This is a genomic window from Dietzia timorensis, assembly GCF_001659785.1.
GTDB classification, from domain to species: Bacteria; Actinomycetota; Actinomycetes; order Mycobacteriales; family Mycobacteriaceae; genus Dietzia; species Dietzia timorensis.
In genome coordinates this window covers 2,638,897-2,752,275 of the sequence record NZ_CP015961.1, presented here as the reverse complement: position 1 = coordinate 2,752,275, position 113,379 = coordinate 2,638,897, and the positions used below count along the sequence as shown (strand labels likewise).

Below are 113,379 nucleotides of genomic sequence, written 5' to 3'. Positions count from 1 at the left end.
CGCCCTATGCGCACATGCTTCATTTTTGACGGCGGAGGTGCGGTTCCCCAGGTGGAGCCGCGCCTCCGCCGTCATTTATCCATCGGTTGCTAAGCGGGCGTAGACAAGGGTGTCGGTCCATTCGCCCTTGTTCCACCAGTCCTGGAGGTGGTGGGCCTCCCGGCGCATTCCGATCCGCCGTGCGAGCGCGGCCGAGGCGGTGTTTCGCGCGTCCATCTGCGCCACGACGCGGTGCGCCCGGTAGTGCTCGAATGCGAGCGCGAGCATCGCACGGGCGGCTTCGGCTGCGAAGCCATGTCCGGCGGCGCTCGGCGCAATCGCCCAGCCGATTTCCACCACCCGACGTGCCGGGTCGGTGTAGGTGAGCGAGACGTCGCCAACGGGCGTGCCTTCGTGCTCGATGACGAGGGCGATGGCGCGGGCGGAACCATCGAGATCCGGCTGATCCATCCGGATGCGAAGCTCGCGTTGAGTGTCTTCCAGCGACCACGGCTCGTGGAGTAGATACCGCGCGAAGGCGTCGTCGCCATACACGTCCGATAGCCAGCAGGCGTCGCTGCTGCGATGTTTCCGAAGGGTGAGACGTCCAGTCTTCAGCGGTAGCGACGGAGGCGGCACCAACGTTCGCTCGAGAGAGACCAGATCGAGAACCTCCGAGGACGGCGCCGTGCTGCGAGCGGTTCCGTTTTCGGCGAAGCCTCGCCCGGTCAGCGCGCGGAGCGAGGCCTCGTTCTCCGGAACGGTACGGGCGCGAAGGACGTCGATTCCGCAGGCGCGCGCGAACTGGGTGCCGAGTTCGATTCCATCACCGGCGAGTCCGCGGCCTCGATGGCGCGCGGAGATCCAGAATCCCAATTCTGCAGAAGCCCGTGTGGAGGCGGTGTCGTTCTGTGGCGAAACATCGAAGATGACGAGGCTGCCGGCAAACTCATCGGTCACGCGATCCGCAAGGGCGAGGACGGCAAGGGTCCCAATGCTAAGGCCCTCGGTGACGTCGCCAGAGATCATTGCGAGCACGGATTCGGGTGTGTAGTGCGGCTGCGGGAGGTGTGCGAACTTCTTCACCTCTTCATCCTCTGTTCCCGCTGCGAATGCGGCTGCATCACGGGGCTCGAGGGTCCGCAGTCGTGCGTTGCCCAGTTCGAGTGGAAGTGCGGATAGCTTGAACACCTTTTTAAACTAACAGTGTTCGGATAATATACGCTAGTGACGTGAGCTACTGGGATCATCCGAAAGCCGTCCGTCGAAGTCGAGCAGTGGACGTGGATGCACTATCCGAACACGCGGTGGCGCTGTGCGACCGCGGTGGGCTCGGCGCCCTCACCGTCCGCGCGGCCGCTTCATCACTCGGCGTGGCACCGGCAAGCTTGTATTCCCGCGTTGATTCGGTTGACGACTTGTTCGACCTGGCGCTGGACCGGGTTCTCGGCAGCGATTCATCAATGGCCGCGGCGATTGAGGTCAAAGATCTGCGCGGGCTGCTCCTTGCGTACTTTCGCCACCTCGAGCGTCACGGTTGGGCGTGTCAGATCATCGGGATGCGTGCGCCTCGAGGGCCGAATTACCTGCGTCTTTCGGAGAGCTTGGTGTCAATGCTCAATGACGGCGGTGTCTCCGATCCGCTTGGTGCGTCCTATGCACTGTCGAACCTCGTCATCGGCAGTGCGATGACAGCTCCCATCGCCGGAGACGAACAGGCCACTGACATCGATGCGGGCACGGCTCCGTTGTATTCGCTATTCCACGAAAGGCGAACCGCCGAAGCGGGAAACATCGTTGCCGATGCGATCGACGCGTTGCTCAACGCGTGGTCGTATCGGCCTGCGTGATTACGTCCTCAGTTCCGGTCCCGAGTCCGCATCGGCGTCCCACGCCTCGCGTCCGAGCCCGCCGCGCAGTTCGCGCCGCAGGGAGCGTGCCATCGTTGCGAGCGACACTCCCGAAAGCGCTCCCACCACCGCGAACACCGAACCCGGACCGAGCGCGCCGGCGAGCGCGCCCGCGGCGACGGGCACCGAGACCTGCCCGAGCCGGTTCGCGGTGAGCCGCATGCTCAGCGCGGTCGACCGGTCGCGCGCCGGCGCGATGCGGGTTACCCACGTCATCGTCAGCGGCTGCGCGAGCCCCCACCAGAATCCGATGAGCGCGAGCAGCGGCGCCATCACCCACGGCGAATGCACGAAGGCAAGGATGAACAGCGCCGGCGTCGTCAGCAATGGGTTGGCGACGAGCATCCACGCCGGGTTGAACCGCTCGACGAGCTGAGGCAGCCACAGGCGCGAGATGATCGAGGCGAGAGGGCGTACGGCGACGAGGAGCGACACCGCGAGCGGGCTGAGCCCGGTGTCCTCGCCGATGACCGGCAGGTAGGAGATGATCAGCTCGATACCTGCCAGCACGACAAGTGAAGACAGCGCGGCCGGCGCCATCCCGCGGCGTCGCAGCAGCGTCCAGGCCGAGAGCCGCTTCGACTTTTCCGCCGCCGCGTGTTCGGGCGAACTATCCTTATCGACCCGGCGCGGCAGGGTGAGCGCGATCGGTAGCGCGACCGCGAGAACGACGAAACACACCCACAACGCGGGAATCGTGTGCGCGGCGATCGATGACGCTGCCCCGTCCGATGCCCCGGCCGGCTCGGGGCCCCCGGCGCCGAGACCGCCGCTCCCGATCCCACCGAGCACGAGACCGATGAGCGGGGAGCCGACGGCCTGACCCACCGATACGAGTAGCGTGAGCGAGGCGAACCCGGAGGTGAAGCGCGATTCGGGGACCAGTTCGGTGACCATCGACTGCGAGGCGATCGTCAACCACAGCTGGCCGAGCCCGATCACGACGTGCGCAAGGCCGAGCAGGCCGAGGTTCGGCGAGAACACGGCCCCGGCGGTGGCGACCACCGTGAGCGACAAGCCCAACACGAGCATCCCGCGCGCGCCGCGCCGGTCGATCACACGACCCGAGGACACGGCCACGAACATCGGCAGGAACGAAAACGCGGCGGCGAGGATGCCGATCTGAGCCGCGGACGCGCCGAGCTCGAGCGCACGATAGGTGAGCACGACGCGCAGCGCGGCGAAGGTCGCGGCGAACAGCACGGTCACGATGAGCAGCCGCTGAAGCGCGCTCGGGCGGGCCATTCGGGCGCGCCGCGACGGGGGAGGAGTTGCAGAGGACATCACTTCCATCCACTATGCGCCCGCGCGGGGCTCTTCACGCAATCGCGCCAGCTCCATTAACCTCGAACTCATGAACTTGCAGGAATTCCTTCAGAGCACGGGCCGCACGATGGAGCGCGCCAAAGTCGAACACCTTGCAGGCGAGCCGATCTCCATCGAGGCCGTCGACCCGTGGCAGCCGGTCGGGCCGCCGCTGGACTCGGAGTTCCAGCGCATCCTCGCGTACCCGCCCGGCGCGCGCGAGATCACGCTGCAGGGCAAGGTTCAGCCCGTCACCCCGAACCTCATGGTTCTTATTTCCGCGGTGTCCCCGGAAGCCGATCCTGGTGAGTTCGTCGACCTCGTCGTCGACACCTCCGCGCAGCTCGAGGGGTGGACCACAGACGAGGATCTCGCCGGCGAGTCCGACTACGGGCAAGACGGCAAAGAGGTACCCGTCGTCTACCGCTATCTCGCGGGCAAGTACAAGGCCGAGGTCGGCGAGACGAAGACGTCCTCGATGCTCGCCGGCTGGAATGCGGGCGGAAAGACATACGTGTTCCAGGCCGTCGCCACGACGTTCGAGGGCTCGGACGAGTTCCACGACACCGCGCTCGAGTCCGTGCGCGTGGGTCCGTGGACGCTGCCGCAGCTCATCGACGCCATGCGGGGCTAGCGCGGCAATGGCTCAGCTCGAATCCCGAAGCCTGCACATCCCCGGCGCGTGGGAGCTCTTTCCCGCCATTTATGACGACGCACGTGGGATTTTTCTCGAGACGTTCTCGGCACCCCGGCTCGCGGAGGCCATCGGCGTGGACTTCCGCGTCGCCCAGTCGAACCTGTCGGTCTCGCGCGAAGGGGCGCTGCGCGGCCTGCACTTTGCCGATGTTCCTCCGGGACAAGCCAAGCTCGTGACGGCCGTGCGGGGAACGGCGTTCGACGTCATCGTCGATATTCGTACCGGCTCGCCGACGTACGGCGACGTCGTCTCGGTGACGCTCGATTCCGAGCGGCGCAATTCGGTGTACCTCGCCGAGGGGCTCGCGCACGGCTTCCTCGCGCTCGAGCCGGATACCGCGGTGTCCTATCTCGTCTCCGCGGCATATAACCCGGGCGCCGAGCACGGGATCGATCCGTTCGACCCGGCGCTGGGGATCGAGTGGCCGGCGATGTCGCTGGACGGTTCGGTGCTTGACTACGAGCTCAGCGAGAAGGACCGCGGCGCGCCGAGCCTCGAGGATATGGCCGCCGAGGGGCGGCTTCCCACCTGGGCCGAGGCAAAGAAGTATCTGCCCTAGGCGAGACCGTCCTCGGGGCGTTCCCCGCGGTCGCGGTCGCGCTCGTCGCGCAGCAGCTTGTCCTGCACCTCGCGGAGGAATTCCTGGTCATCATCAGGGGCCGCCGGTCGGCGCAGCGCTTTTTCCGCGCGCGCGGCATCGCGCATCCGGATGATGACGTAGGTCGCCGCGATCGCGACGACAACAAGGAAGACGATGACCCAGAGCATCTCGTCCTTCCACCTCCTTGAGGGCCGCTGTGTGTACACGCTGGGTGCACCCCTGCGGCCCGATCTACCTTCCACGATACGTATTCTGGAGACCATGAGCGAGTCCACGGCTGCAGGAAAGAATCCCGGCGAGAAGAACTCGGGCAATGGCGCGTCCGGAGCCGGAGCGTCGGCGAGCCCGGCAGCCGCCGAGGGTTCGCCCAAGAAGCGCCTCGCCGGGAATCTCCTTCTCTTCACGCTCGCGCGCATCGCGATAGTGCTCGTGCTCGTCGCGATTATCGAGGGAATCGGTTACCTGGTGCTCGGCCAGCCGGTTCCGCTGCTCGTCGCTGGCCTCATCGCGATCATCCTCGCGCTGCCGATCTCCACTTTTGCGCTGCGCGGCTGGAGCCGCCGCATCAATGAGGACATCGCCGCAGTCGACTCCGGTCGCCGCACCAGAAAGGAAGACCTGCGCCGCAGGATGTCGGAATAGGATTCGTCGCCTTCGCCGGCGGCAGAGTCCAGATGTCCGCTAGGACGAGAGCTCGCCGAGCATCTCGCCGACGTTCGGCACCTGGAGCGGCGGGAACTGGGGGAACTGCGGGAACTCGGAGCCGCCGAATCCGCCCACGCTGTTGTTCGAAGGCGCGGAGGTGTCCTCGATCGTGCCCTGCGGCTGTTGCTGCGGCTGCGTTTGAGTCGGCGTTTGCTGCTCGGTCGAACCGGTACCCTGCGGCGACTGGGTCTGCGAGGGCGTCTGGTTCTGAGTCTGTCCGCCTTGCTGGCCAGTTTGCGTCGGCTGGGTCGTCTGGCCCTGCTGCCCGCCGGTGGTCTCCGGCGTGCTCGGCTGCTGCGTCGGCGACTCCGGTGTGCTGGGCAGTGACGGCAGCGTCACGCCGGGAAGCCCGGGCACCGTGGTGTCGTCCTCGTCGTTGTTGTTGCCGCCCTGGCCCGGCGTGGTCGGCTGGGTAGGAGTGGTCGGCTGGGTGCCGCCCTCGGCGTTGTCGCCGCCGTTGTTGCCGCCACCCTGGTTGTTGCCACCCTGGTCATTGCCGCCCTGGTTGTTGCCGCCGGTGTTATTACCGCCGTTATTGCCGGCCTGGTTCCCGCCGTTGTTGCCCTCGCCGGCGTTCGGTGAGCCGGCGTTGGCTGCGCCGAAATTATCGGGGCGGCTCTGCTCACCGCCCACTCCGGAACGTCCCTGGTCGGTCTGAGTCTGCTGACCCCCGGTGCCCTCGGTGATGTTCTGGTTCCGGTTGCTCTGCCCCTCGGCAAGCACCTGTCCGTCGGTGGGCACCTGCTGCGGCCGCGATTGTCCGCCCCCGGATTGCTGACCCGAACCGCCCTCGGCCGGCTGCTCGGATTCGCGGCTGGGATTATCCCGGTTCTCGCGAGGCACGTACACCGCACCCGGCGCGGGTTGGACGCCGCTATAGAAACGCTGCAGGCAGTAATCGGAGAAATCGGACGAACCGTCGGTGAAGAAGGTCTGTCCGGCGAAGCCATCGCCATCGGCCTCGGTGGAGCAGCGGGCGATGAATCGGCCGTCGTCTTCGGCGTGGCTGCGTTCGCCGCCCTGCTGACCTGGGTCATTACCCGTCACGGCCGAATCGGTCGTGGGAATGGTGAGGACGACATCGTCGGAATTCGAGCATGCCGCAGTAAGCGCCGCGGCCGAGCCGAGCGCTGCACCAGTGAGCAATATCCGACGAAAGTTCATAACAATAGTGTTGCAAGTTCGAAACCATAGGTCTACCCGGGGCGCGTAAATTTGCCGAACCCTCAGCAGGTGCCCCAAACGATTTTCAGGGAATCCCGGGAGGGGCCGGGTGCGCGGGCGTTTCCAACCTCGCCTTGATCGTACTTCGCGAATTGCCAGGTGGCACGGCGGAAATAGTGGGCAGCCCCGAAAGCGTTCACGAGCCGGGAGGGGCGCGCTGATCGACGTGCGGGCGCGGTACGTCCGACGTCATAAATTCGGTGGGGTGTCTCACGTGGCGAGCGCCACATCGCGCAGCCGGAAGCGAAAATCGTTATTTATGACGTCGGAGTTGCTGTTTCTAGTGTTGCGTTAGTGACAAATGTGAAAGCTGTGATTAGAGTTACCGAACGTTGGGGTATTCATAACGACGAACCCCAGGGGAGCGCCGGAACCGGTAAGGGTTTCGACCGGCCGCTCCTTTCGGACACGCCACGTCCGATGCCCCAAAAGACACCGATATCCCCAGCTGTCCGATATCTCGCAACGTAAAGGAACACCTCATGCGCGGTCGTACCACGCCTCGTCTCCGCACTGCCCTCGTCGGCGCCGCCGCCTCGGTCGCGCTCGTGGCCGGCGTCGGATTCGTCGCGACCACTCCCGATGTCTCCACCGACGACGTCCACCTCGTCCAGGCAGAGGGCGCCGCCCTCGTGCAGGGGCAAGAGGTGAACATCGACTTGAAGAAGCTCGTCGAGGCCCAGATCGGGCAAGAGGTTCCCGAGGGAACGACCCTCAAGCTCAATGGGCTTCCCGAGGGGCTCAAGCAAGATGGCTGGAACATCACGGGTACGCCGACCGAGTCCGGCCTCTACAACGTGCGTGTCGAGGTGAACTCGGGCGGACAGACCTCCACGCAGGAGGTGCAGCTCATGGTGGCCGCGCCGAACGGCGAGGAGCCCAACGCGCCGAAGACCGACACCGAGAAGGGTGCCGAGGGCGGTACGGACGGCGCCGAGGGCGAGAAGTCCGGTGAGTCGGAGAAGCCGGGCGAGTCGGAGCCGACGACGGGGGCCGGGGATAAGACCGAGTCGAAGGACGCGGAGTCGGGCAACGACTCGGAGTCGGCTACGACGACCACGACTCCGTCGTCCGAGGCCGACAAGACAAATGACAAGACCGACGCCGAGTCGGGCGCTTCGGACGATCAGTCCTCGACTCCGTCGTCGACGCCTGCGACCACAACGGACTCCGAGTCGGACTCCGAAACCGCGACCGACGACTCACAGGAGACCTCCAGCCCGGAGTTCCCGACCGAGGATGAGGCCTTTGGCGAGGATGGCACTGATACCGAGGTCGACGAGGGCACCGAGATCGATCTCGACGAGGCGGCCGGTTCGTTGACCGACGGCATGCTCGGCGGCTCCGGATCGCTTGAGGGGTCCACCGGCGGCGAGGACGGCGTTGAAGAGTGCGAGACCGGCGACCTGACCGCGGGGCTGGAGAAGTTCCTGCCGGTTGTCGTGGGCGAGCAGGACGATTCCGGGATGATCACGTCCATCATCACCTCGGTTCTCGGCTCGCTGCTGCCGACCGTGCTCAACACCGCGTCCTCCGGGAACGGCTCCGTGTGCGATGCGGGCGGGGCGACTGGCTCGCTGTTGGAGAGCGCGGCAGGCTTTGCAGACGCCCAGCAGGGCGAGGGCGCTGACGCGCAGACCGCGGGCGCTCAGGCTGCCGGTGCGCAGGCTGCCGGCGGAACCACCACCCTCGACTCGCTTCTCGGTGGCGACGGTACCCAGTTGATCGAGCTCATGCAGCTTGCCAGCGGAATCATGGAGCAGGTGGGGAGCCCGGCCGACGGCACTCGCTAGGTGGTGTAAGCCCGGCTATACCCGCGCCACGTGCCCGGCACGTTCGAGAACACGACTCGAGCGCGCCGGGCACGTGGCGATTTCGGCGTTGGGCGGATTCTCGTTCCTCCGCTACGGGCGAGATAAGAAGGGGCTTTGGGTATGTGGGGTCCGACGTCATGAAGTAAGCGGTGTTAAGGTTTGTGTCGAACTCGCGGTGACGGGTTGGTAACCGGGGAGTGAAACCTGCCGGGACGTAACGGCGAGAAGTTCCAGAAATGGGGCCTTGATCAGTGGTAATGAGGATAGCCTTCGACGGGATCGGTCGGGCTTGTTCGTTTGTGGTTATGTATTTGTGGTCACGAACTACTGTGATTTGGCTTAGACAGGTTAAGATAAGTGCGAGCCGCGCCACAGTTGATTGACGTGTGTACGCACTTCGTGCGCCGCCCACGGGCAGATCTTGTGGCGGTCGCATACTCCGAAATACCTGATCCTTGGAAGGACCACCCATGAGCGAAAATCGCTTGAACGTTCGTCGCGCAGGCCTCGCTATTGCTGCTGCTGCCGCGCTCACCGCCGGCATCGCGCCGTTCGCCGCCGCGCAGGAGGCCGAGGCGCCGGCAAACGGTTCGCTGAACACCGAGTCCGTGACCGGCGAAGAGGGTTCGCTCGGCGGTGGCTCGCTCGACGGCATCAGCGCCGACCCGGCCGAGAAGTCCTGCGAGCTCCCCTCGCTCGGCGGCTCCGTCGACGCGCTCCTTCCGTACGCCGGTCTTTCGATCCCCGGCTTCGTGAAGAACATCCTGATCAAGGGTCTCGACACGATCGACAACCCGCTCGAGACTGCCGGGATCAACATCTCCGAGCTGGGCGTCGGTTCGCTCGAGGGGCCGATCTGCTCCGTGCTCCTCGGTGGCGAGATGACCGAGGTTCCGGAGACCACGGAGGAGTCCACCACCGAGACCACCACCCCGGCCGAGGATGACGACGCCGAGGGCGATGATGAGGGTGCCGAGGGTGACGACACCGAGGGTGACGACGCCGAGGCCACCACCTCCGAGGTTCCCACTGCCGGCGGTTCCCTCTCGCTGGGCTCCTAGTTGGTTTTCCGCCCGCCTTCGGGCGGGCGTCGGCGGCGTCTGAAGTCGCCTTGTAAATAGAGCGGCCGCCTTCCCCTTTTTGTCCAGGGGGAGGCGGCCGTTTTTGTGCCTGGACTGCATTGCTGGCACGCCGTCACGGCGGTGTGTCGTCGACGCTGCCTTAACGGGGCTGGGCGAAATTCCCCCGCGGGGGCAATTTTGTTCAGCTCCGGTTTATATGAAAGGCCCAGCTCAGGCATCAAATGTTACGGATGTGACAAAAATAGATCAATGTTAATTGTTGTGCTTGTGTTACTGATGTGACTAGAGTGGTGAATGTTGCTGCGGCGGGGTGTCTTGCCGCAGGGGGTTGATCATCCGATCTGCTTCGCACACACCTGCTGCCTCACAGACCTCATCACCGGAAGGAACACGCACATCATGCGAGCTCGCTTCGTCCGCTCTCGGGGTCGTGCCACGACCCGAGGCCGGTACTTCGTCCCTCTGTCCGCCACCGCCGTTGTCGCGCTTGCCGCTGGCACGCTCGTCGCTGTCAATCCGATCAGCGACGGTGACAATGTCGCCCTCACACAGTCCACCGCGTCCTCATTCGAGGCTGGTGCCGGCGCTGACGGTGCCGCAGACACCAATGGCACTGTGGGCCAGGCCGTTTCGATCCCGCTCCAGAGCCTGTTCGATGTGTCCGGCCAGTACAGCTGGATTCTCGAGGCCAGCGAGATTTCCGTTACCGGTCTTCCCGAAGGACTGAACTTCAACGAAGAAACGAAGACGATCGAGGGAATTCCGACCAAGAGCGGCAGCTTCACCATCGTCGTGACCGCAGGCGATCAGACTGCTGAAGCGGATATCTCGATCGGTACCGAGGGGGACGGGACTGTCGCCACCGGTTCGCTCGGCAGCGACAACCCGCTGTCCGGAGCCGTCACCGCCGTGCTCGGCTCGCTCGGCCTCTCGGGTGAAGCTGCCGCCAACTCGACCGGCAACGCCGGCGGCGAGGTCCCCGGCGACGAGAACCCGGACACCACCGGTTCGCTCATCGACGTCGAGGGCAACGGCAACACCGAGGGCACGACCGGCTCCCTGCCGATCGACGTGCAGGCTCTGATCGAGGGTGCCACCGGTTCGACCGGTGACGTCGAGACCCCGGAGACCCCCACCGAAGGTGAGATCGACGGCGAAGGCACCGGCGAGGTCGCGATCCAGTCGAGTGGCTCCACCGTTCCCGGCGGATCTATCTCCGACTTTGTTCCCTTCCTGACGATCTCCGGCGCGCTGCTCCTCGGCCTTGCCGCTGCAGGCGCGCTCGGTGCAGGCTCCTCGGCGCCGGGCATGGCAGTCAACCTCGGCTCCAACGGCAGCACCACCAACGGTGGCAACGACACGGGCAGCACCGGCAGCACGACCGGTAACGCCAAGAAGCCGGCCCCGAAGACGGAGGCGCCGAAGGCGCCGGGACCTGAGGTCAACAACGGCCGCGGCTAAACGACGCGCACCGGCATAGACCTCCGGGTCTCGTGCCGAGAAAAGGGCGGGCGAATTCCTCACCGAATTCGCCCGCCCTTTGGCGATTTCGATGTCTGGAATGCGTGTTTCGCTCATCTAAGTTCCAATTTCTTTGTTCCTGTCTATGCAGGCAGCGGACGTTGTGCTGCGTATACGGGCTGATAGGTGTGATTTCAACCAAGGCAAAATGGGGCAAAGGCGGTATCGTGAGAAGGCGTTTGGGCCTCAATTAAGTCGGGAATTAGTTCTCGCTTAAGTGCCGTCGCTTGCCGAGCACAGGGGACCGGGCAGTTTGTACCCGCAGAGCAGAAAGCACAGTGATGTCCAAGACCTCCGCCCGTATGTCCGCTCGACGGATCCGCCGCGTCACCGGCGCAGCGTTCGCACTCTCAGGGCTCGCTGCCCTCGGTTTCGGCGCCGCATCGCTGCCCGCGCCCGAGAGCGACAACGCTCAGCCCGTGGTCGTAGCCGATATCGCGAACACCGCGCTCCCGAAACTGAGCTTCGAGGCCGGCAAGCCTATGTCGCACCGAGTCAGCGACCACGTCGATCTGCCCCCGGGCACCGTGCTCCGTTTCCAGGGCCTTCCCCCGGGGCTGTCCTACGACTCCGCGACCACGGCCATCCACGGCACCCCGACCACCCCCGGCACCTACCACCCGTCGGCAACGGCGTACATCGGTGGCATCCCAGTCCGCACCGAGTCGACCACCGTGACGATCACCGGTAAGGCCGTTCCCGGAAACGGCGGCGGTGGAAACAATGGCGGCGGCAACACCGGTGGCGGAGGAAATACCGGTGGTAATGGTGGCGGCGCACCGGCACCGGGCATTGACCCCGCCGTCGTCGACACGATGCCGCTGCCGCCCGAGGTGAAGACCTTTATCCGCGACTCCATCAACAACATCAACCAGGGGCTCAAGGACATGTGGGCCCAGGTTCCCGCCGGCTCGCTCGGCAAGTAGGTTCACGTCTGGTCCCTTCGTCCCGTACGGACAGACCAACACACCTGGGGCCTGGTCACAGACCGGGCCCCAGGTCTTAATTTGTCGAAGCTACTATTCGTACCTTTGCCGCACTTTCGTTGCCCGGGAGGGAGCCGGAGGCAGTTAGAGCGCGAGGACGCGGCGCAACGTTGCCGCTAGCTCGAGTGGGCGGCGAAGATCGTCCCAAGTCCAGTGGATAACCCGATAGCCGAGGCTGTTGAGGTAGAGATCCCGTTCCTTGTCTCGCTTCCACCTGCGTCTTCGTTCCGAATCGGTCGGCAGATTTCCTGTTTTGGCGTAGCCATCTGCCTCACCCACAACCTTTTGCAATTCCCACACGAAGTCGCCGCGTGCCCGCGTGCCGTTCTCGTCGCCGAACTCCACTTGTTGCCGAGGTTGAGGAATACGGTGGACCTCGAAGAACACGCGGCTCCGAGACTCGAACACCGACTCCGATAACGACGAAGCGAAGTCGAGCGCCGCGCGAGCACGAACGGACCCGTGGGCACGGGCAAAAGCATTGAGCTCGTCGCGAATCTCGTCGCGCAGCCGGTGCGATGTGTCGAAATCTCGGCCGCGTTTGCTATTCAAGGCAGATTCGATGATGACGACTGCGTCTTCGAAGCTCAATCGTCTTGCGCAGTCGGCGACCGTCCTCGCCAATGTCGTGACGGGGATCCCGTCGCAAGTCGTTTTCGCCGAATCCGGAAGTGGTGCCTCCAGAATGCGCACCGAGCCAACCCGCTTTGATCTGGTGTTCCTCCCGGAATCGGTAGTGAGCGAAAGTTCGGTGACGGGAGTCGGAGTCACGTAGTCGGGAAGCCCCCAGATTCGCGCAGCAGACCATACGGAAGCGACATGCCGTGAACCGCGACGGATGATCTCGGCCCGTGCCCATTCGCGGTGAAAGGTTGCCTGGTCGATGCTATTGAGCGCTTCGGTGCAAATGAGGCCGCGGGACGGCTCCATCCACCGGCCCGAGCGGATCATGTTCAGTCTCCGGTAGCGACTGACACCCAGCATCTCGGTTTCGGCTAGCGAGACGATGTTGAACGGGAGGGCGGGACTGTTTTTCGGAGCATGGTGCACGAGTGAATTATCGATAGCGCGGGGAGCGCGTAGGGGGCGCTTCCGGCCGTGGAGTGGCGACGTGGGCGAGGGTGGTGCCAACTGGACGCCCTTTTGTATCGATAAACGCCGAAAATGAGTTCCCTGACGGGCGTTTATCGATACAAAAAGGCGTCCAGAGTGGTGGCGGAGGAACGAATGGCGAAATCGTGGCGCGAAGGGTGCCGGAGCGGCGGCAGGCCGCGGGAGGACCTCAGCCCAGGAGGGCGGCGATGGCGAGGCCGGCCGCCGTGGCCACGGCCCACGCCAGCATGGCCATGCCGGACTTGCCGATCGCGGGCACGAGGTCGGCGCCCATCGCGCGCGTGCGGACCGGCGCGTTCGCCGACCACGCGACCGGCAGGGCAAGGATGCCGAGCAACGCCCACGGCGTGGCGAAGGCGAGGACCGCTGTCATGAGTGGGGGGATGAAGATGCCGAGCAGCGCGCACAGGCCACGAGTGCGCGGGTCGCCGAGCCGCACGGCAAGGGTGATCTTGCCGGTCTCTGCGTCCGAGGGAATGTCGCGCAGATTGTTGACGAGGTTGACGGTGCACGAAAGCGAGCCGACCGCGATCGCCACCGGCAGCGCGAACCACGAGATCGACCCGGTCTGGACGAACTCGGTGCCCAGCACGGCGACGAGGCCGAAGAACACGAACACCGCGACCTCGCCGAGCCCGCGGTAGCCGTAGGGGTTGTCGCCGCCGGTATAGAACCACGCCGCCGCGATGCACAGCGCACCGATGACGATGAGCCACCACGCGCTGGTCAGCGACAGCGCGATACCCGCGACCGCGCCCGTGCCGAGCGCCATGAACGCCGCGCGCTTGACCGACGCCGGGCGGGCGATACCCGAACCGGTGAGGCGCAGCGGTCCGACGCGGTCGTCGTCGGTGCCGCGGATGCCGTCGGAGTAGTCGTTGGCGTAGTTGACGCCGATGATGAATGACCACGCGACCAGCGCCGCGAGCAGCGCCTTCCAACACACGAACTCGCCGGCGAACGCGGCGACGGCCGAACCGGCGATGACCGGCGCGAAGGCGTTCGGCCACGTGCGGGGTCGCGCGCCGGAGATCCACTGCGCGACGGTGGCGCCGCCGGGGACCGGTTCGTTGCCGGTGGCCGAGGAAGCTGCGCCGGAGGAGGAGTCGTCGCCTGCTGCGGCGCCGGGGTGATGGTCGCGTCCGTTGGGTTCACTCACGTGAACCATTATCTCACCCTGCGCTCGATTTCCTTGCGATCTGCCTTGCCGTTCGCCAGAACCGGCAGTTCGGCCATGACGTCGTACGTCGCCGGTTCGGAATGGCGGCCGAGGCGCTCGCGCACCCAGGACGAGAGTTCGGCGGGAGGAGGGACGCTCACCGAGGGCGCGGGGACGATGGCCGCGGCGAGGCGGTGGCCGAGGCGGGCATCGGGCACGCCGACCACCACGGCCTCGGAGATCGCGGGGTGCGCCATGAGCGCGGCCTCGACGACCTGCGGGACGATCGTGAGCCCGCCGACGGACACCGCGGTGTCGAGACGCCCGAGGATGCGAAGTCCGCCGTCATCGGCGAAGCTCCCCGCATCTTCGGTGCGGAACCAGCCCGGGCGCGAGAACGCCTCGTGCCCGGGGGCGTTGCGGTAGCCCGCGGCGACGGTCGGGCCGCCGAGCCAGACGCGGGAGTCGTCGTCGATCTCGACCTCGGTGCCCGCGAGCGGGACGCCGTCGTAGACACAGCCGCCTGCGGTCTCACTGGATCCGTAGGTGCGGACCACGTGTATGCCCGCGGCGGCGGCGCGGTCGAGGAGCTCCGGCTCGGTTGCCGCACCACCGAGGAGAACGGTGTGGAAGCGGGCGAGCGCGGCAGCGGGGGAGGCGCTCGAATGGTTGAGGACTTTGCGGAGCTGGCCGGGAATCAGCGACGTGTAGAGCGGGCGGTCGCCGGCGGCGGCCTCGAGGGAGCGGACCGCGCCGGGCAGGGAGAGCGGGTCGAAACCGGCGGAGACGTCGAGGACGTGCGGTTCGGCTCCGGCGAGCAGGGAGCGCAGAACCACCTGGAGTCCGGCGATGTGGTGGGCCGGCAACGCGAGCAACCAGCGACCGGGCCCAGCGAGACGCTCCTCGGTGGCCACGGCCGAGGCGTTGAGCGCGGAGGCGGACAGCATCGCGCCCTTCGGGGTGCCCGTGGATCCGGAGGTGGCGACGACGAGAGCAGTGTCGTCGCCGAGAGGTGCCAGGTCCGCGGGGCGCGCGAGGTCCTCGGGCGCCTGGTCCTGCGCCGCGGGTGCGTCGTCCGGGCGAAGAGCGTCGACGAGGATCCGCCGCCGCGCCGCATCGGAGGCGGGCACGGGCAGGAGAGCAGGGCCGGCGCCGTCGATAAGCATGCGGAGGTCGTCAAACGCCGCTCGGGCCGCGGGCCCGTCCCCGATGGGGAGCGTGCGCAGGAATGGGCTAGCGATCGCGGCCGTCCTTGCCCGCGGGATCCGGGTCCGGGCCCGGCTTCGGCGGCGTGCCCGGCGCCTCGTCCTCGTCTCCCCACAGCGGCGGGAAACCGGCCGCCTCGAGATGCTGGCGGACGAGCTCCATATCGCGCTCACCGGGCAGCTCGTTGATGAGCTTGGTGATCGCCACCGCGACATCGGCGCGCGTCGGCTGCACCTGGCCGGAGGTGATGAGGTTGTCGGCGATCTCGGCGATCTCGGTGTCGTGGAGAACGCGCTTCAAACCACCGGCCGACGGTTGGGGCAGATCCTCGGGGTGGGGACCGGTGGCGCCGGCTGGAGCCGAGGGCCGCGCGGCGGCGGACGCGGCTGGGCGCGCGGTCTCGGAGGACTGTGCATCCTCGGAGCCGCGGTTGCCGTGCGCGCCGAGCCAATTCCGGACCCGCGCGAGATACGCCCGTAGTGCCACGAGAATTACAGTAGCCAGAAAGCGTGCCCTTGTGCCGCGATTGGCAGAACAAATCGCGAAACCTCGTGTGACGGGAGTGAACGCGCTGGTCAAGGCCGGTAGGTGATGCGTCCCTGGAGCCTTTCCGCCGTGCTGGGAATGGTTAGTAGTAATAAGGGAATTCGTCCCAGTTCGGAGCCCGCTTCTCAAGGAAGGAATCGCGGCCCTCGACCGCCTCATCGGTCATGTACGCCAGGCGCGTCGCCTCCCCGGCGAACACCTGCTGGCCCATGAGCCCGTCGTCGGTGAGATTGAACGCGAACTTGAGCATCCGCTGCGCCGTCGGGGACTTGGAGTTGATGGCGCGCGCCCACTCGAGCGCGACGTTCTCCAGCTCGGCGTGGTCGGCGACCTCGTTGACCGCGCCCATCTGGTGCATCTTCTCCGCGTTGTAGGTGCGGCCGAGGAAGAAGATCTCGCGGGCGAACTTCTGGCCGACCTGCTTGGCCAGGTACGCCGAGCCGTAGCCGGCGTCGAACGAGCCCACATCGGCGTCGGTCTGCTTGAACCGGGCGTGCTCGCGGGAGGCGAGGGTCATGTCGCACACCACGTGCAGCGAATGACCGCCGCCCGCGGCCCAACCGTTGACGAGGCAGATGACGACCTTCGGCATCGTGCGGATGAGTCGCTGCACCTCGAGGATGTGCAGCCGCCCGCCCTCGGCCTTGACGCGTGCTTCATCGACCTTGTCGGCAGTCGCCGCGGCAACATCGCCGTCGTGCTCGGTCGCGTACTGGTAGCCCGAGCGACCGCGGATTCTCTGGTCGCCGCCGGAGCAGAACGCCCAGCCGCCGTCCTTTTCCGACGGCCCGTTCCCGGTGAACAGCACGGTGCCGACGTCCGGCGAGCGGCGAGCGTGGTCGAACACGCGGTAGAGCTCGTCGACCGTGTGCGGGCGGAACGCGTTACGCACCTCCGGGCGGTCGAACGCGATGCGCACCGTCCCGTCCTTGCGTTCCGTGCCGACGTGGCGGTGGTAGGTGAGGTCGGTGAGGTCCTCGAAGCCCGGCACCGTGCGCCACTGGCTCGGGTCGAAGGGGTTGCCGCTGGTCTGTGATGCGCTGGTCATGGCTGCCACGTTAGCGAACTAGCGTGGAGTCCATGGACGGAGCTATCGATAACCATGCGAACCCGGGCTGCGGGCTTGGGGACGGCAGCGGGAACGGCGTGGGCTGCGCGGGCATGCTGCCTGCGCTCGACGAGATCGTCGACCGCGCGCGGGTCGTGTCGCTGCCCATGCGGGTGCGCTTCCGCGACGTCACCCAGCGTGAGGCTTTGCTGGTCGAGGGCCCCGCGGGCTGGGGCGAGTTCGCGCCGTTCGCCGAATACGGCGACGCCGAGGCCGCCGCGTGGCTCGCCTCGGCGCTCGAAATGGCGTGGCAGGGGCCGCCGCAGCCGCTGCGCGAGCGGGTGCCGGTCAACGCGACGGTGCCGTCGTTTCCGCCCGCCGAGGTCGCGGGCATCCTCGACCTGTTCCCCGGGTGCCGGACCGTCAAGGTCAAGGTGGGGCCCTCACCGAGCACCCCGTCCACGCTGGATGACGACGCCGCGCGTGTGTCCGCGGCGCTGGCCGCGATCCCCGGCGCCTTGGTCCGGGTGGACGCCAACCGTGCGTGGACCGTTGCGGAGGCGTACGAGGCGGCGCGGGTGCTCGGACGCGTCGTCGCCGACGCCGGCGGGCAGTTCGAGTACATGGAGCAGCCGTGCGCGACGGTGCCGGAGCTCGCCCAGCTGCGGGGCGAGATCGCGGCGGGCGCCGAGCGCGGGGACATCGTCGGCGGGACGGTCGCCGGCGGCGCGATCGCAGTCGCCGCGGACGAGTCCATCCGTCGCGCCGAGGACCCGCTGCTCGTCGCGCACGCCGGGGGAGCGGACCGCGCCGTGGTGAAGGCGCCGCCGCTCGGCGGGCCGCGCCGGCTGCTCTCGGTTGCAGCCTCGCTGCGGGAACTCGGCCTCGACGTGACGGTCTCCAGCGCCCTCGACACCGCCGTCGGCATGGGTGCCGGTCTTGCCGCGGCGGCCGCGCTTCCCGCGGGCGCCGACGGGACCATCCCCGCATGCGGGCTCGGCACAGGCGGGCTCTTCGAAGAGGACGTCGCCGAGCCAAGGGAGCTGGTGGATGGAACGCTCTCTGCCGTCATGACCGAACCCGATCCCGCACGTCTGGGTGCGCTGGCCGCCTCCGGAGAGCGGAGGGACTGGTGGATCGCGCGGCTGCAGCGCTGCTACGAGGTGCTCGCGGCGGAAGCCACTGGGGCGTAGCGAACGCCGCGGTGCGCGCCGTTATTCGGAGTTCTTGCCCGGCCCGAATTCTGCGTAGAGGCCGGGGAGGATGCCCGCGAGGTGAGTGATTTCGATCTGATCGTGGAGAAGCTGCTCGTAGGCGAGCCGCCCACCGGCGAGGCGGGCCTTGAGACCGAGCGTGCCGGCGAGCCGGTCGAGGTCGAGCGCGCGGTTGCCGCGTCCGAGGGAGATTCGGTCCCCGAGCCGGTAGCGCGAGCGAAGCTCGAAACCTTCGTCGGTGTCGCGGACGAGGTGGACCATCGTCGCCGAGTATAGCCAGGGTCGGCGCAGGTAGACGTGGCCGCAGGCGCTCGCGTGGATGCCGGCGGCGGGCATTGCCGCGGCGTCGATGCCGAGCTCGCCCGGGTCGACGAAGCTGATCGCGATCTTCTGCAGGTCGGCGCCGATGTATTCGTCTATGTTGTGGGTGTTGCCGATGTAGCGCTGTTCGTCGGTGAGGCCCGGTGCGGTGAGCACGTCGCGGTTCTGCGCGAGCGCGCTCACGTGATTCCACGGGAACCACAGCGTGTAGCGGGCGGCCTCCACCGAATGCCACCAGAACCACCAGCGGAGCATCTCCGCCGTGGCGCCGGGAAAAATGGTGAGGCTCGTGGTGTATCCGGTGCCGTCCGGCAGCGCGCAGTATCCGGTCTCGACCTCGTGGTAGCCGGGCTCGAGCAGACGGTTGAGGTCGGAGCTCGTGGTGCGCAGGGCGAGCGCCGGGTCCATCGGCGCCTTGAGGGCGGGGAGCGCCTCTTCGCGCAGCCACATGTCCTCGCGGAAGAAATGGGCGTAGGGCTTATCGGCCACCAACTCGCGGTTCTTCTGCAACTGGCGCTGCGTGGATGTCGGGTAGTAGGTCACCGGGATCATGGGCGCACGTCTTCCTCACGAACGATCCTTGCGGGGCGGGCAGCGGGCGCCCGTTACATGGCCAACGTACTCATTTTGGCGCGTATGGTCGGCCGCTGAAGTGGCGAGATCAGATGTCCCTGGTGGTCCCGTTGCCTGTGGCGCCGTCGTCCTCGGGGCGTGAGGGGAGGATGGCGTCCGGCGAGGCGTTGTTTCCCGGCACCGAGCGCGGACTCGGCTGCTGGCCAGGATCCTGGCCAATCTGATAGTCCTGCGAGCCCTGCATGCCGGGCTTGCCCTGGCCGTCTTGTGCGCCCGGGAACCCCTCGCCGCCCGGGAACCCCTCGCCGCCCGGGAACCCCGGTCCGCCGTGTCCGAAGCCGTGCTGCCCGCCGAAGCTCAGGGAGCCCTGGGGGATCGCCTGCGCCGCGGCGACCCCGCTGCCCGCCGCGATACCGATCGCGAGCGCCGCGCCGACGGCCGTCTTGCGGCCCGACCACCGCACGGGGGTTCGCGCAGGTGAGGTCGCCGGGCCCGAGGCGGAAGCTGCGTCCGACGTCATAGGTGAATGGTTGTTCTGTGAATGTGAAGAAGATTTTTCCATGCGGCAAGCATGGGTGGCGAACCTTGGGCGGCGCTGTGAGCGCCCTGGGGTGCAGCGATTAATCGCTGATCGGTGTGAGCGAAGGAACTCCCAAGAAGCGCCGTGGATGTGCACAGGAGCGTCACAGCATGGCGGGAGAGGGTCGTTGCCATGACCACAACTGCCACAGAGCGCGACGCCGCCTCGCCGGGCCCCGAATCGGGCGCCGCGGCGGGACCTGCGTCGCCACCACGAGACACAGACCACTTCCCGACCGCAGACGGCCGCGGGCGCGACCCGCTGTGGAGCCGCGGCGCCGTCGCCGCGCTACTCATCGGCACCGCGGTGCTGTACTTCTGGAACATCACCGCGAACGGCTGGGCGAACTCCTTCTACTCGGCGGCCGTGCAGGCCGGCTCCGAGGACTGGACAGCGTTCTTCTACGGCTCCTCCGACGCGGCGAACTCGATCACCGTCGACAAGCCGCCGGCGGCGCTGTGGCTCATGGCGCTGAGCGTGCGCGCGTTCGGGCTCAACACGTTCGCGATCCTGCTGCCCGAGGTGCTCCTCGGCGTCGCGACCGTCTATGTCCTCTACCGCACCGTGCGCCGCTACTTCGGGCCCGGCGCCGGGCTACTCGCCGGCGCGACGCTCGCGATCACGCCCGTGGCCGTGCTCATGTTCCGCTTCAATAACCCGGACGCGCTGCTGGTATTCCTGCTCACGCTCGCCGCCTGGGCGACGCTGCGCGCGATCACCTCGGAGCGCCGCGCCGTCGGGTGGATGACCCTCGTCGGCGTGATCATCGGGTTCGCGTTCCTCACCAAGACGCTACAGGCGTTCCTCGTCGTGCCGTTCTTCGGTCTCGCGTTCCTCATCTGCGCGCAGGCGCCGATCCGCCGCAGGATCGTCGCGTCCCTCGCCGCGATCGCCGCGGTAGTCGTCGCCGGCGGCTGGTGGGTCGCGATCGTCGAGCTCGTGCCCGAATCCGCGCGCCCCTACATCGGCGGCAGCCAAACCAACTCGTTCCTCGAGCTCACCTTCGGCTACAACGGCCTCGGTCGCATCAACGGCGAGCAGGTCGGCGCAGTCGGCGGCCCCGGCGGCGGGGACATGGCCGGTGCCCCCGGCGGCGGCATGTGGGGCGAGACCGGGATCTGGCGCATGTTCGATTCCGAATCCGGCGGCCAGATCTCCTGGCTCATCCCCGCTGCGCTCGTCCTGCTCGTCGCCGGCCTGTGGCTGCTCGGCCGCGCCGCGCGCACCGATGCTCGCCGCGCCGCGCTCATCGTGTTCGGCGGATGGTTCGCCGTCACCTTCGTGACCTTCAGCTTCATGGCCGGGATCTTCCACTCCTATTACACCGTGGCGCTCGCCCCGGCGATCGCCGCGATGGTCGGCATGGGCGGCGCGCTTTCGTGGCAACACCGCGACCGCGTCGCCGGCCGAATCCCGCTCGCCCTCGCGGCCCTCGCCGCCGGCGTGTGGGGCTTCGTCCTCCTCACCCGCGCCGACTATTACGGCGACTGGCTGCGCATCGTGGTCCTCGCGGCCGGCATCTTCGCGGCGCTCGCCTTCCTCGTCGCGCACCGCATAGGGAAACGCTGGATGACGGCGGTCGTGCTCGCCGCGCTCGTGAGCGGGTCCGCGGGCCAACTTGCCTACGCCGCGACCACGGTGAACTCCGAGGTCACCGGCTCGATTGTCACCGCTGGCCCCGGCGGCATGGGCGGACCCGGCGGCATGGGCGGACCGGGCGGCATGGGCGGACCGGGCGGAATGCCCGGTGGCGCTGCTGGCGCAGCCCCGGGCTCAATACCCGGCGGAGCGACCGACGGCGGCGCGGGCGGAGGAATGCCCGGCGGCGGTGGTGGCATGGGCGGCCTGCTCGACGCCTCCGAACCGAGCGCCGAGGTCGTCGACGCGCTGAGCGCGGACGCCGGAGACTACACCTGGGTCGCCGCGGCGATCGGTAGCCAGAGCGCGGCCGGCCTTCAGCTGGCGACAGAGCTTCCGGTCATGTCGCTCGGCGGGTTCAACGGCTCCGACCCGAGCCCCACGCTCGAGCAATTCCAGCAATACGTCGCCGACGGAAAGGTGCATTACGTCCTGGCCTCCGGCGGCATGGGCGGTGCGCAGATGGGCGGATCGAACGAAGCGGCCGAGATCGTCGAGTGGGCCGAGGAGAACTTCACCGCCGTCACCTACGGCGACCAGACGTTCTACGACATGACCGCACCTCTCGACGGCGCAGGGGAGTAGTCCGGTGCACATATCGACAGATCCTGGAATCGAAACCCGCCCGGGAACGCTCGTCCTCGATGTCGTCGTTCCCGTGCTCAACGAGGTCCACACCATCGGCGCGTGCGTCGAACGGCTGCAGCGCCACCTCGCGGATACCTTCCCGTACCCGTACAGAATCACCATCGCCGACAACGGGTCCACCGACGGCACCGGCCGCGTCGCGGCGGAGCTCGTCCGACGTCATACCGGGGTGGTTCGCCTCGTGCAGCTCGCGGAGAAGGGGCGCGGCCGGGCGCTCAAGGCGGTGTGGAGCACCTCCGACGCGATGGTCGTGGCGTACATGGACGCGGACCTGTCCACCGACCTCGGCGCGCTGTGGCCGCTCGTCGCGCCGCTCATGTCCGGGCACTCGGACCTCGCGATCGGCACGAGGCTGCACCGGGCCTCGCGGGTGGTGCGCGGGACGAGCCGCGAGTTCATCTCGCGCTGCTACAACGCGGGCCTGTCGGTGGCACTCGGCGCGGGGTTCACCGACGCGCAGTGCGGGTTCAAGGCGATCCGCGCGGACGTCGCCGCGCAGCTGTTGCCGCTCGTCGGCGATAACGCATGGTTCTTCGACACCGAGCTTCTCGTGCTCGCCGAGCGCAGCGGACTTCGCATCCACGAGGTGCCCGTCGATTGGTACGACGACCCCGATTCGCGGGTCGACGTGGTCGGCACCGCGCTCGACGACATCCGCGGAGTTCTGCGGGTGCGCCGCTCGCTGCGGCGCGGCGCGCTGCCGGTCGACGAGATCCGCGCGCGGATCGGCCGCACGATGCCCTCGGCGCAGACCGGCGGCCAGGTGATCCGCTTCGCCGCCGTCGGAGCGCTGACCACCGTCCTCCACCTGGGCGGGTTCGCCGTTCTGCAGGTCTTGGGAATCATGACGGCGCAGATCGCGAATATCGTGGCGCTCGCTGCCGCGACGGTCATTAACACCGCGCTCAACCGGTCGTGGACGTTCAACGTCGTGTCCCGGCGCGGAACCCTGTGGCACCAGGTGCAGGGGCTGGCGATTCTCGGGCTCACGTGGCTGCTCACCGCTGGCGCGCTGGCCGTGCTCGGCGCGGTGTGGCCGGGCGCGCCGACGGCCGTGCAGACGGTCACCGTCGGGGTGGGGACGATCGCGGCGACGGTGGTGAAGTTCTTTGTCATGCGCCGCTGGCGAAGGGTGGACGGGGTCGAACCGCCCGAACGGGCCGAAGCGTCGGAGCCCGCCGACGCGAACGGCATCCCCGCGAGCTGCGGGGCGCCTACGGGAAGATGATCTTCCGCTGCCCGTCGAGCAGGACCCGGGACTGCGCGAACCATGTCACCGCCTGACGCAGCGCCCGCGATTCGGTGTCCTGCCCGATCGCGCGGAGCTCGTCCACCGAGCGCGTGTGGTCGACGCGCGTGACCTCCTGCTCAATGATCGGCCCCTCGTCGAGATCGGCGGTGACGAAATGAGCGGTCGCGCCGATCTGCTTGACCCCGCGCGCGTGCGCCTGCCGGTACGGGTTCGCGCCCTTGAATCCGGGCAGGAACGAGTGGTGGATGTTGATGCACCGCCCCGCGAGCTTCTTGCACAGCTCAGGCGAGAGGATCTGCATGTACCGGGCGAGCACGACGAGCTCGATGTCGTAGGCGTCGACGAGCTCGAGCACCCGCCGCTCGAACGCGTCCCTGTCCTCTGCGCCGCCGATCGGCCGGTATTCGAAATCGACGCCGTAGAACTGCGACAGCGGCCCCGGGTTCGGATGGTTCGCGAGCACCACCGGCACATCGATGGGCACATTGCCGCTGCTGCGCTGGAACAGCAGGTCGCCGAGGCAATGCTCCTCCTTCGACGCGAGGATCAATGTCTTGCATTGCCGGCCGGCGACGTCAACGGACAAATCCGCCTTATGCCGTGTGACGACGGAGTCGAGCGCCTCCCGAAGCGCGTCCGCGCTCGCGTCGGTCTGCACCTGCAGGCGCATGTAGAAGTGGCCATTATCGGCGTTGACGAACTGCTGGCTCTCGGTGACGTTGCCGTCGACGGAGAGCACAGCGCCCGTGACCGCGTGGACGATGCCCGGCCCGTCCGGGCACACGAGGGTCACGACGAATTCCGACTGGCGGAGGGTGCTCATGGGCATTAATCTTAACGGTCGCCATTACCGGCGTTCGCCCGAGGTCGCTGCGCGTGACGGGGCTAAGGGACAAAAAGTGTGTCTGAGATCGGTGATTTGTGAGGGATGAGCTGCGCGGATTCGATATTTATAATCCGCTGATCATTATTTCGCGACCTTACGTGACATCTGCAGCCGGTTATGAGTGCCGGGGCGTGTGCTGGCGTAATGGCCCAAAATCACCCCGCATGCCCGATATGTGGTCACACGATGAAACGCAACGGCACAACAGGCGCCGGCACGACCAGATGGCGATGCCGATCGTGTGGATCCTCTTCGACCAAACACCGCCCCGATCGGCGGCTCGATGCTCGTTTCCGCTGGTTCATCGATTACCTCACCGGAACCGGCTCTCTCGACCAGGTTGCGGCCGACCACGGAATTTCCAGGCGCACCCTCAATCGCTATTTCCACACGTTCTGGTACGTCCAAGTCCCGGTCCCCGCCGACCGTTTCCGCGTCTATGACCAGCTATTTATCGACGGAACCTATACCGCAGCCGGGTGCCTGCTGGTGGCCGCGACCCGCACACACGTTGTGGCCTGGCACTGGGCCCGCCGTGAAAATATCCAGGCCTACCGCACCTTGCTCGAACATATGGCCCCACCACTGATGGTCGTCATCGACGGCGGCCAAGGCGCTGCCACCGCGATCGCCAAGCAATGGCCTCGCACGATCGTGCAACGCTGCCTGGTCCATGCCCAACGCAACGTCCGCCGCCACACCACCAGCAGGCCACGAACCGACGCCGGTCGAGCGATCTACCAACTTGCCCTGCAACTGACCCGCATCACGACCGTGGAACAGGCCACCGAATGGATCGTCCACCTCAACGACTTCGGACGGATCTACAAACACTGGCTCAACGAAAAGACCCCGCCACCTCCAGGTAAGACCGGCGCGTGGACCTTCACCCACGACCGAACCCGGAAAGCGTATAACAGCCTGCTCTACCTGCACAGACACAAACTGTTATTTCGCTATCTCGACCCGCCACCGGGCGCGATAGCCCCCGAACTCATCACAGCAACCACGAACACTCTCGAGGGCGGCATCAATGCCGGGATCAAAGTCCACGCCTTCGCCCACCGCGGACAAGCCGCCGAACACCAACGCCTGATGTGCGAATGGTGGCTCTATCTCAAAACCGAAGCCCCTGACGACCCGCTACAGATCGCCAGAGGCCAACAGTGGGGCAAGAACGCACTCGCCAAAGCACAAGCCCTCACCCACAACGAGAACCTCGCCGACCACGAAACCGGACGACCAGCCCTCTACGACAACGCTATCGAATGGTCCAACTCCCAAGGCATCCAAAAAGGATGGATCCACTAACGACACGCCCGAGCCAGACACACATTTTGTCCCTTAGCCCGCGTGACGGGCGGAAAATTTAATGGCTCCGAGCGCGACCAAGGTATTTCGCGTGGAGGTGACACGCTGCGCGCTCGGAGCCATTCGCTGCCCGGGGCGTCGACCGACTCTTGCGGCCGGACGAGGGTTTACGCCGCGGGGCAATTCTCGCGGGCGCACCGCGTTGTGCGGTGCGCAGTGTCCATCGAGGGGACAATTACGACATTGCATCGGGCGCGGAAATCGTTACGCCCTATAACCGTCAACATCGAAAAAGATTTCATAATCCCAGATGGCGCGGCCGAAATGAGTGTCGATGTCCGGTGCGCGGCCCACCCGATTAGGCTTGGGAGCAATGACTTCCGCAAACCCCTCCACCGCCCAGTCGCGCATCGTCGTCGACGAACTCCTGCGCCACGGGGTGCGCGATGTCGTGCTGTGCCCGGGCTCGCGCAGCGCGGGCGTCGCGTTCGCGCTCGCCGCGGCGGCGGCGGAGGAGCGGGTGCGGCTGCACGTGCGGATCGACGAGCGCAGCGCGGGCTTTCTTGCTCTCGGTCTCTCCCTTGACTCGGACCTGCCGGTGCCGGTCGTCGTCACCAGCGGCACCGCCGTGGCGAACCTGCACCCGGCGATCATCGAGGCGCACGAGTCGTGTGTGCAGGTCATCGCGGTCACCGCGAACCGCCCGCCCTCGCTGTGGGGCAGCGGCGCGAACCAGACCATCGAGCAGCACCGCGCCTTCGGCCAGCACGCGCCGACGGCGCACATGCCGCTCGCGCGCGACCTCGCCGAGGCGCCACGCTGGCGTTCGCTCGTCGGCCGCGCGATGCACCTGTCGCAGGATCCGGCGCCCGGCCCCGTGCAGCTCGACCTGCCCTTCGTCGAGCCGCTCGTGCCCGGCGAGGGCGACGAGGACGACACCGCCGCATTCTTGGGCGCCGGCGAGGGCGAGGCCGCCAATCCATGGATCACCCGCTTGATGACGTCGGACGCCGCAACCCCCGCGGCCTCCGCGCGCCCCGGCCCGGGGCAGGCGGCCCCGGCCGCCCACTTCGACGGCCTCGACTTCGGGCCCGCGACGCGCACGCTCGTCATTGCCGGCTCCGATGCCGGAGAGCTCGGCCCTCTCGCCGGCCTCCCGACGTTCGCCGAGCCCGGTGCGGCCGTGCCGCGCCACTCCGTGCACCCACTCGCCGTGCCCGCGCTGTCGCCGGACCGCGTGATCGTCGTCGGCCGGCCCACCCTCCACCGGCCGGTGAACACGCTGCTGTCCAGGCAAGGGGTGGAGGTGTTCGCCATCCGCGGGCGTTCGCACCTGTATTACAACCCCTCGGGCGCAGCGCAGACCCAGTTGCCGGCGCTGCCTGCGCCCCGGTCCGGTGCCGCCGAATGGCAGGCCGGCGAGGAGTGGCTCGCCGAGGCGTCGAACGCGAACACGAAAGCCCGACAGGCGGTACACGCCGAATTGCGGAAATCAGCGGACGGGGAGGTGCCGCCGACGGGGATGGACGTGGCCTCCGCCGTCATGCGCGGATTGGCGCAGGGGGACGCGCTATTCGTCGGCGCATCGAACCCCATCCGCGACGTCTCGCTCGTCGACGCCCTGCCCGGCGGGGTGCGGGTCTACTCGAACCGCGGCGCCTCCGGCATCGACGGCAACGTCTCGACCGCGACGGGGATCGCGCTGTCTCGCGACGGCGGGACGGCGAGCGGCCGGACGGTCGCGCTCGTCGGCGATCTCACGTTCCTCCACGACATCGGCGCGCTGCTCGTCGGCCCGGGGGAGCCGCGCCCCGCGGACCTCACCATCGTCGTCGCCAACGATTCGGGCGGAGGCATCTTCTCCCTCCTAGAACAGGGCGATGAACGGTTCGCCACGCACTTCGAGCGGGTCTTCGGCACCCCGCACCACGCCGACCTCGCCGCGCTGTGCGCCGGCTACGGCATCGCGTACGCGGCGCCGGAGATCGGCGAGCTCCCCGGGCTACTCGCCGGTGGCGCGGGCGGTGTGCGCGTGCTCGAGGTGCGCACCTCGCGCCGCGGGCTACGGGAACGCCACCGCCGCATCGGGGGCCGGTGATGGCCGCCTCGGTCCGCCGGCGCCGCAAGCGCAGGCCCGCGCGCATCGTCCAGATCGTCGCCGCGACGCTCGGGATCTTCATCGTCGTCGGCGCCGGATTGCTTGCAGCGTCGGTGGTGATCGACGACGTGCGCATCGACGCCGACCGCGCGACCGCTACCGCTTTGGTCACCGATGTGTCCCCGCGTCGCGCGGCCATTTCGTTCACCACCGAGACCGGGCAGCACGTGCGCCCGCCCGAGGGGGTCTTCTATCCCACCGGGCTCGCCGAGGGGCAGCGCATTCAGGTCGATTACCGCCGCGCCAATCCGTCGCTGGTCCGAGTATCGGGGAGATCATGGACCGTCGCCGCGTGGCCCATCGCCTCCGTCGTCATACTCGGTGGTGGTCCGTGCCTGCTCGCGTACCTGGGGGCCGGGCGGGTACTGCGGCGCTCCGGGGCGGGCGGTCGATCCGGCGAACGGTCCGGCGCTGATTCTCACGACGAGGCGCACGAGGACACCCATGGGACACGAGACGTTAACCCGGGTCGCCAAGATGTCACCTAAAGGTGGCCGACGCGTTGACCTCGACTCACCCGTAGTCCAGCTGGTGGAGCGACGATAAGGGCTGTGCGTATCGCAATCGTTGCCGAGTCGTTCCTTCCCAACGTCAATGGGGTCACCAACTCCGTGCTGCGTGTGCTCGAATACGCGCGGCGGCACGGGCACGAATGCCTTGTCATCGCGCCACGCGCCGAGGTCGGGCTGATCGAGGGCGCCACCACCGCCGTGCGGGCGAATCCGTACGTGCAGGCGCTCAGTCCCTTGTTGACGGCGGAGTCCGTGCATTACGGGGACCGCGACCACTACCTCGGCTATCCGATCCACCGCGTGACGGCTGTGCGAGTGCCGGGGATCTCCTCGCTCCCGGTGGCCGCGCCGAGCCCGAGCGTCTACGCCGCGCTCAAGATGTTCGACGCGGACGTGGTGCACCTCGCCTCGCCGTTCTCCCTCGGCGCCGCCGGCGCGGCGGCCGCGAAGGCCCTCGGCGTGCCGTGCGTCGCCGTGTACCAGACCGATGTCGCCGGATTCTCCGAGTCCTACGGGTACTCCATGCTCTCGGAGGCCGTGTGGGCGTGGATCCGGACAGTGCACGCCTCCTGCGCGCGGACCCTCGCGCCGTCGACGGCCGCGATGGAGGATCTCGCCGCGCATCACATTCCGCGCCTGCACCGTTGGGGCCGCGGGGTCGACGCGGAAGGATTCAACCCGTCCAAGCGCCGCGAGGAACTGCACAACTTCTGGTCCCCGCAGGGGCGCCCGGTCGTCGGTTTCGTCGGACGGCTCGCCCCGGAGAAGCATGTCGAGCGGCTGCAGGCACTGGCCGACCGTTCGGGACCCGGCGGCGACATCCAGCTGGTCATCGTCGGTGACGGGCCGGAGCGCGGCGCGCTCGAACGCGCGATGCCGCATGCCGTATTCACTGGCGCGCTCGGCGGGGCCGAGCTCCACGCCGCGTACGCGACGATGGACGTGTTCTGCCACGCCGGCGAGTTCGAGACGTTCTGTCAGGCCATCCAGGAGGCGCACGCCTCCGGCGTTCCCGTCGTGGGCCCGCGCGCAGGCGGACCGCGCGACCTCGTGCAGGACGGGATCAACGGCTTCCTGCTCGCGCCGAGCGAGTACGCCGCGCGGGTCTCCACGACGGTCGACGAGATCCTTACCGACCTGCCGCGCTACCGGCTCGCCGCGCGCGACACCGTCGCCGAGCGCACCTGGGACTCGCTGTGCGAGCCGCTCATGGAGCACTACGAGGCGGTTGGCGCTCGCTCGCGGCGCGTCGTCCGCCCGTGGGCGTTCGAGCCGCTCGCCCCGCGGACCTGGATTTCACGCCGACGCGCCCCACTCGCAGCGCTCTAACGCGGCACTCTAACGCGTCGCTGCGTCGTGCCTTGGCATCGGCGTCGCGCCGTGATGGCCGAGCGGAGCCCCGCTCGGCAAGGCCGGCTACGCCTTCTCGATAGCTTCGACGAATGCGTCGAGATCGTCCGGGGTTCGCGAGGTGATGAGCGGCCAGCCCCCGGTCTCGCATGTGACGACGGGCTCGTCGTGCCACGTTGCACCGGCGTTGATCATGTCGGCTCGGATGTTGCCGACCGAGGTGAGGTTCTTGTTCTTCGCGAGCCCCGCGTCGACCAACACCCACGGGGCGTGGCAGATGGCGGCAATGGTGCGGCCCGCGTCCGCCTGTTTCTTGACCAGCGTGCGGATGCCCTCATCGACGCGCGCGGCATCGGCATTGAGCGTGCCACCGGGGAGCACGACCACATCGAACTCGCCGCTCAGGTCCGCGACCTTGGTATCGGTGGGCACGGCGACGTCGCGGTCTCTGTCGTGGAGGAAGGTCTGTACGTCTTCGCCGGACGGCGTCGCGACCGTCACGTCGTTGCCGGACTCGCGCAGCTTGCGTAGCGGGACCGTGATCTCGTCGCGCTCGGTGCCGAAATCGGTGGAAAGGATAACGATCTTCTTGGCCATTTTTTCTCCTCACGAAGCGTGGAAGCGTCGTATGACGGCGGGGCGTGCCCGCCGAGTCAGGGCGAAAATCCCTGCTCCACCGACGCTACGCGGCACGTCGCCGGGTATGCAGGAGCCCAGGGCACGCGCGCGCTCCGGGGCCGCGAGGCGGTAAGCTCGTGGGCGTGTCACGCGCAAATCTAGACAAGCAGCCCGGCGATGTCGCCTCGATGTTCGACGGCGTCGCCGCCCGCTACGACCTCACCAATACGGTGATGACGGCCGGGCTCGACAAGGCCTGGCGGGCGCGCACCCGCGCGGAGCTCTCGCCGCGGCCGGGCGAGCGGATCCTCGATATCGCCGCCGGCACGTCGGTATCCACCGAGGGGTTGGCCAAGTCCGGCGCGTTCTGCGTCGCGGCGGATTTCTCGCTCGGCATGCTCAAAAACGGTGCGAAGCGCGATGTGCCGAAGGTCGCCGCGGATGCGATGGCGCTTCCGTTCGCCGATCTGTCCTTCGACGCGGTCACCATATCCTTCGGCCTGCGCAACGTCGCCGACACCAAGGCGGGCCTCGCCGACATGGCGAGGGTGACTCGCCCGGGCGGCCGCCTCGTGGTCTGCGAGTTCTCGCAGCCGGTGTTCGGCCCCTTCCGCAAGGTCTACATCGAATACATCATGCGCGCGCTCCCGGCGATCGCCACGCGCGTGTCCTCGAACCCCGACGCCTACAGTTACCTCGCCGAGTCCATCCGCGAATGGCCTGCCCAGGCGGAGCTCGCCGACATCATCGAGGACTCCGGGTGGACCGCGTGCCGCGTCGTCAATCTCACCGGCGGGATGGTCGCGCTGCACATCGCCGAGAAGCCCTCGGCCCCGAAGAAGCGCTAGCGGCGTTAGCGGCGCAAGCCGCTGGGGTCCTAATCCGCAGCTGCATCCGCATCAGGCGAACAGCGGCCGCCCCTGCACGCGGTCGATGAGCCGGTGGCCCCTGCCGAAACCGCGCCACAGCGCCGAGACCAGGTCCGCGTCGTCCTCGGTCACCACGTTGCCCATGCACCGCACCGCCGCCGTCATCAACGTTTCCGAACCCATTCCTGTCGGCCCGACCGCAGGCAGGAATCGCGGGTAGGTGAGCAGCGCCGCGAGCCGCCGCGCCAGCGCGAAGGAAGGGCCGAACTCCTTCCGAAGCACCTGCGGCCACACCTTGGTCAGCGCGCCCGCGCCCAGCGGATCTGTGGAGGAAAGATGCTCTGCGACAACCCCGGCGAGCAGGCGGCCCGCCTCGAGCCCGTAGTCGATACCCTCGCCGTTGAGCGGGTTGATGAGCCCCGCAGCGTCGCCGGTGAGCGCCCAGTTGGGCCCCGCCACGCCGGACACCGCCCCGCCCATCGGCAGGAACGCGCTGGCCACTTCGCGCGGCTCACCGTGCAGGCCCCACTCCTCGCGCACCTTCGGCACGTACGCCGCGAGCAGTTCGCGGACGTTGACGTTCGCCGGCCGATCCGACGTCGCGAGCGCGCCGACACCGAGGTTGACCGAACCATCGCCGAGCGGGAACACCCAGCCATAGCCGGGCTGGATGGCACCGGCCGCATCGCGCAGCTCCAGGTCGGAGCCGATCCACGGGCGATCGTGCGCGTCCGCCGTCATATACGACCGGGCGGCGACCGCGAAGGGGAGGTCCCTGTGCCAGCGGCGGCCGAGCGCGCGGCCGACCGAAGAGCGAGCCCCGTCCGCGCCGACGACGACGCGCGCCGAAATCTGCTGCTCGGCGCCGTCCGGCCCGGAGAGCGTCACCTCGGAGGGGGTAACTCCGCCCATGACGTCGGACGTGCCGGTAATCCGGGCGGTCCAGCCCGCGTGGAGCCGCGCACCTTCTTCGGCAGCCTTCTCGGCGAGGGCGCGGTCGAGCTCGCGCCGCGGCACGGCGGAGCCACGCGTGCCGAAGCGCCCGGCGGGCCACGGAATCTCGTGCTCCGTGCCGAAGCCGCGTAGCCGCAGCCCCTGGATCGAGATCCGCTCGCCGGCCCACTCGGAGAGCCCGAGGCGCCGCATCTCGGCCATCGCGCGGGGGGTGAGCCCGTCACCGCACGTCTTGTCCCGGCCGAGCGGCGCGCGGTCGGCGAGGACAACGTCGATGCCGCGCCGCGCGAGCCACGTGGCCGCCGCCGAACCCGCGGGCCCGGCGCCGACGATGAGCACGTCGCACTCGGCGGGTGGCGCGTGGTTCTCGGGGGTCGGGCGGGGCGCGTTCTCGGCTGTCTCACTCACGCCCTCCATCTTGGCATCGACATGAGTGGGCTCGCGGATTCGGAGTGCCTAGAATGAGGTGTCCGCCACACCTGCGCCCGCGCGCGCGGGCGCGGTGCGCCGCGAAGGCGGCGGAGAACGTAGGCTAGCGCATAGCGCCCGTTACCTTCTGCGGGTGCAATAGTGCCGCAGGGCACCGTTTTTGGGCCCTGGACAACGTGTGAGGTGAGGGATGTCGAGTAGTGCGCCCGCTAATTCCGGGTCAGGCGCGGCAAGCGTCGTCGCCGGCGTGGATATCGGCGACCCGGAGCTCGCTGCCGCGCTGCGCGAAGACCTCGCTTCCGTCGAAGATCTGCTCGTCTCACGCATCGAATCGGGCGAGAAGTTCCTCTCCGACATCGCGCTGCACCTGGTCAAGGCCGGTGGCAAGCGCTTCCGCCCGCTGCTCACGGTGATGGCCGGCCACCTCGGCCCCCACCGCGATCCGGAATCCATTGTCGCCGCAGGCGTGGCGTGCGAGATGGTGCACCTTGCCACCCTGTATCACGACGACGTGATGGACGAGGCCGACGTGCGCCGCGGCGTCGAGTCGGCGAACTCTGCGTGGACGAACTCGATGGCCATCCTCGCGGGCGACTTCCTTTTCGCCCACGGCTCGATGCTCGTGGCGCAGCTCGGCCCGCGCGCGGTCGAGCTCATCGCGGGGACGTTCTCGGAGCTGGTCACGGGACAGATGCGCGAGACCGTCGGACGTCTCGGCGTCGCCCGAATCGACGCGCAGGCCGCGCAGGGCACGGACTCGCCGGACGAGAACGAGGTCGCCGCGCGCGCCGCCGATCCCGTCGACCACTATGTGCGGGTCATCTGGGAGAAGACGGGTTCGCTCATCGCGACCGCCGCCCGTTTCGGCGGCATCTACTCTGGCCTGGACGACGCGCAAATCGAGGCGCTCGGCCGCTATGGCGACGCCGTGGGCGTGGCGTTCCAGATCGCCGACGACATCATCGACATCTCCTCGGCGAGCAGCGACTCCGGCAAGGTCCCTGGTACCGACCTGCGCGAAGGCGTCCCGACGCTGCCGATCATCTACGTCCTCGAGGGCACCGATCCGGGCGAGGCGCGCCTGCGCGAGCTGGTTTCCGCGCCCATCGACGATGACGCCGACGTTGCCGAAGCAATCAGCCTGCTCGCCGATTCGGCGGGCATGCAACAGGCGAAAGACAAGCTCGCCGAGTACGTCCGTGCCGCCGAATCCGAGCTCGACACGCTTCCGGCGGGCCCGGCCAACGATGCGCTCCGGGCGCTGGTGAACTTCACGGTCTCCCGCGTCGGCTAAGGGGCCTGCGGTTCCGCCGGCCGCCGCGCGCGGCGCCTCCCGCCGCCCGCCAGTCGCCGTGCGATCGAGTACCCGGCGTCCCTGGTCAGCGGCCGGGACGGCGAGTCCCTATGCGCCGGCGAATTATTTGCGGCAGGCGCGCGGAGATCTCCGAAACGCCGGTTGTTCTCGTGGGCCGCGGCTGGAGGTCCCCGGCGCAGTTGGGGCACTCGTCGAGCCTCGCGTTGCAGCTCTCGCAGTACGTGCACTCGTAGCTGCAGATATACGCGCGACCGTCGGCGACGATCGACGTGCCGCACAGTTCGCAGGACTTCTTCATAGCCAGCATGGGTGTTCCTCACTCCATCGATTCGCGAAGTCGCTTCGGAGCGCGGAGCTCCCAAGACTCGGTGATGAGTTCTCGAAGTTCGATCTCGTCCACCTCGGAAAGCCGGAGCAGCACACTCGCGTGCCGGGCGTAGTGGTCGGTGGTGAAGAACTTCGCCGGCTCGGCCGCGATCAATTCCTCTCGATCGAGGATGCTCGGCCGCCACAGCAGCAGCACCCCGGGTTGCTCGTGGATTCGGGCAAAGGGTTTTCCTTGCACGTAAAACGCCGGACATCCGTGGGAGGATTTCTCTTCGCTGCCGGGAAGATCGAGCGCGATCGGCCGCACTCGTGCGATGTCGTCGGTCATTCCTGGCCCCTCCTTCGTCGAGCCGGCGGCAGAGGAGACTTGCGCGGGAGCCGGACGCGACTGTGAGGCCAGACTAGCGGAGCCAGAAACCGTCGAAATGTTTAGAAACCGTTCTGTGCACGCCCAATTTCGACACTCTCGACGGTTTCTGGAAATTTCGGCGCTGTCGCGTGTGGCGGAAGGAGACCCAGGGGCTGCGGAGTTGCCATGCCAGTTGTCCGGCGGGTTAGGCACCAACGCGAAGGGGCACACACCAACCCGAGGGTCGAAAAACCCGGTGATTTCGGCGAATTTATAACCCGGAGGTTGGTGTGTAGAGCCTCGGGTTGGTGTGTATCGCCGAACCCGGCGAGAGTCGCGACCTGCAACGCAGAATCCAGCCGCCGGCAGGCGAAATCTAGTCGGCACCCGAAATCGAATCACGCCACGGCACACCGGGCGCCGAGATCTTCCACCGCCACGCCACGAGGCGGATGGTGATCGCCGTGAGCACAGCCACCGTAGCCGGGACGAGCTCGTCGAGGCCGAACTCCTCGCACACGACGACGATCAACGCTCCGACCAGCGCGGACGTTGCGTAGAGATCCTGGTACAGGATCGAGGGGATGCGGCTGAGCATGATGTCCCGCACGGTCCCTCCGCCCACCGCGGTGAGCATCCCGAGCAGCACGGCCCCCACGGGCGAAGCCCCGAACGCGAGCGCCGTCCCCGCACCGGAGACTGCGAAGAAGCCGAGGCCGAGGGCGTCGAAGACCACGATCGCCGGTTCGAGGCGGGCGAGCCACCGCGCGGCAAAGAACGTGATCAGCGCGCCGAAGAGGGCGGCGGCGGGGTAGCGCCAATCGGACACCGCGTTGACCGGCGTCGCTCCGAGGATCGCGTCGCGCATGGCGCCACCGCCCATCGCCGTCACCGAGCCCAGGACGAGCACGCCGACGAGATCCAGCCGCGTGTAGCGGATCGCGGACAGTGCGCCATACACGGCGAACGCGACGGTCCCCGCCAGGTCGAGCAGCAGGACGAGGAGCTCGGAGGACACCATGGTCGCGGGTGGTTAGCGGTAGTTCTGGAACTGTAACGCGACGTCGAGGTCGGCGCCCTTGAGGAGAGAGATCACGGCCTGCAGGTCGTCGCGCGACTTCGAGGACACGCGAACCTCCTCGCCCTGGATCGTCGGCTTCACGCCCTTGGGTCCCTCGTCGCGGATGAGCTTCGTGATCTTCTTCGCCTGCTCCTTGTCGATGCCCTTCTTCAGCGAGCCGACGAGGCGGTAGCCTTTGCCCGAGGACATCGGATCGCCGAAGTCGACGGTCTTCATCGAGATGCCGCGGCGCACGAGCTTCTCGATGAACACGTCCTTCGCCGCCTGCGTGCGCTCCTCGGCGTTGGCGTAGATCTCGACGACCTCCTCGCCCTTCCATTCGATGGTGGTGTCGGTGCCGCGGAAGTCGTAGCGGTTGCCGAGTTCCTTCGCCGCCTGGTTGACCGCGTTGTCGACCTCTTGCCGGTCGTATTCGCTGACCACGTCGAACGAGGATTCCGAAGCCATTGCTGTACTCCTAACGTTTCGCCTCAGCGCCCGAAAGCGCCCGGATGCATTACCGCCAGGGTAGCCGCGGGCATCGGCCTTCTGCGGCACAAGCTCGCTTGTTGACGTCGGACGCACCGCGATTTTCCATCTTCACGGCGCGCTTGGTACTGTATCCATCGCGCCTAACGGCGGAACCGCAGGTTTCGCGACACGGCGCACGCCAGATTGCCCGAGCGGCCAAAGGGAGCGGATTGTAAATCCGTCGGCATTGCCTTCCAAGGTTCGAATCCTTGATCTGGCACAACAAGAAGACCCAGCCACACATTCGTGTCGGCTGGGTTTTCGCGTTTCGACTGGTCATGGAAGTATTCCCGCCGAAATGCCGCCCCGAAATGGCACGGCCGATACGGCACCGTCGACACGGGGCTGCCGAGAGCGGCGCGCAGGAAAAGACGGCCGCCTGCAACAATGGCAGGCGTGACAACACCACACGAGGCCAATCTCGCGCGATTCACCGCAGCAGCGCGGCGCTGCTCCTGGCAGCTACTCGCCGCGTACTCGTCCTCATTCACCCTCGCCAGCAGGCTCTTCGCGCCTAGAACCCGCGAGCACATCGCGGCGATCTACGCTCTCGTTCGCGTCGCCGACGAAATCGTCGACGGCACCTTCGCCCCGCCGCCTACTGGAACGGCAACGCCCGGCGACAACCAGGACCGCGACGCCGAGCAGCTCGCCGCCCGCCTCTCTGGCTACCGCGACGAGGTCTACGCGGCGCTGGTACGCGGGTTCTCCACCGACCCGATCGTCCACTCCTTCGCAGCTACCGCGACCGAGTACGGCATCGGCGCCGAGCTCATCGACCCGTTCTTTCGCTCGATGGGCATGGACATCACGCGCACCGAATACACCCGCGAACAGCTGGCCGAATACATCCACGGCTCGGCCGAGGTGATCGGCGAGATGTGCATGCGCGTCTTCGCCGGCGGCGCGCTCGCCGGGGACGCCGAGGCCGCGGCGTCCGCCCGCTCGCTCGGCGCCGGATTCCAGAAGGTCAACTTCCTGCGCGACGTTCGCGAGGATACGACCGAGCTCGGCCGCAACTACTTTCCCGGCCGCGATCCGTACGCCCTCACCGAGGGCGATATCGCCGAGCTGTGCGACGAGATGGACGCCGATTTCGCCCATGCCCGCGAGGGCATCGCGCGCATCCCCGGACGCGATCGGGCCGCCGTCCTCGCCGCACACGATCTCTTCGCCGAGCTGTCGCGCCGCCTGCGCTCCGCCGGTCCGGAATGCATCGCCGCCGGCCGCGTGAGTATCCCGAACAGGGAGAAGGCGATCATCGTCGCCAGGGCGGTGCGCGACTCCGCCGTCAGCAAGAGACGATAGCGAGGCCCCGATGAGTCCGAAGGACGAAAGCATTACCCGCGCGGGCCTCGGCCGGCTGGCGGCAGGGGAGCGCAAGACTGTCGTCGTGATCGGTGGCGGGGTGTCGGGGCTCGCGACGGCGGCGCTGCTCGCGCGGCGCGGCCACGCCGTCACCCTCGTCGAGAAGAATCCGACGCTCGGCGGGCGTGCGGGCTCCCGCGAATCCGGCGGCTTCCGCTGGGACACCGGCCCGTCGTGGTACCTCATGCCCGAGGTGTTCGCGCAGTTCTATTCGCTTCTGGGGATGACGCCGGAAGACGAACTCGACCTGGCCCGCCTCGATCCCGCCTACGCGGTCTGGGATGGCGAGCGCGGCGGCACCGAGCCGATCGAGGTGCGCTCCGGGCGCGCAAACGTGCGCGCACTCTTCGAATCCCTCGAGCCCGGGGCCGGCGCCACGTTCGACGACTACCTCGACTCCGCCGGCCACACGTATGCGCTCGCGCTGCGCCGTTTCCTCTACACTCGTTTCGGCGCGCGTGGACTCGCCGCCGCGTTCGCCCGCCGCGACGTGCTCGCCGTTGCCCCGCGGCTCGTGCCGCTCCTGCTGCGCAATCTGCACTCGTTCGTGTCCGGGCGGTTCCGCAACCCTACGATCCGCAAGATCCTCGACTACCCGGCCGTGTTCCTCGGCTCCTCCCCGTATCGCACGCCCGCGCTCTACCACCTGATGAGCCACCTCGACCTCGACGACGGCGTTTACTACCCGCGCGCCGGATTCACCACATTCGTAGAGTCGCTTCGGCGCGCAGCCGAGCGCGAAGGCGCGGAGATCCTCACCGATACCGAGGCGCTGGAGATCAAAGCGCGTACGAGCAGCTCGGTATCCAGGTACACCTCGCGAAAGCCCTCGGGGATCGCCGACTGGCTGAGGTGGAACGTGCCGTACCTGCAGAGGAAGGGACCGGTACTTGCCGGCGCATTCACTCGCGCCACGGGATACGGTCCGCGCGAATACGTCGCCACCGGTGTGCGGATCCGCACCGCGGGGGAGCCGAACCCACGGGTGCTGCCCGCGGACGCCGTCATCGGCGCGCACGATATCCAACACCTCGAGGAGCACCTCCTCAAGGAGGATCGGCGCACGTACCCGCAGCGATACTGGGACAAGAAGACGCCGGGGCCGGGCGCGCTCGTGCTCATGCTCGGGGTGCGCGGGGAGCTTCCGGAGCTGCGCCATCACAATCTGCTGTTCGCGAGCGACTGGAAGGGCGGGTTCGAGGCGATCTTCGGCGGGGACCCACACGTGCCGGATCCCGCGTCGCTCTACATTTGTAAGCCGTCCGCGACCGATTCCACGGTGGCACCGGACGGGCACGAGAACCTGTTCGTGCTCGTGCCGGTTCCCGCCGATGTCGATGACGCCGGCGGGCACGTGCAGGACCCGGGCGCGCTCGGCTTCGGAGACGGAGACCCCGAGGATCCCGACGATCCCGCGCAGGCCGTGGCCCACCGCGTGATCGCGCAGATCGCGCAGTGGACCGGCGTGCCCGATCTCGCCGAGCGGATCGTTGAGCGGCACGTGATCACCCCGGCCGATTTCGCCGAGGACGTGTACGCCTGGCGCGGCACCGCGCTCGGGCCGGCGCACACGCTTGCCCAGAGCGCGATGTTCCGGACGAAGAATGCCTCGCGCCGAGTCGAGGGACTGTATTACGCGGGCTCATCAACACTGCCGGGGATCGGTCTGCCCATGTGCCTCATCTCAGCGGAACTCGCCGTGCACGCGGTGGAGGGGACGCGGGCCGAGGTGCCGATGCAGCCGCAGGATCGCCACGGTAGGCGCTGAACGAACGCGCCGGGATGAGTGCTTCCCCCGCCGTCATGGGTGGGGGACCGCGATGCGGCGAAAACTGTGAACGCTGGGGATTTGGAAGATATCCGCGCGGCAATGTAATCTACTTTAGGCCTTAACGCGGGGTAGCAATGTCGCGCGTTGGACCGGCCCCCTTAGCTCAGTCGGCAGAGCGTTTCCATGGTAAGGAAAAGGTCGACGGTTCGATTCCGTCAGGGGGCTCGCACTCTTCTTCGTCGCTTTCGCGGCAGCGATTCGCGCCAAGGCGCGGCGGGGTAAGGGCACGGCGGTGTAGCTCAGTGGTAGAGCAAACGACTCATAATCGTTGTGTCGCCGGTTCGAACCCGGCCATCGCTACAAGTACATAACGCAAGAACCCCTCGCGGCGGAAAACGTGGCGAGGGGTTCTTGCGTGTGCGGCCGAGCTCGGGGTTTGAGGTCGCTCAGGGGAGTTGACCGGCGCCCGAGCCGTTGCCGGCGCGGGAGTCCTTGTCGGCGCCGCGGGTAAGCCGCTTGGGAAGGCGACCGACGAGTTCACCCACGGGTACGACGGCGGAGTTGAGTGTTTCCGCGGCGAGGTTGAGCTCGGCGACGGTCTTCTGGAGCTCGACGATGGTCGGCGCGATCTCGCCGATCGAGGCCGACAATTCGGAGATCTGGTCGATCGCGCCGCCGGGGGAGATGGCGCGCTCGATGGTGCCCTCGGGGCCGAATGCAGTGTCGAGGATGCCGCCGTCGGCGACGGCACGGTCGAGTAGGCCATCGTCCTCGGAGAGCTTGGTGAGAAGGCCGTCGACCGCGGTGAGCTGGTCGAGGATGCCGCCGGTGTCGAGGACGCGCTCGAGCACGCCGCCCGGCTCGGTGAGCTTGTCGATGACGCCGCCCTCGCCGGTGAGGCGCTCGAGGATGCCCTCGTTCTCGGTGAACTGATCGATGACGCCGCCCGGCCGGGTAAGCCGGTCCAGTGGTCCACCCGCGGCAGTGATGCGCATGAGGATCCCGTCCTCGTCCGTGGCTCGGTCGAGGAGGCCGCCGGGCTTGGCGAGCTTCTCGGCGAAGCCGTCGGGCGCGGTGAGCCGGTCGACGACCCCGCCAGGGGCGAGCAGGCGTTCCAGCGGCCCGCCCGGGGCGAGAACGCGGCCGAGTGAGCGGTCCTCGTTGAGCAGCTCGTTGATCTTGTACAGCAGGTCGAGCGGGGTGCCCGACCGCTTCGGCGTTTCGATGTCGAGGGCCGCGCCCAGCTCGGCCTGGACGTTCTCCACGGCAAGCCGCGACAACGAAATGGACGCCTCCGCCACGGCGAGCGCGCTGGCCGCCGTGGCGAAGGTGATCTTCGTGGGGAGCTCGATGACGTTTCGGATCCGCATCTGCCAGATTCTAGGTGGTTAACAGGTGTCGAATAGGCCGATCGCGCGCAATCGAGCCCCGGGCCTACTTCGCGTATAGCGCGTCTATCTGCTCGGCGTACTTACGCGTGATCGGCACCCGGCGCAGCTTGAGCGTTGGCGTGAGCTCGTCGCTGCCGGGAGCCCAGAACGTCGGCAGGATTTCCCACGTGCGCACGTGCTCGACCCGCGACAGCCGCGCGTTGGCCGCCTCGACCGCCGTGGCGATGGCGTCGCGCACCCCCGGGTGGATCGCGAGATCCGCCGGGTCCGTGCCCTCGACGCCCGCCTTCGCCGCGAACTCGGTGGCGACGTCCGGGTCGAGGGTGATGAGCGCGGAGATGTGCGGGCGGCGATCGCCGATGGCGACGGCCGAGCCGATGAGTGTGCTCGCGGCCTTGAGCGCGCCCTCGATGTTGGCCGGCGAGATGTTCTTGCCGCCGTCGTTGATGATCAGTTCCTTCTTGCGGTCGATGATCGTGAGGTAGCCCTCGTCGTCGAGCTGCCCGATATCGCCGGTGTGGACCCAGTTGTCCTCGTCGATCGTGTCCTCGGTCTTCTCCGGATCGCGGTGGTAGCCGCGCATCACGCCGCCGCCGCGCACGAGGACCTCGCCGTCCTCGTCGAGGGAGACCTCAGTGCCCGGGATGGCCTTGCCGACCGTGCCGAACTTGGGCTTGGCCACGGGGTTCACCGTCGTCACCGCCGAGGTTTCCGACATGCCCCAGGCCTCGAGGACGTCGATGCCGAGCGAGGACAGGAACACGAGGGTGCTCGCGTCGATCGGGGCCGCGCCCGACACCGCCGCGGTGAGCTGATCCATGCCCAGCTTCTCGCGCAGCTTCGACAGCACGAGTTTGTCGGCGACCGCATAGGCGAGCGCATCGCGACGCGACGGGGACGTGCCCGCGACGCGCGCGTCGGCGCGGCGCTCGCCGACACCGGTGGCCCAGCGCAGCAGCTTGCCTTTGACGCCCTCTTCGGCGTCGATCGTCGCCTTCACCTTTCCGACGATCTTGTACCAGAGCATCGGCACGGCGACGAAGAACGTCGGATGCACCTGGCCGAGCACATCGACGAGGATCTTCGGATCGTCGACGTCGGTGACCTCGATGTTGAAGTACATCGGCGCGTACTGGCAGATCCAGCGGTTGATTAGGTGCGCGTCCGGAAGATAGGAGATGACCCGGCCGTTGCTGAGATCGCCCACGACCGCGGAGATGACTCCCAATTGGTAGAGTAGGTTCGAATGGGTGAGCTCGACGCCCTTCGGGTTGCCCGTGGTGCCCGAGGTATAGATCAGCGTGAGCACCTCGCCGGGGTCGACTGCCTGCCAGGCGCCGTCGAAATCGAAGTCGTCCGAGCCCTGCGCGAGGAAAGGCTCGAGGCCCTCGCCCTCTTCGGCGGAGTCGATGACGACGACCCGCTGGGTGGAGGCGTCACCCTCGGCCTTGCGCATGGCGAGCGCCTCGCGCACCTTGCCCTCAAACTGCTTCTCGGTGAACACGATCTTCGGGCGCGAATTGCTGAACAGGTAGTCGATCTGCTCGGGCGCACTGGTGTTATATACCGAGTAAGCGATCGCGCCGAGGTGCATGACGCCCGCGTCGATGACGTGGAAATCCGGACGGTTGCTCAGCATGATCGCCACCACCTCGCCGGAACGCAGCCCCTCGGCGGCCAGCGCCGCCGAAGCTCGTCGAACCTGCGCACCGTATTCGGACCAGGTGAGGCGAACGCTGCCGTCCGCATTTTTGATGGCAATCTCGTCGCCGTTCTCGGCGACTCGTTGCTGGAAGTAGTGGCAAAGTGTCGTGGCCATGGTCATGCTCCGGGGATCGGTGTGTCCAATGTCGAGCGGGAAATTCTCAATGCCGCTCCTTTAGCGTCCCGGTGCGGTGTACTGTACACAGAAGGACAGAGCTGACATCAAGTGATGTCAGCATAGCGATAAGCCGCCGCCTACGGGGAGGATTTCCTTATGAAAACGCTTTTTCCTGACTATCGACCGGCCTGGCTCACCGACGAGCGCCGCGAGCTCATGGAGCACGCCTTCGAGTTCTCACAGAAGGAATTAGTCCCTCACCAGGAACGATGGGCCGATGAGCAGAAGGTAGACCGCGAGCTGTGGAACAAGGCCGGGGACGCCGGCCTGCTGTGCGCAGACATCCCCGCCGAATATGGGGGGATCGGGGGCACGTTCAGCCACGAGGCTGCCGTGCAGCACGCGATCACCCTCAGCGGCGACACCGCGTTCGGTTACTCCGTCGGCTCGACGATCGTGCCGCACTACTTCCTCAACTTCGGGACCGAGGAGCAGAAGAAGCGCTACCTCCCGCGGCTCGCCTCGGGCGAATTCGTCGGCGCCATCGCCATGACGGAGCCGTCCGCTGGCTCCGACCTCCAGTCGATCCGCACGACCGCAAAGCGCGAGGGCGACGAGTACGTCATCAACGGGTCAAAGACCTTCATTACCAACGGCACCCACAGCGACGTCATCATCGTCGTGTGCAAGACCGACCCCGAGGCCAAGGCGAAGGGCATTTCGCTCATCATCGTCGAGACGAAAGACCTCGCCGGCTTCGAGCGCGGCCGCGTGCTGCACAAGATCGGCATGCACGGGCAGGACACGCGCGAGCTGTTCTTCGACGATGTCCGCGTGCCCGTGGACAACCTCCTCGGCGCGCAGGAGGGGCAGGGCTTCTTCCAGCTCATGGGCCAGCTCGGCCGCGAGCGCCTCATCATCGCCTCCACCGCCGTCGCCGCCGCGGAGTTCTCCGTGCTCGAGGCGGTCGACTACACCCGCGAACGCCAGGCCTTCGGCCGTCCGATCGGCGATTTCCAGAACACCCGCTACGAGCTCGCCGACTGCAAATCGCAGGTCTTCGCCGGCCGCGCGATGGTCGACGTCGCCCAAGGCCTCGCCGATGCCGGCACGCTCGACCCGACGACCGCGTCGATGGCCAAGCTGTGGACCACCGACATGCAGTGCAGCGTCGTCGATCGCTGCCTTCAGCTCTTCGGCGGCTACGGCTACATGATGGAATACCCCATCGCCCGCGCCTACGCGGCCGCCCGCGTTCAGAAGATCTACGGCGGCACCAACGAAATCATGAAAGAACTCGTCAGCCGCTCCCTGTAGCCGCCGAATCCCCGAGGAATCATGCCCAGCCACCAGAGCTTCACTATCACCCGCAGCTACGACGGCGATCTCACCGATCTCCTCGCCCGCGAGGCGGACACCGCGCGCTGGCCCGAATGGGCGGGCACGCCCTTCGACCGCTTCCAGTGGGAGAGCCCGCCGCCCGCCGACCTCGGCGAGGGCGCCGTGCGCCGCCTCTCCGTCGGCCCGATCCCGCTCGTCGAGCGCACGGTGTCCTATGTCCCGGGCGACCACCACACCTATTCGATGGACCCGAGCGCCGGGATCCGCGATTATTCGGCCACCTTGTCGGTATCCAAGGATGACGTCGGACGTGGCGTTCTCACGTGGAAAGTCGACTTCGACACCACCGTCCCCGGCTCCGGCCCGGTGCTGAAGTTGGTCATGGAGCGCACCATCTCGCTGCTCGCCAATCGACTCGTCGCCGCGGGCCGATAGCCAAGCGGAAATCGAGAAGCGTCAAAATGGACTCATGGTAGAAACGTCCCAACGCTCCTCCGACGGGCGCCGCTGGCGCGGCGTCTACCCCGGCGATCGCAAGGCCGAGCGACGATTCAAGCTCATCGAATCCGGGCTCGACCTGCTCGCCGCGGAGGGGCCTGGGGCGGTGACGATGCGCGGGGTGTGCCGCCGCGCAGGCCTCACCGAACGCTATTTCTACGAGAGCTTCGATAACCGCGACAAGTTCCTCGTGCAGATCTTCGACCTCGTCGTCGAGGACGCCGAGGCAACACTGCAGGAGGCCGTGGCGTCCATGCCGCCGCAGCCCCCCGACGCGATCTCGCACATCGCGTCCGCGTTTACCGACTTCCTCGTCGAGGACCCGCGCCGGGGCGAGATCCTGTTCGTCCAGTCGGTCACCAGCGAGCTCTACCCCCGCGGCCGCGAACTCATAGGCCGCTTCACCGCCATCGTCGGTGGCCTCAAGGACGCCTTCGCCGCCGCCGGAGGAAACCTGTCCCGCAATGACGAACTCACCGCGCGCTGGGATCCGCTGGCCCTCTTCGGCGGCCTCGCCTTCGTGTATCAGGACTGGCTGCTCGACCCCAAGGGTGTCTCGGCGGAGGACGTCTCCGCGTACATCGCCTACCTCATCTCCATCGTCGCGCGCGTCGACTTCCCCGGCCCGGCCGACTAGGGCCGGGCTACCGGGCGTCGAGCTCGGCGAGCGCCCGCGCCAGGTCCTTGCTCTTCAACGTGAGCCCCTCGAGGTAGGGCAGCGCGCCGCGCGCGAGGTCGAGCGGGAGCCACGGGGTGGGGATAACCTTGCGCGCCGCGCGTTTCTCGATCTGCCCGCAGATCGCCTCGGCTGCGTCGTGCGGGGACATGCGCGAACTCAGCACCGACGGCAGCTGCGCGCCAAGCGTCTGGCCGTACGGGTCGTCGTCCAACGTCTTCGCCGCGAGCGAGGTGTCGATCATCCCGAGCATCGCGATCCCCACGGAAATCCCCGAACCGGCTACCTCAAGCCGCAGCGAACGCGCGAGCGACTCGAGCGCCGCCTTCGACATCATGTAGGCGGCGCCGCCCGGACCCGGCATAAAAGCCGAACAGGATCCGGTGATCTGGACGTGCCCACCGCTCGCGGCGAGCGCATCGGTCGCCGTCTGCACCGTGTGCAGCACGCCGAAGACGTTGATATCGATCACCCGCCGCACCACGGCCGGATCCGTCGACCGCAGCATCCCGGGATCCGGGGTCACTCCGGCGTTGGCGATCACCACGTCGAGCCCGCCGAAGCTTTCCAGCGCCAGCTCGGTCGCGGCCCGCATGTCCTCGGGCGCGGTCACATCCGCGCGCGCAGAAACCGCGCGCGGCCCCAGCTCGGTAGCGAGCCGCGCGACCGCGTCGGCGTCGATATCGACGGCCACGACCTTCGCCCCGCGCGCGTGGCAGCTGCGGGCGAGCTCCGCGCCGATGCCGTTCCCGGCGCCGGTGATCAGGACTCTACGGCCGTCGAGGTCATACGACGCGCCCCGACGAAAAATCCCCATCAGGGCTTCCCGTTCCCGTCGAGCAGGGCGCGCACCTTCCCGGCCCTGCCGTGGACCTGCTCGATCACCGTGCTGATCAGCTGGTCGACCTTCGGCCCGCGCCTAAACGAGGTCAGCGGGAGCGGAAGCTGCACGAGCGTTTCCGTGCACGAACGCGAATAGGCGAACTCCCGCAGCCCGTCCGGCCCATGCACGCGCCCGAACCCGGACTGCTTGGTGCCGCCAAGCGGAAGCGTCGGCACCGCCGCGTGCAGCACGAACCCGTTGATCGCCACGTTCCCGCTCGTAATCCGGTCGGCGATCGCCCGGCCGTTGCGGCGCGAGAACACGGTAAGCCCGAGCCCGTACTCGCTGGCCTCTACCAGGCGGACAGCCTCGTCCATATCGGCGACGCGGCGGATCGTCATCGTCGGGCCGAACGTCTCCTCGACCACGGCCGGCGAATCCTCCGGAACATCGGTCAACACGATGGGGGAGACGACCTGCCCGTCGATCGAATCCAGGCCGCCGACCAGCGCTCGCCCGCCGCTGGCGAGCGCGTCCTCCACGTGCGAGCGCACGATGTCCACCTGCCGCGGCATCGTCATCGCGCCGATCTGCGTCGACCCGTCCGCCGCCGCCCGCAGCCGGCCCGCCTCCGCGGTGACGAGCCTTTCGAACTCGTCGGCGACGTCGGCGTGCACGTACACGCGCTCGACGGCGAGGCACGTCTGTCCGGCGTTCGACATCGCGCCCCACACCGCGGCGTCCGCGGCGGCCGCGACATCGGCGTCGGCGTCGACGACCAGCGCATCCTTGCCGCCGCATTCGCACAACACCGGCGTGAGGTTCTCCGCGCACGTCGCGAGAATCTTCCTGCCCGTCGCCGTCGAACCGGTGAACCCGATCTTGTCGACGCCCGAGCGGCACAGCGCCTCGCCGACGTCACCGCCGCCGGTCACGCAGTGCGCGACGTCGAACTCGCCGCTGGCACGCTGGAACGAGGCGATAATCGCCTGACCGGTGCGCGGCGTCCACTCGCTCGGTTTAAACACGACCGTGTTTCCCGCGGCGAGCGCGAACGCGATCGACCCCATCGGCGTGAACACCGGGTAGTTCCACGGCCCGATCACCCCGACCACCCCGTACGGCAGGTACTCGACCGTCGCCCGCAGGTTCTTCGTCAGCGCGCTCGTCGCGACCTTGCGTCGCCCGAGCACCTTCTCGGCGTTCGCGGCCGCCCACGCGAGGTGCTCCAGCGACATGACGATCTCGAACATCGCGTCCGAATGCGGCTTGCCCATCTCGTCGCTCATCGTCCGCGCGATCGAGTCCGCATTCCGTGCGAGGTCGGACCGCCACGCGTCGAGCACCTTGCGCCGCTTCGCGAAACCCATGTCCTGCCAGCGCTTCTGCGCCCACCGTGCGGATTGAACATCACGTATGACGTCGGAGGGCGAGTCGAAAGCGACGTCCGGGCGCGCGTGTACTTGAGTCATGGCAGTAAACGTCCTTCGTTATTGAGGTCGACGGTCAGAGTGGAGCCGGCCGCCCGAGATACACAGGTGAGCATGTATTCGGAGCGTTCGGAATCGGTGAGCCGGTGGTCCCGGTGGTCGACCTCGCCGGAGATCACGCGGGTCATGCACGAGCTGCAGAATCCCTGCCGGCAGGAGTAGCTCACCCCGGGCTCGACGCGGCGGATCGCGTCGAGCGTGGTCTCGTTCGCCGCCACCTGCACCTTCTCGCTCGAACCGGCGATGAGCAGCGTGAACGGCTTGCCGCCGACGACCTCCGGCGGCGAGAACCTTTCGGTGTGCAGCGTCGCCGCGGGGTCGACGTCCGGCAGCACCATGCGCGCGGTGTCCATGAGCGACGGCGGCCCACACATGTACACCGCCGAGGCCGCGTCGGCGCCGGCGAGGACCTCGGGGATGTACGGGGGACCGAGCTCGTCGTCGGTGCGCACCTCGACGCGCCCGCGCCCCGCATCGATCTCGGCGAGCTCGTCCAGGAAGGGCAACGAGTCGCGGGAGCGCCCGAGGAAGGCGAGCTTCCAGTTCGCGCCCTCGCGCTCGGAGTGCCGAACCATCGGCAGGATCGGGGTGATCCCGATGCCGCCGGCGATAAAGAAGTAGTTCTCCGTCTGCCGGAACGGGAACGCGTTGCGGGGCCCGCGCACCGTGAGCCGGTCGCCCTCGGCCAGCGCATGCATCTGTACCGAGCCGCCCTCGCCGCCGGCCTCGGCGGAGATCCGCCGCACCGCGATGCGGAAGTGGCTGCGGTCCTCGGGGTCGCCGCACAGCGAGTAGCTGCGCTGCAGCCCGGAGGGAAGGAACACGTCGAGGTGCGCCCCGGGCCGCCACAGGGGAACGGGGTTCCCGCTGTCCGGCGTCAGCTCAAACGAGACGACGTCGGGGGCCTGCCGCCGGACGCGCGTCACGGTTACCGGGATGTCGTACCCGGTGCGCCGCACCGGGCTGGGCCGCGAGAGCATCGGCGCCAGTGGGCTGCGGGCGAAAACCTGGCGGTATCCGTCCGCGGCGATGTCGAACATGCGCATCGCGGCTGTGACGCGCGTGCCGGCGGACTTGGTCACTGCTCTTGCTCCTCGTGCCGGTGCACGGCGGTGGATTGCGACAGGTACTCCACGGCCATGTCGATGCTGCCGAAGGACGCCGGGTGGAACTTCGGGCGCAGGTACACCGGGATCTCGGTGATGAAGAACTTCGCGTCCGGGATCGCGTTCGCCTTGATGGACTTACGGAACGACAGCAGCCAGTGCTCCTTCTTCTTCGGCAGCTCCGGATCGGACCTGTACAGGTCCCGCGCCGTCGAGAAGAACAGGGCGCCGAGCATCACGCTCGCGATAATCGAGGTGCGCACGCGCCGCGCGTACGAGCCGTCGACGTACTGGAAGGCATCGAAGACGACGTTGCGGTGCTCGACCTCCTCGGCGCCGTGCCACTTGAGCAAGTCCATCATCTCCGGGTAGGTGTCGTTCGCCTCGAGGCCGCCGCTGACGAGGAACCAGTTCCCGACGACGGCGGTGTAGTGCTCCATCGCGGCGAACAGCCCGAGCCGCTCGCACAGCCACGCCTTGCGGGCGCGGCCGGTGAGCCCCTTGTAGCCGAGCACGTTGTCGACCATCCACTCCATTTTCTCGCCCATCTCGACGTTGAGCCCGAGGTCGGCGAGGTACTCGCGGGCGCCGCGGTGCGAGTCGGCGTGCTGGGTCTCCTGCCCGATGAACCCGCGCACCTCCTCCTCCAGCCGCGGATCCTCGATGTAGGGCAGCGCCTCGGCGAGCGCGGAGGACATCGCGCGCTCACCCTCGGGGAGGATGAGGTGCATCGCGTTGTACATGTGCACCGCCATCGGCTGGCCGGGAACGTAGTGCAGCGGCATCCCGTCCCATTCGAAATGCACGTCGCGCGCCTCGATGGAGTAGGACTCGTCCGTATGGGTATTCGACTGCGTTTCGGTACTCATGGCCTACTGGGCTCCTTGGTCTCGGTGGGATCGATGGACGTATCTTCGGCGACGTCGCTGCCGGCCCCGAGGACGAAGTCGGGGAGGAATATGCGCCGGGTGCGCGCGCGGAACTGGCGGAAGAACCCGGGGAACCAGGCGATGTTCCGGCCGGTGGCGTCGATGTAATAGGACGCGCATCCGCCGACGTTCCACACCGAGCGCGACAGCTTGGTGTCGATCTCGTCGACGAACCGCTCCACCGCGTCGCCGCGCACCTCGAGGCTCGTCAACCCGTTCGCCTTCATCTCCCGCAGCGCGCTGATGATGTAGTCGACCTGCGCCTCGATGACGACGACCATCGAGGTGTACGTCGCCGCGTTCGGGCCGAGGATCTGGAACAGGTTGGGGAATCCGGCCGCCGCGGTGCCCAGGTAGCACAGGGGCGTGGGATCCCAGCTCTCGGCGAGGGAGCGGCCTCCGGCGTCATGAACGCGGGAAAAGAACGGATGCCCGGAGACCGTGAACCCCGTCGCGAGCACGAGGACATCGAGTTCGTGGACCGTGCCGTCCGCGGTCTCGACGCCGGTGGGCACGATCCGCCGGATCGGTTCGGTGATGACGTCGGTCTTCGCATCCGCCATGGCGGGGAAGTAGGCATTCGAGAACGTCGGCCGTTTGCAGCCGAACATGTAGTCCGGGGTGAGCTTTTCGCGCAGTTCCGGATCGGGAACCTGGCGCCGCAGGTGCGCCTTCGCGATGGCCTCCATCCCCTTGAGCATGGCCGGGCGGAACACGAGGCCGTAGACCATGGACTCGAGGACGACGTCGACGGTGCGGCGCAGCGCCCGCTGGGTGGCGGGGACGCGCGCGAAGAGGTTCTGCAGCGCGGAGGGGATTGGCTGATCGGGGTGCGGGAAGATCCACGTCGGGGTGCGCTGGAAAACGGTGAGCGAGCTGCCCACGCGCACCGCCTGCGGAATGATCTGCACGCCCGAGGCACCCGTGCCGATGACCCCGATACGCTTGCCGCTCCAGTCTTTGGTGTGGTCCCAGCGCGCGGAGTGCAGGACGGTGCCCTCGAAGTCGTCGAGGCCCTCGAACCTCGGCGTCGACGGTTCGCTGAACGGGCCGAACGCGCCGACGACCACGCGCGCCCGCCACGTGCCCTCGGAGGTCGCGAGCGTCCAGTGCTGACCGGTTTCGTCCCAACGCATGTCGAGGATCTCGTGGCCGAGCCGCAGATGGGGCTCGATGCCGAACGTCTCGCACACCTCGCGCAGGTAGGAAAGCAGCTCCGGCTGCAGGGGATAGAGACGCGACCAGTCGGGCTTCTGGGCGAAGGAGAACGAGTACAGCGCCGCCGGGATATCGCACTGCGCGCCCGGGTAGGTGTTCGCCTGCCAGGTGCCGCCGACCTCCGTGGCGCGGTCGAAGACGAGAAAGTTCGTGGTGCCCTCGTCGAGCAGCCGCTTGGCGGTGCAGATGCCGCCGAACCCCGCGCCGATTACCGCGACGTCGAGAATTTCGTCCGACATCCTGTCGTTCTCGGTGTCCATGAACAGCTCCTTGCCGTAGCCGGTGTGGACGGCGCGCCCGGGGCGAGTCGTGCGTCGGGTGACACGTGTTTCAGTCTTATGTAGACATCGCCTGATGTCAACTACTGATTTGCACGAATCAAGACGCCACGGCGCTGCCTGCGCGGCCCCGGGGGCGAACGATCATTCCCCACGGGGAGGTGGCGACCGTGTTAGGTTCGACGTAGACCACTTCCGTGCGGTGAAAGGCAGTTCCACATGGGTACCGGGCTCGTGATTCTGATCGTCGTCATCATCTTGTTGGTGGTATTGGTGGCGGTCGCCATCGGTATGTACAACGGCCTCGTCCGCATGCGGAACAACGCGCGGGAGGCCTGGGCGCAGATCGACACCCAGCTCCAGCGCCGCGCCGACCTCATCCCCAACCTCGTCGAGACCGTGAAGGGCTACGCAAAGCACGAGAGCGAGACACTGCAGCGGGTCACGGACGCGCGTGTCGCCGCGCAGCGGGCCCACGAGACCGGCGAGGTTCGCGATGCGAAGGCTGCGGAAACCGCTTATAAGGACGCCATGGTTCGCGTCAACGCCGTGGCCGAACAGTACCCGGACCTCAAGGCGAGCCAGAACTTCCTGTCGCTGCAGGAAGAGCTCGCCACCACCGAGAACAAGGTGTCGTTCGCGCGCCAGCACTACAACGAGGCCGTCAACTCCTACAACACCAAGCGCGAGGTCTTCCCGTCGAACATCTTCGCCGGGATGTTCAACTTCAAGGCCGCCGAGCTCTTCGAGGTCGAGGACGAAGCCGCTCGTCGCGCGCCCGGCGTCCAGTTCTAGAGCGCGAAGGTCGCGTTAACCTCTGATGGCGTCCTTCTCCTCCGAACTCAAACGGCTCCGCCGGGGCGTATTCGTCGCGTGGCTGGTCAATTTCCTCCTCCTCGCGCTGACCATCCTCGCGGCGATGCTCTTCGTCGCCCTGCCGAGCAATGTCACCAACGAAGAACTGCTGCGGTACCTTCTTCTCTACGGCGGGGTCGCAGTGGTCGTCGCCGCAGTCATCCTGGCTTTTGTCATGCTGCTCTCGTCGTCCGTCGTCATGGGCTCTGTGGGTGGCGACCACGAGCGGGTAACCAGCGGGCAGCTCTACAACATCGCCGAGGAGATGTCGATCGCCTCGGGGATGAAGGTGCCCGATGTCTACATTCAGCACGGCACCGGGGTCGCCAACGCCTACGCGCTCAGTAACCGTAAGGGCCACGCCCGCGTCGTATTCACGGCGGAGATCCTGCAGACGCTCGACCGTTCCGAGGTCCAGGCGGTCATGGCGCACGAGCTCAGCCACGTCTACACCGGCGACTCGGTGGCGATGACCAGGCTCATCGCGCTGACGTCGACGGTGGGGATCATCGCGGGTTTGTCCTCGCGCATGTTCTACGGACGGCGCGGCGGCGGAGGCAATAACGGCAAGGCCAATCCGCTGGCGATCGTCATCATCGTGTTGTCGCTGATCTTCCTGCTCGTCGCGCCGATCCTTTCCCGCGTCGGCAACGCCTTCATGTCGCGCAAGCGCGAATCGCAGGCCGATGCGAACGCGGTGCGATTCACCCGCAATCCCACCGCGATGGCGAGCGCGCTGGCCAAGATCGATGGCTACAGCTACCAGTCCGGCGCGGACAACCAGAAGGGCGCCGAGAAGTTCTACAAGACCGTCGGCGCGCTCGCGTTCTTCAACCCGGCGAAATTCGCCGGCGCATTCGCGACGCACCCGCCCATCGGGGAGCGGGTCGACGCGCTGGTCAAGATGGGCGCGGCGCCCCCGCGCGCGCCCGGGACCTAGCCCCGCCCGCCGAGGTGGGTAACTTGGCAACCATGGACGAGCAGAACATTGAGGCGGGCGGGCCCGGGCCCGTCGGGATCAGCGTCGACTCCGGGCCGCTGGAGCTCACGCCGGTCATGGTGCGCGAGTTCGCCGCGGTCACCCATTCCGATGACGGCGGAGAGCAGGTGCCCCACACGATCGCCGCGCCTCTCACGGCGGGGGTCCAGGATGCACTCATCGGCGACGAACGCCTGGGGATCGACCTCGCCCGGACGATGCACACCGAGCAGCGCATCGAGTCCTCCCATCCGCTCGAGGTGGGCACGACGTACACCGCGAGCGCGACGGTCGAATCGATCCGCAAAGCGGCAGGCGGCAGGCTCATCACCTTCGTCACCGAGGTCCGCGACCCGGGCGGAACCACGGTGCAGACGCTGCGCACGACGCTGCTGTCCGCGCTGCCCGAATCGGACGAGAACAGGGGAGGTTCGGCATGAGCAGCACACAGTGTTCGGAATTCGCCGAACGCACGATCGAGCTGAGTCGGCAGGACCTGCTCGACTACGCGCGTGCCGCGGGGGACCACAATCCCATCCACCTCGACGACGAGGCCGCGCGCGCCCTCGGTCTCGACGGGGTCATCGCGCACGGGATGCTCACCTGGGCGCGGGTGCTCGCGGAGGTGGCCGACTGGGCAGGAGGGTCGCACAAGATCGTGCGCAGCGAGGTGCGCTTTGCGAACCCGGTCCCGGTGCCGATGGACGGGGTGGCGACCATCGTGTTGTCCGCGCGGGTGAAGGACCCCGATCCCGAGACCGGGTACACCACGGTGATGCTCACGGCGAAGAACGACGGGGCGAAAATATATGGCAAGGCCGCGGTCACCGTGAAGCCGTGAGACGCGGCGCGCTGCGTTCGGTTGGGACCGGTTCCGTCCATTGTGTAGAGTGGATCCTCGCGTGCTCCGTGGCGAGCGGTCGCTACTGCACCACACTGTGGTCGCAGACGCCGTAGAGTCGAAGTGGACGCAAAGGGGCGTGGCTCAATTGGCAGAGCAGCGGTCTCCAAAACCGCAGGTTGCAGGTTCGAGTCCTGTCGCCCCTGCCACATCCCCCGGGTGCGAGCCCGGGCCGATTAGGTAGTAAGAAAGCCGGAGGTTTCCGCGTGAGCGACGATCGCGACGACGTCGAGAGGGACGACAAGAAGGTCGGCGGCGCCGACAATCCCGTCGTGCCCACCGGCAAGGCCGGACGAGGCAACGTGGCCGAGCGCCGCGTTCGCACCGACGGTGACGACGCCGAGGACACCACCGTCAAGCGGGCGAACCCGGTGCAGTACGTGGGTCAGGTCGGCTCGGAGCTGAAGAAGGTCATCTGGCCGACCCGCTCGCAGATGGTCACCTACACGGCCGTCGTGCTGCTGTTCCTCGTGTTTATGACGCTGCTCGTCTCCGGAGTCGACTTCGGGATGGGCAAGGGGATCGAGTGGGCGTTCGCCCGCTGATCCACTCGTATAAAGCGAGCCGCACAGCCGGGCGTATGGCCGCCTTCCGTAGGGGAGGGGTCAGCGCCCGCCGGTGATTTGGCCCCCGCGCTTGCGCAGGGGCGAGGCGCGCGGAGCAAGTAACGTAGCTAGCAAACAAGCAATACTCGTCAATACTTAGTGACAGAACGTCCAGCACGGGGTGCCGACGAGGGTCAACGTGCCGATGGAAGGAACCGTTTCGTGAGCGAGACCGAGAACACTGGCGACAACGCCGAAAACCTCGACCCGGTAGAGGCCGAGGCCGCCGAGGTCGACGCCGCCCAGTTCGGCGCCGCGCAGTTCTCCGGGTCCGATCTGCCGCCCGCCGAGGAGGCGCCGGCATCCGAGACTGCCGTCGACGAGGTTCCGGACATGGTCGCTTCGGACGACGAGTCCGCCGCCGAAGACGGCTCCGAGGCCGAGGCCGCGGCGGAGACCGCCGCCGAGCCCGAGGAGGAGCTCAGCCCGGCGCTTGCGCTCGCGAAGTTCAAACGAGAGCTGAAGAAGCTGCCCGGCGAGTGGTACGTCATCCACACCTATGCGGGCTACGAGAACAAGGTCAAGCAGAACCTCGAGACCCGTGCGGTGACCCTCGACGTCGAGGAGCAGATCCACCAGATCGAGGTCCCCACCGAGGAATACACCGAGATCAAGAACGGCGAGAAGAAGAAGGCCACCCGCAAGGTGCTGCCCGGCTACGTGCTCGTCCGCATCGATCTCGACGACCAGACCTGGAACGTTGTGCGCAACACCCCGGGTGTGACCGGCTTCGTCGGCGCGACCTCGCGTCCGACTGCGCTTTCGTTGTCCGAGGTCGCGAAGTTCCTCATGCCGAAGGTCGAGGCGCCGGCGGGCGCCCCTGCCGGGTCCGAGGCCGCGGGAACCGAGGGCGACGGCGGCGCGGCTGCCGAGGTCGTCGAGTTCGAGGTCGGCGAATCGGTCACCGTCCAGGACGGTCCGTTCGCCACCCTGCCGGCGTCGATCTCCGAGGTGGACACCACCTCACGCAAGCTCAAGGTGCTCGTGTCGATCTTCGGTCGCGAGACTCCGGTCGAACTGGGCTTCAACCAGGTCGACAAGCTCTAAGTCTTCGCCACTCGCCTCGAGCCGCGCGTATTCGCCTTCGATTAGGGGAAACGCGCGGCTCTGGCGTAAAGTGGTGCGAGTTGTTCAGCGGGTAGACGGCTATTGGCATGCCCGAAAAGTGCCGCAGTAGCCACTCCCGAACACGTGTGTACAGCACGTGCCGTCAACGAGAAATCAGGAAGATATGCCTCCCAAGAAGAAGAAGGTCTCAGGCCTCATCAAGCTGCAGATCCAGGCCGGTGCGGCCAACCCCGCACCGCCGGTTGGCCCGGCACTCGGTGCCCACGGCGTCAACATCATGGAGTTCTGCAAGGCGTACAACGCCGCCACCGAGAACCAGCGCGGCAACGTCGTGCCCGTCGAGATCACGGTCTACGAAGACCGTTCGTTCGACTTCAAGCTCAAGACGCCCCCGGCTGCGAAGCTCCTGCTCAAGGCCGCCGGCATCCAGAAGGGCTCCGGCACGCCGCACAGCTCCAAGGTCGGCAAGGTCTCCATGGATCAGGTCAAGGAAATCGCCCAGACCAAGATGGAAGATCTCAACGCCAACGACATCGATTCCGCCGCGAAGATCGTCGCCGGAACCGCACGGTCGATGGGCATCACCGTCGACTAGATATGCCGGCGTCCGCCGTCATATGTGAATGAATAGAAATAGTGGGAGGGCGGCTCAGGCCCGTACCACTGCCCACCACCTCGCATCCGATGTGGATTCGAGCGAAGGAATGGATAGCAAATGAGCAAGAACAGCAAGGCCTTCAAGGCCGCTGCCGAAAAGGTCGACCGCGACAAGCTGTACACGCCTCTGGAGGCCATGGAATTGGCCAAGGACACCTCCTCGACCAAGACGGACGCCACCGTCGAGGTCGCCATGCGTCTTGGCGTCGACTCCCGCAAGGCCGATCAGATGGTCCGCGGTACCGTGAATCTTCCGCACGGCACCGGTAAGACCGCTCGCGTGATCGTGTTCGCCGCCGGCGAGAAGGCCAACGAGGCCCTCGCCGCAGGCGCGGACGAGGTCGGCGCCGAGGATCTGATCGAGAAGATCCAGGGCGGCTGGCTCGACTTCGACGCCGCGATCGCGACCCCGGACCAGATGGCCAAGGTCGGCCGCGTTGCCCGCGTGCTCGGCCCCCGTGGCCTCATGCCGAACCCGAAGACCGGCACGGTCACCATGGACGTGACGAAGGCCGTCAACGACATCAAGGGCGGCAAGGTCAACTTCCGTACCGATAAGGCCAACAACCTGCACCTCATCGTCGGCAAGGCGTCCTTCTCTGCGAAGGCGCTCACCGAGAACTACGCCGCCGTGATGGACGAGGTCATGCGTCTCAAGCCGTCCGCAGCCAAGGGTCGCTACGTCAAGAAGATCTCGGTCTCGACGACCTTCGGTCCGGGTATTCCGGTCGACCACTCGATCACCTCGAAGATCGGCTCCGGCGAGGACGCCGCAGAGTAATTGCCAGGTGCGTGCGCTGTGGGATAGCCCACACCACATACGCCGCATTCAGAACCGCCCTCCGGCGCCTGCTACAGGCAGTGCGCGGAGGGCGGTTTGTGTTGTGTCAACGAAATGCCTGCGCATGGCGCCGTCCGACTCTTTCAGGTACCTAAGTATGCACAGGGCAATCTCAGCTCGGTGTATTGGTCGACCGTCGATTCCCTGGACTTTGGCTAGGGTGGCCTGCGGAACTTAAGTTGCCCTTTCGTAAATATTTGTTAGCCTGGCCTGAGCTGCCGGAGAGGTGCTTGGCGTTATGCGCGTCGAACTCGTTCCGGCACTTGATTACTCGACGCCCATAGGTGTTACGGGTTCAAAATCTATCGGTGAGGAGACACCTGGATGCGAGTTACATCGACGATCACCACGAGCCGTTCGCGGGCCATTTTTGCCGGATTCGCCGCAGCTGCGCTCGTCCTGGCGGGCTGCTCTTCGGACGAAGGATCCGACTCAACGGACGGCGGTAACGTCGATAACGCCGCCTCCGAGGTCGAGATCGAGGACAACGAGGGCGCCAAAACCGTTCCGTCGCCGCCGAGTTCCGTCGTGGCACTCGATAACCGCACCTTCGAGACGCTGGATTCCTGGGACGTCGAGCTCTCGGCAGCCGCGCGGTCCCTCATGCCCGACACGAACTCGATGGTGGACGACGAGTCGATCCCGGACGTGGGGAACCACCGTGAGCCCAACCTCGAGACGATCGTCGCGGCCGAGCCGGACGTGGTCATCAGTGGCCAGCGATTCACGCAGTTCAATGAGGAGATCGCGGGGCTCGTTCCGGACGCCGAGATCATCGATCTGGAACCGCGGGACGGCGAGGACTTCGATGAGGAACTCAAGCGGCAGACGACCACCCTCGGCGAGATCTTCCAGAAGCAGGACGAGGCCCAGGTGCTCGTCGACGAGTTCGACGCGTCCATCGAGCGAGTTGAGAATGCCTACGACTCCGAAACGTCGGTCATGGCGGTGAACACATCGGGTGGCAACATCAACTACCTCGCACCCACGGTCGGGCGCACGCTCGGTCCGGTCTTCGACATTTTCGACTTCAGCCCGGCGCTCGAGGTCGACGACGCCTCGGACGACCATCAGGGCGACGACATCTCCGTTGAGGCCATCGCGGATTCTAATCCCGACCTGATCCTCGTCATGGACCGTGACGCCGCAGTGGGCGCGGACGAAGAGGGCTACACGCCCGCGAACGCTCTCATCGAGGAGTCCCCGGCGCTGCAGAACGTCGGCGCGGTGCAGGACGGGAACATCGTGATCATGCCCGAGGACACCTACACCAACGAGGGCATCCAGACCTACACCGAATTCTTCAACTCGCTCGCCGACGCGCTCGAGTCCGGCGCGGGCGCAGGGGCCGAGGGCGACGATGCCGAAGGTGCGGACGCCCAGGCCACCGCAGAGGCAACGAACGACGACGAAGCGGAGAACTAGAACCTCCGGGAGAGTCCGAATTCCTCCGCGACGGCGATCAAGCACCACCGCACACGGCACGGCCCGGACGGTGTCGCTTGATCGCCGTCATACTTCTTGGCCACCTGTATCGCGCAAAGGGCGGGCGCAGACTTGACGACAACCACACGCGAGAACCATCGGCGAGAACGCTCGAAAGAGAAGCTGTTCGACTGGAAGCTGCTCCTCGGTATCGCCGTCGTGGCAGGGCTGCTCGCCCTGTCGCTGTTCACCGGTCAGTACGACATTTTCGGCTCGGACGACGGGCGGGAGATGTTCGGGATCACCCGCATCCCGCGCACCATCGCGCTGGTGCTGGCCGGCGCCGCGATGGCGATGAGCGGGCTCGTTATGCAGCTGCTCACGCAGAACAGGTTCGTCGAACCCACGACCACCGGCACCACCGAATGGGCCGGGCTCGGTCTCATGCTCACACTTATCCTCGTCCCCGGCGCCGGAGTGGGGGAGCGGATGGTGGGCGCGATCGTCGCGGCCTTCCTCGGCACCGGGATCTTCTTTCTGTTTCTGCGCCGGGTGACGCTGCGCTCCTCGCTTATCGTGCCGATCGTGGGCATCATGCTCGGCGCCGTGGTCAGTTCGGTGTCCACATACATCGCTCTGCAGACGGACATGCTGCAAAACCTCGGCGTGTGGTTCGCCGGGAGTTTCACCTCCGTGCTCCGGGGGCAGTACGAGGCCTTGTGGCTCGTGCTCATCGTCGTCATCGCGATATTCGTGGTGTCCGACCGGTTCACCGTCGCGGGCCTCGGCGAGGACATCGCCACCAACGTCGGGCTCAACTACAACCGTGTCGTCCTGCTCGGGACCGGACTCATCGCGGTGGCGACGGGCGTGGTCACCGTGGTCGTGGGCAATCTGCCGTTCCTCGGGCTCATAGTGCCGAATATCGTCTCGCTCCTTCGCGGGGACGACCTGCGGTCGAACCTGCCGTGGGTTGCGCTGCTGGGGATCGGCATCGTCACGGTGTGCGATCTCGTCGGCCGGACCATCATCGCGCCGTTCGAGGTGCCGGTGTCCCTGATCCTGGGGATCGTCGGCGCCGTCGTATTCATCGCATTACTCCTGAGGCAGCGCCGGAATGGCTGAAGTGAAGAGAACCACCGACCCCGCTACGTCGACCGATGCGGACGCCGCGCCGGAGCCGAACTGCAAACGCAGCGCGAAAACGCTCCCGGACCGCCGCAGTGCCGTGCGTTTCTGGGCGATCATCGCGGTCCTCGTCGTGGCGTCCGCCGGATTTACCTACGGGCTACTGGCCTGGGGCAACCCGATGCCGCCGGGGTCGCGCGGCTTCTGGCTCATCGCCGAGATGCGCATGGAGAACGTGATCGTCATGGCCGTGGTCGCGGTGTGCCAGGCCACCGCCACGGTCTCGTTTCAGACGGTGACGAACAACCGCATCATCACCCCTTCCATCATGGGTTTCGAGTCCCTCTACGTCGCCGTGCAGACCACGGCGGTGTACTTCCTCGGTGTTGCAGGAGTCCTCGCCCTCCAGGGCACAGGCCAGTTCGTGCTGCAACTCGTGCTCATGGTCGGCTTGGCGACGCTCCTGTACGGCTGGCTTCTGTCCGGGCGCCTCGGCAACATCCAGATCATGCTGCTCATCGGCATCATCATCGGCGGCGGACTCGGCTCGATATCGACGTTCATGCAGCGGCTGCTCACCCCGAGCGAGTTCGACGTGCTCGCGGCGCGGCTCTTCGGCAATATCTCCAACGCCGACGCCAGCTACCTGCCGATCGCCATCCCGCTGTGCCTCGCAGCTGCCGGCACGCTGTGGCTCAGTTCGCGGCGGCTCAACGTGATCTCGCTAGGGCGGGATGTGGCCACGAACCTCGGCTACAACCACAAGCGCGAAATCCTCAAGGTGCTCGTGCTCGTATCGGTGCTCATGGCGGTGTCGACCGCGCTCATCGGTCCGATGACGTTCCTCGGGTTCCTCGTCGCCACGCTGGCCTACCAGTTCTCCGATTCTTTCGACCACCGGCTCATCTTCCCGATGGCCGTGCTCACCTGTTATGTGGTGCTCACCGGGGCCTACTTCGTCATGCGGCACGTGTTCTACGCGCAGGGGGTCGTATCCATCATCATCGAGCTCGTCGGCGGGCTCGTGTTCCTCACCGTCATCTTGAGAAAGGGGCGACTGTGATCTCGCTGTCCCGGGTTGCCAAGAACTACACCGACGAGGTCACGATCGGCCCGCTGGATCTGGAGATCCCGAAGGGCGGGGTCACCGCGCTCGTCGGACCCAACGGCGCGGGCAAATCGACGATGCTCACGATGATCGGCCGGCTGTTGGGGATCGACGAGGGAGTCATCGAGGTCGCCGGCTTCGACGTCAGCACCACCAAATCCCGGGACCTGGCGAAGGTGCTGTCGATCCTGCGACAGGAGAACCATTTCATCACCAGACTCACCGTTCGCCAGCTCGTCGGTTTCGGACGGTTCCCTTACACGAAGGGACGAATCAACGCCGAGGACGAGCGGATCATCTCTCAGTCGATCGACTTCCTCGGGCTCGGCGATCTCGAGAACCGCTATCTCGATCAGCTCTCGGGCGGGCAACGCCAGCGGGCGTACGTCGCGATGGTGCTCACCCAGGACACCGAGTACGTTCTGCTCGACGAGCCGCTGAACAACCTCGACATGCGGCACTCGGTGCAGATGATGAAGCAGGTGCACAAGGCGGCCCACGAGCTCGGACGGACCATCGTCGTCGTTCTCCACGACATCAACTTCGCCGGCCATTACGCCGACCGGATCTGCATCATGAAGGATGGGAAGGTCGCAGAGTTCGGAACACCCGGCGAGATCATCAACGCCGAGATCCTCTCGCGCGTGTTCGAGACGGAGGTCGATGTGATCGACGGCCCGCGCGGGCCGCTGGCGGTGTATTTCTGAACCGGCCGATCGCGCGGCCACCAGCGGTGTGCGCGCCTAGAAGGGCACGCGGATCGACAGCGAATGCGGCTGCACCTGCGCGACGAACTCGGTGACATCGCCGATACCGTCGCCGTCGATCTGGAAACTCGCCGGCTTTTCCTGCACCCGGACCGAGATGCTCCGCGCCTGCTGATGGACGAGAGTCTGCGCGTCGGCGCGACGCTCGCGGCGCCGGCGCTTGCGAGCCTCCGCCTTATCGGTGGGCGTGGGCAGGTCGATGCCGGCCCACTCGGCCCAATGCTCGCGCCGGGCGCGCATCCGCGCGTTGAACTGCTCGGACCACTTGCGCGCCGGCGGCACACCCAGCCGCTCGAACAGGGTGTTCCGCACGAGGACCGCGTAGGCAAGGCGTAGCCAGCCGAGAATTCCCTTGGGGCGCAGTGCGACCAGATCGAGTTTGCCGTCGCTGACGAGCGCGCCCGGCATGAGCACCATCCCGCCCTGCAACACGCCACAGTTGCCGACGAGGATCGTGCGGGCGTGCGCGTGGGTGAGATCGCCGTCATCCAGCGAATAGTCCGCCCGGATCCGGTGCCCGGTGAAGACCGACCGCACGAACGTGGACACGTACGCCACCCAACCGACCTGGCTCTTGAGGTCGTCGTCCGTGCCGGCGATCATGTCCGCATCCATCCCGACGCCCGCCATGACGAGGAACACCTCGCTGCGCTTTCGGCCGTCGGTGGAGGTGTAGTCCACCGTGCCGAGGTCGATCGGCCGGATCGAGCCGCTCATCGCCACGGCGACGGCCGCGTCGAGCGAGTCGATGGGGATCTCGAGGTTGCGAGCGAGCAGGTTGCCGGTGCCCAGCGGCACGATCCCCATGGGCACGCCGGCGCCGCGCACGCCCGCGGCCACGGAACGGACGGTGCCGTCGCCTCCGCAGGCGATCACGAGCCGCGCGCCGTCGGCGACCGCCTGCCGAGCCATCGACTCGCCCGGATCCTCTACCGTGGTCTCGATCCACTGCGACGGTCCCCACGCATGCTTGCGCTCGCGCTCGTCGACGACCCGGCGCAGCTTGACCAGGTCGACCTTGACCGGGTTGTACACCACCGCAGCATGGGCACGCTGGGGCAGATTATCCGCCGTCTCCCCACTATTTCCGGCAACATTCACCCCTCTACCGTGCCATTTTCTTCGCTCGCGCGGGGCGGGGAAGGGCAGCAGGGGGCGTCATGGCGCCCGGTACGGGACAAAGGATTTGGAGTATGACGCCGGAGGAGGCTAACCTTCTAGACGAAGTTTGAACGCGCGTGCCCAGCACGCGCATGTGATCAAGTTTCACCGAAGACCGTTGGTCATATCCTCACACACTCCGTGGAGGGTATTGAAGGCCCGGGAACGCCCGGCGGCCCACGCAGGAGATACGAAGGTCAGCAAAGAGTTCAGCTGTGCTTCAGGCGCCACGTGCGCTGCGAGCCCTCCTTTGCGCCCCGTGCCTTTTGCGCCGGGGCGTTCGTCGTTTCCGGGCGCGGACGAGAAAGTAGGAAGGAGGCGAAAATGGCAAAACCCGAAAAGGTCTCCGCAGTTGCGGAGCTCAAGGAGCAGTTCGAGAACTCCGACTCGGCGCTCATCACCGAGTACCGCGGACTGTCTGTTCCGCAGATCACCGAACTCCGCAAGGCTCTGGGCGAATCCGCGTCGTACACCGTCGCGAAGAACACGCTCGTCAAGCGTGCGGCTAACGAGGCGAACGTCGAGGGACTCGACGAGCTGCTCTCCGGTCCCACCGCCATTGCGTTCGTCACCGGTGAGGTCGTCGACGCCGCCAAGGCGCTCAAGAACTTCGCCAAGGACAACAAAGAGCTCGTCATCAAGGGCGGCATCATGGACGGCACGCCCGTCTCTGTCGCCGAGATCGAGAAGATCGCCGAGCTCGAATCCCGCGAGGTGCTGCTTTCCAAGATGGCCGGCGCGCTCAAGGGCGGCCAGTCGAAGGCTGCCGGGCTGTTCAACGCCCCGGCATCCCAGCTTGCCCGCCTCTTCGCGGCGCTGCAGGAAGAGAAGCCGGCCGCGTAAGCGGGCGCCACGCTCACAGCACTTTACGAATCAAGAAAATAATCCGGGCCACATGTGCCCACAGCCCGGGCCCGGCCCGGAACTACAGAAAGGACTTCCGCCATGGCGAAGCTCTCCAACGATGAACTGCTTGAAGCCTTCAAGGAGATGACCCTCCTCGAGCTCTCCGAGTTCGTGAAGCTCTTCGAGGACACCTTCGACGTCACCGCTGCCGCCCCGGTCGCCGTTGCCGGCGCTGCCGGACCGGCTGCCGGCGGCGACGCCGCTGCCGAGGAGCAGGACGAGTTCGACGTCGTGCTCGAGTCGGGCGGCGACAAGAAGATCGGCGTTATTAAGGTCGTCCGCGAGCTCGTCTCCGGCCTGGGCCTCAAGGAAGCCAAGGATCTCGTCGAGTCCGCTCCGAAGCCGATCCTCGAGAAGGTCGACAAGGAGGCCGCCGAGGCCGCCAAGACCAAGCTCGAAGAGGCCGGCGCCAAGGTTTCGGTCAAGTAAGACCGCTTCCTCGCCCCAGGGCGAATCGGCCGCACCAGATTGCGGCCACACCTTTGCAGAACCCCACCGCTCGCGTTTATCGCGGTCGGTGGGGTTCTGCCATTTCCGGGAACGCCGAGGGTGTAGTTTGCAGCTAGCGAACCACCCGAGGATTTTCAGGGGAAAAATATGTCGAAGACGGCCAAACCCATGGGCGTGCTGCTGCTTGCGCTCGGCGCAGCCCTCGTGGCGTTCGCCGTGACCTGGGGGCTGCTCGCTCCTAAGTCCGCGTCCTTGCTGCCACTCGATTATGAGGCCAAGACCGTCGCCCAGGGCACCGGCACGCTCCTCGACCCCGCGTCGTTGGACTCCGAGCGGCTCCGGATCGACGAGGACGTTCCGCTCACGCGCGTGCAGCAGGTGCTCTCGGTCGAGCCCGGCGACTCCGACGTCATGACCGCACAGATAGGCACGACACTGTCCAGAGACGACCGAGAGGGCGCTGAGGCACTCGCGGGCGCGACGGTGCAGCGCGTCTCGGTGGACCGTAACAGCGCGCTTGCCACCGACGACGCCGCGAACTCCTCGCTACAGGCGACAGCGGGGGAGCCGTCGACCCCGATCAGGGCCGATGGTCTCACGTTCGCGTGGCCGCGCAACGCCGAGCGCCGCGACTACCCGTTCTTTGACGTCGAGGCGCGCCGGTCCGCGCCCATGGAATTCACCGGAGACGGCGACGTCGACGGAACAACCGCATATATCTATACGCAGGAACTCAGCGACATAGACAAGTCGGAAGAGGATCCCTCGGCAGTGGTGTCCGTAGACCCCGGTGCACTGCCCGAGAGTGCCCCGGAGCAACTTCGGGACTCCGACGAACCGGTACGCCTGCACACCTTCTATTCGGCCACCCGGACGGTGTTCGTCGAGCCCGATTCCGGCCGCGTGCTCAAGGCCGAGGAGTCCGTGCACGAGTACCTCGGGGAGAATCCGGGCGAGGAGGCCGTGACCGCGAAGGACTACTCACTGGAAACGTCTCCTGAAAGTAGCCGGCAGGCAGTCGCCGCCGCGCAGGAAGTGGCCGATAATACACGGCTCGCCGAAACCATCATCCCGTGGGTGGCTGGGATCGCCGGTGGCGCAGCACTTTTGATCGGCGTGGGGGTGCAATTCCTGAGGAAACGGCGAATCTAGTGTGTAATAACAACTTGCTCATTTATAGTGATTGGGGCCACAAGGGTCGCAGCTTTAAGGCTGGACTCAGAGGCTTTTCAGCAAATATGGCTGTAGAGCTGGGAAAACGGGAGGACGAGTGGGCGTAGAAGTTGCCGTCGAGGGTTTGACCAAGTCCTTCGGTTCGCAAAAGATCTGGGAAGATGTCACCTTTACGCTGCCCAAAGGCGAGGTAAGCGCACTGCTGGGGCCGTCGGGCACCGGTAAATCGGTGTTCCTGAAGTCCCTCATCGGGCTCCTGCGCCCAGAGGCGGGGTCGATCCATATCGGCGACACCGACATCCTCCAGTGCACCTCCAAGGAGCTCTACGAGGTGCGCAAGCTCTTCGGCGTGCTCTTCCAGGACGGCGCACTGTTCGGTTCGATGAACCTCTACGACAATGTCGCCTTCCCGCTGCGCGAGCACACGCGTAAGTCCGAATCCGAAGTGCGCAAGATCGTGATGGAAAAGCTTGAGCTCACCGGTCTCACCGGCGCCGAGGGCAAGCTCCCCGGCGAGATCTCCGGCGGTATGCGTAAGCGCGCTGGGCTCGCCCGCGCACTCGTGCTAGACCCAGAGATCATCCTCGTCGACGAGCCGGACTCCGGCCTCGACCCGGTGCGCACCACCTACCTCGCGCAGTCACTCATCGACATCAACGCCCAGATCGATGCGACGATCCTGATCGTGACGCACAACATCAACCTCGCTCGCACGGTTCCGGACAACCTCGGGATGCTCTACCGCAAGCGCTTGGTAATGTTTGGTCCGCGAGAGGTGCTCCTCACATCCGAAGAGCCTTCCGTGCGACAGTTCCTCCGCGGCTCGAAGATCGGACCGATCGGTATGTCGGAGGAGAAGGACGACGCGCAGATGCGCGAAGAGCTCGCCCAGGCGGAAGCCGGACATAGCGACGGTTCCGTGGGTGAAGACGAAATGAGGGGCGTGCCGCCGCAGATGCAGCCCACGCCCGGTTCACCGACTCGACAGGGCGAGATCCGCCGTGAGGAGCGAGTTCGGGACATGCTCGACACGCTGCCGCAGAACGCCCAGGACGCCATTCGCGAGGAATGGGCGTCCCGCGGGCACGGCAATGGTAACGCGACCGCAGGTGTCGGAGCGGGAGCCGCCGCATCGTCGTCGGATTCGGTGGACGACCACTACGGTTCGTCCGCGCAATAAGAACTCACCAGGAACCATATGAGCACCCCTCACATCGCCGGGCCTCCAGGCGGGAGCCAGCAGGAAGGCCCCGCCCCCTCAAAGCCCAAGAAGAAGCGCACGCCCAAGGACTCCGAGTCCACGGGCGTGTCTGCTGCTGGCGTCGCCGGTTGGTTCAGCGGTGGCTTCTCCGAGGCCGGTAAGATCTTCCGTCTTTTTCTAGAGGTCATCCGGGGCATCTTCAAGCGGCCGTTCCAGTTTCGCGAGTTCATCGAGCAGGCGTGGTTCATCGCGTCGGTGACGATCTTGCCCTCGGCACTCGTTGCGATTCCGTTCGGCGCGGTCGTGGCCATGCAGACCGGTTCGCTGATCAAACAGCTCGGCGCTGAAGCGTTTACCGGTGCCACCGGCGTGCTCGCCATCGTCCAGCAGGGTGCCCCGCTGGTGACTTCGCTTCTCATCGCCGGCGCCGCCGGTTCCGCAGTGGCCGCCGACCTCGGTGCCCGCACCATTCGCGAGGAACTCGACGCGATGCGGGTTCTCGGTATCGACCCGGTTCAACGTCTCGTGGTTCCCCGCGTGATCGCGATGATCCTCATCGCCATCCTCCTCAACGGGCTCGTGTGCATCGTCGGCATCGCCGGCGGCTATGTATTCAACATCATGTTGCAGGGAGGCACGCCGGGCGCCTACCTCATGTCGTTCTCGGCGCTTGCCCAGCTTCCGGACCTCGTGATGGCCACGATCAAGGCGGCGGTTTTCGGTCTTATCGCCGGAGTCGTCGCCTCGTACACGGGCATGAACCCGAAGGGCGGACCTAAGGGCGTGGGCGATGCCGTCAACCTCGGCGTGGTCCTCACGTTCCTTCTGCTGTTCTTCGCCAATCTCATCTTGACGGCGGTCTACCTGCAGATCGTTCCACCGAAGGGTTCATAGGGGGAGCGACATGACTATCTCAACGTCCATCGGCCCGCGGCGGGCTCGGCTTCGCCGCCTGTGGCAGAAGCCGCTCGACGGCATCGACAGCCTCGGCGATCAGCTCGCCTTCCACATCCGCTCGATTTCCGCGATCCCGCAGGCGGTTCTCCACTTCCGCCACGAGGTGCTTCGAATCATCGCCGAGGTCACCTTCGGCGTGGGCGTGCTCGCGGTGCTCGGCGGCACCGTCGGCGTCATCTTCATGATGACCGGCTTCACCGGCGTCGTCGTCGGCCTGCAGGGCAATGCCGCCCTGGACCAGATCGGCGCCTCGGTGCTCACCGGCTTCCTGTCCGCGTACGTCAACACCCGCGAAATCGCGCCCATCGTCACCTCGCTCGCACTGTCGGCGACGGTCGGTTGCGGTTTCACCGCGCAACTCGGCGCCATGCGCATCTCCGAGGAGATCGACGCCCTCGAGGTCATGGGGATCCCGTCGGTGCCGTATCTCGTCTCCACCCGCATCGTGGCCGGTTTCATCGCCGTCATCCCGCTATACACCATCGGCCTCACCGCCTCGTACCTTGCGACGAGATTGGTGAACACGACCGTGCAGGGTCAGTCGACCGGTGCGTTCGACCACTACTTCCACTTGTTCCTGCCGCCACAGGACGTTTTGTATTCGTTCGTCAAGGTGTTGATCTTCGCCTTCGCGCTCGTGATGATCCACTGCTTCTACGGCTACACCGCGTCCGGCGGACCCGCCGGCGTCGGCGTTGCCGTGGGCCGCGCGGTGCGTACCGCGATCGTTGTCGTCACGATTCTCAACTTCTTCATCGGCCTGGCCATCTGGGGCACGTCCACGAGTGTGAGGATTGCCGGATGACCCGCATGTCAGCGACCGCTCGTCGCCTCCTTGCCGTCCTGTTCGTCATCATCGTGGCGGCGTTCATCGGCGGCTCCATCGCCATGTACAACAAGGCGTTCACCAGCGTCAGCGAAATAGACCTCTACACCGACGACGTCGGATACGCGCTGCCCAAACATGCCGACGTCAAGGTGCGCGGAGTCAATATCGGCCGCGTCACCGAGGTCGAACCCGACGGCGATCGCGTCCGAGTGCAGCTCGCCATCGACCCCGATTACACCGAGAAGCTCCCCGCCGATGTCACGGCGCGGCTCATCCCGAAGACCCTGTTCGGCGAGCGCTTCGTGGACATCTATATTCCTGACGGCGGAGGTTCTGGAAAACTCGCGGACGTCGACTCCATCGCCCAGGACGAACGCGGCAACGCCGTGGAGCTCGACCGAGTTCTCGACGGGCTGCTCCCGGTGCTCGAGGCCGTTCCGCCCCACGAGCTCGCCGCAACCCTCGGCGCGCTGAGCCAGGCGCTGCAGGGCAACGGCGATCGGCTCGGTGTCTCCTTCGAGCAGCTGGGTAAGGTATTCGGCGGTATCAACGAAGATCTCCCCGCGCTCGAATCCGGTCTCCAGGATCTCGCGACCTTCTCGCAGACCTACACCGAGGCCGTGCCCGATCTCATTGGCGCGCTCGACGCCCTGCGCACCACATCGCATACCGTCGTGGAAAAGCAGGACGCGCTGCGCGGCTCCATCCAGTCGGTGACGACGGCATCGAACGACCTTGCCGGGTTCATCGACGTGAACAAGCAGAGCGTCATCGACGTGCTCGCGGACTCGCGACAGACGCTCGATTACCTTGCGCAGTACTCCCCGGTGCTTGAATGTTCGGTGCTCAACTTCCAAAAGAGCCGTGTGAATTCCGACGACATCCTTGGTGTCGGCGATGAGCACCCGGGCATTCGCGTCACCGTGGAGGTCGTCAACCCGCGTGGCCGATACCTTCCGAACCAGGATGAGCCGCGCGCCTTCGATACCCGCGGTGCGCGCTGCTACGGAACCCCGGGACCCGGGGAGAATTTCCCGGCAGCACCCGGCGGCGCGCTTGCCGATGGCGCCTACCAGCCCCCGACGCGTAACCCGGGCCCTGCAGTCATTCCCGACGCACCGGACCCACGAAGTTCCGATGCGCCGATCACGCAGCCGCGCCAGCGCGGCAGCGTTCCCGACGCGCCGGGACGCTACGTTCCGGAACAACCGAATCGCCCGCTGCCCCCGGGCGTCGACGATCGACCGATGGGATACGAGAATTCGCCGATCGAGGTGGCCACAGTGCAGACGATTTACGGCGCAGCGAAGGGCGAAGCGCCCGAATCGACACCCGGCTGGGTCGCAGGCCTCGGCGCTCCGGCCCTCCGCGGGGCGGAGGTGACCATCCGATGAGCAAGAATCCCTCCAACCGGAGCCTCGCCGCTCCGATGATCAAGCTGATCATCTTCATCATCGTCACCTCGATGGCCATCGTCATCCTCGCCAACACCATGCGAGGAAGCGGGTCCACCGATGGCGAAGAGTACCACGCCATCTTCTCCGACGCGACGCAGAGCGAGGCCGGCGACGAAGTGCGCATCGCCGGCGTCGCCGTCGGCCGTGTCACCAACGTCGAGCTCTACGACAACGACAAGGCTCGGGTGTCGTTCGTCCTCAGCGGACGCGATAGCCTGCCGGAAAATACCCAAGCCGACATGCGGTTCCGCAACCTCATCGGCCAGCGCTATATCTCGCTGTCCAGGGGAGAAGGTGCAGTCGGAGCAGACATGGAGCCGGGTGACACCATTCCGCTGGAGCAAACGACCCCCGCCGTCAACCTCACGGCTTTGTTCGATGGTTTCCGTCCGCTGTTCACCACCCTCAATCCGGAGGACGTGAACAAGCTCGCCGACTCGCTGATCAAGGTGCTTCAGGGCGAAAGCGGAACGGTCCAGCAGCTGGTTCGCGATATCGGTTCGCTGACGAATACGCTCGCCGATCGCGACCAGGTCATCGGAGAGGTCATCGACAATCTCACGGCAGTGCTCGACACGATCAATAATCGCGAAGATCAGTTCGACCAGCTGGTCGTCAACACCTCATCGCTGATCGAGGGGTTGTCTGCCGATTCCGAGGCGATCGGTTCCTCGCTCGACTCTCTCGCGGATCTGACGTCGGTCACCGACAACGTGCTGGAGAACACCAGGCCTGCGGTCACCGATTCGATCACGGCGTTGAACACCGTTGCGACGGACCTTAATGCCAACAGCGACAGTCTGGAGTCGGTGATCGAGACCATGCCGCTGAAGACGGAGAAGCTCGTGCGAACCGGCTCGTTCGGTTCGTGGTTCCAGTTCTACCTTTGTGGCATCGACGTCACAGTGGGCTCCGGTTCCGCGCCGAATATGTCCGATCCACTCCTTCCTCTGGTCGGGCACCTCGACACCATACGCCAACCGATCTACACGAACTCCGCGCCGCGCTGTAGCGCAGAAGGGGTGGCTGCGGCCAATGCACAATCGAACGGAGGTGGGAACTGATGGCTGCCGAGACGAAAAAGCGTAAAGGTAAAAAGGCAGGAGAGTACCGGATCCCCAATCCGTTGCTGGGCCTGATCGGCATCGTCACGATTCTCGCTTTGACGCTGCTCAGCGCCAATTTCAGTTCGCTGCCGTATGTCGGTGCCGGGCCGAAGTACCACGCATACTTCTCCGAGGCTGCCGGGATGCAGTCCGGCGACGAGGTGCGCATCGCGGGAGTCAAGGTCGGGCAGGTCACCGACGTCGACCTAGAAGGTGACAAGGTCAAGATCGACTTCCGTTCCAAGGGTGCGTGGCTGGGCGACGAGACGCGTGCCTCGATCCAGATCAAATCCGTGCTGGGGCAGAAGTTCCTTGCGCTGGAGCCCGCAGGCAGGGAGGAGCTGGACACCGATACTCCGATCGCGTTGGATCGCACGACCTCGCCTTACGACGTCGTGACCGCGTTCAGCCAGGCCGCCGAGGTGGTCGAGGGGATCGACGAGGAACGTCTCGGCGAATCGCTCGATGTACTCACTGAATCGATGGACGTGGCGCCGGGCGAATTTCGTTCCGCAGTCGACGGAGTATCCCGCTTATCCCGCACGATCTCCAGCAGGGATCGGGAACTACGCGATCTTCTCGCGGCCACACGCCAGTCGGCGACGATCGTCGCCGAACGCAATGAGGAATTCCGCAAGCTTATCGCCGGTGTCGGCGATCTGCTCACAGAGCTCAACTCGCGTTCCGAGTCGATCAAGCTCGTTCTCGCGTCGGGAACTTCGCTCGCCCGGGAGCTGCGGCAGTTGGTTGCGGACAATGAGGCTCAGTTCGGTCCGACCCTGGACCAGTTGGACCAGGCGCTCGGTGTGCTCACCGAGCACGAGGACGACCTGCGTCAGTCGCTGACGAACCTCGCTCCGTTCTACGGTATTTACGCGGACATCCTCGGCAACGGCCGCTGGTTCGAGACAACTGTGACGAACCTGCTCCCGCCGGGACTACCGCTCATCCCCGGCAATCGCGAAACGCTGCAGCAGGGGGGCCAGTAAACCATGAAACTCGCACAGAAGAAGTTCCCGATCTGGCTCGTTGCTCTCGTGCTCATCGTCGTGATCGTTGTCGCGGCATTGGTATGGGGAAGCTGGTCGCGGGTCGGACGTACCCACTTCACGGCGTACTTCGATACCTCGGTGGGTGTCTCCGAGGGCACCGATATCCGGGTGCTGGGAGTCAAGGTCGGCAGCGTCGAGGAAGTGACTCCGCGCGGCGACCAGGTCGAGGTGAAGGCGTTCGTCAACCGCGGTGTCGACCTTCCCTCCGATGCCAAGGCTGCTCAGGTGACGCCATCGGTCATCCCGGACCGATACATCCAAATGCTTCCGGCATACTCCAACGGGCCCAAGATGGAAGACGGTGCGGTCCTCGAGCGCGAGCGCACGACGACGCCCGTGGAAGTCGATGAGCTCTATAAATCCTTGCAGGATCTGTCGACCGCGCTGGGCCCTGATGGCGTGAACAAGGACGGCACTGTCAACAGGTTCCTCGACACCTCTGCACGAACTCTCGGCGAGAACGGCCGTGCACTCGGCGATTCCATCGATCAGCTCTCGCAGGCGTCCACGACGTTGGCCGACTCCCGCGAGGACCTTGCCGGCACCGTGACCAATCTGCAAACGTTCGTGTCGATGCTGGCCGAAAATGATCAGCAGGTGCGAACGTTCAATGACCAGATGGCGCAGTTCAACCAGACCGTCGCCAATCAACGGGAAAACCTGCAGTCCGCGCTCGGTGAACTCTCCTGGGCCCTCGCCGACGTAGCGCGCCTGGTCCGGGACAACCAGGATGTCATCCAACGCAATGCCGAGAAACTCGCCACGGTCGGCGGTATCACAGCAGACCACACGGAGGACCTCAAGGAAATCCTGGTGCAGGCACCGCTGGCATTGACCAACCTGATCGAGGCATACAACCCGGAATCGGGCACGTTAGATATGCGACTCGTACTTCACGATTCGCAGAGCCCCGCCGGTGTCTTGTGCAAGCTGATGCAGATCAATCGGCTGCAGCCGGGAAATCCCGTATTGGAAGACCTCACCGATGAGGCCGGCATCAAGGAATGTGAGGCCCAGGTGGAGGAGCGCAACGCCTTTCTGAAGGAGAACGTGGAGCTTCCCACCGGCATCATGACCGCCGAGCTGGCGCAAACGCTCCAGGTGCCGGGATACGTTCCGGGTACCGAGGGATTCAATCGTGCGCCGACGTCCGAAGGGAGCCCGCGATGAATCGCCGGATCAAGGTCACATCGTCCGCTATCGCCCTCGGCGCGGTCGTCGCGTTGACCGCCGGCTGTGGCACGAGCCTCGAAGACGTGCCGTTGCCCGGTGGGGCGAATACCGGTAGCGACCCGATCAATGTGTCCATCCAGTTCGAGGACGTTCTCGACCTTGTCCGGCAGGGCACGGTAAAGGTCAACGGGCTCCCCGCAGGGCGTATCGATAATATTTCGCTCGCTGAGGACGGGTGGACCGCTCAGATCGAGATCGAATTGCGCAACGACGTCGCCCTCCCGGCCAACGCCGTCGCCTCCGTTCAGCAGACCAACCTCCTGGGTGAGAAATTCGTTGAACTCTCGGCGCCGGAAGGTGGGACTCCGCACGGCAAGCTCGGCGATGGAGACGTCATCCCGCTGGAACGGACGAGGACGGCGACTAATATCGAGCAGGTTCTCGGTGCGTTGAGCCTGGTGCTCAACGGTGGTGGCCTCAGCCAGATCCAGTCGATCGTTACGGAACTGAATTCCATGACGAACGGTCGCGAGAATCAGCTGAAAGACACTCTCAACACCACCGCCGACCTCATCAACTCCCTCAATCGTCAGCGGGACTCGATCGTCAATGCGATCGATGGGGTCAATGAGCTCTCGGCAAATACCCGGGAACAGACGCCGCAGATCGAGGCGATCCTGGACGAGCTCCCGGAAGGTGTGCGGGTGCTTGACGAGCAGCGTCCGCAATTCGTCGAGATGCTCCGGCGCATCGATGCTCTCGGACAGTCCGGTACGGATCTGCTGGTGCGCTCTCGCGAGGATCTCATCGCAGATCTGCGCGCCTTGCGCCCGGTGCTTCAGGAGCTGTCCAAGGTGACTCCGGAACTCGTCGATGTCGCCGCCATCGTGCCGACGTATCCGTTCCCTGACTCATCTGCGGATACGACGATCGGTTCGTCGTCGAACGTGTTCCTCAACGTCGACACCCAGGTTGCGAACGTGCTTTCCAACCTCGGTGTCGGCAAGGGCGACCCGCAGTCGATTGCACCGACGACGACGTCGGGGCCGTACTCGGAAGACCCGCGTAACCCGTGGGCGGGGGAGAACGGTCCGGACCGGAGGACGACCATCGTACTTCCGCTCCCGCTATTCCCAGAGCCGCAGAGAATGATGTCGCGCGCGGTCGAAGGGCCGGAGACTCCGGGCTTGAGTGACTTCTCGCCCACGATGGAGCATCTCCTCGAAGAGGCAGACGAGGCGCAGGGATGAAAAAATCAATCCGTTACCAGCTGATCGCGTTCTGTGTCATCGCCGCAGTCGGCGTTGCCTATGTCGGCATCAACTACGTGCGCATTCCGACGCTATTTGGCTTCGGGCAGTACAGCGTCAACCTCGAGCTGCCGGATTCCGGCGGTATCTTCACCAATGCTGCGGTGTCCTACCGCGGCGTCGAGGTGGGGCGTGTCGGCGATCTGAGCCTGACCAACGACGGTGTGAATGTCGAGCTCGAGATCGACAAGGATGCGCCGCAGATCCCCGCGAATGCTCGCGCAGTGGTGGCCAATCGCTCCGCGATCGGTGAGCAGTACGTTGACCTACGGCCCGTCAGCGATTCCGAGCCGTATCTCGAAGCCGGCAGCACCCTGAGCGGCACGCGCGAGGATCTTCCGGTTCGTGTCGAGGAGCTCATCGAAAACGTCGACGATCTCGCTCGTTCGATTCCGCTGGACCCGCTCCGTATCACTGTGGAAGAACTCGGCGATGCCGTCCGCGATCGCGGTCCGGAATTGCGAAACCTCGCCGACTCGCTCGTCGAGTTGTCCGAAACCGGAATCGAGACGCTTCCACAGCTCAAACGGCTTATCCAGGATGGTGCCGTGGTGCTCGACACGCAGGCGGTGCAACAGGCGGAGATTGTCTCGTTCTCCGGCGACCTCCGCACGGTGACCGAGGCGCTCCGAGACTCGGACAGCGATCTGCGCCGCCTCATCGATACCTCCGGCGAGTTCAGCACCGAGGCAAGCCAGCTCGTGCGACAGTCCGGCCCTCCGCTCACTGTTGCCACCGAACGGCTGTCTACGACGATGAAGGCCGTGGATCCGAGGTCGGCGGGTGTTCGCACGCTCCTGCAGCTGTTGCCCGTACTGTCCTCCGGTTCGCAGTCAGTGGCGCCGGGCGATGGCACGATCCACTTCGGGCTCGTGCTGGAGAACAACAATCCGCCGCCGTGCACCATCGGCTACGAACGCACCCATGAAATGCTCGACGAGATGAAGGCTGCGGACCCGAGCTTCGACTACCAAGAGCAGGATTTCCCTGTGAACTGGGACGCTGGCTGTAAGGTGCCCGAGGGTTCGATGACCTCGGTTCGTGGTCAAGAGAGCGCCGAGCTGGCCGATCCGGAGGTCGTCCAGCCTTGGGACAACAAACCGAAGGTGGCGCCGGACCGTCTCGATCTGTCGGCAGTTGGTCAACAACTCGCCGAGTTCACCGGGGCCGTGCCGAAGGGGAGCGGTTAGACCACAGCCGGGCGCAGCGACACAACGCCGCGCCCGGCTTTCGGCTACCAGCCGCCTGTAAGGTACGTCACCTAGGGTGGTTACGGCATTTTCTACTGACGGCGTACGGCCGTCACTACCGAGACCGCAGAAGCGTGCGCCCTTTTCGCATGCCGTGGTTCAAGGAGAGAAGTGAGCAAGGACGACAAGACCCCGCCGGAGAATTCGGCGGACCCCAAGGACTCGAAGGATTCCAAGGACCCAAAGGATTCTAAGGACACCGCAACCGGTTCCGCCAAGGACACTGGGAATCCGCCCTCGAAGCGCGAAAGCGAGGCGGCGAGCACATCCTCCTCGAAGGAGGCCAAGAAATCCGAGGCGTCCAAGAAATCCAAGGACTCCGGCCACGACGTCGGCGAGAACCGCGAGAACCGCGAGGACGGCGGGGACGCGTCGTCGGCCGGCGGCGAAGGCGCGAAGAAACGCGGTGGCGTTCCGGCATGGGTGGCGGTGCTCTCCGTCGTCATACTTGTGATTGGTGTGGCGGGAGCTGTGTGGCAGGCCATCGGTTACTTCCAGGATCGCAGCGACAAGAATGCGGCCGCTCTGCGCGACGAGGTTATCGACGTCGCGTCGCAGGTCGTGGTCAACTCGTTGTCGTTTTCCGCCGACACGATCGATGAGGACCAGGAGCGGTTGCGCGAGGGGTCGACAGGTGAGTTTCTCGCTCAGCAGGATGAATACGCCGAGCAGATCAAGCAAACCGTGGTGGATCAGGGCGCGACGACGTCGGCGCAGATCTCCAATTCGGCGTTGAGCGATATCGACGAAGACACCGGCACGGCGACAGTGCTCCTCGTGTACACGGCGCAGTCCGAACGAGAGGAGCTTCCCCCGGTGTCGGGGCGTCAGGCGGCCCGCGTGGAGCTCATTCGCGAAGGCGATCAGTGGAAGGTCGCCGAGCTCGTCGCGATCGGTGCCCAGGTGCCCGTCGGCGAGTCCTCCGAAGGGGTGCAGCAACTCGACAACGTGACCGGCGGTGCCGGGGGCGGCGAGGACAGCGATGCAGGTGAGGGCGCGGACGCGGCCTCTGAATCCGATGCGGACTCCGGTAGTGGCTCCGCGTCCGGTGACGACGGTGAAGACGGTGACGACGACGCCTCGCCCACGAGTGGCGCAGCCGCGACGACGGCAGGAGGGAACTAAGCCATGGCGAAAGATGCGAAAAAGAACGACGCCGTCGCCGACGTGGACGCCGACCAGGCTGCGGAAAAATCTGCCGGCGCCGAGGACACCACTTCTGACGCGGCGGCGAAGGCGGGCAAGAAGATGAAGAAGACGCGCATGAGCGCGGCTTGGCCCATGACCGCTCTCGCGGTCGGGCTCATCGGAATCGTCGTAGCCGTCGTCTTGTTCTTCCGTCCCGGTCTGGGCTTCGAGAATCAGGCCTATGCGGATCGCGCGGAGACGGATGCTGTGGCGACGGCCGCGGCGGAGAACGCCAAGAAGTTGGTGGCGATCGACTACGAAACGCTGGATGATTACGTCGCCGGGCTTCCGGACATTATGACCCAGGGGCTCGAAGACGAATTGATGAAGAGCTGGGATCAGCTCTCCGACACGTACGAACAGGCTAAAACCAAGGTCGACGTGACGATCAGCGACGTCGGCGTCACGTACCTGGAGGACAATCGCGCAGAGGTGCTCATCGCGCAGAATGTCTCCGTTACGCAGGACGGTCAAGCGGCCGGATCGACCGACGGCACGTACCTGATTCGGTTGGAGAAGGTCGACGGTGACTGGAAGCTGTCGTCGATCCCCGACCTGCCGAGTTAGGCCTTCCGGCTGAAGAACCGAGTCGCCCCGCACACATCGTGCGGGGCGACTCGCCCATTTGGGCCTTGACGAATCGCCGCACACGGTTCACTCTTAAAGTGTTCGCGACACGCCCGATGTTCGGGCGTGAGAGCCAGGCGCATCGCCAGCCGCTTGTTGCTCGACTCGCGCCCGCCCCGATTCCCACATCGGGGGCGGCGAAAACTCGCTCTGGACACATTTGTCGCGAGTAGCTATAGTAGGACGTTGCGCTGGCTTCATTTTGTCGTTTCCACCAACCGTCCGCATTCCGAGGATTTCGCACCTATTTTGGTCGTCGCCTCCTGGAACTGCACAAACACGGGTTGGTTGCCTCATATAGCGGGGGTATGAGCGGTGAGTGTAAGCCGGTTTCTGCTCGCCGAATACAACTAGTTTGTGGCTGCGTACTTGTGGCCACGTGAGGTGCTGGAAGGACCCATCTTGGCAGTCTCCCGCCAGACCAAGTCAGTCTCCACTGTTCCTGGTGCACCCAGGCGCGTATCTTTCGCGAAAATCAATGAGCCGCTCGCGGTGCCCGGCCTGCTTGATCTGCAGACCGAGTCGTTCGAATGGTTCATCGGCTCGGACCGTTGGGCCGAGAACGCCGCCGCGCGTGGCGTGACCAATCTCGAGAGTGGCCTCGACTCCATTCTCACCGAAATTTCTCCGATTGAAGATTTCTCGGGTTCGCTTTCTCTGTCGTTCTCGGAGCCGTACTTCGAAGAGGTCAAGGCGTCCATCGACACCTGCAAGGAAAAGGACCTCACCTACGAGGCCCCGCTCTTCGTGACCGCCGAGTTCGAGAACACCGAGACCGGCGAGATCAAGTCCCAGACGGTGTTCATGGGCGATTTCCCGATGATGACGCCTAAGGGCACGTTCATCATCAACGGCACCGAGCGTGTCGTCGTGTCGCAGCTCGTCCGCTCTCCGGGCGTGTACTTCGACCGGAGTCGCGACAAGTCCACGGAAAAGGATGTCCATTCGGTCAAGGTCATCCCGTCGCGCGGCGCATGGCTCGAATTCGACGTCGATAAGCGCGACACCGTCGGTGTCCGTATAGACCGTAAGCGTCGCCAGTCGGTCACCGTGTTCCTCAAGGCTCTCGGCTGGACCGAGTCCGAGATCAAGGAGCGCTTCGGCTTCTCCGAGATCATGATGTCGACCCTCGAAAAGGACGCCGTCGAAGACACCGATGGCGCGCTGCTCGAGATCTATCGGAAGCTGCGCCCGGGCGAGCCGCCGACGAAGGACGCTGCCGTCGCGCTGCTCGACAACCTGTTCTTCAAGGACAAGCGCTACGATCTCGCGCGCGTCGGCCGCTACAAGGTCAACCGCAAGCTCGGCCTGCCCGATCCGGAGCTCGACGCCACGACGACGCTGACCCGCGAGGACATCGCTGCGACGATCGAGTACCTCGTTCGCCTGCACGCCGGTGATCCGACGATGGAGCTGCCCGAGGGGCGCGAGGTTCCGGTCGAGGTCGACGATATCGACCACTTCGGCAACCGCCGCCTGCGCACCGTGGGTGAGCTCATCCAGAACCAGGTCCGCGTCGGCCTGTCCCGCATGGAGCGCGTCGTTCGCGAGCGCATGACCACGCAGGACTCCGAGGCGATCACCCCGCAGTCGCTCATCAACATCCGTCCGATCACCGCGGCGCTCAAGGAGTTCTTCGGAACCTCGCAGCTGTCGCAGTTCATGGACCAGAACAACCCGCTGTCGGGTCTGACGCACAAGCGTCGCCTGTCGGCGCTCGGCCCCGGCGGCCTCTCGCGTGAACGTGCCGGCCTGGAGGTTCGCGACGTGCACGCGTCCCACTACGGACGCATGTGCCCGATCGAGACCCCGGAGGGCCCGAACATTGGTCTGATCGGTTCGCTGTCGGTGTACGCCCGGGTAAACCCGTTCGGCTTCATCGAGACGCCGTACCGGCGAGTCGTCGACGGCAAGATCACCGATGACGTCGATTACCTCACCGCCGACGAGGAAGACCGTCACATCGTCGCGCAGGCCAACACCCCTGTCGACAACGAGGGCAATATCCTCGGCGAGACGGTTCTCGTGCGCAAGAAGTTCGGTGACGTCGAGCAGGTGCCGGTCTCGGACATCGGCTACATGGATGTGTCGCCGCGCCAGCTCGCATCGGTTGCCACCGCGATGATTCCGTTCCTCGAGCACGACGACGCCAACCGTGCACTCATGGGTGCGAACATGCAGCGTCAGGCTGTGCCGCTCGTGCGCAGCGAGTCGCCGCTCGTCGGTACCGGCATGGAGCTGCGCGCAGCCGTCGATGCCGGTGACGTGATCGTCAGCGATTTCGCCGGTGTCGTCGAAGAGGTTTCCGCCGACTACATCACTGTGATGGACGATGAGGGCGGTCGGCAGACCTACCGCCTCAACAAGTTCGCCCGCTCGAACCAGGGAACGTGCTCGAATCAGAAGCCGATCGTCGACGAGGGCGCCCGCGTCGAGGCAGGACAGGTTCTTGCCGATGGTCCCGCGACCGACAACGGCGAGATGGCGCTCGGTAAGAACCTTCTCGTCGCGGTCATGCCGTGGGAGGGCCACAACTACGAGGACGCGATCATCCTGTCGCAGCGCCTCGTGGAAGAGGACGTTCTCACCTCGATTCACATCGAGGAGCACGAGATCGACGCGCGCGACACCAAGCTCGGTGTCGAGGAGATCACCCGTGACATCCCGAACGTTTCGGACGACGTGCTCGCCGACCTCGACGAGCGCGGCATCATCCGCATCGGTGCCGAGGTTCGCGACGGCGACATCCTCGTCGGCAAGGTCACGCCCAAGGGCGAGACCGAGCTGACCCCGGAGGAGCGCCTGCTGCGCGCGATTTTCGGCGAGAAGGCCAAGGAAGTTCGCGACACCTCGCTCAAGGTCCCGCACGGCGAGTCCGGCAAGGTCATCGGCGTCCGGGTGTTCACGCGCGGCGAGGACGACGACGAGGGCCTGAGCCCCGGCGTCAACGAGCTGGTCCGCGTGTACGTTGCGCAGAAGCGCAAGATCCAGGACGGCGATAAGCTCGCCGGCCGTCACGGCAACAAGGGCGTCATCGGCAAGATTCTCCCCGCCGAGGACATGCCGTTCATGCCGGATGGTTCGCCGGTCGACATCATCCTGAACACCCACGGTGTTCCGCGACGTATGAACATCGGACAGATCCTCGAGACACACCTCGGTTGGCTCGCCAAGACCGGTTGGGAAGTGCCGCGCGAAGCGGACGGGTCCCTGCCGGAGTGGGCCAGCAAGCTGCCCGAGGAGCTCATGGAGGTTCCCGCCGACACGAATACCGCGACGCCGGTGTTCGACGGTGCCAAGGACCACGAGCTCGCCGGTCTGCTCGGTTCGACGCTGCCGAACCGCGACGGAGAGCGCATGGTCGCTGCGGACGGCAAGGCCACCTTGTTCGACGGCCGCTCCGGCGAGCCGTACCCGTACCCGGTGGCTGTCGGCTACATGTACATCCTCAAGCTGCACCACCTGGTCGACGACAAGATCCACGCGCGTTCGACCGGCCCGTACTCGATGATTACGCAGCAGCCGCTGGGCGGTAAGGCCCAGTTCGGTGGCCAGCGTTTCGGCGAGATGGAGTGCTGGGCGATGCAGGCGTACGGCGCCGCATACACCCTGCAGGAGCTGCTCACCATCAAGTCCGACGACGTGGTCGGACGTGTGAAGGTGTACGAGGCGATCGTCAAGGGGCAGAACATCCCCGAGCCGGGTATCCCGGAATCGTTCAAGGTTCTGCTCAAGGAGCTCCAGTCGCTGTGCCTCAACGTGGAGGTGCTGTCGCAGGACGGTACCGCCGTATCGCTCGGTGAAGGCGCAGACGACGACGATCTGGATCGCGCCACCGCGAACCTGGGCATCAACCTCTCGCGCGATGAGGGTGCCTCGGCGGATGAGGCTATCCAGTAGCGAATCGAACCGGTGACCTGAGGGCGCAGCATCTGCGCCGTCAGGAATCCCGGTAACTGCCTTAGGGTTTGGGGCCAGAACACACTGGTCAGTGAACCGCAAGAAGTAACCACCCCGGCGGGCCCGAAAGGGCACTTTCCGAACAGGGCCCGCCATACCACCCACACCGGGGAAAGGAAGTTACGTGTTCGACGTCAACTTCTTCGATGAGCTCGTCATCAGCCTTGCCACTGCTGAAGACATCCGAAACTGGTCGTACGGCGAAGTGAAGAAGCCGGAGACCATCAACTACCGCACCCTCAAGCCGGAGAAGGAGGGCCTGTTCTGCGAGAAGATCTTCGGCCCTACCCGGGACTGGGAGTGCTACTGCGGTAAGTACAAGCGTGTCCGCTTCAAGGGCATCATCTGTGAGCGCTGCGGCGTCGAGGTGACCCGATCGAAGGTGCGCCGTGAGCGCATGGGACACATCGAGCTTGCCGCTCCCGTGACCCACATCTGGTACTACAAGGGCGTTCCGTCGCGGCTGGGCTACCTGCTCGACATCGCTCCGAAGGACCTCGACAAGATCATCTACTTCGCGGCCTACGTCGTCACCTCCGTCGACGAGGAACTGCGCCACAACGAGATGTCCACTCTCGAGGCGCAGATCGTCGAAGAGAAGAAGATGATCGAGGACGAGCGTGACTCCGACATCGATGCCCGGGCCAAGAAGGCGGAGGCCGACCTGGCCGAGCTCGAGGCCGAGGGCGCCAAGGCCGATGCCAAGCGCAAGGTCAAGGACGCCGGCGAGAAGGAGATGAAGAAGATTCGCGATGGTGCCCGGCGCGAGCTGGACGCCCTCGACGAGATCTGGGACACCTTCGTCAAGCTCGACAAGAACCAGCTCATCCAGGACGAAAACCTGTACCGCGAGCTGGACGATCGCTTCGGTGAGTACTTCACCGGCGCGATGGGTGCCGAGGCCATCCAGCAGCTGCTCGAGGACTTCGACCTCGAAGCCGAGGCCGAGATCCTCCGCGACGTCATCCGCAACGGCAAGGGCCAGAAGAAGATCCGCGCCCTCAAGCGACTCAAGGTCGTCGCCGCGTTCCAGGGCTCCGGGAACCACCCGGCCGGAATGGTGCTCGACTGCGTGCCGGTGATCCCACCGGAACTGCGCCCGATGGTTCAGCTCGACGGTGGCCGCTTCGCGACCTCCGACCTCAACGACCTGTATCGTCGCGTGATCAACCGGAACAACCGCCTCAAGCGTCTCATCGACCTGGGTGCGCCGGAGATCATCGTCAGCAACGAAAAGCGCATGCTCCAGGAATCCGTGGACGCGCTGTTCGACAACGGCCGTCGCGGCCGTCCGGTCACCGGACCGGGCAACCGTCCGCTCAAGTCGCTGTCCGATCTGCTCAAGGGCAAGCAGGGCCGTTTCCGTCAGAACCTGCTCGGTAAGCGCGTCGACTACTCGGGTCGTTCCGTGATCGTCGTTGGCCCGCAGCTCAAGCTGCACCAGTGTGGCCTGCCGAAGCTCATGGCGCTCGAGCTGTTCAAGCCGTTCGTGATGAAGCGTCTCGTGGACCTGTCGCACGCGCAGAACATCAAGTCCGCCAAGCGCATGGTCGAGCGTCAGCGCGACCAGGTGTGGGACGTGCTCGAAGAGGTCATCGCCGAACACCCGGTGATGCTCAACCGTGCACCTACCCTGCACCGCCTCGGCATCCAGGCGTTCGAGCCGCAGCTGGTCGAGGGTAAGGCCATCCAGTTGCACCCGCTCGTGTGTGAGGCCTTCAACGCCGACTTCGACGGTGACCAGATGGCCGTGCACCTGCCGCTGTCCGCGGAGGCGCAGGCAGAGGCGCGCATCCTCATGCTCGCATCGAACAACATTCTGTCGCCGGCGTCGGGACGTCCGCTCGCCATGCCCCGTCTGGACATGGTCACCGGCCTGTACTACCTGACGCGCCTCGATGAAGGTGCCAAGGGGTCGTACGAGGCGCCGGTGAAGGACGCGACCGCGAAGGGCGTGTACTCGACCCCGGCCGAGGCCATCATGGCTGTTGACCGCGGCGAGCTCGACATCCACTCCGAGATTCTCGTGCGGATGACGACGCAGCGCCCGCTGCCCGAGATCGAGGCCGAGCAGTTCCCCGATGGCTGGACCTCCGGTCAGGAATGGGAAACGAATACGACCCTCGGTCGCATCATGTTCAACGAGCTGCTCCCGGCGGACTACCCGTTCGTCAACGAGCAGATGCCGAAGAAGCGTCAGGCCGTGATCATCAACGACCTGGCAGAGCGGTACCCGATGATCGTGGTCTCGCAGACGGTCGACAAGCTCAAGGACGCCGGCTTCTACTGGGCGACCCGCTCGGGTGTCACCGTGGCCATGTCCGACGTGCTCGTCCCGCCGGAGAAGGAGTCGATCCTCGACGACTTCGAAGAGCGCTCGACGAAGATCGAAACCATGCACACTCGTGGTTTCCTCACCGACGACGAGCGCAAGAACGACCTGGTCAAGCTGTGGCAGGAGGCCACCGAGAAGGTGGGTCAGGCCATGGAGGATCACTACCCGGATGACAACCCGATTCCGACCATCGTGCGCTCGGGTGCGGCCGGTAACATGACCCAGATTCGCTCGCTGGCGGGCATGAAGGGTCTGGTGACGAGGCCGAATGGTGACTTCATTCCGCAGCCGATCAAGTCGTCGTTCCGCGAGGGTCTCACGGTTCTCGAGTACTTCATGAACACGCACGGCGCGCGTAAGGGTCTGGCCGATACGGCGCTTCGTACGGCCGACTCGGGCTACCTCACCCGCCGCCTCGTCGACGTTTCGCAGGACGTCATCGTCCGCGAGACGGACTGTGGCACCACGAACGGCATCGAGACGACGATCGCGGAGCCGGACGCGGCAGGAAACCTCATCCAGGACGCGCACGTGGAGACCTCCACGTTCGCCAGGACCCTGGCCGAGGATGCCAAGGACGCTGACGGCAATGTCATCGTCGCCCGCGGCACCGACCTCGGCGATCCGACGATCGAGGCGCTCATCGCCGCCGGCGTCACGAAGGTCAAGGTCCGCTCCGTGCTGACCTGTACGACCGGCACCGGCGTGTGCGCGGAGTGCTACGGCCGTTCGATGGCCACGGGCCAGCTCGTCGACATCGGCGAGGCCGTGGGCATCGTCGCCGCGCAGTCCATTGGTGAGCCCGGTACGCAGCTGACGATGCGTACCTTCCACCAGGGTGGCGTCGGCGACGACATCACCGGCGGTCTGCCGCGTGTGCAGGAGCTGTTCGAGGCGCGCGTGCCCAAGGGCAAGGCGCCGATCGCTTCCGAGTCGGGCACCGTCCGCCTCGAAGAGGGCGAGCGGTTCTACACGATCACCATCGAGCCGGACGACCAGACGATGGACGACATCGTCTACGAGAAGCTGTCCAAGCGACAGGGTCTCGCCATCGTCGACAAGGCCGACGGTTCGCAGGGGCCGATCGCGGATGGCGACCACATCAACCGCGGCGTCTCCCTCCTCGAGGGCCCGGCCGACCCGCACGAGGTGCTCCAGGTGACCGGACCGAACGGCGTGCAGAAGCACCTCGTCGGCGAGGTCCAGAAGGTGTACCGCTCGCAGGGCGTGTCGATCCACGACAAGCACATCGAGGTCATCGTGCGCCAGATGATGCGTCGCGTGTCGATCATCGACTCCGGTGCGACCGAGTTCCTCCCGGGCTCGCTCGTAGAGAAGGCCGAGTTCGCCGGCGAGAACCGCAACGTTCTCGCTTCCGGCGGCCAGACCGCCTCGGCCCGTCCGGTGCTCATGGGCATCACGAAGGCCTCCCTGGCCACCGATTCGTGGTTGTCCGCAGCGTCCTTCCAGGAGACCACCCGCGTGCTCACCGATGCGGCGATCAACCGCCGTAGTGACCACCTCGTGGGCCTCAAGGAGAACGTCATCATCGGTAAGCTCATCCCGGCCGGTACCGGTATCTCCAACTACCGGAACGTTCAGGTTGAGCCCACCGAGGAGGCACGCGCCTCGGCGTACTCGCTGCCGAACTATGGCCAGGGCTTCTACGGTGACGAGGACCGCTTCAGCGACGGCACCGGAGCCTCGGTGCCGCTGGACGATCTCGTCTACTAGCCCCACCTCGGCGCTGCCGTAAACGCGGCTCGATCAGCCAAAAGGCGCCCTTTCCCGCAAACGCGGGGGAGGGCGCCTTCTGCATTTCGGAGGCGGCGTAAAGTGGCGGGGGTGGCCATTCGGCACGGTCCAGGCCGTGTGAAGTGCACCGCGTACGCGCGCGAGGGCGAACGTGTTCTAGAATTAAGGGGATTTGCCCGAGAATTAGGAGGACCCTCACAGTGCGTATTGCCCTGCTTTCGTACCGGAGCAAACCCCACTGTGGTGGCCAGGGAGTCTACGTCCGGCACCTGTCCAGGGAACTGGTCAAGCAGGGACACGAGGTCGATGTTTTCTCAGGGCAGCCGTACCCCGAACTCGATCCCGGGCCGCGGCTCGTCGAGGTCCCGAGCCTGGACCTCTACAACGACGTCAACCCGTTCCGCACGCCGAGGCCGAGCGAGATCCGCGACGGCATCGACCTGCTCGAGCTCGGGACGATGTACACCGCCGGCTTCCCCGAACCGCGCACCTTCTCGCTGCGGATGGCCAAGCTTCTCCGGGGCAGGCTAGGGGACTACGACGTCATCCACGACAATCAGTGCCTCGGCACGGGGCTGCTCGATCTCCAGGAGCAGGGCTTCCCGGTGGTCGCTACGTTGCACCACCCGATTACCCGCGACCGTAGGCTCGCGCTTGCCGAGGCGAAGGGCATCCGCAAGAAGATCACGACGACTCGCTGGTTCGGTTTCCTCGGGATGCAGAAGAAGGTCGCGCGGAAGATTCCGGAGATTCTCACGGTCTCCGAGTCCTCGGCGCGCGATATCGTCACCGATTTCGAGATCTCGCCGGAGTCCATCGCGACCGTTCCGCTTGGCGTCGACACCGACCGCTTCCACCCCGGGCGCGAGCGCGAGCCTGGGCGCATCGTCACCGTCGCAAGCGCCGACGAGCCGCTCAAGGGCGTACCGGTGCTCTTGCGCGCACTCGCGACCGTGCGAAAGTCCCACCCCGAGGCGCGGCTCACGCTGGTGTCGAAGCTGAAGCGCGGCGGGGCGGCTGCAGCGCTCATCGATTCTCTCGGGCTCGGCGACTCGATCGAGGTCGTCTCCGGAGTGGACGACGACGAACTCGCGCGCCTCGTCGGCACCGCCGAGATCGCCGTCGTGCCCAGCATGTACGAGGGATTCTCGCTGCCTGCGGTCGAGGCGATGTCCTCGGGATGTGCGCTCATCGCTTCCGAGGCGGGCGCACTTCCCGAAGTCGTCGGGACGGATGGGTCCGCCGGCGTCCTTGTCACACCGGGGGATGACGGAGAGCTGGCGAAGAATATCGTGGCCCTACTGGAGGACCCGGCCGAGCGTGAACGCCTGTCGACAGGAGCGCGGGCGCGCGTGATGGAGCGATACAGCTGGGCTGCCGTCGCCAGGCGCACCGTGCAGGTCTACGAGGCCGCGATCGCGAGGGTCAAGGGGCTTCCCGTTCCGGAGCTCGAAGATGGCCCGGTTACGGGCCCGACGGACGTCGACGTCGAGGAAAATCTTTCTACCGAAGTAGAGGGCGCGGACCGGGCCGGGGAACCGGCCAGCTCCGATGTCACGAACAAAGACGCAACAACCACCAACAAGCAGCAGGAGGACGCGCCGTGCTAACGGTGAACTTCAAGAGGCTCGGCGTCACGCCGGGAATGCGCGCCATCGACATCGGTGCGGGGCTCGGTCGGCACACGTTCGAGCTGTACAGCCTCGGGGCGAACGTCACCGCGTTCGATCAGAATGAGGCCGAGATGGCCGAGGTGCAGAACATGATCGAGGCGATCCGCCTCGAGGGTGGTCTGCCCGAGGGGGCGCAGGCGGAAGCGGTCGTCGGCGACGCGCTCAACCTGCCGTACGAGGACGACACCTTCGATTTGGTGCTCATCTCCGAGGTTCTCGAGCACGTGCTCGAGGACACCCGCGCGATCGAGGAGTTCGTCCGGGTGCTCAAGCCCGGTGGGGTCGCCGCGGTGACGGTGCCGCGCGAATGGCCAGAGACCGTGTGCTGGTGGTTGTCGGACGAATACCACGAGAACATCGGCGGGCACGTGCGCATCTACACCGAGGCCGAACTCGGTTACAAGCTCCGCGCCGCGGGCCTCGAGGTCACCGGGACGGGCCACGCGCACGCGCTGCACGCGCCGTACTGGTGGCTGAAATGCGCCGTCGGTGTGAACAACGAGGACAACCCGCTGCCGAAGTGGTACCACAAGCTCCTCGTGTGGGACCTGATGAAAAAGCCGCTGTTGACCCGCGTCGCCGAGACCGCGCTCAATCCCGTGATGGGCAAATCGCAGGTCTTCTATTTGTCCAAGCCGGTCGATTGGAAGGCTCGCCGCGACGCCCGCGCGCCGAAGCCCGCATAAGGAACACATGACTGACCCCGCGACTTTCGACCCCGCCAGCAGGCCTCTGCCCGAGGTGCCCGGCGTGCTCTCGCGCGATCAGGCGCGCGCCACCGGCGAGTGGATCGCGTCCGTGCAACGGCCCAATGGACAGATCCCGTGGTTCACGGGAGGGCACACCGACCCGTGGGACCATGTCGAATCGGCCATGGGGCTGTCCGTGGGAGGGCAGTGGGAGGCCGCGGAGCGTGCCTACTACTTCCTCCGGGACACGCAGCGCGGCGACGGATCGTGGCCGATGCGCTGGCAGGATGACGTCGTCGAAGACGCCGGGATCGACGCGAACTACACCGCGTACGTCGCGGTGGGGGTGTGGCACCACTTCAAGGTGACCGGGCACCAGGGGTTCCTGCGTGAAATGTGGCAGTGCGTGCGCCGTGCGCTGGACCTCGTGCTGCGGTTCCGCGGCCCCGAAGGTCAGATCTGGTACTCGCGAGGCGAGGACGGCGAGTTGCGCCGGGAGGCGCTCGTAACCGGCTCGTCGAGCATGCACCACGCGCTGCGCTGCGGCACGCTCATTGCCGAGGAGCTCGGTGAATCGGTGCCCGACTGGGAGATCACCGCCGACCAGTTGGGCGAGGTCATCCGAACTCGGCCCGAGCTGTTCAGCCCGAAGGACCGCTACTCGATGGATTGGTACTACCCGGTCCTCGGCGGCGTGGTCGTCGGCGAGGACGCGTCCGCCCGGATCGATGGTCGCTGGGGCGATTTCGTCGTCGAGGGACTCGGAATCCGCTGTGTCGACGACAACCCGTGGGTGACGGGCGCCGAGACGTGCGAGCTCGTGCTCTCTCTCGAGGCGGTCGGCCGGCACGCGGAGGCTCTCGAGCAGTTCACCAATATGCAGCACCTGCGCGACGACGACGGTTCGTACTGGACCGGCCTGGTGTTCGCCGATGGCAAGCGGTGGCCCGTGGAGCTGTCGACCTGGACCGCGGCCGCCGTGCTGCTCGCCGCAGATGCGCTCTCCCGCGCGACGCCGGGCAACGACGTCTTCCGCTATGTCTCCAACGACACCGCCGCCAAGCTCGGCCGCTGAAGGTTTCACGCCCCGAATTCTCTACGAAAGAAGAGCCGCGCCCCGAGTCCATGGGGCGCGGCTCTTCCGCCGTCAAGGGTGGGTGTTTGTATTATGACGTCGCAGGTGCCGGGCTCTCGGCGCCCCGGCCGTTGCGGTGGTGGGCGAACACGATGAGTGATAGGCCGGCAGCCGCCCATACAGCCAGCGTGAGCCACGGCGCGAGCGTGGAGGCTTCGGGGAAGTAGGAGACATCGCGTAGCAGCGTTCCCGTCGCGCCGGGGACGAAAAGTTGACCGATCTCGCCGAACGGGCCGGGGAGGAATTCCTTGGGGGCCTGCGCGCCGGCGAGCGGGTTACCGATGAACATGGTGAGGATCGCGCCCACGCCGATGCCGGGAGGGCCCAGCAGACTGTGAAGGCCGACGATGACCGAGGCGGTGGCTGCGAGGCTCAAGGCAATGGCCGGCCACACCAGATAGACGGGGCCCGGGGTGAGGTTGAACCACAGGTCGAGGATGCCGAACAGCGCCGCGGAGCCGACGACGGAGTAGGTGAGAACACCGACGAGCCGACGCCACGTGCCCTTGAGTGCCAGCGAGGTGATGACACCGCCGAGGATTCCGCCGATCGTGAGGGGGAGCGCCGCGAGTGCGAAGCCTGTGCCGTTGGGATCATCCTCTGAGGGCGGGACGACGTCGGTGACCTCGGCGCCGGCAGAGGCAGCCTGAAGCACGGCAATGCGCTGGTCTGCGGGGGCGTCGGCGGGTAGCTGTGCGGCCTGCGCGGCGACCATGCCATCGGCAGTCGAAGTGAGCATGGTGGCGACCTGGGTGTTGGCGGCCTTGGCGGTGAGAACCTCCATCGTCGCGCCGGGGGCGGAGGGAAGGACGAACGCGCCGTATGCCTCGCGCGCCTCGATCCCGTCGACCGCCGCGTCGCGGGTGTTGACGCGGTTGAATTCGAAGGGCAGGTCCTGGCCCTGTGCCTCGGCGGCCTTGGTGGCCTGCGCGGTGAACTGCTCGAAGGCCTGCTCGGAAGCGACGACATCGACGGGGAGATCTTTTGGCTTCGAGGTCATCGAGGGCCAGAGGAAAGCGAGCACGACGAGTGACACGATGACCGCGCCGACGACGCCCATGGCCACTGCTTTCGGCCACGGGGTGTGGGGTTCTGGGGTCGTCATTAAGGCTCCTGTTGTGGAAGGAATTGTGCACTAAAACGAATGAACGTTCTAGAACGTACTCCGATGGAGTGGAGTGGTCAAGGAGAATGAACATTCTGTACTGTGTGACACATGCCGAGGATTTCCGATGCCCGCCGAGCGGCCCAGCGCGAGAAGATCGTCCACGCGCTGCTGGCGACGGTTACGGAAAAGGGGGTCGCAGACACCTCGATGGCGGATGTGATCGAGCGCTCCGGCCTGTCCGCCGGAGCGATCTACGGATACTTCGCGTCGAAGGACGAAATACTCATCGCTGCCGCACGGGTCGTGGTGCAGGACCGAGCAGCCAATTTCGCCGAGCTAGCCGAACGCGACCCCGTCCCCCCGCCGTCGCGGGCGGTGAGCGAGGTTGCCGGCTCCTTGCCAGATGTCACCCGCAATGCGCGCGCGATGATGCAGATCTGGGGTCAGGCGATGACCCACGACGTGCTCAGCACGTGGACGGGCCAAATCGTCGACAACTTGCTCGAGGCCATCCAGGTCTATCTCCGCGCGTGGTTTGCGCAGGCCGGACGCGTCGATCCGGACGATGCCGCACAGCGCAGCGCCCCGGCATTCCTGGCGTTCGTGCAGGGCTACATCGTCCAAACGGCGCTGAGGGGAGAGGTCGACATGGAGGCCTATGTCGAGGGGATCGACACGCTCGTCGGAGGCTGGGGCTGAGGCCTTCGCCATTTCGGGACGATTCCGTCCGGCGGGCGCCGCGCGTCGGATAGAGTGTGTGGCACACACCTAGACAGCTGTCTACCTTTGCAGGTGGGCGGCCGGAATTGTAGCGGAGGCACCTCGCGTGGACTTTGGCATCACCCTCTTCACCTCCGACCGCGGCCCGCGGCCCGAACGTCTTGCTGCGCACGCCGAGGGGTTGGGGTTCCGATCGTTCTACGTTCCGGAGCACACCCACATACCGGTCGACCGCGAGGCTCTTCACCCCACGGGCGGCAAGGAGCTGCCGGACGATCGATACAGGCGCACGCTCGATCCGTGGGCCACGCTGGGGGCGGTCTCCGCCGCCACCACCGATATCCGTCTGGGGACCGCGGTTGCGCTTCCGGTGGAAAGTGATCCGATCGGGCTGGCGAAGACGATCGCCACGGTCGACCATCTCTCCGGTGGGCGAGTGACGCTCGGCGTCGGCTTCGGCTGGAACCTCGACGAACTGCGCGACCACGGCGTTCCGCTAGGGCGGAGGCGGACGATGTTGCGCGAATACCTTGAGGCGATGCGAGGGCTGTGGACCGAGGACGAGGCGGAGTTTCATGGGGAGTTCGTCGACTTCCCGCCCTCCTGGGCCTGGCCGAAGCCCGTGCAGGAGGGAGGACCGAAGGTCGTTGTCGGCGCCGCGGGAAACGAGAAGAACTTCACGTGGATCTGCCGCGCCGCCGACGGGTGGATGACGACGCCGATCGAAACCGATGCCGTCGCCGGGATCGGCGAGCTGCGGAGGATGTGGGATGCCGCCGGCCGGTCGGGGAAGCCGTACACGGTGATTCTCGACGGCAAGCCCGACTCCGCAAACCACGAGAAGTGGCGCTTGGCCGAGGTCGACGAGGTCGTGTATGGCACCCCGGACGCAAGCGAAGACGAGGTACTTGCCTACCTCGATCGACTCGCCGTGAAGCTCGGATTAACATAGATTGATAATCGCAGAGCGACTGCGGTTTTGACGTTGAGATGGCATGTCAACTATTCGAGGACGTACGCTAGTTTCATGCCGTCGACCACCGGTAAAATTCGAGATTCACAGCGAGCGCGACTGGCTCAAGCGCTCATCAACTCGGTTCGTGACGAAGGGGTCCCCTCTGCATCAGTAGAGGAATTGGCGTCACGGGTCGGCATCGTCCCCGAAGAAATCGGCCATCTGTACACGACCAAAGACGAACTGTTGCACCTCGCTGCGGAGGAAATGCTTCACGATCGAACGGCGCTGTGGCGCGACCTCGGTGAAGCGGCACCCGTGCCGCCGCCGGACGCGGCGCTCGAGCTCTTCCTTTCCGACATCCCGGACGCGAAGGCGACCGCGGACGCGTTGCTCCAGATCTGGGGAGAGTCCGTCGTCATGCCGCAGCTTCGCGACTCGACAAGCACCAGTATGGAGCGGCTCCACCAGGCGATCGGCGAATATCTCGTCGCCTGGTTCGGTCAGTCGGACAACGAAGATCCCGAGGGTGTGGCCTGGGCCTGCGCGCCCGTGATCCTGTCACTCGCCCAAGGATTCATCATGCAGGTCTCGACCCGCGGGCAGATGGATCCCGCCAGGTACGTGGCCGGCGTACGAGTCCTACTTGCGGAGATGGGCAGCCATTAGGGACTGGAGCATGCTCGACCGACTCGTCGCCGCAATACCGAGCGGATATTGGACGAGTTACGGCGTACTCGCAGAGTTGTTGGGCACCGGCGCTCGCGTCGTGGGTACCCGGCTGTCGACGGGCGGTGGGCCGGGTGCCTACCGAGTCCTGCGTGCCGACGGCTCGGTGTCCGCGGGGTTCCACTGGTCCAATCCCCACGAAACCCGCTCGGTGCGTGAGATCCTCGAATCCGAAGGCGTCGAATTCACCGGCGCCGGGCGCGCACGGCCCGAGTACCGACTGGGCCCAGCGGACCTCGAGGACTTACTCGACATCTCCGCGGCGGCAGCGTACGAGGAGGAACGGTGACATGGCACGGATGGTGCGCGAACTCTCTGGGCCGCGGGGGACGGGGCGCTTCGGTGCCGCCGCGACAGACCTCGGCTACCCTGCGCTGACAAACCACGGCTATACGATCACGATTTTCGGCGACAGTTTCGACGAACGCGTCGGCGGGCCCGGTTGGCGGTCTCCCATCGGCCTGCGCCAATCCAACCGCGATATCGAACGAGGCATCGACTGGGATAACGCGATCGGCGGGGCGTACGCGAAGCAGATGATCAACTATCGCCACTCGGGAGGGCCGGACTCGGGCAAGCTTCCCGACGGATTCACAAACATTCCCTGTGACCTCATTCACCTGCCCGATGGCCGTTTCATGATGACAACTTTCGCGATCAAGGCGTGGGGCCCGGTGACCGAAGGGAGGAGCTGGGAGACATTCCACTCTCGGATGTGGACCTCCACCGACGAACACGGCGAGAACTGGGTCCGCTCCTGGGACGTCGAACGCGACCACGGCAATTTCGACTTCCCCAATGCAGGGATCTGGCGGCATTTCCAGAACAATTCGATGATCCTGTGGCCGGGAGAAGACCACGTGTACATCTATGGCACCAATTCGGGCCGCTGGCACGGCGGAGGGATCCATCTCGCGCGCGTGAGCTGGCGGACGATGTGGGAGCGCTCGACCTACGAGTTCTTCGGTCGCGATTCTTCCGGGGCCTGGGGGTGGAATGCGTGCGGCCCTGCGGACCCCATCATTGCGCCGACAATTCCGGACGGCGCCATCGGCGAACTCGGCACGCAGGTCATCGACGGGACAGTCGTGCTGTCCTACCTCGACGGACCACTCGGCGCGGTGACCCGCGCGGCCCCGCGTCCCGAGGGGCCGTGGACCCCGCCGCGCGTGCAGGTCTCCTGGCGAGAGGAGCCATTCCTCTACGCCCCGACGATCCACCCGTATAGCTCGTTAAATCGCGCTCAGATGCTTCTGTCGGCGTGGCCGCACGACGAGAACGGGACCGAGTTCTACGGAGTCCGCCAGTGGGAGGTGTCCCTTCGCGGTGTGGGCTGGGCGGACCTCGAGTCCACCCCGGCGAGGGAATCGATAGCCGGGCTCGCCGATCCACGCTCCGGCGAACCGCTGCGCGGAGAGCTCCACCCGATACTCGACCGGATACCGCTGGACGAGCGCATCGCCGTCCTCGCGGATTGCAGCGATGACGGCGTGCAGCGCGATCACATCGAGCGCGTGTGTCGCGACGGGTATCCACACTGATAAGGGCCGGCGAGCGCCGACTCGTGGAACAGGCCTAGACACGTGTCTATACGGGTGTACAGTTGCGGTATGACCTCGACGATTCCAGCGTTCAGCCCTTATGACTACTCGTTCCATGAGAACCCGTATCCGATGTACGCGGCACTTCGCGATAACGCGCCGGTTTATCACAACGCGGACCTGGGATTCTGGGCTATTTCGCGGCATGCGGACGTGGGCGAGGCGTTCCGCGACAACGCCGCGTTCTCCGCGGCGATGGGTGTGTCCCTCGACCCTGCGGCCTACGGGCCCCACGCCTACAAGACGATGTCGTTCCTCGCGATGGACGATCCGCGTCACAATCAGCTGCGCCGCCTCGTCAACAAGGGGTTCACCCCGCGCCGGGTCACCGGGCTCGGCGAGCAGATCACAGCGCTCACGGAGCAGTACTGGGGCGAGTGCCTCGACAAGGCTCGGCGGGGAGAGGCGATCGACTTCGTCGACGATTTCGCAGGGAAGCTCCCCATGGACGTCATCAGCGAACTGATGGGCGTGCCCGAGGCGGACAGGGCGCGGCTACGGGCGCTGGCCGATCGGGTGATGCACCGTGAGGAGGACGTCTTCGACGTGCCCGAGGCCGCGATGAACGCCGCATTCGAGCTCATCGCCTACTACCAGGAGCTCATCGCGGCCCGGAGGGCCGAGCCGCGGGATGATCTCACCTCGGCGCTCATCGCCGCGGAGATCGACGGCGATCGGCTCGACGAGGACGAGGTTCTGTCGTTCCTCTTCCTGATGGTCATCGCCGGCAACGAAACGACTACGAAACTTCTGTCCAACGCGATGTACTGGGCCGATCACTTCCCCGAAGCCAAGAACGCGGTTCTGGCGGACCCGGACCGCGTCGACGACTGGATCGAGGAGACCCTGCGCTTCGACACGTCCTCGCAGATGGTCCTGCGAACGACCAAGGACGAGGTCACGGTCGGTGACACCACGATCCCGGCGGGGGAAAAGGTGCTCCTGCTCATCGGCTCGGCGAACCGGGATCCCGAGGTGTTCGACCGGCCCGAGACCTACGACATCGACCGCGGAAACTGGGACGGGTTGATGAGCTTCGGGGTGGGCACGCACTTCTGCCTTGGCGCGCACATGGCCCGGCTGGAGGCGCAGATCTCTCTGCGCCACATCGCCGAATCGATTGAAGATTTCTCCATCCTTCCCGGCGCGGAGCGTGTCCACTCAACCAACGTGCGCGGATTCGCCCACCTTCCCGTCGCGCTGACCCTGCGGGGGGAGAACTGATGGCCAAATGGCGCAAGCATCCGCTCCCTCTCGACTATCCCCGCCACCCCGAACGGCGGACCGCCCTCGTGCTCGGCGCGTCCTCGGGGATCGGCCGCGCGACGGCCGTCGCGTTGGCGGAGGCCGGGCACCCGGTGGCCGTCGGCGCGCGCCGAGTCGACCGGCTCGACGAGGTCGTCGCGCACATTCGCGAGGCGGGCGGTGAGGCCGAGGCGTTCGCCGTGGACGTCACGGACGAGAAATCGATTGCCTCCGCCGTCACAGATGTAGAGGCGGCGCTCGGCGAGGTAGAGGTGGTCGTCAATAGCGCCGGTTCGCTGCGGATGGGCCGTATCTGGGAGATGACGCCGGAGAATTTTTCCGCGCAGGTCGACGTGCATCTCCTCGCTGCGCATCGGGTGGTCGCGGCGGTTGTTCCCGGCATGGTGGCGCGCGGGCGCGGGGACGTCGTACTCATCGGCTCGGACACCTCGCGGACCGCCCGGCCGCGCAGTGGGGCGTACCCGGCTGCCAAGTCCGCCGTGGACACCATGGCCTTCCAACTGCAGAGCGAGCTGGAAGGTACCGGTGTGCGCGCCACCGTTGTGCGACCGGGTCCCGTGGCCACCGAGATGGGCACCGATTTCGACGAGGACACGATCGTCGACGTCATCAACGATTGGGTGAGGTTCGGCCATGGTCGGCATGGTCGGATGTGTACCCCGGCACAGCTCGCGCACGGCGTCGTCGCGGCGGTGTCGCTCTCTCGCGGCGCGTATGTGAGGGAGTTGGAAATTCAGCCCGAGGCTCCGATCGAGCCCTAGGGGCGCACCCTCTCGCCCTGGGGCGTACGAAGGGCCCTCGACGTCATACCAACTGGCGGGCGGCCATCTCGGCGGTGACCGCCATGGCGATCGCGCTCACGGCGAGCAGGGCCACCATGACGAACAGTTGCATGATCGCCGCATGCGAAACCGGCGCACCGCCGAGCACCATCCCCACGAAGGCGCCGGGAATGGTGACCAGGCCCACCGAACGTGTCTGGTCGATCCCGGGAAGAAGTGCCGTCGCGCCGGCCTCGGTGCAGATCTCCGAGCGCGCTTCGCGCGGAAGAAAACCTAGGGACAGCGCCGCCTCGACCTCGCCGCGTCGGGCCGCGAGTTCCTCGAGCGCGCGGCGACCGGCAAGCGACGTCGTATTCATCGCGCCGCCGAGCAAGATTCCCGCCGTAGGAATGATTGCGAGACCCGCCGCGGGTAGCACGCCGACCGCAACGAGGACCGCGACGACGAGTACCGTCGGCGCCGCAACCGGTAGCCACAAAAGCGCCACCACTCGCCATTGTGGCCGGCGCCGCGCGACTCGAGAGCCCGAGGTCCAGGCTGCTGCCACCGACATCACCCCGACGAACGCGGCCGAGGCCCATACATTCTGGATGACCACCGCGATGACGGCGGCGAGCGCCGCAAGCTGTACCACCGCGCGCGCAACTGCTACGGCGGCATCGGTGGCGTGGCCGGTTCGCGCGAGGCGATTGACTGCAACAGCGGCGAACGCGAGGACGATGACGGCGACAGCCAGACCCGGACCGATTGCGACCATCGAGTCCTGCGTAGAGCTCATTCCTTCATTATCCGGCACGCGCGGGAGTTGGGCGGGCGTACGAGTTGCCACAAATGTGGGCGTGATCACATCCGTTGGGGTTATTCTGCGGATAGTGGGGGCGGAAAGCTCCGTTCTTTGATCCACCGAAGTGAAGGAAGCGATGTCGGTGACCGAAACGACCAATGTTCGCCGAGTAGGATTTTCCACGCTGGCCGAGGGAGGGTTGAGCTGGGACGGGTTCCCGCTGCGCCTGTTCACCAAGGGGAACGCCAAACATTGGGATCCCGCCACCATCGATTTTTCTTGCGATGCCGCGGATTGGACGACTTTCACGCAGGACGAGGAACTCAGCGCGACGACGCTCGTGGCGCAATTCGTCGCGGGGGAGGAGGCGGTGACGCAGGACATCCAACCCTTTATGGCGGCGATGGCCGCCGAGGGGCGTTTCGGCGACGAGATGTACCTATCCCAGTTCTGCCTCGAGGAGGCCAAACACGCGCAAGGATTCCGGTTGTGGATGGACGAGGTCGGCCTCGACCGCGACCTGCACGGTTACGTGGACGAGAATCCGTACTACCGAGAGATCTTCTACGAACAGTTGCCCGACGCGCTGCGGCGCCTCGCCGATGACCCCTCGCCCCGCAACCAGGTGCTCGCGAGTGTCACCTACAACCACGTCGTCGAGGGCAGCCTCGCGCTGACCGGGTATTTCGCCTGGCAGACCATCTGCTCGAGTCGTAATATCCTGCCGGGAATGCGGGAGCTGATCGCGCATATCGCCGAGGACGAGCGGCGCCACATGGCGTGGGGAACGTTTACGTGTCGCCGCCACGTGGCCGCAGACGACGGGCTATGGCAGGTCGTCAACGAGCGGATGGACGAGCTGTTGCCGCTGGCACTGGGGATGATCCAGTGGGACAGGGACCAGTACGAGGTACCGCCGTTCGGCGGTGAGGACCACGGTTTCGTCGAGTACGCGGCGAATCGGGCGGGCCGGAGACTTCGCGCCATCGAATCCGCGCGCGGGCGGCCCGTGGAAGACATCGACATCGACTACTCGCCCGCCGAACTCGAGGACACTTTCGGCGAAGAGGACCGTTTTGCGCTGTCGGAAACGGAAGCCGGGTAGGCCTGCCTGGGGACGGCTAGGTGCGGCGTGAGGCCACGACTTTACCGACCATCGCGTTGAGCTTCGTGCCGCGTGGCCAGCCGACGTAGTAGCAGAGGAACAGGGCGATCTCCTCGAGTTCTGCAGGGGAGAGTTCGCCGTTGTCGAGGGCTGCACCGAGCTGTATCTCCGCGACGTCGATATCGCCGGACGCGGCGAGCGCCCCGATAAGGAGGAGGCGTCTGTCGCGGTCGACGAGCCCGTCCCGGCTCCACACGTTCGCGAAAAGATGGTCGGCTGTGTGGGCGAAGAAGTCCCCGGGACCGTCGGACATGTCGAATCCGTAGACCTCGGACATGCGACGCAGTCCCGCGGCGCGGACGGATTCGTTCGCTGTGTTCGCGGTGGGGTCGGTCATCTGTGGTTCTCCTCGTATTCGGTGGCGAGTGGTCCTGGGCCGACGCCGAGCGCGTCCCCGAGACCGGTGAGTGAGTGGGCTGCGAGCGGTAGATCGACGCCGAGCCGGCCGCCGAGGCCGAGCGCGAGGGTAAGGTCCTTCTCTCCGAGCCCGCGGACGTGACCGAACACGCCCTCCCAGAAGTCCCCGGGCTCGACGGGTTCGGCGGTATCGCGGTACATGATTGCCCCTGCGCCGCCGGTGATCGCATCGGTATGGCGGACGACATTGCCGAGGTCGGCGACCGACAGTCCGGCGGCCTCGGCTAGGCGTGCGGCCTCGGCGGTTGCGGTGAACGAGACGAAATGCAGGAGATTGCGCGCGAGCTTCATGCGGGTGCCGGCGCCGGGAGCGCCGGCGTGCACGACGAGCCCGGCCCACAGCTCGAACGTGGGTTTGACCACCTCGAAGTCAGCTTCCGAGGCGCCGACCATGGTCGCGAGATTGCCGTCCGCCGCGCCAGGTGCGCCGCCGGAGACCGGCGCGTCGACGAAGCCGACGCCGCGTTCGGCGCACAGCTGGGCGAGCTCTACTGCAGTCGAGTCGGCGATCGTTGAATGTACGGCGATGACGAGTCCGTCGCGTGCATTGACGAGCAGGCCCTCCGGGCCGGCGACGACCTCGCGTACCTGCGCGTCGTCGAGGACCGTCACCGACACGACGCTGCAGCTCGCGGCGAGCTCGGCCGGGGTGCCGACGCGGGCGCCCTTGTCGAGAAACGGCGCGACGGCGTCGTCGCGGACATCGCACACCACCAGGCCGCCGGACCACTCGAGCAGTCTCGTGGCCATCGGCGCGCCCATGTTTCCCAGTCCGATGTACCCGACGGGTTCGGGGGCCTGCCGGGAGGGAATTCCGACGTCATTCGTGTGGGGCATGTGCTGAGTTCCTTTGCAGATCAGGGCCGGAAAATCTGGCCGCCATCGACGTTGACAATCTGCCCGGTGACCCATGCGGAGTCGTCCGAGAGCAGGAACAGCAGCGCGCCGGTGAGATCGTCCGGGGTACCGATGCGGGGAAGCGGCAGCTTGGACACCATGTCCTTGACGATCGACTGCGGGGTCGAGCTGCGATTGGCGGCCGTGTCGATAGGGCCGGGGGCGATCGCGTTGATGCGGATCCCGGACCCGCCGAGCTCGGTGGCGAGCTGCTGTGTCAGCGCATTCACGCCGGCCTTCGCGAGACCGTAGAAGTTCGAGTACATGTACGCCGCGGTCGAGGTCTGGTTGACGATCGACCCGCCGCCGCGCGCTTGCATGTGCGGTAGGGCCGCGCGCACCATGTTGAGTTGGCCATCGAGATTCACGGACATGAATTTCTTGTAGTAGTCCCAGTCGACGGTGATGAGGAAGTCCAAGCGCATCCCGCCGAAGATCGCCGCATTGTTGACCAGGAGGTCGAGGCCGCCGAACTCGTCGACGGCACGCTGGGCGCATGCCGTGCCCGAGTCGACCTCGGCGATGTCCACCTGCTGCGCTACGGCGGACCCTCCCGCGGCGTTGATCTCCTCGGCGACCTTGGCGGCCGCATCGATGTCGAGGTCGGCGCAGACCACGGAGGCTCCCGCGGCTGCGACGGCGTGGCTATAGCGTGCGCCGATGTCCCCGGCGGCGCCGGTGACGACCGCGACCTTTCCGGAGAGTCGTTGCGCGTTGGTCTGGGAAGTGCTCACTAAAGTGTTCCTCTACTTCTGTCGTGGGTGTTGTCGGGTATGACGGCGGAGTTTCGGCGATCAGCCGGGCGTTCCGACCGCCTTGGTCTCGAGGTATTCGGCAAAGCCCTCGATGCCCATCTCGCGGCCGATTCCCGATTGTTTGAATCCGCCGAAAGGAACATCGACGCCGTACCACTGGGCGCCGTTCACGCCGAGCGTTCCCGTGCGCACGGAATTGACGACGTACTCGATGCGCGCCGGATCCGAGCCCCATACGGCCCCGGAGAGCCCATAGGGAGAGTCGTTGGCGATATCGATGGCGTGCTGGTCCCCGTCGTGGGCGAGGATGACGAGGACGGGGCCGAAGATCTCCTCCTGCGCGACTCGCGAGGAGGGATCCAGGCCGGAGATGAGTGTCGGGGTGAACCAGTAGCCACTGGTCTTGTCCTCAGGCGGGGCACCGCCGCATTCGATGGTCCCGCCCTCGGCGCGGGCGAGCTCGACGTATTCGGCGATGCGGTCGCGCTGCCGGGCGGAGATGATCGGCCCGCACATCGTGCCCGGATCGCGTGGGTCGCCGGGCGCGAGACCAGCGAGCGCGGCCGTCGTGAGCTCGATGGCCTCGTCGAGCCTCTCGCGGGGAACCAGCAGCCTGGTGGTGAGTGCGCACCCCTGGCCGGCGTGCATGGATGCGTTGACCGCCGTCATCATGCAGGCGCTACCGAGGTCGGCATCGTCGAGCACGATTGACGCGGACTTGCCGCCGAGCTCGAGAAACACCCGCTTGAGCGAATCCGCGGCCGTGCGCATGATCGCCTTTCCCGTTGCAGTCGAACCGGTGAACGACACGAGGTCGACGCCCGGATCGCGGGTGAGCTGCGCGCCGATCTCGTTGCGAGAGGAGGTGACGATATTGAGTACGCCGGGCGGCAGGTCCGTGGCGCCGGCGAGCTCGCCGAGCATCGCCGCGCACCACGGGGTGTCCGGCGCCGGCTTGAGAACGACCGTGCAGCCTGCAGCCAGGGCGGGCCCGATCTTGGCGAAATTGATCTGATGCGGGAAATTCCACGGGGTGATCGCCGCGACGACTCCCGCGGCCTCTCGGCGCACCTCCCTGCGCGAGCTCAGCCCCATGACGTCGGCGGTGCCGAGATCCGTAACCCACTCGAAGCCCTCTACGAGCTCGGCCCAGTAGTCGAGCCCTTGGACGGGGCCCTCGAGCTGCGGCCCGGTGGTGAGGAAATGCTCCGCGCCGACCTCGGCGATGGTGAACTCCCGGATCTCCTCGAGTCGAGCGTCGATCGCCTCGCGAAGCTGGCGCAGGCAGCGGGCCCGGAGAGCGTGATCGCGCGACCAGTCGGTGGTGTCGAATGCGCGGCGAGCAGCGGCGACGGCCGCCGAGGTCTCATCCTCGGTGGCGTCGGCGGCATGGCCGATCTCCTCTCCGTTCGAGGGGTCGAGAACCGGATAGGTGCCCCCGGAGGAGGCCCGCAACTCGCCGTCGATAAAGAGTCTCGAGGTGTTCTCGGGGAAAAAACTCATGTGCATCGGCCTTTCGTGGGACGTGTCCGGCGTGGGATCAAGCAACTGTGATGTGAGCCTAGACTGTCGTCTAGACAGCTGTCTATAATTCCACGTAATTCAACGGAACTTGCCGGAATCCATTGCCGCTCCCGACAAATTGGAGTAGTGTCCAGACACATGTCCACCACCACGAAGTTCGAATCCCCCCGACGGCGACTATCCGATCAACAGGCCGAGACGGTCGCCAAGCTCACGTCCGCCGCGCTCGAAGTGTTGCGGGACAAGGGGCACTCCAGACTCACGGTGCGGGAGGTTGCCAAGAGCGCCCGCGTGGCTCCGGCGACCGCCTACACCTACTTCTCGTCGAAGGAGCATCTCGTCGTCGAGGTGTTCTGGCGAAGGCTCGGCGAACTACCGGAGTCCGAGGGGGAGGGTGGCTCGGCTGCCGACCGTGCGGTGCTCGTCTTGCGGCAGGTCGCGCTGCTCGTCGCGGACGAACCGGAACTGGCGTCGGCAACGACGGCCTCGCTTCTCGGCCCGGACGCAGAGGTAGACCACCTGCGCGCGCAGGTTGGGATCGAGATCCGCCGCCGACTCATGCGCGCGCTGGAAGGCTCCGATCAGGACATCAGGACCGTCGAAACCCTGGAGATGATCTACTCCGGTGCGCTGCTGCGGGCCGGGATGGGCTATTCGACCTACGAGGAGATGGCGGACTCGATCGAATTCGCCGCCCGGAAGATTCTGGAGTAATCATGCACAAAAGTGACGAGCGCGCCGCCGGGACCTGTCCTTTCAGTGGCGCAAGTGCCGACGGCACCGCGGGATTCGTCTCCGGCGGCGAGGGGCCGCTCGGTCATATGGACGAAATCTCAACCGACCCCATCGATCTGTTCTGGCGCGTGCGCTCCGAACACGGAGACGCCGGCGCGTTCCGGATCGCGGACCGCGATGTCGTGCTCGTGTCGGGTGCCGAGAACAACGAGGCATTCTTCCGCGCCCCGGAGGAATCGCTCGACCAGGCCGCCGCGTACCCGTTCATGACCCCGATCTTCGGCGAGGGTGTCGTCTTCGACGCCAGTCCGGAGCGCCGCTCGGAAATGCTCCACAACCAGGCACTGCGTGGAGAGCACATGCGCAGCCACGCCGAGACCATCCCGCGCGAGGTCGAGCGGATGATCGCCGACTGGGGCGACGAGGGCGAGATAGATCTCCTCGAGTTCTTCTCCGAGCTGACCATCTACACGTCTTCCGCGTGCCTTATCGGACGCCGCTTCCGTGACCAGCTCGACGGCCGCTTCGCGCGGCTCTACCACGACCTCGAACGAGGCACCGACCCGCACGCCTACATCGATCCGCACGCCGATATCGAGTCCTTCCGCAAACGCGACGCCGCCCGCGAGGGTCTCGTCGAGCTCGTGCAGGAAATAATGGACGAGCGCATCGCGAATCCGCCGCAGGACAAGGCAGACCGCGATCTGCTCGACGTGCTCGTTTCGATCAAGGATGACGACGGGGTTCACCGCTTCTCGGCGAACGAGGTCACCGGCATCTTCATCTCGATGATGTTCGCCGGCCACCACACCACCTCGGGAACGTCCGCGTGGGTGCTCATCGATCTGCTGCGCAACCCCGGATACATGCAGGAGGTTCTCGACGAACTCGAGGAGATCTATTCCGACGGCGCGGACTATTCCTTCCGCGCGCTGCGTCAGATCCCGAAACTCGAGAACGCGATGAAGGAGTCGCTGCGCCTGCACCCACCGCTCATCGTCCTCATGCGCGTGGCGCAGGAGGACATCCAGATCGGCGACACACTCGTGAAGAAGGGGCAGACCGTGGCCGCCTCGCCCGCAGTGTCGAACAGGCTTCCGGAGGACTTTCCCGACGCGGATTCCTACGACCCGAATAGGTACGTCGATGGCCGTGAAGAGGACATAGCCAATAGGTGGACGTGGATTCCGTTCGGAGCCGGCCGCCATCGCTGTGTCGGCGCGGCGTTCGCACAGATGCAGATCAAGGCGATCTTCTCGATCCTGCTCCGCAACTACACGTTCGAGCTGACACAGGATCCCGATTCCTACCGCAACGACCATTCGAAGATGGTCGTGCAACTGGCACAGCCCTGCAAGGTGCGCTACAAGCGGCGGAACCGATGAGCCGCGTCGACGTCGACTTCGACCTGTGCCAGGGCCACGCCGAGTGCGAAATGGAAGCACCCGAATGGTTCACGGTGCCCAAGGGCGCCGAGGCGAAAGTCAGGGCCCGTCGCGGAGAGGTGCCCGATGAACTCATCGACGAGGTGAAAAACGCAGTGAAGTTCTGCCCGGCTCGCGCGTTGCGCCTCACCGAATAACACAGATCCCGCCCGGGGCACGCACCGATATCCGCCACGGGAAACCCAAGGAGTGCAGTACACAATGGCCGACTTCGACCGAGACGAGATCGACGCGTTCATCGACGCATGGATCGACGCCAATATCGCCGCCGAAAAAGTCCAGGACTGGACTCCTCTCGCGGACTTTTACGCAGACGACGCCCACTACGGGTGGAACTACGGCACCAAGGACGACTTCATGGCCGTGGGCAAGGACGAGATCCGCGAACTCGCGCTCGGCCAGGAGATGAAAGGGCTCGAGGGGTGGAAGTACCCGTACATCTCCCGGGTCATCGATACCCGGACCGGCGACGTCATCTGCCTGTGGCGGCAGATCGCCGAAGGCACGGAAGATCCGAGGACGGGTAAGCCGTACGAGGTGTATGGGCTAGGCGGGTCGTGGTTCCGGTACGCGGGGAATCGCAAATGGGCCTGGCAGCGCGACTTCTTCGACTTCGGGAACGTCGTCGATCTGTTTATGCGCATGTACGAGGCGGACGCGCTCTCGGAGGGGATGCGCGAGCGCTTCGCTTCGGCAGGGGAGAAACTTCCGGGCTGGTACCGCATTCATGAGGGACCCAAATCGATCTGGCCCGTGGACATCGGGGACTGATATGCGGGACCGCATCGATGAACTGGCCCACCGGCAGCTCGCGACGCTCGTACCCGAACTACTGCTCATCGGGCAGCTCATCGATCGCGCCGGGATGCCTGCGCTGCTCGGCGAATTCGGGCTGGACGGGATGCGCGACGTAGCGATCGAGGAATGGCAGGCCGCGAGCCCGCATTATGCTCTCCGGATGAAGAGGGCGCTCGGGATCGAAGGCGATGGAGTCGCCGAGATCTTCAAGGGGTTCCAACTCGACGTCGGAGCGCCCCCGGAGTTCATGGACTTCCGCTATGTCGTGCACGACCACGACCACGGCGAGTTCTATCTCGACCACTGCGGCGCCCTCATGGACGTCGAGCCGATGGGCGAGGAAATCGTCAAGGTGATGTGCCACGACATCGAGGATCCGACCTTCCCCGCGACCGCGTACGCGACGAACCCGTACGCGGTCGTCGAGCCAATCCACCGCCCGCCGCGTGCGCCCGCCGGGCGCACCCCGCACTGCCACTGGACCGTGCGGATCGACCCGGGGGCCCCGCCGGCCGAGTTGCCATATCCCGCGGCCGAATCGGCGGCCAGCCTGGTCAACGGAATCGACTTCCCGGAACCGACGGTGCGCCCCGACCGCGATGAGGGGCCGCTCGACGACTACGCGGGCCCGCTGCTGTCGGATGTGCGGTTCGACGGGTTCACCCGCTCCGCGCTCGTGCGGATACTTCGGGAGGTGTACCTGCAGATGCACCTTCTCGCGGTCGGATTCACCCAGAGCGTTCGCCGCCGTTCGGATGCAGGAACCGCGCTTCGGCTCGCCACCTATCAGTGCACGGGGATCGCCGGGATCGCCACCGAACGGATCGCCGCCGCGCTCGGCATCCGCGCCGAGGACGGACTCGGCGGACTCGCACGCGTGCTCGCCGTGCACCCACTCCTCGCGCCCGTGCAGTACACCGGCGCGTCCGTGGACCTGGACTCTGACGGCGCGGCAGTGGAAATCCGCTGGGCGGCCGATGCGCCGTGGTGGCAGGACGAGTGTTGGTCGGCGGTTCCAGGTTCCGGAAACGCCGCGCCGATCGAGGCCGCCGCCAGGGGGCTCGATCCGCGCTTCCGTGTGGACCTGCGGAAAGAGAACTCCGACGTCATCGCGCGGATAACGCTCGGTACCGATGCCATCCCCGAGGGCGAAGAGGTCGCGGTGACCCGAATCAGCACCGGCGCCGCCTTCGAGTTCGGTGCCGTGCGCACCCCGCTTCCGCTGTTTCCGGTCTGAACCCGCCCACGCCGCTAGGAGTTTTTCGATGGCCCACAATCTTGCCGACCTGTACGAACACGCCGCCGACGCCTTCGGAACCAGCCGGACCGCCGTGGTCGAGGGCGAGCGCGCCGTCGATTTCGCCGAACTCGACGCGGAAGCCAACCGCTGGGCGCACGCGCTGGCCGGGCTCGGGATAGATGCCGGTGGCCGGGTGGGCATCGAGATGCGCAACGGGATCGACTGCATCGCCGCGTTCCTCGGGACGCTCAAGCTGCGCGCGGTGCCCGTGTCGGTCAACTTCCGCTACGCGGGCGAAGAGCTCGAGTATCTCCTGTCCTACGCCGATACCGAGGTGGTGGTGTTCGGGCGGGAATTCGGTGCCGCGCTCGCGGACGCCGCTGCGGGCGTCGACTCGCTCAGGTACACCGTCGTCGTCGACGACGGCAGCGACACCACGGCCGTGCCCGCGGGAGCAATCGAGGCCGCGGAACTCCTCGCTGCAGCGTCGCCCGATCGCCCGGATATCGAGCGTTCGGCCGACGACATCTTCCTCGTGTTCACCGGTGGGACCACGGGCAACCCCAAGGGCGTGGTGTGGCGGCACGAGGACCTGTGGCGCAGCCTCGGCGGCGGATCCGACTACTACACTCTCGAACCCGTGGCCGACGAATACACGCAGGCCAGGAACGGGGCGCTCGGCGATCCGGTGCGGAGCCTCGTCCTGCTTCCGCTCATCCACACCTCCGGGCTCATGCCGTCGCTCACCCAACTTTTCGGCGGATCCACGCTCTACTACCTTCCTCATTTCGACAGTGCCGAGGTGTGGCGCCAGGTCGAACGGCACCGGCTGCAGGTCGCGATCGTCGCAGGCGATGCGATGATCCGGCCGATGGTCGATCGCCTGCGCGCCGAGCCGGTCGACGTGTCAAGTCTGTTCATGGTGTCGTCCGGCGCCGCGGTATTCTCGCCGTCGCTCAAGAAGGAGCTGTTCGAACTCCACCCCGACCTTCTCATCATGGACGCCTTCGGCTCGTCGGAAAGCGGCTTCGGCGGGCTCGGCACGGCCACCAAAGCCAACGCCGACGATGGCTCGCTCTTCGAATCGCACGGCCCGCGAATCCCGCGTGGGAACACGATGTTCCTCGTCGACGACTTCGAGGAAAAGCTCCCCGACGACTCGAATGAGACGGGCTGGATCATCAAACGCGGATATCTTCCCAGCGGCTATCTCGGAGATCCCGTGAGGAGCGCGGAAACCTTCCGGGAGTATGACGGCGAGCGTGTGGTGTTCACCGGGGACCGCGGGAAATACGACGGGAACGGCAATATTCTGCTGCTGGGGCGCGCCAGCCAGGTGATCAACTCCGGCGGCGAGAAGATTTTCGCCGAAGAAGTGGAGACTGCGCTCAAGTCGTTGGGAGAGGTAGCCGACGCCGTCGTACTCGGGGTCCCCGACGAGCGGTTCGGCCACCGAGTCGGGGCGATCGTGCAGGCAGCCGAGCCCGGCGAACCCATCGATTTCGCCGCCGTCGAAACCGGGCTGCGTGCCCACCTCGCCGGCTACAAGATCCCCGCAGCGTTCTGGCAGGTCGACACCATCGAACGGCACCCCTCGAGCAAAACCGATTATGCGTGGGCGCGGCGTCTCGTCGCCGAGGCGGCGCCGAACATCGACCGACGAAGCCCGACCGTCTAACGCCGCGCGACAGGGACCATCGCCGCGTTGCGATCAGAGGACGCGACAACCTCCTTACCGAACGGGAAGCACGTGACCGGGATGAGCTTGAGATTCGCCCAGGCCAGCGGCAACCCGATGATCGTCACACCCTGCGCAACAGCGGTGATGATGTGTCCGACGGCGAGCCACAGCCCGGCCACGACGAACCAGATGATGTTGCCGATGGTGCCCGCGCCCGTCGGCGCGCCCTTGTCGACGACCTCCCGGCCGAACGGCCACAGTACGAACCCCGCGATGCGAAAGCTCGCGACACCGAACGGAATGGTGACGATGAAGATACACGCGACGATTCCCGCGAGAATGTAGCCGAGCCACAGCCACAGGCCGGCCGTGATGAACCAGATGATGTTGAGAATCAAGGCGATGAGTGAACGCATGCGTATCTCCTATGTCAAGCGGCTTGCGAGGCGCAAGTCGTTGGGGTGGGGTTCAGTGGGATCGGGGTGTTGGTGAGGGTTTCGGCGTGGACTCGGGTGAGGGTGCGCCAGATGCGGCGAGCGATCTGGTTCTTAAGGCAGCGCAGGGCTTCCATGACGGTCTTGCCCTTTGCTCGGAGGCGTTCGTAGTACTCTTTGCCGGGTCCTTCGAGGCGGGTCTGGGTGATCGCTATGCGGTGGATCGCGCAGTTCAGCTGCCGGTTCCCGCCCCTGTTCAACCGGACTCTGCCTTCTGTCTTGCCCGACCAGACCGGGATCGGTGCGCAGCCGGCGAACATCGCGAACTTCGACTCCGTGGCGAATCGCTCGATCCCGGCGGTCTCGGCGATGATCTTCGCGGCCGACAGCTCCGCGCATCCGGGGATCTCCAGCAGTACCGGCTCCTGCTTTCGCACCATAGCCCGCAGGCGCGCATCGAGCTCGCCGATTAAGGAGCAGAGCCGTTCGAGGTCGGTCAGATTCATGCCCGCGATCTCCGCGACGATCCCCGCACCGGCCTCGATCACCTCCCGCACCCGCTCCTGGGCAGGACGATGGGTTAGTGCGCGTGGAGCGGGGTCGACCTCGGGATCGAGCTCGTGCAGGTGCCACCGTAGACGGTTGATCACCCGCGTCCGCTCTGCGACCAGATCCTCCCGACGGTCCAGCACGAGCTTGATCTCCCGCGCCTGCTCATCGGTGAACGCGGCTGGCAGATCCTCCTCCCTGGCCATCGCCCGCGCGACGGCGAGAGCGTCGATCGGGTCGGACTTCCCACGCGTGCGTGCTGTGGCGCGTTGTCGGGCCATCAGCTTCGCCGGCACCCTGACCACCGGCTCGCCGTGGGCGAGGAGATCACGCTCGAGGAGGCTGGTGAGGTGACGGCAGTCCTCCAGCCCCCACCGGCGGTCCTGTTCGATGAAACTCTTCCGGGCCCACCGGTAGGCCTTCTCATGACCGCTATGGGTCGCGCGGACAGTGATCTGCCCGATCTGCTTGCCCGCCGCGTCGACGGCGACGAAGGTGTGTGAATTCTTGTGGACGTCAGCGCCGATCAGGACCACCATGGTCTCTGCCTCCCTTGTATTCGAGTGGGGGTCGAACGGTCGGGCCGGTCGGCGGACAAAGCTCAGTGGGGCAGCTGCACGCTCCTATCAAGTCACGCCGGCCGGTCCATCCCACCCGGCGACGGCAATACGCATGCAAGCCAGCCCGAAGTCGAGCGGCAGCGAGTGTAAGAGCCAGTCACCGGATGGAAAGGATCCAACCACCGCGACATCCGCGGCACCACCAAGTCTCACACTGACCGCGAGTGTAGTTTCGCGGTCCGTCACACCGCCGACGCTCGTCGAACGCTCGGGGGTGGGTAGTCTCGCCCGCGATGGCAAATTCGGCACTCCGGAGCAGGCGATGGGCGCTGCTCGCGTTGATCTTCGTCCCAGGCATCTCCATGGCCTCGTGGGTGACGCGTACCCCCGCGATCCGAGATCACCTCGGTGCGAGCACCGCGCAGATGGGCCTCATCCTCTTCGGTCTGTCGATCGGTTCGATGCTCGGCATCCTGTCCTCGGGTGCGCTCGTCGCCCGCTTCGGTGCTCGCGCGATCGCCGCGCTGGGCACCGTCGCAATCGTCGCCGCGATGCCGGTCATCGGGCTCGGCACGCTTGCTGACGTCGCAGGACTCGTCGCGCTCGGCCTGTTCTTGTTCGGCGCGGGCATGGGCAGCGGCGAGGTCGCCCTCAACGTCGAGGGCGCCGCGATCGAGGCGGCCGGCGGAAAGAACTTCCTTCCGCTCCTCCACGGCTTCTTCTCGCTGGGCACGGTAATCGGCGCGGCGGCCGGGATCGCCGCAACCGCCTCGGACTTCGACGTGGTCACGCACATGCTGCTCATCGGCGTCGTGACCGCGGGGCTGTTCGCCGTCAGCATCGGGCGGTTGCCTGCGGGAACCGGGAAGGCAGAGCAGCGACAGGGGAGCGGCACTGCGCGGGATGAAACATCGCGGGCACCCGCCACGCTCATCCTCCTGCGCGACCGACGCCTGCTGTGTATCGGCTACATAGTGCTCGCGATGGCGCTCGCCGAAGGCACCGCGAACGACTGGCTGCCGCTGCTCATGGTCGACGGGCACGGCTTCGCGCCCGCGATGGGATCAACCGTGTACCTCGTTTTCGCCGCGGCGATGACCCTCGGGAGGTTCTGCGGTGGCGCCGTCGTCGATCGCTTCGGGCGGGCGCCGATCCTCGCAGCGAGCGCGGTGAGTGGCGCGCTGGGTCTCGCGGTCGTCGCCTTCGTCGATGTGCCCTGGGCGGCGATGGCCGCGGTCGTGCTGTGGGGCCTGGGCGCCTCCCTCGGTTTCCCGGTCGCCCTGTCGGCGGCCGGCGGATCGGCGGCCGAGTCCGGAGGGGCGGACGCGGCCGCACGTGTCTCGCTCGCCGCGACAATCGGTTACCTCGCGTTTCTCGCCGGACCACCCACGCTCGGCCTCGTCGGTGAGGACTTCGGGCTGCGCAACGCGCTCATCATCCCGCTCGTTGCCGTGCTCGCGGCGATCGCCGCCGCCCCGGCGCTGCGAGGTCGCGCCGCCGAACGCGAGGTCGAGTCGAGCAGCACCTAGCCGCGATGACCGGCGTCTAGTCCATCGCGGTAGTAGGCCGCGAGCGCGGAGGTGAGCGCGTCCATATCGGAGGCGCCGCACATCTCGCGCGCCGAGTGCATCGACAGCAGCGGCACGCCGACGTCGACGGTGTCGATTCCCAGGCGGGTCGCGGTGAGCGGGCCGATCGTCGACCCGCACGGCACCTGATTGTTGGACACGAAGTGCTGGTACGGCGCCCCGGCCTCGCCGCATGCGGCGATGAACAAGGCGATGGTCGCCGCGTCGGAGGCGTAGCGCGCCTTCGCGTTGACCTTGATCACCGGACCGCCGCCGACGTGCGGGTGGTGGGAGCGGTCGTGGACCTCCGGATAGTTCGGGTGGACCGCGTGCGCCGAGTCCGCAGACACGCAGCTCGAGCGCGCGTACATCTGCTTCTCCCGTTCGCCGTCGGCCCCGATGGCCCACGCGGTGCGCGAGAGCACATCGGCGAGCAGGGGACCGGACGCGCCGGAGGTCGTGCCCGAACCGACTTCCTCGTGGTCGAATGCCGCGAGGACGGCGATATCGCTTCCTCCGCCGTCATCGGAAGAGGTGCTCTCACCGCCGCCGGCGAGGGCAAGCAAGGCCTGGAGACCGGCGTAGACGCTGGTGAGGTTGTCGAGTCGGGGCGCGGCGAGGAACTCCCCGCCCGCGCCGAACGCGGCGCCGCGCTGGGTGTCGCAGGTGATGAGGTCGTGGGAGATGATCGGCGTGTGCGCGGGCGCCTTGCCCGCGCGCGTGAGCTCCTCGGTGAGCAGCGTGAGGAAGCTGCCGGGGCGCGCCGAGGAGCCGAAGATCGGCTGCACGTGCCGCTCGGGATCGAGCTTGAGCTCGGTGTTGGCGCCCCGGTTGAGATGGATCGCGAGACTCGGCAGCCGAAGCCACGGACCGGTGCGCACGAGATGCGCGGAACCGTCGGCGAGAACGACGCGCCCCGCCATTTCCAGCTCGCGGTCGAACCACGTGTGCAGCAGCGGCCCGCCATAGATCTCGACCGGCGCCTGCTGCCAGCGCTCGTACGCGAGCTCCCCGCGCGGCTTGAGCTTGAACCCGGGAGAGTCCGTGTGCGCGCCGATTATCCGGAAACCGCTGGATGACGGCGCACACGCCTGTGGCACCCACCAGGCCGCGATGGCGCCGCCGCGGATGAGGAAGTGGCCGCCTGGGCCCGCATCCCAGTCCGCGGTCTCGTCCTGCTCTTCGAACCCGGCGGCGAGCAGGCGGCGGCCGACCTCGGTGGCCGCGTGGTAGGCCGACGGGCTCGCGGCGACGAAATCGAGGAAGTCTTCGGTATCGAAGCGGCCGGATTCGGGCGCGGACGCGGCGTGTGCGGAATTGTCGGACGCGGGTGTGCTCATTCTTCTAGGCTAGCGGTAGCGCCGCCGGATCCAGGCCGGGCGCGAGATGCGGGACGTAGGACGCACGAGGAGAGGGTAGCGATGGCGGGAGACGAGGCGTTGAAGGCGGCATCGCGCGCGCTGGCCGTGTCGCTGCCCGAGGACCTGCTGCCCGTGGATATCCGGACGCGGGCGATGTTCGGCGGATACATGGTGTACGCGACGGTGCTCGACGCTCCGGACGAGGATTTCGTCTCGAATCCGGACAGGGAGCGTGGCGTCGCGGTGATCAACGACGGGCACCTGTTCCTCAAGCAGAAATCTGAACTCGACGATCGGGTCGGAGAGATCGCCGAGCTCGCGCCCATGTACCCGGGCGGGGCGAACATGTGGCGGGTCGACGCCGCGCACCTCGATCCCGTGTCCGACGTGCTGCGTGAGCTGATCGTCGACATGTGGCGGATCGAGCCGAAGAAGAAGCCCCGCAAACCCCGCACACCACGTAAGCCGCGGGAGAAATAAGGAGAGGCCATGAAGTTCGAGATGCCCGGAAACTGCGGGAACTCCCCGCGCATGCAGACCGTCGCCGAGTTTGCTCGCGCGTGGGGAGAGGCAGATTCGGAATTCTTCGGCGAATGGTTTTCCGGAGAGCCGGAGTGGGCGGTGCTGCCGGGGGAGGCGAGCACGTCCGACGTCATGAATAACCTGCGCGGGGACATAGAGGAGCTGCAGATCCTCGACGTGGTGACGCACGGGAAGTTCGGCTCGGTCGACGGGACCGCGCGGACCAAATCCGGCGATCGTCTGCATTTCGCGCATTTCCTCGTGTTCACCTCGGCGGCGAAGAGCGGGAAGATCGCATCGATTCGTAGTTATCTCGTGGGCGCGTAGTTCTGATCCGGACGGCGTCGGGCGGGGCGGACGCGAGGGCGCGGACCACCCGGTAGTGCTGGGCCACGGCGAATGTCGGGCGAGAGGGTTACCGTGGGCGGCGTGAGTGAGAAGCCTCGGATTTCGACGTTAGGTGAGCTGCGTGCGGCGGGGTACGCGGCCAAGGGATTGCGCGAGGAGATGCGCGAGAATCTTCTCGCGGCGCTGGGCGCGGGCCGGGACCCGTGGCCCGGGATGCACGGATTCGAGCATACGGTCGTGCCGCAGGTGGAGAGGGCGATCATCGCCGGACACGACATCGTGCTCCTCGGCGAGCGCGGGCAGGGCAAGACTCGCCTCCTCCGCTCGCTCGTCGGGCTGCTCGACGAATGGACGCCGGTGATCGCCGGGTCCGAGCTGGGTGAGAGCCCATTCGAGCCGATAATGGCGGCCTCTATCGCGCGCGCCGAGGCAGAGGGGGACTCGCTCGGTATCGAATGGCGGCACCGTTCCGAGCGGTACGTCGAGAAGCTGTCCACCCCGGATACGTCGGTCGCCGACATGATCGGCGACGTCGACCCGATGCGCGTGGCCGAGGGACGAAGGCTGGGCGATCCGGAGACGATCCACTACGGGCTCATCCCGCGTGCCAACCGCGGGATCGTCGCGCTCAACGAGCTGCCCGACCTCGCAGAACGGATCCAGGTCGCGCTGCTCAACGTGATGGAAGAGCGGGACGTGCAGATTCGCGGCTACGTGCTCCGGTTGCCGCTCGACGTGCTCGTCGTCGCCTCGGCGAACCCCGAGGATTACACGAACCGCGGGCGCATCATCACTCCACTCAAGGACCGTTTCGGCGCGGAGATCCGCACGCACTATCCGCTCGAGATCGACGACGAGATCGCGGTCATTCGCCAGGAGGCGGAGCTCAGCGCGCAGGTACCGGAGGTGCTGCTGGAGATTCTCGCACGCTTCACCCGCGGGTTGCGTGAGTCGCCTGCGGTGAATCAGGCGGCCGGGGTGTCCGCGCGTTTCGCGATCGCGGGCGCCGAGACCGTCGCCGCTTCCGCGCGCCGCCGTGCCGCGGTCCGGGGAACCGACGGGGCGGTGGCCCGACTGGTGGACACGGAGTCCGCGCTCGACGTGCTCGCGGGGAAGATCGAATTCGAGCCCGGCGAGGAAGGGCGGGAGGCCGAAACCCTCGTGCACCTACTGCGCATCGCTACCGCGGAGGCTGTGCGCGAACACTTCGCG

Annotated in this window: 106 protein-coding genes and 4 tRNA genes (1 of these 110 only partly in view); 75 read left to right on the top strand and 35 right to left on the bottom strand. The window is 66.3% G+C overall.

The genetic code is table 11. The annotated features are described in order from the left end of the window. Positions 1–75: 75 nt before the first annotated feature. Positions 76–1,170 carry a GNAT family N-acetyltransferase gene (locus BJL86_RS12770; protein ID WP_067476602.1) on the bottom strand — a complete coding sequence of 365 codons (1,095 nt, stop codon included), beginning with the start codon at positions 1,168–1,170 and terminating at the stop codon, positions 76–78. Between the two features lie 92 nt (positions 1,171–1,262). Here BJL86_RS12770 and BJL86_RS12765 point away from each other — a divergent pair, with 92 nt between their 5' ends. Further along, on the top strand, positions 1,263–1,829 hold the full coding sequence (locus tag BJL86_RS12765) for a TetR/AcrR family transcriptional regulator (protein WP_197487626.1): 567 nt from the start codon (positions 1,263–1,265) through the stop codon (positions 1,827–1,829). Here the strand turns inward: BJL86_RS12765 and BJL86_RS12760 are convergent, their stop codons facing one another. Next, on the bottom strand, positions 1,830–3,134 hold the full coding sequence (locus BJL86_RS12760) for an MFS transporter (RefSeq protein WP_067476601.1): 1,305 nt from the start codon (positions 3,132–3,134) through the stop codon (positions 1,830–1,832). It abuts the gene before it with no gap. A 109-nt stretch (positions 3,135–3,243) separates the two neighbouring features. Between BJL86_RS12760 and BJL86_RS12755 the strand changes: the two genes are divergently transcribed. Continuing rightward, positions 3,244–3,828, top strand: coding sequence for a hypothetical protein (locus tag BJL86_RS12755; RefSeq protein WP_067476600.1), 585 nt, complete (start codon positions 3,244–3,246; stop codon positions 3,826–3,828). A 7-nt stretch (positions 3,829–3,835) separates the two neighbouring features. After that, positions 3,836–4,450 (top strand): dTDP-4-dehydrorhamnose 3,5-epimerase family protein, encoded by a 615-nt coding sequence (locus tag BJL86_RS12750; RefSeq protein ID WP_067476599.1) that lies wholly within the window; start codon positions 3,836–3,838, stop codon positions 4,448–4,450. On the opposite strand, the gene BJL86_RS12745 is transcribed toward BJL86_RS12750, so the two are convergent. Beyond that, positions 4,447–4,659, bottom strand: a complete 213-nt coding sequence (locus BJL86_RS12745; RefSeq protein ID WP_067476598.1) for a hypothetical protein — start codon at positions 4,657–4,659, stop codon at positions 4,447–4,449. The genes BJL86_RS12750 and BJL86_RS12745 overlap by 4 nt on opposite strands. A gap of 94 nt (positions 4,660–4,753) precedes the next feature. On the opposite strand from BJL86_RS12745, the gene BJL86_RS16830 reads away from it, so the two are divergent. Further along, positions 4,754–5,134: a DUF4229 domain-containing protein gene (locus tag BJL86_RS16830; protein ID WP_082908635.1), complete on the top strand. Its 381-nt coding sequence runs from the start codon at positions 4,754–4,756 to the stop codon at positions 5,132–5,134. Between the two features lie 39 nt (positions 5,135–5,173). On the opposite strand, the gene BJL86_RS12735 is transcribed toward BJL86_RS16830, so the two are convergent. Beyond that, on the bottom strand, positions 5,174–6,361 hold the full coding sequence (locus BJL86_RS12735; protein WP_067476595.1) for a hypothetical protein: 1,188 nt from the start codon (positions 6,359–6,361) through the stop codon (positions 5,174–5,176). A 542-nt stretch (positions 6,362–6,903) separates the two neighbouring features. Here BJL86_RS12735 and BJL86_RS12730 point away from each other — a divergent pair. From BJL86_RS12730 to BJL86_RS12715, 4 genes are all read left to right on the top strand, one after another. Then, entirely contained in the window at positions 6,904–8,214 is a 1,311-nt protein-coding gene (locus BJL86_RS12730) for an ICP22 family protein (protein WP_067476594.1), read from the top strand. A gap of 491 nt (positions 8,215–8,705) precedes the next feature. Further along, positions 8,706–9,296 (top strand): hypothetical protein, encoded by a 591-nt coding sequence (locus BJL86_RS12725; RefSeq protein ID WP_067476593.1) that lies wholly within the window; start codon positions 8,706–8,708, stop codon positions 9,294–9,296. Between the two features lie 420 nt (positions 9,297–9,716). Then, entirely contained in the window at positions 9,717–10,778 is a 1,062-nt protein-coding gene (locus tag BJL86_RS12720; RefSeq protein ID WP_067476592.1) for a putative Ig domain-containing protein, read from the top strand. 341 nt (positions 10,779–11,119) lie between these two features. Beyond that, a complete protein-coding gene (locus tag BJL86_RS12715; RefSeq protein ID WP_067476590.1) occupies positions 11,120–11,764 on the top strand; it encodes a putative Ig domain-containing protein in 645 nt (214 codons plus the stop codon). A 144-nt stretch (positions 11,765–11,908) separates the two neighbouring features. Here the strand turns inward: BJL86_RS12715 and BJL86_RS12710 are convergent, their stop codons facing one another. The 5 genes from BJL86_RS12710 to BJL86_RS12690 form a co-directional block, all read right to left on the bottom strand. Next, positions 11,909–12,874 carry a hypothetical protein gene (locus BJL86_RS12710; protein WP_075845004.1) on the bottom strand — a complete coding sequence of 322 codons (966 nt, stop codon included), beginning with the start codon at positions 12,872–12,874 and terminating at the stop codon, positions 11,909–11,911. Between the two features lie 232 nt (positions 12,875–13,106). Beyond that, positions 13,107–14,096 (bottom strand): 1,4-dihydroxy-2-naphthoate polyprenyltransferase, encoded by a 990-nt coding sequence (locus BJL86_RS12705; RefSeq protein WP_257787268.1) that lies wholly within the window; start codon positions 14,094–14,096, stop codon positions 13,107–13,109. An 8-nt stretch (positions 14,097–14,104) separates the two neighbouring features. Further along, positions 14,105–15,262 (bottom strand): o-succinylbenzoate--CoA ligase, encoded by a 1,158-nt coding sequence (menE, locus tag BJL86_RS12700; protein WP_156896128.1) that lies wholly within the window; start codon positions 15,260–15,262, stop codon positions 14,105–14,107. Between the two features lie 67 nt (positions 15,263–15,329). Continuing rightward, complete coding sequence (locus BJL86_RS12695; RefSeq protein WP_075845002.1) at positions 15,330–15,788, bottom strand: DUF3349 domain-containing protein; 459 nt, start codon at positions 15,786–15,788, stop codon at positions 15,330–15,332. Positions 15,789–15,930: 142 nt separating this feature from the next. Beyond that, on the bottom strand, positions 15,931–16,896 hold the full coding sequence (locus BJL86_RS12690; RefSeq protein WP_075845001.1) for a 1,4-dihydroxy-2-naphthoyl-CoA synthase: 966 nt from the start codon (positions 16,894–16,896) through the stop codon (positions 15,931–15,933). Positions 16,897–17,009: 113 nt separating this feature from the next. Between BJL86_RS12690 and BJL86_RS12685 the strand changes: the two genes are divergently transcribed. After that, positions 17,010–18,089: an o-succinylbenzoate synthase gene (locus BJL86_RS12685; protein ID WP_075845175.1), complete on the top strand. Its 1,080-nt coding sequence runs from the start codon at positions 17,010–17,012 to the stop codon at positions 18,087–18,089. 21 nt (positions 18,090–18,110) lie between these two features. Here the strand turns inward: BJL86_RS12685 and BJL86_RS12680 are convergent, their stop codons facing one another. Beyond that, positions 18,111–18,983, bottom strand: coding sequence for a DAPG hydrolase family protein (locus tag BJL86_RS12680; RefSeq protein WP_075845000.1), 873 nt, complete (start codon positions 18,981–18,983; stop codon positions 18,111–18,113). A 109-nt stretch (positions 18,984–19,092) separates the two neighbouring features. Beyond that, positions 19,093–19,524, bottom strand: a complete 432-nt coding sequence (locus BJL86_RS17425) for a hypothetical protein (protein WP_075844999.1) — start codon at positions 19,522–19,524, stop codon at positions 19,093–19,095. 192 nt (positions 19,525–19,716) lie between these two features. On the opposite strand from BJL86_RS17425, the gene BJL86_RS12670 reads away from it, so the two are divergent. Both BJL86_RS12670 and BJL86_RS12665 read left to right on the top strand, forming a co-directional pair. After that, on the top strand, positions 19,717–21,807 hold the full coding sequence (locus BJL86_RS12670) for an ArnT family glycosyltransferase (protein WP_075844998.1): 2,091 nt from the start codon (positions 19,717–19,719) through the stop codon (positions 21,805–21,807). A gap of 4 nt (positions 21,808–21,811) precedes the next feature. Continuing rightward, a complete protein-coding gene (locus BJL86_RS12665; RefSeq protein ID WP_067478507.1) occupies positions 21,812–23,098 on the top strand; it encodes a bifunctional glycosyltransferase family 2/GtrA family protein in 1,287 nt (428 codons plus the stop codon). Here BJL86_RS12665 and purU read toward each other — a convergent pair. Then, on the bottom strand, positions 23,085–23,945 hold the full coding sequence (gene purU / locus BJL86_RS12660) for a formyltetrahydrofolate deformylase (protein ID WP_067478504.1): 861 nt from the start codon (positions 23,943–23,945) through the stop codon (positions 23,085–23,087). The two genes, BJL86_RS12665 and purU, sit on opposite strands and share 14 nt — an antisense overlap. Positions 23,946–24,152: 207 nt before the next feature. On the opposite strand from purU, the gene BJL86_RS12655 reads away from it, so the two are divergent. The 4 genes from BJL86_RS12655 to BJL86_RS12640 all read left to right on the top strand — a co-directional run bounded on the left by BJL86_RS12655 (position 24,153) and on the right by BJL86_RS12640 (position 29,318). Beyond that, positions 24,153–25,319 (top strand): IS1249 family transposase, encoded by a 1,167-nt coding sequence (locus BJL86_RS12655; RefSeq protein ID WP_067473417.1) that lies wholly within the window; start codon positions 24,153–24,155, stop codon positions 25,317–25,319. Positions 25,320–25,692: 373 nt separating this feature from the next. Continuing rightward, positions 25,693–27,417: a 2-succinyl-5-enolpyruvyl-6-hydroxy-3-cyclohexene-1-carboxylic-acid synthase gene (menD, locus tag BJL86_RS12650; protein WP_075844997.1), complete on the top strand. Its 1,725-nt coding sequence runs from the start codon at positions 25,693–25,695 to the stop codon at positions 27,415–27,417. Beyond that, the gene (locus tag BJL86_RS12645) at positions 27,417–27,965 is read left to right on the top strand and encodes a DUF3592 domain-containing protein (RefSeq protein WP_067474045.1); all 549 of its coding nucleotides are present in this window, start codon (positions 27,417–27,419) and stop codon (positions 27,963–27,965) included. The genes menD and BJL86_RS12645 overlap by 1 nt, the downstream gene beginning before the upstream one ends. A gap of 63 nt (positions 27,966–28,028) precedes the next feature. Then, the gene (locus tag BJL86_RS12640) at positions 28,029–29,318 is read left to right on the top strand and encodes a glycosyltransferase family 4 protein (RefSeq protein WP_067474042.1); all 1,290 of its coding nucleotides are present in this window, start codon (positions 28,029–28,031) and stop codon (positions 29,316–29,318) included. 87 nt (positions 29,319–29,405) lie between these two features. On the opposite strand, the gene BJL86_RS12635 is transcribed toward BJL86_RS12640, so the two are convergent. Then, the gene (locus BJL86_RS12635; RefSeq protein ID WP_067474040.1) at positions 29,406–29,936 is read right to left on the bottom strand and encodes a DJ-1/PfpI family protein; all 531 of its coding nucleotides are present in this window, start codon (positions 29,934–29,936) and stop codon (positions 29,406–29,408) included. A gap of 164 nt (positions 29,937–30,100) precedes the next feature. Here BJL86_RS12635 and BJL86_RS12630 point away from each other — a divergent pair, with 164 nt between their 5' ends. Beyond that, the gene (locus BJL86_RS12630; RefSeq protein ID WP_067474048.1) at positions 30,101–30,805 is read left to right on the top strand and encodes a demethylmenaquinone methyltransferase; all 705 of its coding nucleotides are present in this window, start codon (positions 30,101–30,103) and stop codon (positions 30,803–30,805) included. Between the two features lie 51 nt (positions 30,806–30,856). Here BJL86_RS12630 and BJL86_RS12625 read toward each other — a convergent pair whose 3' ends face one another. Further along, a complete protein-coding gene (locus tag BJL86_RS12625) occupies positions 30,857–32,197 on the bottom strand; it encodes a geranylgeranyl reductase family protein (RefSeq protein WP_075844996.1) in 1,341 nt (446 codons plus the stop codon). Between the two features lie 202 nt (positions 32,198–32,399). Between BJL86_RS12625 and BJL86_RS12620 the strand changes: the two genes are divergently transcribed. Further along, a complete protein-coding gene (locus tag BJL86_RS12620) occupies positions 32,400–33,503 on the top strand; it encodes a polyprenyl synthetase family protein (protein WP_067477775.1) in 1,104 nt (367 codons plus the stop codon). Between the two features lie 85 nt (positions 33,504–33,588). Here BJL86_RS12620 and BJL86_RS12615 read toward each other — a convergent pair whose 3' ends face one another. The 4 genes from BJL86_RS12615 to BJL86_RS12600 all read right to left on the bottom strand — a co-directional run bounded on the left by BJL86_RS12615 (position 33,589) and on the right by BJL86_RS12600 (position 35,728). After that, complete coding sequence (locus BJL86_RS12615; RefSeq protein ID WP_067477772.1) at positions 33,589–33,831, bottom strand: DUF1272 domain-containing protein; 243 nt, start codon at positions 33,829–33,831, stop codon at positions 33,589–33,591. Positions 33,832–33,840: 9 nt separating this feature from the next. Continuing rightward, entirely contained in the window at positions 33,841–34,179 is a 339-nt protein-coding gene (locus BJL86_RS12610; protein WP_067477769.1) for an MmcQ/YjbR family DNA-binding protein, read from the bottom strand. A 397-nt stretch (positions 34,180–34,576) separates the two neighbouring features. Then, positions 34,577–35,221: a trimeric intracellular cation channel family protein gene (locus BJL86_RS12605; protein WP_197487650.1), complete on the bottom strand. Its 645-nt coding sequence runs from the start codon at positions 35,219–35,221 to the stop codon at positions 34,577–34,579. A gap of 12 nt (positions 35,222–35,233) precedes the next feature. Continuing rightward, entirely contained in the window at positions 35,234–35,728 is a 495-nt protein-coding gene (locus BJL86_RS12600) for a YajQ family cyclic di-GMP-binding protein (protein WP_067477766.1), read from the bottom strand. A 201-nt stretch (positions 35,729–35,929) separates the two neighbouring features. On the opposite strand from BJL86_RS12600, the gene BJL86_RS12595 reads away from it, so the two are divergent. The 5 genes from BJL86_RS12595 to BJL86_RS12575 all read left to right on the top strand — a co-directional run bounded on the left by BJL86_RS12595 (position 35,930) and on the right by BJL86_RS12575 (position 39,290). Further along, positions 35,930–36,011, top strand: a tRNA-Tyr gene (locus BJL86_RS12595). Between the two features lie 176 nt (positions 36,012–36,187). Then, positions 36,188–37,099, top strand: coding sequence for a phytoene/squalene synthase family protein (locus BJL86_RS12590; protein WP_231887294.1), 912 nt, complete (start codon positions 36,188–36,190; stop codon positions 37,097–37,099). Positions 37,100–37,109: 10 nt separating this feature from the next. Beyond that, entirely contained in the window at positions 37,110–38,927 is a 1,818-nt protein-coding gene (gene crtI, locus BJL86_RS12585) for a phytoene desaturase family protein (RefSeq protein WP_075844995.1), read from the top strand. 155 nt (positions 38,928–39,082) lie between these two features. After that, positions 39,083–39,155 (top strand) — tRNA-Thr (locus BJL86_RS12580). A gap of 63 nt (positions 39,156–39,218) precedes the next feature. Further along, a tRNA-Met gene (locus tag BJL86_RS12575) sits at positions 39,219–39,290 on the top strand. An 86-nt stretch (positions 39,291–39,376) separates the two neighbouring features. Here BJL86_RS12575 and BJL86_RS12570 read toward each other — a convergent pair. Then, positions 39,377–40,300: a hypothetical protein gene (locus BJL86_RS12570; RefSeq protein ID WP_067477760.1), complete on the bottom strand. Its 924-nt coding sequence runs from the start codon at positions 40,298–40,300 to the stop codon at positions 39,377–39,379. Between the two features lie 64 nt (positions 40,301–40,364). Then, positions 40,365–42,140 (bottom strand): AMP-dependent synthetase/ligase, encoded by a 1,776-nt coding sequence (locus BJL86_RS12565; protein ID WP_156515439.1) that lies wholly within the window; start codon positions 42,138–42,140, stop codon positions 40,365–40,367. Between the two features lie 159 nt (positions 42,141–42,299). Here BJL86_RS12565 and BJL86_RS12560 point away from each other — a divergent pair, with 159 nt between their 5' ends. The 3 genes from BJL86_RS12560 to BJL86_RS12550 are packed head-to-tail and all read left to right on the top strand — an operon-like array spanning position 42,300 to position 44,619. Then, on the top strand, positions 42,300–43,460 hold the full coding sequence (locus BJL86_RS12560; RefSeq protein WP_067477753.1) for an acyl-CoA dehydrogenase family protein: 1,161 nt from the start codon (positions 42,300–42,302) through the stop codon (positions 43,458–43,460). 21 nt (positions 43,461–43,481) lie between these two features. Next, on the top strand, positions 43,482–43,919 hold the full coding sequence (locus BJL86_RS12555) for an SRPBCC family protein (RefSeq protein ID WP_067477750.1): 438 nt from the start codon (positions 43,482–43,484) through the stop codon (positions 43,917–43,919). A gap of 34 nt (positions 43,920–43,953) precedes the next feature. Continuing rightward, a complete protein-coding gene (locus BJL86_RS12550; RefSeq protein WP_067477747.1) occupies positions 43,954–44,619 on the top strand; it encodes a TetR/AcrR family transcriptional regulator in 666 nt (221 codons plus the stop codon). 7 nt (positions 44,620–44,626) lie between these two features. Here the strand turns inward: BJL86_RS12550 and BJL86_RS12545 are convergent, their stop codons facing one another. The 5 genes from BJL86_RS12545 to BJL86_RS12525 are packed head-to-tail and all read right to left on the bottom strand — an operon-like array spanning position 44,627 to position 50,484. Beyond that, positions 44,627–45,475: an SDR family NAD(P)-dependent oxidoreductase gene (locus tag BJL86_RS12545; protein ID WP_067477744.1), complete on the bottom strand. Its 849-nt coding sequence runs from the start codon at positions 45,473–45,475 to the stop codon at positions 44,627–44,629. Then, a complete protein-coding gene (locus tag BJL86_RS12540) occupies positions 45,475–46,953 on the bottom strand; it encodes an aldehyde dehydrogenase family protein (protein ID WP_067477742.1) in 1,479 nt (492 codons plus the stop codon). Before BJL86_RS12540 ends, BJL86_RS12545 begins: the two co-directional genes overlap by 1 nt. Further along, complete coding sequence (locus BJL86_RS12535) at positions 46,950–48,053, bottom strand: PDR/VanB family oxidoreductase (RefSeq protein WP_231887292.1); 1,104 nt, start codon at positions 48,051–48,053, stop codon at positions 46,950–46,952. Before BJL86_RS12535 ends, BJL86_RS12540 begins: the two co-directional genes overlap by 4 nt. Next, the gene (locus BJL86_RS12530) at positions 48,050–48,946 is read right to left on the bottom strand and encodes a metal-dependent hydrolase (RefSeq protein ID WP_067477739.1); all 897 of its coding nucleotides are present in this window, start codon (positions 48,944–48,946) and stop codon (positions 48,050–48,052) included. The genes BJL86_RS12535 and BJL86_RS12530 overlap by 4 nt, the downstream gene beginning before the upstream one ends. Next, a complete protein-coding gene (locus tag BJL86_RS12525; protein WP_156515438.1) occupies positions 48,943–50,484 on the bottom strand; it encodes a flavin-containing monooxygenase in 1,542 nt (513 codons plus the stop codon). Before BJL86_RS12525 ends, BJL86_RS12530 begins: the two co-directional genes overlap by 4 nt. A 237-nt stretch (positions 50,485–50,721) precedes the next feature. Here BJL86_RS12525 and BJL86_RS12520 point away from each other — a divergent pair, with 237 nt between their 5' ends. The 13 genes from BJL86_RS12520 to BJL86_RS12460 all read left to right on the top strand — a co-directional run bounded on the left by BJL86_RS12520 (position 50,722) and on the right by BJL86_RS12460 (position 60,776). Further along, positions 50,722–51,297, top strand: a complete 576-nt coding sequence (locus tag BJL86_RS12520) for a LemA family protein (protein WP_067477737.1) — start codon at positions 50,722–50,724, stop codon at positions 51,295–51,297. A 25-nt stretch (positions 51,298–51,322) separates the two neighbouring features. Beyond that, positions 51,323–52,297, top strand: coding sequence for a M48 family metalloprotease (locus tag BJL86_RS12515; protein ID WP_067477734.1), 975 nt, complete (start codon positions 51,323–51,325; stop codon positions 52,295–52,297). 32 nt (positions 52,298–52,329) lie between these two features. Then, a complete protein-coding gene (hadA, locus tag BJL86_RS12510) occupies positions 52,330–52,776 on the top strand; it encodes a (3R)-hydroxyacyl-ACP dehydratase subunit HadA (protein WP_082908704.1) in 447 nt (148 codons plus the stop codon). After that, positions 52,773–53,177, top strand: coding sequence for a MaoC/PaaZ C-terminal domain-containing protein (locus BJL86_RS12505; RefSeq protein WP_067477731.1), 405 nt, complete (start codon positions 52,773–52,775; stop codon positions 53,175–53,177). The genes hadA and BJL86_RS12505 overlap by 4 nt, the downstream gene beginning before the upstream one ends. A 133-nt stretch (positions 53,178–53,310) precedes the next feature. Continuing rightward, positions 53,311–53,386, top strand: a tRNA-Trp gene (locus BJL86_RS12500). Positions 53,387–53,443: 57 nt separating this feature from the next. Then, positions 53,444–53,782 (top strand): preprotein translocase subunit SecE, encoded by a 339-nt coding sequence (gene secE / locus BJL86_RS12495; RefSeq protein WP_067477728.1) that lies wholly within the window; start codon positions 53,444–53,446, stop codon positions 53,780–53,782. 222 nt (positions 53,783–54,004) lie between these two features. Next, positions 54,005–54,889 (top strand): transcription termination/antitermination protein NusG, encoded by an 885-nt coding sequence (gene nusG, locus BJL86_RS12490; RefSeq protein ID WP_067477725.1) that lies wholly within the window; start codon positions 54,005–54,007, stop codon positions 54,887–54,889. Between the two features lie 184 nt (positions 54,890–55,073). Beyond that, a complete protein-coding gene (gene rplK / locus BJL86_RS12485) occupies positions 55,074–55,505 on the top strand; it encodes a 50S ribosomal protein L11 (protein ID WP_067477722.1) in 432 nt (143 codons plus the stop codon). A 120-nt stretch (positions 55,506–55,625) separates the two neighbouring features. Continuing rightward, complete coding sequence (gene rplA, locus BJL86_RS12480) at positions 55,626–56,348, top strand: 50S ribosomal protein L1 (RefSeq protein ID WP_067477719.1); 723 nt, start codon at positions 55,626–55,628, stop codon at positions 56,346–56,348. Between the two features lie 384 nt (positions 56,349–56,732). After that, the gene (locus tag BJL86_RS12475) at positions 56,733–57,833 is read left to right on the top strand and encodes a siderophore ABC transporter substrate-binding protein (protein ID WP_067477716.1); all 1,101 of its coding nucleotides are present in this window, start codon (positions 56,733–56,735) and stop codon (positions 57,831–57,833) included. A gap of 132 nt (positions 57,834–57,965) precedes the next feature. Continuing rightward, positions 57,966–58,958: an ABC transporter permease gene (locus tag BJL86_RS12470; RefSeq protein WP_067477713.1), complete on the top strand. Its 993-nt coding sequence runs from the start codon at positions 57,966–57,968 to the stop codon at positions 58,956–58,958. After that, positions 58,951–60,024 (top strand): iron chelate uptake ABC transporter family permease subunit, encoded by a 1,074-nt coding sequence (locus tag BJL86_RS12465; protein ID WP_067477711.1) that lies wholly within the window; start codon positions 58,951–58,953, stop codon positions 60,022–60,024. The genes BJL86_RS12470 and BJL86_RS12465 overlap by 8 nt, the downstream gene beginning before the upstream one ends. Then, on the top strand, positions 60,021–60,776 hold the full coding sequence (locus tag BJL86_RS12460) for an iron ABC transporter ATP-binding protein (RefSeq protein ID WP_067477708.1): 756 nt from the start codon (positions 60,021–60,023) through the stop codon (positions 60,774–60,776). The genes BJL86_RS12465 and BJL86_RS12460 overlap by 4 nt, the downstream gene beginning before the upstream one ends. A gap of 36 nt (positions 60,777–60,812) precedes the next feature. Here BJL86_RS12460 and BJL86_RS12455 read toward each other — a convergent pair whose 3' ends face one another. After that, on the bottom strand, positions 60,813–61,937 hold the full coding sequence (locus BJL86_RS12455; RefSeq protein ID WP_231887291.1) for a diacylglycerol/lipid kinase family protein: 1,125 nt from the start codon (positions 61,935–61,937) through the stop codon (positions 60,813–60,815). Between the two features lie 384 nt (positions 61,938–62,321). Here BJL86_RS12455 and rplJ point away from each other — a divergent pair, with 384 nt between their 5' ends. The 19 genes from rplJ to BJL86_RS12360 all read left to right on the top strand — a co-directional run bounded on the left by rplJ (position 62,322) and on the right by BJL86_RS12360 (position 88,163). Further along, positions 62,322–62,840, top strand: a complete 519-nt coding sequence (rplJ, locus tag BJL86_RS12450; RefSeq protein ID WP_067477705.1) for a 50S ribosomal protein L10 — start codon at positions 62,322–62,324, stop codon at positions 62,838–62,840. Between the two features lie 102 nt (positions 62,841–62,942). Next, entirely contained in the window at positions 62,943–63,332 is a 390-nt protein-coding gene (gene rplL, locus BJL86_RS12445) for a 50S ribosomal protein L7/L12 (protein ID WP_067477702.1), read from the top strand. 168 nt (positions 63,333–63,500) lie between these two features. Then, positions 63,501–64,505: a cell envelope lipid trafficking protein PgfA gene (gene pgfA / locus BJL86_RS12440; RefSeq protein ID WP_067477699.1), complete on the top strand. Its 1,005-nt coding sequence runs from the start codon at positions 63,501–63,503 to the stop codon at positions 64,503–64,505. A 118-nt stretch (positions 64,506–64,623) separates the two neighbouring features. Further along, positions 64,624–65,706 (top strand): ABC transporter ATP-binding protein, encoded by a 1,083-nt coding sequence (locus BJL86_RS12435; protein ID WP_067477696.1) that lies wholly within the window; start codon positions 64,624–64,626, stop codon positions 65,704–65,706. A gap of 126 nt (positions 65,707–65,832) precedes the next feature. After that, positions 65,833–66,621 (top strand): MlaE family ABC transporter permease, encoded by a 789-nt coding sequence (locus BJL86_RS12430; RefSeq protein ID WP_067477788.1) that lies wholly within the window; start codon positions 65,833–65,835, stop codon positions 66,619–66,621. Between the two features lie 10 nt (positions 66,622–66,631). Next, the gene (locus BJL86_RS12425) at positions 66,632–67,489 is read left to right on the top strand and encodes an MlaE family ABC transporter permease (RefSeq protein ID WP_067477693.1); all 858 of its coding nucleotides are present in this window, start codon (positions 66,632–66,634) and stop codon (positions 67,487–67,489) included. Beyond that, positions 67,486–68,907, top strand: a complete 1,422-nt coding sequence (locus BJL86_RS12420; protein ID WP_067477690.1) for an MCE family protein — start codon at positions 67,486–67,488, stop codon at positions 68,905–68,907. The genes BJL86_RS12425 and BJL86_RS12420 overlap by 4 nt, the downstream gene beginning before the upstream one ends. Continuing rightward, positions 68,904–70,034 carry an MCE family protein gene (locus BJL86_RS12415; protein ID WP_067477687.1) on the top strand — a complete coding sequence of 377 codons (1,131 nt, stop codon included), beginning with the start codon at positions 68,904–68,906 and terminating at the stop codon, positions 70,032–70,034. Before BJL86_RS12420 ends, BJL86_RS12415 begins: the two co-directional genes overlap by 4 nt. Continuing rightward, positions 70,034–71,065 carry an MCE family protein gene (locus BJL86_RS12410; protein WP_067477683.1) on the top strand — a complete coding sequence of 344 codons (1,032 nt, stop codon included), beginning with the start codon at positions 70,034–70,036 and terminating at the stop codon, positions 71,063–71,065. Before BJL86_RS12415 ends, BJL86_RS12410 begins: the two co-directional genes overlap by 1 nt. A gap of 3 nt (positions 71,066–71,068) precedes the next feature. Beyond that, positions 71,069–72,298: an MCE family protein gene (locus BJL86_RS12405; protein WP_067477680.1), complete on the top strand. Its 1,230-nt coding sequence runs from the start codon at positions 71,069–71,071 to the stop codon at positions 72,296–72,298. Continuing rightward, a complete protein-coding gene (locus BJL86_RS12400; RefSeq protein ID WP_067477678.1) occupies positions 72,295–73,551 on the top strand; it encodes an MCE family protein in 1,257 nt (418 codons plus the stop codon). The genes BJL86_RS12405 and BJL86_RS12400 overlap by 4 nt, the downstream gene beginning before the upstream one ends. After that, complete coding sequence (locus BJL86_RS12395; protein WP_067477676.1) at positions 73,548–74,801, top strand: MCE family protein; 1,254 nt, start codon at positions 73,548–73,550, stop codon at positions 74,799–74,801. Before BJL86_RS12400 ends, BJL86_RS12395 begins: the two co-directional genes overlap by 4 nt. A 171-nt stretch (positions 74,802–74,972) precedes the next feature. Beyond that, positions 74,973–75,986 carry a hypothetical protein gene (locus tag BJL86_RS12390; RefSeq protein WP_067477670.1) on the top strand — a complete coding sequence of 338 codons (1,014 nt, stop codon included), beginning with the start codon at positions 74,973–74,975 and terminating at the stop codon, positions 75,984–75,986. A gap of 3 nt (positions 75,987–75,989) precedes the next feature. Then, positions 75,990–76,616 carry a hypothetical protein gene (locus tag BJL86_RS12385; RefSeq protein ID WP_067477667.1) on the top strand — a complete coding sequence of 209 codons (627 nt, stop codon included), beginning with the start codon at positions 75,990–75,992 and terminating at the stop codon, positions 76,614–76,616. A 444-nt stretch (positions 76,617–77,060) separates the two neighbouring features. After that, on the top strand, positions 77,061–80,576 hold the full coding sequence (rpoB, locus tag BJL86_RS12380; protein WP_067477785.1) for a DNA-directed RNA polymerase subunit beta: 3,516 nt from the start codon (positions 77,061–77,063) through the stop codon (positions 80,574–80,576). A 184-nt stretch (positions 80,577–80,760) separates the two neighbouring features. Further along, positions 80,761–84,705, top strand: a complete 3,945-nt coding sequence (locus tag BJL86_RS12375) for a DNA-directed RNA polymerase subunit beta' (RefSeq protein WP_067477664.1) — start codon at positions 80,761–80,763, stop codon at positions 84,703–84,705. A 221-nt stretch (positions 84,706–84,926) separates the two neighbouring features. Continuing rightward, on the top strand, positions 84,927–86,336 hold the full coding sequence (locus tag BJL86_RS12370) for a glycosyltransferase family 4 protein (RefSeq protein ID WP_082908702.1): 1,410 nt from the start codon (positions 84,927–84,929) through the stop codon (positions 86,334–86,336). Further along, complete coding sequence (locus BJL86_RS12365; protein WP_067477661.1) at positions 86,330–87,085, top strand: class I SAM-dependent methyltransferase; 756 nt, start codon at positions 86,330–86,332, stop codon at positions 87,083–87,085. The genes BJL86_RS12370 and BJL86_RS12365 overlap by 7 nt, the downstream gene beginning before the upstream one ends. A gap of 7 nt (positions 87,086–87,092) precedes the next feature. After that, complete coding sequence (locus BJL86_RS12360; RefSeq protein WP_067477658.1) at positions 87,093–88,163, top strand: glucosidase family protein; 1,071 nt, start codon at positions 87,093–87,095, stop codon at positions 88,161–88,163. Positions 88,164–88,254: 91 nt separating this feature from the next. Here the strand turns inward: BJL86_RS12360 and BJL86_RS12355 are convergent, their stop codons facing one another. Then, positions 88,255–89,328, bottom strand: a complete 1,074-nt coding sequence (locus BJL86_RS12355) for a hypothetical protein (protein WP_075844994.1) — start codon at positions 89,326–89,328, stop codon at positions 88,255–88,257. A gap of 111 nt (positions 89,329–89,439) precedes the next feature. Here BJL86_RS12355 and BJL86_RS12350 point away from each other — a divergent pair, with 111 nt between their 5' ends. From BJL86_RS12350 to BJL86_RS12320, 7 genes are all read left to right on the top strand, one after another. Further along, the gene (locus tag BJL86_RS12350) at positions 89,440–90,030 is read left to right on the top strand and encodes a TetR/AcrR family transcriptional regulator (RefSeq protein WP_067477652.1); all 591 of its coding nucleotides are present in this window, start codon (positions 89,440–89,442) and stop codon (positions 90,028–90,030) included. Positions 90,031–90,157: 127 nt separating this feature from the next. Further along, positions 90,158–91,003: an LLM class F420-dependent oxidoreductase gene (locus BJL86_RS12345; RefSeq protein WP_067477649.1), complete on the top strand. Its 846-nt coding sequence runs from the start codon at positions 90,158–90,160 to the stop codon at positions 91,001–91,003. A gap of 75 nt (positions 91,004–91,078) precedes the next feature. Further along, positions 91,079–91,675 carry a TetR family transcriptional regulator C-terminal domain-containing protein gene (locus tag BJL86_RS12340; protein WP_156515437.1) on the top strand — a complete coding sequence of 199 codons (597 nt, stop codon included), beginning with the start codon at positions 91,079–91,081 and terminating at the stop codon, positions 91,673–91,675. Positions 91,676–91,685: 10 nt separating this feature from the next. Further along, on the top strand, positions 91,686–92,024 hold the full coding sequence (locus BJL86_RS12335; RefSeq protein ID WP_067477643.1) for an MGMT family protein: 339 nt from the start codon (positions 91,686–91,688) through the stop codon (positions 92,022–92,024). 1 nt (position 92,025) lies between these two features. After that, positions 92,026–93,276 carry a DUF4185 domain-containing protein gene (locus tag BJL86_RS12330; RefSeq protein ID WP_067477640.1) on the top strand — a complete coding sequence of 417 codons (1,251 nt, stop codon included), beginning with the start codon at positions 92,026–92,028 and terminating at the stop codon, positions 93,274–93,276. 69 nt (positions 93,277–93,345) lie between these two features. Then, on the top strand, positions 93,346–94,560 hold the full coding sequence (locus BJL86_RS12325; RefSeq protein ID WP_067477637.1) for a cytochrome P450: 1,215 nt from the start codon (positions 93,346–93,348) through the stop codon (positions 94,558–94,560). Then, positions 94,560–95,363 carry an SDR family oxidoreductase gene (locus BJL86_RS12320; protein WP_067477634.1) on the top strand — a complete coding sequence of 268 codons (804 nt, stop codon included), beginning with the start codon at positions 94,560–94,562 and terminating at the stop codon, positions 95,361–95,363. The genes BJL86_RS12325 and BJL86_RS12320 overlap by 1 nt, the downstream gene beginning before the upstream one ends. Before the next feature lie 43 nt (positions 95,364–95,406). On the opposite strand, the gene BJL86_RS12315 is transcribed toward BJL86_RS12320, so the two are convergent. Further along, on the bottom strand, positions 95,407–96,162 hold the full coding sequence (locus BJL86_RS12315) for an ABC transporter permease (RefSeq protein WP_067477631.1): 756 nt from the start codon (positions 96,160–96,162) through the stop codon (positions 95,407–95,409). Between the two features lie 142 nt (positions 96,163–96,304). On the opposite strand from BJL86_RS12315, the gene BJL86_RS12310 reads away from it, so the two are divergent. Further along, on the top strand, positions 96,305–97,273 hold the full coding sequence (locus BJL86_RS12310) for a R2-like ligand-binding oxidase (protein ID WP_067477628.1): 969 nt from the start codon (positions 96,305–96,307) through the stop codon (positions 97,271–97,273). A gap of 16 nt (positions 97,274–97,289) precedes the next feature. On the opposite strand, the gene BJL86_RS12305 is transcribed toward BJL86_RS12310, so the two are convergent. From BJL86_RS12305 to BJL86_RS12290, 4 genes are read right to left on the bottom strand one after another with little or no spacing between them, the layout of a single operon-like run. Beyond that, the gene (locus BJL86_RS12305) at positions 97,290–97,670 is read right to left on the bottom strand and encodes a carboxymuconolactone decarboxylase family protein (RefSeq protein ID WP_067477625.1); all 381 of its coding nucleotides are present in this window, start codon (positions 97,668–97,670) and stop codon (positions 97,290–97,292) included. Then, positions 97,667–98,587 (bottom strand): NAD(P)-dependent oxidoreductase, encoded by a 921-nt coding sequence (locus BJL86_RS12300; protein WP_067477623.1) that lies wholly within the window; start codon positions 98,585–98,587, stop codon positions 97,667–97,669. The genes BJL86_RS12305 and BJL86_RS12300 overlap by 4 nt, the downstream gene beginning before the upstream one ends. Positions 98,588–98,607: 20 nt before the next feature. Next, positions 98,608–99,381 (bottom strand): SDR family oxidoreductase, encoded by a 774-nt coding sequence (locus tag BJL86_RS12295; RefSeq protein ID WP_067477620.1) that lies wholly within the window; start codon positions 99,379–99,381, stop codon positions 98,608–98,610. Positions 99,382–99,441: 60 nt separating this feature from the next. Continuing rightward, positions 99,442–100,905, bottom strand: coding sequence for an aldehyde dehydrogenase (locus tag BJL86_RS12290; RefSeq protein WP_067477782.1), 1,464 nt, complete (start codon positions 100,903–100,905; stop codon positions 99,442–99,444). A 159-nt stretch (positions 100,906–101,064) separates the two neighbouring features. Here BJL86_RS12290 and BJL86_RS12285 point away from each other — a divergent pair, with 159 nt between their 5' ends. From BJL86_RS12285 to BJL86_RS12260, 6 genes are all read left to right on the top strand, one after another. Continuing rightward, on the top strand, positions 101,065–101,640 hold the full coding sequence (locus BJL86_RS12285) for a TetR/AcrR family transcriptional regulator (RefSeq protein ID WP_067477617.1): 576 nt from the start codon (positions 101,065–101,067) through the stop codon (positions 101,638–101,640). Positions 101,641–101,747: 107 nt separating this feature from the next. Continuing rightward, complete coding sequence (locus BJL86_RS12280; protein ID WP_067477779.1) at positions 101,748–103,046, top strand: cytochrome P450; 1,299 nt, start codon at positions 101,748–101,750, stop codon at positions 103,044–103,046. Continuing rightward, positions 103,043–103,243, top strand: coding sequence for a ferredoxin (locus BJL86_RS12275; RefSeq protein WP_067477614.1), 201 nt, complete (start codon positions 103,043–103,045; stop codon positions 103,241–103,243). Before BJL86_RS12280 ends, BJL86_RS12275 begins: the two co-directional genes overlap by 4 nt. Before the next feature lie 64 nt (positions 103,244–103,307). Continuing rightward, on the top strand, positions 103,308–103,877 hold the full coding sequence (locus BJL86_RS12270; RefSeq protein ID WP_067477611.1) for a hypothetical protein: 570 nt from the start codon (positions 103,308–103,310) through the stop codon (positions 103,875–103,877). A 1-nt stretch (position 103,878) separates the two neighbouring features. Continuing rightward, positions 103,879–105,141, top strand: a complete 1,263-nt coding sequence (locus BJL86_RS12265; RefSeq protein ID WP_067477608.1) for a hypothetical protein — start codon at positions 103,879–103,881, stop codon at positions 105,139–105,141. Between the two features lie 28 nt (positions 105,142–105,169). Next, a complete protein-coding gene (locus tag BJL86_RS12260) occupies positions 105,170–106,822 on the top strand; it encodes an AMP-binding protein (RefSeq protein ID WP_067477605.1) in 1,653 nt (550 codons plus the stop codon). Here the strand turns inward: BJL86_RS12260 and BJL86_RS12255 are convergent. Together BJL86_RS12255 and BJL86_RS12250 are read right to left on the bottom strand one after the other, a co-directional pair. Then, the gene (locus BJL86_RS12255; RefSeq protein ID WP_067477602.1) at positions 106,819–107,241 is read right to left on the bottom strand and encodes a YccF domain-containing protein; all 423 of its coding nucleotides are present in this window, start codon (positions 107,239–107,241) and stop codon (positions 106,819–106,821) included. The genes BJL86_RS12260 and BJL86_RS12255 overlap by 4 nt on opposite strands. Before the next feature lie 14 nt (positions 107,242–107,255). Then, positions 107,256–108,347 carry an IS110 family RNA-guided transposase gene (locus tag BJL86_RS12250; RefSeq protein WP_067478616.1) on the bottom strand — a complete coding sequence of 364 codons (1,092 nt, stop codon included), beginning with the start codon at positions 108,345–108,347 and terminating at the stop codon, positions 107,256–107,258. Positions 108,348–108,661: 314 nt separating this feature from the next. Between BJL86_RS12250 and BJL86_RS12245 the strand changes: the two genes are divergently transcribed. Then, positions 108,662–109,897 (top strand): MFS transporter, encoded by a 1,236-nt coding sequence (locus BJL86_RS12245; protein ID WP_067472875.1) that lies wholly within the window; start codon positions 108,662–108,664, stop codon positions 109,895–109,897. Here BJL86_RS12245 and BJL86_RS12240 read toward each other — a convergent pair. Further along, a complete protein-coding gene (locus tag BJL86_RS12240; RefSeq protein ID WP_067472872.1) occupies positions 109,894–111,276 on the bottom strand; it encodes a M18 family aminopeptidase in 1,383 nt (460 codons plus the stop codon). The two genes, BJL86_RS12245 and BJL86_RS12240, sit on opposite strands and share 4 nt — an antisense overlap. A gap of 81 nt (positions 111,277–111,357) precedes the next feature. Between BJL86_RS12240 and BJL86_RS12235 the strand changes: the two genes are divergently transcribed. From BJL86_RS12235 to BJL86_RS12225, 3 genes are all read left to right on the top strand, one after another. Beyond that, a complete protein-coding gene (locus BJL86_RS12235) occupies positions 111,358–111,777 on the top strand; it encodes a hypothetical protein (RefSeq protein ID WP_067472869.1) in 420 nt (139 codons plus the stop codon). Positions 111,778–111,786: 9 nt separating this feature from the next. Then, positions 111,787–112,146 carry a nuclear transport factor 2-like protein gene (locus BJL86_RS12230; RefSeq protein ID WP_067472866.1) on the top strand — a complete coding sequence of 120 codons (360 nt, stop codon included), beginning with the start codon at positions 111,787–111,789 and terminating at the stop codon, positions 112,144–112,146. Between the two features lie 72 nt (positions 112,147–112,218). Then, positions 112,219–113,379, top strand: partial view of a sigma 54-interacting transcriptional regulator gene (locus tag BJL86_RS12225; protein WP_197487548.1) — the 5' portion only. Its footprint extends 258 nt past the window's final position; the window shows 1,161 of its 1,419 coding nt (coding positions 1–1,161); its start codon is at positions 112,219–112,221; its stop codon lies beyond the right edge, outside the window.

What these genes read in the sequence shown, in the direction of transcription:
- BJL86_RS12760 (WP_067476601.1), bottom strand. Translation starts at nt 3,134, where the DNA reads ATGGCCCGCCCGAGCGCGCTTCAGCGGCTGCTCATCGTGACCGTGCTG.
- BJL86_RS12755 (WP_067476600.1), top strand. Translation starts at nt 3,244, where the DNA reads ATGAACTTGCAGGAATTCCTTCAGAGCACGGGCCGCACGATGGAGCGC.
- BJL86_RS12750 (WP_067476599.1), top strand. Translation starts at nt 3,836, where the DNA reads ATGGCTCAGCTCGAATCCCGAAGCCTGCACATCCCCGGCGCGTGGGAG.
- BJL86_RS12745 (WP_067476598.1), bottom strand. Translation starts at nt 4,659, where the DNA reads ATGCTCTGGGTCATCGTCTTCCTTGTTGTCGTCGCGATCGCGGCGACC.
- BJL86_RS16830 (WP_082908635.1), top strand. Translation starts at nt 4,754, where the DNA reads ATGAGCGAGTCCACGGCTGCAGGAAAGAATCCCGGCGAGAAGAACTCG.
- BJL86_RS12735 (WP_067476595.1), bottom strand. Translation starts at nt 6,361, where the DNA reads ATGAACTTTCGTCGGATATTGCTCACTGGTGCAGCGCTCGGCTCGGCC.
- BJL86_RS12730 (WP_067476594.1), top strand. Translation starts at nt 6,904, where the DNA reads ATGCGCGGTCGTACCACGCCTCGTCTCCGCACTGCCCTCGTCGGCGCC.
- BJL86_RS12725 (WP_067476593.1), top strand. Translation starts at nt 8,706, where the DNA reads ATGAGCGAAAATCGCTTGAACGTTCGTCGCGCAGGCCTCGCTATTGCT.
- BJL86_RS12720 (WP_067476592.1), top strand. Translation starts at nt 9,717, where the DNA reads ATGCGAGCTCGCTTCGTCCGCTCTCGGGGTCGTGCCACGACCCGAGGC.
- BJL86_RS12715 (WP_067476590.1), top strand. Translation starts at nt 11,120, where the DNA reads ATGTCCAAGACCTCCGCCCGTATGTCCGCTCGACGGATCCGCCGCGTC.
- menE (WP_156896128.1), bottom strand. Translation starts at nt 15,262, where the DNA reads ATGCTTATCGACGGCGCCGGCCCTGCTCTCCTGCCCGTGCCCGCCTCC.
- BJL86_RS12690 (WP_075845001.1), bottom strand. Translation starts at nt 16,896, where the DNA reads ATGACCAGCGCATCACAGACCAGCGGCAACCCCTTCGACCCGAGCCAG.
- BJL86_RS12685 (WP_075845175.1), top strand. Translation starts at nt 17,010, where the DNA reads ATGCTGCCTGCGCTCGACGAGATCGTCGACCGCGCGCGGGTCGTGTCG.
- BJL86_RS12680 (WP_075845000.1), bottom strand. Translation starts at nt 18,983, where the DNA reads ATGATCCCGGTGACCTACTACCCGACATCCACGCAGCGCCAGTTGCAG.
- BJL86_RS17425 (WP_075844999.1), bottom strand. Translation starts at nt 19,524, where the DNA reads ATGACGTCGGACGCAGCTTCCGCCTCGGGCCCGGCGACCTCACCTGCG.
- BJL86_RS12670 (WP_075844998.1), top strand. Translation starts at nt 19,717, where the DNA reads ATGACCACAACTGCCACAGAGCGCGACGCCGCCTCGCCGGGCCCCGAA.
- purU (WP_067478504.1), bottom strand. Translation starts at nt 23,945, where the DNA reads ATGAGCACCCTCCGCCAGTCGGAATTCGTCGTGACCCTCGTGTGCCCG.
- BJL86_RS12655 (WP_067473417.1), top strand. Translation starts at nt 24,153, where the DNA reads ATGGCCCAAAATCACCCCGCATGCCCGATATGTGGTCACACGATGAAA.
- menD (WP_075844997.1), top strand. Translation starts at nt 25,693, where the DNA reads ATGACTTCCGCAAACCCCTCCACCGCCCAGTCGCGCATCGTCGTCGAC.
- BJL86_RS12645 (WP_067474045.1), top strand. Translation starts at nt 27,417, where the DNA reads ATGGCCGCCTCGGTCCGCCGGCGCCGCAAGCGCAGGCCCGCGCGCATC.
- BJL86_RS12635 (WP_067474040.1), bottom strand. Translation starts at nt 29,936, where the DNA reads ATGGCCAAGAAGATCGTTATCCTTTCCACCGATTTCGGCACCGAGCGC.
- BJL86_RS12625 (WP_075844996.1), bottom strand. Translation starts at nt 32,197, where the DNA reads ATGGAGGGCGTGAGTGAGACAGCCGAGAACGCGCCCCGCCCGACCCCC.
- BJL86_RS12620 (WP_067477775.1), top strand. Translation starts at nt 32,400, where the DNA reads ATGTCGAGTAGTGCGCCCGCTAATTCCGGGTCAGGCGCGGCAAGCGTC.
- BJL86_RS12615 (WP_067477772.1), bottom strand. Translation starts at nt 33,831, where the DNA reads ATGCTGGCTATGAAGAAGTCCTGCGAACTGTGCGGCACGTCGATCGTC.
- BJL86_RS12610 (WP_067477769.1), bottom strand. Translation starts at nt 34,179, where the DNA reads ATGACCGACGACATCGCACGAGTGCGGCCGATCGCGCTCGATCTTCCC.
- BJL86_RS12605 (WP_197487650.1), bottom strand. Translation starts at nt 35,221, where the DNA reads ATGGTGTCCTCCGAGCTCCTCGTCCTGCTGCTCGACCTGGCGGGGACC.
- BJL86_RS12600 (WP_067477766.1), bottom strand. Translation starts at nt 35,728, where the DNA reads ATGGCTTCGGAATCCTCGTTCGACGTGGTCAGCGAATACGACCGGCAA.
- crtI (WP_075844995.1), top strand. Translation starts at nt 37,110, where the DNA reads ATGAGTCCGAAGGACGAAAGCATTACCCGCGCGGGCCTCGGCCGGCTG.
- BJL86_RS12570 (WP_067477760.1), bottom strand. Translation starts at nt 40,300, where the DNA reads ATGCGGATCCGAAACGTCATCGAGCTCCCCACGAAGATCACCTTCGCC.
- BJL86_RS12565 (WP_156515439.1), bottom strand. Translation starts at nt 42,140, where the DNA reads ATGGCCACGACACTTTGCCACTACTTCCAGCAACGAGTCGCCGAGAAC.
- BJL86_RS12560 (WP_067477753.1), top strand. Translation starts at nt 42,300, where the DNA reads ATGAAAACGCTTTTTCCTGACTATCGACCGGCCTGGCTCACCGACGAG.
- BJL86_RS12555 (WP_067477750.1), top strand. Translation starts at nt 43,482, where the DNA reads ATGCCCAGCCACCAGAGCTTCACTATCACCCGCAGCTACGACGGCGAT.
- BJL86_RS12550 (WP_067477747.1), top strand. Translation starts at nt 43,954, where the DNA reads ATGGTAGAAACGTCCCAACGCTCCTCCGACGGGCGCCGCTGGCGCGGC.
- BJL86_RS12545 (WP_067477744.1), bottom strand. Translation starts at nt 45,475, where the DNA reads ATGGGGATTTTTCGTCGGGGCGCGTCGTATGACCTCGACGGCCGTAGA.
- BJL86_RS12540 (WP_067477742.1), bottom strand. Translation starts at nt 46,953, where the DNA reads ATGACTCAAGTACACGCGCGCCCGGACGTCGCTTTCGACTCGCCCTCC.
- BJL86_RS12530 (WP_067477739.1), bottom strand. Translation starts at nt 48,946, where the DNA reads ATGAGTACCGAAACGCAGTCGAATACCCATACGGACGAGTCCTACTCC.
- BJL86_RS12525 (WP_156515438.1), bottom strand. Translation starts at nt 50,484, where the DNA reads ATGGACACCGAGAACGACAGGATGTCGGACGAAATTCTCGACGTCGCG.
- BJL86_RS12520 (WP_067477737.1), top strand. Translation starts at nt 50,722, where the DNA reads ATGGGTACCGGGCTCGTGATTCTGATCGTCGTCATCATCTTGTTGGTG.
- BJL86_RS12515 (WP_067477734.1), top strand. Translation starts at nt 51,323, where the DNA reads ATGGCGTCCTTCTCCTCCGAACTCAAACGGCTCCGCCGGGGCGTATTC.
- hadA (WP_082908704.1), top strand. Translation starts at nt 52,330, where the DNA reads ATGGACGAGCAGAACATTGAGGCGGGCGGGCCCGGGCCCGTCGGGATC.
- BJL86_RS12505 (WP_067477731.1), top strand. Translation starts at nt 52,773, where the DNA reads ATGAGCAGCACACAGTGTTCGGAATTCGCCGAACGCACGATCGAGCTG.
- rplK (WP_067477722.1), top strand. Translation starts at nt 55,074, where the DNA reads ATGCCTCCCAAGAAGAAGAAGGTCTCAGGCCTCATCAAGCTGCAGATC.
- rplA (WP_067477719.1), top strand. Translation starts at nt 55,626, where the DNA reads ATGAGCAAGAACAGCAAGGCCTTCAAGGCCGCTGCCGAAAAGGTCGAC.
- BJL86_RS12475 (WP_067477716.1), top strand. Translation starts at nt 56,733, where the DNA reads ATGCGAGTTACATCGACGATCACCACGAGCCGTTCGCGGGCCATTTTT.
- BJL86_RS12465 (WP_067477711.1), top strand. Translation starts at nt 58,951, where the DNA reads ATGGCTGAAGTGAAGAGAACCACCGACCCCGCTACGTCGACCGATGCG.
- rplJ (WP_067477705.1), top strand. Translation starts at nt 62,322, where the DNA reads ATGGCAAAACCCGAAAAGGTCTCCGCAGTTGCGGAGCTCAAGGAGCAG.
- rplL (WP_067477702.1), top strand. Translation starts at nt 62,943, where the DNA reads ATGGCGAAGCTCTCCAACGATGAACTGCTTGAAGCCTTCAAGGAGATG.
- pgfA (WP_067477699.1), top strand. Translation starts at nt 63,501, where the DNA reads ATGTCGAAGACGGCCAAACCCATGGGCGTGCTGCTGCTTGCGCTCGGC.
- BJL86_RS12425 (WP_067477693.1), top strand. Translation starts at nt 66,632, where the DNA reads ATGACTATCTCAACGTCCATCGGCCCGCGGCGGGCTCGGCTTCGCCGC.
- BJL86_RS12420 (WP_067477690.1), top strand. Translation starts at nt 67,486, where the DNA reads ATGACCCGCATGTCAGCGACCGCTCGTCGCCTCCTTGCCGTCCTGTTC.
- BJL86_RS12415 (WP_067477687.1), top strand. Translation starts at nt 68,904, where the DNA reads ATGAGCAAGAATCCCTCCAACCGGAGCCTCGCCGCTCCGATGATCAAG.
- BJL86_RS12410 (WP_067477683.1), top strand. Translation starts at nt 70,034, where the DNA reads ATGGCTGCCGAGACGAAAAAGCGTAAAGGTAAAAAGGCAGGAGAGTAC.
- BJL86_RS12405 (WP_067477680.1), top strand. Translation starts at nt 71,069, where the DNA reads ATGAAACTCGCACAGAAGAAGTTCCCGATCTGGCTCGTTGCTCTCGTG.
- BJL86_RS12400 (WP_067477678.1), top strand. Translation starts at nt 72,295, where the DNA reads ATGAATCGCCGGATCAAGGTCACATCGTCCGCTATCGCCCTCGGCGCG.
- BJL86_RS12395 (WP_067477676.1), top strand. Translation starts at nt 73,548, where the DNA reads ATGAAAAAATCAATCCGTTACCAGCTGATCGCGTTCTGTGTCATCGCC.
- BJL86_RS12385 (WP_067477667.1), top strand. Translation starts at nt 75,990, where the DNA reads ATGGCGAAAGATGCGAAAAAGAACGACGCCGTCGCCGACGTGGACGCC.
- BJL86_RS12360 (WP_067477658.1), top strand. Translation starts at nt 87,093, where the DNA reads ATGACTGACCCCGCGACTTTCGACCCCGCCAGCAGGCCTCTGCCCGAG.
- BJL86_RS12355 (WP_075844994.1), bottom strand. Translation starts at nt 89,328, where the DNA reads ATGACGACCCCAGAACCCCACACCCCGTGGCCGAAAGCAGTGGCCATG.
- BJL86_RS12350 (WP_067477652.1), top strand. Translation starts at nt 89,440, where the DNA reads ATGCCGAGGATTTCCGATGCCCGCCGAGCGGCCCAGCGCGAGAAGATC.
- BJL86_RS12340 (WP_156515437.1), top strand. Translation starts at nt 91,079, where the DNA reads ATGCCGTCGACCACCGGTAAAATTCGAGATTCACAGCGAGCGCGACTG.
- BJL86_RS12335 (WP_067477643.1), top strand. Translation starts at nt 91,686, where the DNA reads ATGCTCGACCGACTCGTCGCCGCAATACCGAGCGGATATTGGACGAGT.
- BJL86_RS12330 (WP_067477640.1), top strand. Translation starts at nt 92,026, where the DNA reads ATGGCACGGATGGTGCGCGAACTCTCTGGGCCGCGGGGGACGGGGCGC.
- BJL86_RS12325 (WP_067477637.1), top strand. Translation starts at nt 93,346, where the DNA reads ATGACCTCGACGATTCCAGCGTTCAGCCCTTATGACTACTCGTTCCAT.
- BJL86_RS12320 (WP_067477634.1), top strand. Translation starts at nt 94,560, where the DNA reads ATGGCCAAATGGCGCAAGCATCCGCTCCCTCTCGACTATCCCCGCCAC.
- BJL86_RS12315 (WP_067477631.1), bottom strand. Translation starts at nt 96,162, where the DNA reads ATGAGCTCTACGCAGGACTCGATGGTCGCAATCGGTCCGGGTCTGGCT.
- BJL86_RS12310 (WP_067477628.1), top strand. Translation starts at nt 96,305, where the DNA reads ATGTCGGTGACCGAAACGACCAATGTTCGCCGAGTAGGATTTTCCACG.
- BJL86_RS12305 (WP_067477625.1), bottom strand. Translation starts at nt 97,670, where the DNA reads ATGACCGACCCCACCGCGAACACAGCGAACGAATCCGTCCGCGCCGCG.
- BJL86_RS12300 (WP_067477623.1), bottom strand. Translation starts at nt 98,587, where the DNA reads ATGCCCCACACGAATGACGTCGGAATTCCCTCCCGGCAGGCCCCCGAA.
- BJL86_RS12290 (WP_067477782.1), bottom strand. Translation starts at nt 100,905, where the DNA reads ATGAGTTTTTTCCCCGAGAACACCTCGAGACTCTTTATCGACGGCGAG.
- BJL86_RS12285 (WP_067477617.1), top strand. Translation starts at nt 101,065, where the DNA reads ATGTCCACCACCACGAAGTTCGAATCCCCCCGACGGCGACTATCCGAT.
- BJL86_RS12280 (WP_067477779.1), top strand. Translation starts at nt 101,748, where the DNA reads ATGGACGAAATCTCAACCGACCCCATCGATCTGTTCTGGCGCGTGCGC.
- BJL86_RS12275 (WP_067477614.1), top strand. Translation starts at nt 103,043, where the DNA reads ATGAGCCGCGTCGACGTCGACTTCGACCTGTGCCAGGGCCACGCCGAG.
- BJL86_RS12270 (WP_067477611.1), top strand. Translation starts at nt 103,308, where the DNA reads ATGGCCGACTTCGACCGAGACGAGATCGACGCGTTCATCGACGCATGG.
- BJL86_RS12265 (WP_067477608.1), top strand. Translation starts at nt 103,879, where the DNA reads ATGCGGGACCGCATCGATGAACTGGCCCACCGGCAGCTCGCGACGCTC.
- BJL86_RS12260 (WP_067477605.1), top strand. Translation starts at nt 105,170, where the DNA reads ATGGCCCACAATCTTGCCGACCTGTACGAACACGCCGCCGACGCCTTC.
- BJL86_RS12255 (WP_067477602.1), bottom strand. Translation starts at nt 107,241, where the DNA reads ATGCGTTCACTCATCGCCTTGATTCTCAACATCATCTGGTTCATCACG.
- BJL86_RS12250 (WP_067478616.1), bottom strand. Translation starts at nt 108,347, where the DNA reads ATGGTGGTCCTGATCGGCGCTGACGTCCACAAGAATTCACACACCTTC.
- BJL86_RS12245 (WP_067472875.1), top strand. Translation starts at nt 108,662, where the DNA reads ATGGCAAATTCGGCACTCCGGAGCAGGCGATGGGCGCTGCTCGCGTTG.
- BJL86_RS12240 (WP_067472872.1), bottom strand. Translation starts at nt 111,276, where the DNA reads ATGAGCACACCCGCGTCCGACAATTCCGCACACGCCGCGTCCGCGCCC.
- BJL86_RS12235 (WP_067472869.1), top strand. Translation starts at nt 111,358, where the DNA reads ATGGCGGGAGACGAGGCGTTGAAGGCGGCATCGCGCGCGCTGGCCGTG.
- BJL86_RS12230 (WP_067472866.1), top strand. Translation starts at nt 111,787, where the DNA reads ATGAAGTTCGAGATGCCCGGAAACTGCGGGAACTCCCCGCGCATGCAG.